Annotated in this window: 109 protein-coding genes, 1 tRNA gene and 1 pseudogene (2 of these 111 cut by a window edge); 30 read left to right on the plus strand and 81 right to left on the minus strand. The window is 46.5% G+C overall.

The features are described 5' to 3' along the window. The 11 genes from AOC19_RS04795 to AOC19_RS04845 all read right to left on the minus strand — a co-directional run. On the minus strand, positions 1–101 hold the start of the coding sequence (locus AOC19_RS04795) for a hypothetical protein (RefSeq protein WP_251367981.1). It extends 214 nt beyond the left edge of the window; 101 of the gene's 315 nt are visible here — the first part of the coding sequence; the start codon lies at positions 99–101; its stop codon lies beyond the left edge, outside the window. A 60-nt stretch (positions 102–161) separates the two neighbouring features. Beyond that, positions 162–1,043: an MBL fold metallo-hydrolase gene (locus AOC19_RS04800; protein ID WP_251367982.1), complete on the minus strand. Its 882-nt coding sequence runs from the start codon at positions 1,041–1,043 to the stop codon at positions 162–164. Positions 1,044–1,133: 90 nt separating this feature from the next. Beyond that, complete coding sequence (locus tag AOC19_RS04805) at positions 1,134–1,559, minus strand: DsrE family protein (protein ID WP_215374162.1); 426 nt, start codon at positions 1,557–1,559, stop codon at positions 1,134–1,136. Between the two features lie 22 nt (positions 1,560–1,581). Further along, entirely contained in the window at positions 1,582–3,312 is a 1,731-nt protein-coding gene (gene soxB, locus AOC19_RS04810) for a thiosulfohydrolase SoxB (protein ID WP_215374165.1), read from the minus strand. Positions 3,313–3,356: 44 nt separating this feature from the next. Continuing rightward, a complete protein-coding gene (soxX, locus tag AOC19_RS04815; RefSeq protein WP_215374168.1) occupies positions 3,357–3,995 on the minus strand; it encodes a sulfur oxidation c-type cytochrome SoxX in 639 nt (212 codons plus the stop codon). Between the two features lie 16 nt (positions 3,996–4,011). Continuing rightward, positions 4,012–4,827, minus strand: coding sequence for a sulfur oxidation c-type cytochrome SoxA (gene soxA / locus AOC19_RS04820; RefSeq protein ID WP_215374171.1), 816 nt, complete (start codon positions 4,825–4,827; stop codon positions 4,012–4,014). A 48-nt stretch (positions 4,828–4,875) separates the two neighbouring features. After that, the gene (gene soxZ, locus AOC19_RS04825) at positions 4,876–5,184 is read right to left on the minus strand and encodes a thiosulfate oxidation carrier complex protein SoxZ (RefSeq protein WP_215374174.1); all 309 of its coding nucleotides are present in this window, start codon (positions 5,182–5,184) and stop codon (positions 4,876–4,878) included. 53 nt (positions 5,185–5,237) lie between these two features. Further along, on the minus strand, positions 5,238–5,690 hold the full coding sequence (gene soxY / locus AOC19_RS04830; RefSeq protein WP_215374178.1) for a thiosulfate oxidation carrier protein SoxY: 453 nt from the start codon (positions 5,688–5,690) through the stop codon (positions 5,238–5,240). 84 nt (positions 5,691–5,774) lie between these two features. Continuing rightward, positions 5,775–6,854: a c-type cytochrome gene (locus AOC19_RS04835; RefSeq protein ID WP_215374181.1), complete on the minus strand. Its 1,080-nt coding sequence runs from the start codon at positions 6,852–6,854 to the stop codon at positions 5,775–5,777. After that, positions 6,838–8,193, minus strand: a complete 1,356-nt coding sequence (soxC, locus tag AOC19_RS04840) for a sulfite dehydrogenase (protein ID WP_435367689.1) — start codon at positions 8,191–8,193, stop codon at positions 6,838–6,840. The genes AOC19_RS04835 and soxC overlap by 17 nt, the downstream gene beginning before the upstream one ends. Positions 8,194–8,273: 80 nt before the next feature. Continuing rightward, entirely contained in the window at positions 8,274–8,615 is a 342-nt protein-coding gene (locus AOC19_RS04845; RefSeq protein ID WP_215374187.1) for an ArsR/SmtB family transcription factor, read from the minus strand. 101 nt (positions 8,616–8,716) lie between these two features. Between AOC19_RS04845 and modB the strand changes: the two genes are divergently transcribed. Then, positions 8,717–9,367 carry a molybdate ABC transporter permease subunit gene (gene modB, locus AOC19_RS04850; protein WP_215374190.1) on the plus strand — a complete coding sequence of 217 codons (651 nt, stop codon included), beginning with the start codon at positions 8,717–8,719 and terminating at the stop codon, positions 9,365–9,367. After that, entirely contained in the window at positions 9,367–10,476 is a 1,110-nt protein-coding gene (locus AOC19_RS04855) for an ABC transporter ATP-binding protein (protein ID WP_215374193.1), read from the plus strand. Before modB ends, AOC19_RS04855 begins: the two co-directional genes overlap by 1 nt. Positions 10,477–10,528: 52 nt before the next feature. Here AOC19_RS04855 and AOC19_RS04860 read toward each other — a convergent pair whose 3' ends face one another. The 24 genes from AOC19_RS04860 to AOC19_RS04975 form a co-directional block, all read right to left on the minus strand. Continuing rightward, the gene (locus tag AOC19_RS04860) at positions 10,529–11,155 is read right to left on the minus strand and encodes a class I SAM-dependent methyltransferase (protein WP_215374196.1); all 627 of its coding nucleotides are present in this window, start codon (positions 11,153–11,155) and stop codon (positions 10,529–10,531) included. 29 nt (positions 11,156–11,184) lie between these two features. Further along, positions 11,185–12,393 carry an O-succinylhomoserine sulfhydrylase gene (locus AOC19_RS04865; protein WP_215374198.1) on the minus strand — a complete coding sequence of 403 codons (1,209 nt, stop codon included), beginning with the start codon at positions 12,391–12,393 and terminating at the stop codon, positions 11,185–11,187. Positions 12,394–12,462: 69 nt separating this feature from the next. Then, entirely contained in the window at positions 12,463–14,001 is a 1,539-nt protein-coding gene (gene purF / locus AOC19_RS04870) for an amidophosphoribosyltransferase (RefSeq protein ID WP_215374201.1), read from the minus strand. A 4-nt stretch (positions 14,002–14,005) separates the two neighbouring features. After that, positions 14,006–14,572: a CvpA family protein gene (locus tag AOC19_RS04875; protein ID WP_215374204.1), complete on the minus strand. Its 567-nt coding sequence runs from the start codon at positions 14,570–14,572 to the stop codon at positions 14,006–14,008. Beyond that, complete coding sequence (locus AOC19_RS04880) at positions 14,572–15,366, minus strand: SPOR domain-containing protein (RefSeq protein ID WP_215374206.1); 795 nt, start codon at positions 15,364–15,366, stop codon at positions 14,572–14,574. The genes AOC19_RS04875 and AOC19_RS04880 overlap by 1 nt, the downstream gene beginning before the upstream one ends. Before the next feature lie 3 nt (positions 15,367–15,369). Further along, on the minus strand, positions 15,370–16,695 hold the full coding sequence (folC, locus tag AOC19_RS04885) for a bifunctional tetrahydrofolate synthase/dihydrofolate synthase (protein WP_215374209.1): 1,326 nt from the start codon (positions 16,693–16,695) through the stop codon (positions 15,370–15,372). A 4-nt stretch (positions 16,696–16,699) separates the two neighbouring features. Beyond that, positions 16,700–17,587: an acetyl-CoA carboxylase, carboxyltransferase subunit beta gene (gene accD / locus AOC19_RS04890; RefSeq protein ID WP_215374211.1), complete on the minus strand. Its 888-nt coding sequence runs from the start codon at positions 17,585–17,587 to the stop codon at positions 16,700–16,702. 22 nt (positions 17,588–17,609) lie between these two features. After that, positions 17,610–18,407: a tryptophan synthase subunit alpha gene (gene trpA / locus AOC19_RS04895; protein ID WP_215374213.1), complete on the minus strand. Its 798-nt coding sequence runs from the start codon at positions 18,405–18,407 to the stop codon at positions 17,610–17,612. A gap of 48 nt (positions 18,408–18,455) precedes the next feature. Then, positions 18,456–19,649, minus strand: a complete 1,194-nt coding sequence (gene trpB, locus AOC19_RS04900; RefSeq protein ID WP_215374216.1) for a tryptophan synthase subunit beta — start codon at positions 19,647–19,649, stop codon at positions 18,456–18,458. Between the two features lie 38 nt (positions 19,650–19,687). Beyond that, a complete protein-coding gene (locus AOC19_RS04905) occupies positions 19,688–20,356 on the minus strand; it encodes a phosphoribosylanthranilate isomerase (RefSeq protein ID WP_215374255.1) in 669 nt (222 codons plus the stop codon). A 38-nt stretch (positions 20,357–20,394) separates the two neighbouring features. Next, positions 20,395–21,225: a tRNA pseudouridine(38-40) synthase TruA gene (gene truA, locus AOC19_RS04910; protein WP_215378132.1), complete on the minus strand. Its 831-nt coding sequence runs from the start codon at positions 21,223–21,225 to the stop codon at positions 20,395–20,397. Between the two features lie 5 nt (positions 21,226–21,230). Next, the gene (locus tag AOC19_RS04915) at positions 21,231–22,616 is read right to left on the minus strand and encodes a FimV/HubP family polar landmark protein (protein ID WP_215374258.1); all 1,386 of its coding nucleotides are present in this window, start codon (positions 22,614–22,616) and stop codon (positions 21,231–21,233) included. Beyond that, positions 22,616–23,773, minus strand: coding sequence for an aspartate-semialdehyde dehydrogenase (gene asd / locus AOC19_RS04920; protein ID WP_215374261.1), 1,158 nt, complete (start codon positions 23,771–23,773; stop codon positions 22,616–22,618). Before asd ends, AOC19_RS04915 begins: the two co-directional genes overlap by 1 nt. 40 nt (positions 23,774–23,813) lie before the next feature. Then, positions 23,814–24,887 (minus strand): 3-isopropylmalate dehydrogenase, encoded by a 1,074-nt coding sequence (gene leuB / locus AOC19_RS04925; RefSeq protein ID WP_215374264.1) that lies wholly within the window; start codon positions 24,885–24,887, stop codon positions 23,814–23,816. Between the two features lie 23 nt (positions 24,888–24,910). After that, on the minus strand, positions 24,911–25,558 hold the full coding sequence (gene leuD / locus AOC19_RS04930; RefSeq protein ID WP_215374267.1) for a 3-isopropylmalate dehydratase small subunit: 648 nt from the start codon (positions 25,556–25,558) through the stop codon (positions 24,911–24,913). 30 nt (positions 25,559–25,588) lie between these two features. After that, positions 25,589–25,798: a hypothetical protein gene (locus AOC19_RS04935; protein ID WP_215374270.1), complete on the minus strand. Its 210-nt coding sequence runs from the start codon at positions 25,796–25,798 to the stop codon at positions 25,589–25,591. 9 nt (positions 25,799–25,807) lie between these two features. After that, complete coding sequence (leuC, locus tag AOC19_RS04940) at positions 25,808–27,217, minus strand: 3-isopropylmalate dehydratase large subunit (protein ID WP_215374273.1); 1,410 nt, start codon at positions 27,215–27,217, stop codon at positions 25,808–25,810. A gap of 18 nt (positions 27,218–27,235) precedes the next feature. Next, entirely contained in the window at positions 27,236–28,549 is a 1,314-nt protein-coding gene (gene gltA / locus AOC19_RS04945; RefSeq protein ID WP_215374276.1) for a citrate synthase, read from the minus strand. Between the two features lie 83 nt (positions 28,550–28,632). Next, entirely contained in the window at positions 28,633–28,905 is a 273-nt protein-coding gene (locus AOC19_RS04950; RefSeq protein ID WP_215374279.1) for a succinate dehydrogenase assembly factor 2, read from the minus strand. Next, positions 28,902–29,606 (minus strand): succinate dehydrogenase iron-sulfur subunit, encoded by a 705-nt coding sequence (locus AOC19_RS04955; protein WP_015421181.1) that lies wholly within the window; start codon positions 29,604–29,606, stop codon positions 28,902–28,904. The genes AOC19_RS04950 and AOC19_RS04955 overlap by 4 nt, the downstream gene beginning before the upstream one ends. Before the next feature lie 17 nt (positions 29,607–29,623). Next, a complete protein-coding gene (sdhA, locus tag AOC19_RS04960) occupies positions 29,624–31,402 on the minus strand; it encodes a succinate dehydrogenase flavoprotein subunit (protein ID WP_215374282.1) in 1,779 nt (592 codons plus the stop codon). A gap of 4 nt (positions 31,403–31,406) precedes the next feature. Further along, positions 31,407–31,772: a succinate dehydrogenase, hydrophobic membrane anchor protein gene (sdhD, locus tag AOC19_RS04965; RefSeq protein ID WP_215374285.1), complete on the minus strand. Its 366-nt coding sequence runs from the start codon at positions 31,770–31,772 to the stop codon at positions 31,407–31,409. 24 nt (positions 31,773–31,796) lie between these two features. Then, positions 31,797–32,216 (minus strand): succinate dehydrogenase, cytochrome b556 subunit, encoded by a 420-nt coding sequence (sdhC, locus tag AOC19_RS04970; RefSeq protein ID WP_215374288.1) that lies wholly within the window; start codon positions 32,214–32,216, stop codon positions 31,797–31,799. Between the two features lie 143 nt (positions 32,217–32,359). Then, on the minus strand, positions 32,360–33,097 hold the full coding sequence (locus AOC19_RS04975; RefSeq protein WP_215374290.1) for a GntR family transcriptional regulator: 738 nt from the start codon (positions 33,095–33,097) through the stop codon (positions 32,360–32,362). A gap of 150 nt (positions 33,098–33,247) precedes the next feature. Here AOC19_RS04975 and AOC19_RS04980 point away from each other — a divergent pair, with 150 nt between their 5' ends. Further along, positions 33,248–34,237, plus strand: coding sequence for a malate dehydrogenase (locus AOC19_RS04980; protein WP_215374292.1), 990 nt, complete (start codon positions 33,248–33,250; stop codon positions 34,235–34,237). Positions 34,238–34,249: 12 nt separating this feature from the next. Further along, the gene (locus AOC19_RS04985; protein ID WP_215374294.1) at positions 34,250–34,624 is read left to right on the plus strand and encodes a hypothetical protein; all 375 of its coding nucleotides are present in this window, start codon (positions 34,250–34,252) and stop codon (positions 34,622–34,624) included. Between the two features lie 83 nt (positions 34,625–34,707). Here the strand turns inward: AOC19_RS04985 and AOC19_RS04990 are convergent, their stop codons facing one another. Then, entirely contained in the window at positions 34,708–35,919 is a 1,212-nt protein-coding gene (locus tag AOC19_RS04990) for a DUF2863 family protein (protein WP_215374296.1), read from the minus strand. 11 nt (positions 35,920–35,930) lie between these two features. Next, positions 35,931–36,707: a peroxide stress protein YaaA gene (yaaA, locus tag AOC19_RS04995; protein ID WP_215374298.1), complete on the minus strand. Its 777-nt coding sequence runs from the start codon at positions 36,705–36,707 to the stop codon at positions 35,931–35,933. A 68-nt stretch (positions 36,708–36,775) separates the two neighbouring features. Here yaaA and AOC19_RS05000 point away from each other — a divergent pair, with 68 nt between their 5' ends. From AOC19_RS05000 to AOC19_RS05060, 13 genes are all read left to right on the plus strand, one after another. Next, entirely contained in the window at positions 36,776–37,978 is a 1,203-nt protein-coding gene (locus AOC19_RS05000; RefSeq protein ID WP_215374300.1) for a methionine aminotransferase, read from the plus strand. A 39-nt stretch (positions 37,979–38,017) separates the two neighbouring features. Then, positions 38,018–38,725 (plus strand): glutathione binding-like protein, encoded by a 708-nt coding sequence (locus AOC19_RS05005; RefSeq protein ID WP_215378135.1) that lies wholly within the window; start codon positions 38,018–38,020, stop codon positions 38,723–38,725. Position 38,726: 1 nt separating this feature from the next. Then, entirely contained in the window at positions 38,727–39,581 is an 855-nt protein-coding gene (locus AOC19_RS05010) for a 3-hydroxybutyryl-CoA dehydrogenase (RefSeq protein WP_215374303.1), read from the plus strand. Positions 39,582–39,623: 42 nt separating this feature from the next. Further along, the gene (locus tag AOC19_RS05015) at positions 39,624–40,103 is read left to right on the plus strand and encodes a DUF3429 domain-containing protein (RefSeq protein ID WP_215374306.1); all 480 of its coding nucleotides are present in this window, start codon (positions 39,624–39,626) and stop codon (positions 40,101–40,103) included. A 10-nt stretch (positions 40,104–40,113) separates the two neighbouring features. After that, a complete protein-coding gene (locus AOC19_RS05020) occupies positions 40,114–41,427 on the plus strand; it encodes a replication-associated recombination protein A (RefSeq protein WP_215374309.1) in 1,314 nt (437 codons plus the stop codon). Next, a complete protein-coding gene (locus AOC19_RS05025; protein ID WP_251367983.1) occupies positions 41,424–42,065 on the plus strand; it encodes a 2-hydroxychromene-2-carboxylate isomerase in 642 nt (213 codons plus the stop codon). Before AOC19_RS05020 ends, AOC19_RS05025 begins: the two co-directional genes overlap by 4 nt. Positions 42,066–42,117: 52 nt before the next feature. Continuing rightward, on the plus strand, positions 42,118–42,693 hold the full coding sequence (locus tag AOC19_RS05030; RefSeq protein ID WP_215374312.1) for a peptidylprolyl isomerase: 576 nt from the start codon (positions 42,118–42,120) through the stop codon (positions 42,691–42,693). A 35-nt stretch (positions 42,694–42,728) separates the two neighbouring features. After that, positions 42,729–44,555, plus strand: coding sequence for a bifunctional chorismate-binding protein/class IV aminotransferase (locus tag AOC19_RS05035; protein WP_215374315.1), 1,827 nt, complete (start codon positions 42,729–42,731; stop codon positions 44,553–44,555). A gap of 9 nt (positions 44,556–44,564) precedes the next feature. Next, positions 44,565–45,125, plus strand: coding sequence for an NUDIX hydrolase (locus AOC19_RS05040; protein ID WP_215374318.1), 561 nt, complete (start codon positions 44,565–44,567; stop codon positions 45,123–45,125). Between the two features lie 13 nt (positions 45,126–45,138). Then, positions 45,139–45,876: a leucyl/phenylalanyl-tRNA--protein transferase gene (gene aat, locus AOC19_RS05045; RefSeq protein WP_215374321.1), complete on the plus strand. Its 738-nt coding sequence runs from the start codon at positions 45,139–45,141 to the stop codon at positions 45,874–45,876. After that, positions 45,873–46,628, plus strand: a complete 756-nt coding sequence (locus tag AOC19_RS05050; RefSeq protein WP_215374324.1) for an arginyltransferase — start codon at positions 45,873–45,875, stop codon at positions 46,626–46,628. Before aat ends, AOC19_RS05050 begins: the two co-directional genes overlap by 4 nt. A gap of 9 nt (positions 46,629–46,637) precedes the next feature. Beyond that, positions 46,638–47,669, plus strand: coding sequence for a quinone-dependent dihydroorotate dehydrogenase (locus tag AOC19_RS05055; protein ID WP_215374327.1), 1,032 nt, complete (start codon positions 46,638–46,640; stop codon positions 47,667–47,669). 66 nt (positions 47,670–47,735) lie between these two features. Next, positions 47,736–48,563, plus strand: coding sequence for an IclR family transcriptional regulator (locus tag AOC19_RS05060; protein WP_215374330.1), 828 nt, complete (start codon positions 47,736–47,738; stop codon positions 48,561–48,563). A 27-nt stretch (positions 48,564–48,590) separates the two neighbouring features. Here the strand turns inward: AOC19_RS05060 and AOC19_RS05065 are convergent, their stop codons facing one another. Next, positions 48,591–49,631 carry a serine hydrolase gene (locus AOC19_RS05065; RefSeq protein ID WP_215374333.1) on the minus strand — a complete coding sequence of 347 codons (1,041 nt, stop codon included), beginning with the start codon at positions 49,629–49,631 and terminating at the stop codon, positions 48,591–48,593. A gap of 108 nt (positions 49,632–49,739) precedes the next feature. Beyond that, a complete protein-coding gene (locus tag AOC19_RS05070) occupies positions 49,740–50,627 on the minus strand; it encodes a DMT family transporter (RefSeq protein WP_215374336.1) in 888 nt (295 codons plus the stop codon). Between the two features lie 201 nt (positions 50,628–50,828). Between AOC19_RS05070 and AOC19_RS05075 the strand changes: the two genes are divergently transcribed. Beyond that, positions 50,829–51,395: a phasin family protein gene (locus AOC19_RS05075; RefSeq protein WP_215374339.1), complete on the plus strand. Its 567-nt coding sequence runs from the start codon at positions 50,829–50,831 to the stop codon at positions 51,393–51,395. A 94-nt stretch (positions 51,396–51,489) separates the two neighbouring features. Here AOC19_RS05075 and lpdA read toward each other — a convergent pair whose 3' ends face one another. From lpdA to aceE, 3 genes are read right to left on the minus strand one after another with little or no spacing between them, the layout of a single operon-like run. Next, positions 51,490–53,280, minus strand: coding sequence for a dihydrolipoyl dehydrogenase (gene lpdA / locus AOC19_RS05080; protein WP_215374341.1), 1,791 nt, complete (start codon positions 53,278–53,280; stop codon positions 51,490–51,492). 9 nt (positions 53,281–53,289) lie between these two features. Next, positions 53,290–54,597, minus strand: coding sequence for a dihydrolipoyllysine-residue acetyltransferase (gene aceF, locus AOC19_RS05085; protein ID WP_215374344.1), 1,308 nt, complete (start codon positions 54,595–54,597; stop codon positions 53,290–53,292). Between the two features lie 15 nt (positions 54,598–54,612). Further along, positions 54,613–57,309, minus strand: coding sequence for a pyruvate dehydrogenase (acetyl-transferring), homodimeric type (gene aceE, locus AOC19_RS05090; protein ID WP_215374347.1), 2,697 nt, complete (start codon positions 57,307–57,309; stop codon positions 54,613–54,615). 202 nt (positions 57,310–57,511) lie between these two features. Here aceE and AOC19_RS05095 point away from each other — a divergent pair, with 202 nt between their 5' ends. The 4 genes from AOC19_RS05095 to AOC19_RS05110 all read left to right on the plus strand — a co-directional run bounded on the left by AOC19_RS05095 (position 57,512) and on the right by AOC19_RS05110 (position 63,784). After that, a complete protein-coding gene (locus AOC19_RS05095) occupies positions 57,512–60,046 on the plus strand; it encodes a PAS domain-containing sensor histidine kinase (RefSeq protein WP_215374350.1) in 2,535 nt (844 codons plus the stop codon). A gap of 37 nt (positions 60,047–60,083) precedes the next feature. Next, positions 60,084–60,731 carry a response regulator transcription factor gene (locus AOC19_RS05100; protein ID WP_215374353.1) on the plus strand — a complete coding sequence of 216 codons (648 nt, stop codon included), beginning with the start codon at positions 60,084–60,086 and terminating at the stop codon, positions 60,729–60,731. A 6-nt stretch (positions 60,732–60,737) separates the two neighbouring features. Beyond that, positions 60,738–61,592, plus strand: coding sequence for a bifunctional methylenetetrahydrofolate dehydrogenase/methenyltetrahydrofolate cyclohydrolase FolD (gene folD, locus AOC19_RS05105; RefSeq protein WP_215374356.1), 855 nt, complete (start codon positions 60,738–60,740; stop codon positions 61,590–61,592). A 62-nt stretch (positions 61,593–61,654) separates the two neighbouring features. Next, on the plus strand, positions 61,655–63,784 hold the full coding sequence (locus AOC19_RS05110) for a M3 family metallopeptidase (RefSeq protein WP_215374358.1): 2,130 nt from the start codon (positions 61,655–61,657) through the stop codon (positions 63,782–63,784). 8 nt (positions 63,785–63,792) lie between these two features. Here AOC19_RS05110 and xth read toward each other — a convergent pair whose 3' ends face one another. The 10 genes from xth to hrpA form a co-directional block, all read right to left on the minus strand. Continuing rightward, positions 63,793–64,638, minus strand: a complete 846-nt coding sequence (gene xth / locus AOC19_RS05115) for an exodeoxyribonuclease III (RefSeq protein ID WP_215374361.1) — start codon at positions 64,636–64,638, stop codon at positions 63,793–63,795. Next, positions 64,631–66,082, minus strand: coding sequence for a nitrogen regulation protein NR(I) (ntrC, locus tag AOC19_RS05120; RefSeq protein WP_215374364.1), 1,452 nt, complete (start codon positions 66,080–66,082; stop codon positions 64,631–64,633). The genes xth and ntrC overlap by 8 nt, the downstream gene beginning before the upstream one ends. Next, positions 66,079–67,215 (minus strand): nitrogen regulation protein NR(II), encoded by a 1,137-nt coding sequence (glnL, locus tag AOC19_RS05125; protein WP_215374367.1) that lies wholly within the window; start codon positions 67,213–67,215, stop codon positions 66,079–66,081. Before glnL ends, ntrC begins: the two co-directional genes overlap by 4 nt. A gap of 11 nt (positions 67,216–67,226) precedes the next feature. After that, positions 67,227–68,642: a type I glutamate--ammonia ligase gene (gene glnA / locus AOC19_RS05130; protein WP_215374370.1), complete on the minus strand. Its 1,416-nt coding sequence runs from the start codon at positions 68,640–68,642 to the stop codon at positions 67,227–67,229. 197 nt (positions 68,643–68,839) lie between these two features. Beyond that, the gene (locus AOC19_RS05135) at positions 68,840–69,703 is read right to left on the minus strand and encodes a competence/damage-inducible protein A (protein ID WP_215374373.1); all 864 of its coding nucleotides are present in this window, start codon (positions 69,701–69,703) and stop codon (positions 68,840–68,842) included. Continuing rightward, positions 69,696–70,556, minus strand: coding sequence for an EI24 domain-containing protein (locus tag AOC19_RS05140; protein WP_251367984.1), 861 nt, complete (start codon positions 70,554–70,556; stop codon positions 69,696–69,698). The genes AOC19_RS05135 and AOC19_RS05140 overlap by 8 nt, the downstream gene beginning before the upstream one ends. Before the next feature lie 41 nt (positions 70,557–70,597). After that, complete coding sequence (locus AOC19_RS05145) at positions 70,598–71,575, minus strand: sterol desaturase family protein (RefSeq protein WP_215374378.1); 978 nt, start codon at positions 71,573–71,575, stop codon at positions 70,598–70,600. A gap of 15 nt (positions 71,576–71,590) precedes the next feature. Next, positions 71,591–72,361, minus strand: coding sequence for a polysaccharide deacetylase family protein (locus AOC19_RS05150; protein WP_215374381.1), 771 nt, complete (start codon positions 72,359–72,361; stop codon positions 71,591–71,593). Positions 72,362–72,370: 9 nt separating this feature from the next. After that, positions 72,371–73,399: a cytochrome D1 domain-containing protein gene (locus AOC19_RS05155; protein ID WP_215378142.1), complete on the minus strand. Its 1,029-nt coding sequence runs from the start codon at positions 73,397–73,399 to the stop codon at positions 72,371–72,373. A gap of 60 nt (positions 73,400–73,459) precedes the next feature. Continuing rightward, positions 73,460–77,494, minus strand: a complete 4,035-nt coding sequence (gene hrpA / locus AOC19_RS05160) for an ATP-dependent RNA helicase HrpA (RefSeq protein WP_215374384.1) — start codon at positions 77,492–77,494, stop codon at positions 73,460–73,462. 65 nt (positions 77,495–77,559) lie between these two features. Between hrpA and argA the strand changes: the two genes are divergently transcribed. Next, on the plus strand, positions 77,560–78,924 hold the full coding sequence (gene argA, locus AOC19_RS05165; RefSeq protein ID WP_215374387.1) for an amino-acid N-acetyltransferase: 1,365 nt from the start codon (positions 77,560–77,562) through the stop codon (positions 78,922–78,924). A gap of 66 nt (positions 78,925–78,990) precedes the next feature. Continuing rightward, positions 78,991–79,263 carry an oxidative damage protection protein gene (locus AOC19_RS05170; protein WP_215374389.1) on the plus strand — a complete coding sequence of 91 codons (273 nt, stop codon included), beginning with the start codon at positions 78,991–78,993 and terminating at the stop codon, positions 79,261–79,263. Between the two features lie 221 nt (positions 79,264–79,484). Here AOC19_RS05170 and rpiA read toward each other — a convergent pair whose 3' ends face one another. Then, complete coding sequence (rpiA, locus tag AOC19_RS05175; RefSeq protein WP_215374391.1) at positions 79,485–80,195, minus strand: ribose-5-phosphate isomerase RpiA; 711 nt, start codon at positions 80,193–80,195, stop codon at positions 79,485–79,487. Between the two features lie 110 nt (positions 80,196–80,305). Here rpiA and tal point away from each other — a divergent pair, with 110 nt between their 5' ends. Then, positions 80,306–81,274 (plus strand): transaldolase, encoded by a 969-nt coding sequence (tal, locus tag AOC19_RS05180; RefSeq protein ID WP_215374394.1) that lies wholly within the window; start codon positions 80,306–80,308, stop codon positions 81,272–81,274. A gap of 30 nt (positions 81,275–81,304) precedes the next feature. Beyond that, the gene (trxC, locus tag AOC19_RS05185) at positions 81,305–81,730 is read left to right on the plus strand and encodes a thioredoxin TrxC (protein ID WP_215374396.1); all 426 of its coding nucleotides are present in this window, start codon (positions 81,305–81,307) and stop codon (positions 81,728–81,730) included. Here the strand turns inward: trxC and rlmB are convergent. Together rlmB and rnr are read right to left on the minus strand one after the other, a co-directional pair. Then, positions 81,723–82,478, minus strand: coding sequence for a 23S rRNA (guanosine(2251)-2'-O)-methyltransferase RlmB (gene rlmB / locus AOC19_RS05190; RefSeq protein ID WP_215374399.1), 756 nt, complete (start codon positions 82,476–82,478; stop codon positions 81,723–81,725). The two genes, trxC and rlmB, sit on opposite strands and share 8 nt — an antisense overlap. A 29-nt stretch (positions 82,479–82,507) precedes the next feature. Continuing rightward, complete coding sequence (rnr, locus tag AOC19_RS05195; protein ID WP_215374402.1) at positions 82,508–84,910, minus strand: ribonuclease R; 2,403 nt, start codon at positions 84,908–84,910, stop codon at positions 82,508–82,510. A 144-nt stretch (positions 84,911–85,054) separates the two neighbouring features. Between rnr and AOC19_RS05200 the strand changes: the two genes are divergently transcribed. Continuing rightward, positions 85,055–85,141: transfer RNA gene (locus tag AOC19_RS05200), tRNA-Leu, on the plus strand. Positions 85,142–85,195: 54 nt separating this feature from the next. Here the strand turns inward: AOC19_RS05200 and AOC19_RS05205 are convergent. The 4 genes from AOC19_RS05205 to AOC19_RS05220 are packed head-to-tail and all read right to left on the minus strand — an operon-like array spanning position 85,196 to position 88,449. Beyond that, on the minus strand, positions 85,196–85,693 hold the full coding sequence (locus AOC19_RS05205; RefSeq protein ID WP_215374405.1) for a hypothetical protein: 498 nt from the start codon (positions 85,691–85,693) through the stop codon (positions 85,196–85,198). 22 nt (positions 85,694–85,715) lie between these two features. Then, complete coding sequence (locus tag AOC19_RS05210; protein ID WP_215374407.1) at positions 85,716–86,501, minus strand: DUF4239 domain-containing protein; 786 nt, start codon at positions 86,499–86,501, stop codon at positions 85,716–85,718. A gap of 20 nt (positions 86,502–86,521) precedes the next feature. Next, positions 86,522–87,208: a dienelactone hydrolase family protein gene (locus AOC19_RS05215; protein WP_215374409.1), complete on the minus strand. Its 687-nt coding sequence runs from the start codon at positions 87,206–87,208 to the stop codon at positions 86,522–86,524. A 26-nt stretch (positions 87,209–87,234) separates the two neighbouring features. Beyond that, positions 87,235–88,449: an MFS transporter gene (locus AOC19_RS05220; RefSeq protein WP_215374411.1), complete on the minus strand. Its 1,215-nt coding sequence runs from the start codon at positions 88,447–88,449 to the stop codon at positions 87,235–87,237. Positions 88,450–88,545: 96 nt separating this feature from the next. On the opposite strand from AOC19_RS05220, the gene AOC19_RS05225 reads away from it, so the two are divergent. Continuing rightward, positions 88,546–89,040 (plus strand): hypothetical protein, encoded by a 495-nt coding sequence (locus AOC19_RS05225; protein ID WP_215374413.1) that lies wholly within the window; start codon positions 88,546–88,548, stop codon positions 89,038–89,040. Positions 89,041–89,112: 72 nt separating this feature from the next. Then, positions 89,113–89,268 carry a hypothetical protein gene (locus tag AOC19_RS05230; RefSeq protein ID WP_215374415.1) on the plus strand — a complete coding sequence of 52 codons (156 nt, stop codon included), beginning with the start codon at positions 89,113–89,115 and terminating at the stop codon, positions 89,266–89,268. A gap of 98 nt (positions 89,269–89,366) precedes the next feature. Here the strand turns inward: AOC19_RS05230 and AOC19_RS05235 are convergent, their stop codons facing one another. From AOC19_RS05235 to ndk, 15 genes are all read right to left on the minus strand, one after another. After that, positions 89,367–89,870, minus strand: a complete 504-nt coding sequence (locus tag AOC19_RS05235; RefSeq protein WP_215374416.1) for a hypothetical protein — start codon at positions 89,868–89,870, stop codon at positions 89,367–89,369. 94 nt (positions 89,871–89,964) lie between these two features. Then, complete coding sequence (locus AOC19_RS05240; protein ID WP_215374419.1) at positions 89,965–92,178, minus strand: malate synthase G; 2,214 nt, start codon at positions 92,176–92,178, stop codon at positions 89,965–89,967. A gap of 58 nt (positions 92,179–92,236) precedes the next feature. Continuing rightward, positions 92,237–93,577, minus strand: a complete 1,341-nt coding sequence (locus AOC19_RS05245; RefSeq protein ID WP_215374422.1) for an adenylosuccinate synthase — start codon at positions 93,575–93,577, stop codon at positions 92,237–92,239. A gap of 51 nt (positions 93,578–93,628) precedes the next feature. Further along, complete coding sequence (locus AOC19_RS05250) at positions 93,629–94,792, minus strand: ATP phosphoribosyltransferase regulatory subunit (RefSeq protein ID WP_215374426.1); 1,164 nt, start codon at positions 94,790–94,792, stop codon at positions 93,629–93,631. 17 nt (positions 94,793–94,809) lie between these two features. After that, positions 94,810–95,682, minus strand: a complete 873-nt coding sequence (gene hflC / locus AOC19_RS05255) for a protease modulator HflC (RefSeq protein WP_215374429.1) — start codon at positions 95,680–95,682, stop codon at positions 94,810–94,812. After that, positions 95,682–97,211 carry an FtsH protease activity modulator HflK gene (gene hflK, locus AOC19_RS05260; protein WP_215374432.1) on the minus strand — a complete coding sequence of 510 codons (1,530 nt, stop codon included), beginning with the start codon at positions 97,209–97,211 and terminating at the stop codon, positions 95,682–95,684. The genes hflC and hflK overlap by 1 nt, the downstream gene beginning before the upstream one ends. After that, positions 97,204–98,409, minus strand: a complete 1,206-nt coding sequence (gene hflX / locus AOC19_RS05265) for a GTPase HflX (protein WP_215378145.1) — start codon at positions 98,407–98,409, stop codon at positions 97,204–97,206. The genes hflK and hflX overlap by 8 nt, the downstream gene beginning before the upstream one ends. A 28-nt stretch (positions 98,410–98,437) precedes the next feature. After that, positions 98,438–98,680 carry an RNA chaperone Hfq gene (gene hfq, locus AOC19_RS05270; protein ID WP_015421243.1) on the minus strand — a complete coding sequence of 81 codons (243 nt, stop codon included), beginning with the start codon at positions 98,678–98,680 and terminating at the stop codon, positions 98,438–98,440. A gap of 162 nt (positions 98,681–98,842) precedes the next feature. After that, a complete protein-coding gene (gene der, locus AOC19_RS05275; RefSeq protein WP_215374435.1) occupies positions 98,843–100,207 on the minus strand; it encodes a ribosome biogenesis GTPase Der in 1,365 nt (454 codons plus the stop codon). After that, a complete protein-coding gene (gene bamB / locus AOC19_RS05280) occupies positions 100,204–101,358 on the minus strand; it encodes an outer membrane protein assembly factor BamB (RefSeq protein ID WP_215374438.1) in 1,155 nt (384 codons plus the stop codon). Before bamB ends, der begins: the two co-directional genes overlap by 4 nt. Continuing rightward, on the minus strand, positions 101,358–102,017 hold the full coding sequence (locus AOC19_RS05285) for a YfgM family protein (RefSeq protein ID WP_215374441.1): 660 nt from the start codon (positions 102,015–102,017) through the stop codon (positions 101,358–101,360). Before AOC19_RS05285 ends, bamB begins: the two co-directional genes overlap by 1 nt. Positions 102,018–102,064: 47 nt before the next feature. Continuing rightward, positions 102,065–103,402, minus strand: a complete 1,338-nt coding sequence (hisS, locus tag AOC19_RS05290; protein ID WP_215374443.1) for a histidine--tRNA ligase — start codon at positions 103,400–103,402, stop codon at positions 102,065–102,067. Between the two features lie 59 nt (positions 103,403–103,461). Then, entirely contained in the window at positions 103,462–104,730 is a 1,269-nt protein-coding gene (ispG, locus tag AOC19_RS05295) for a flavodoxin-dependent (E)-4-hydroxy-3-methylbut-2-enyl-diphosphate synthase (protein WP_215374447.1), read from the minus strand. A 17-nt stretch (positions 104,731–104,747) separates the two neighbouring features. Further along, positions 104,748–105,944 carry a 23S rRNA (adenine(2503)-C(2))-methyltransferase RlmN gene (rlmN, locus tag AOC19_RS05300; RefSeq protein WP_251368093.1) on the minus strand — a complete coding sequence of 399 codons (1,197 nt, stop codon included), beginning with the start codon at positions 105,942–105,944 and terminating at the stop codon, positions 104,748–104,750. A gap of 91 nt (positions 105,945–106,035) precedes the next feature. Further along, complete coding sequence (ndk, locus tag AOC19_RS05305; protein ID WP_046330292.1) at positions 106,036–106,461, minus strand: nucleoside-diphosphate kinase; 426 nt, start codon at positions 106,459–106,461, stop codon at positions 106,036–106,038. A gap of 293 nt (positions 106,462–106,754) precedes the next feature. Here ndk and AOC19_RS05310 point away from each other — a divergent pair, with 293 nt between their 5' ends. Next, the gene (locus tag AOC19_RS05310) at positions 106,755–107,456 is read left to right on the plus strand and encodes a Bax inhibitor-1 family protein (RefSeq protein WP_215374453.1); all 702 of its coding nucleotides are present in this window, start codon (positions 106,755–106,757) and stop codon (positions 107,454–107,456) included. Positions 107,457–107,531: 75 nt separating this feature from the next. On the opposite strand, the gene rlmD is transcribed toward AOC19_RS05310, so the two are convergent. From rlmD to AOC19_RS05345, 7 genes and pseudogenes are all read right to left on the minus strand, one after another. Next, positions 107,532–108,959, minus strand: a complete 1,428-nt coding sequence (gene rlmD / locus AOC19_RS05315; protein ID WP_215374456.1) for a 23S rRNA (uracil(1939)-C(5))-methyltransferase RlmD — start codon at positions 108,957–108,959, stop codon at positions 107,532–107,534. Further along, complete coding sequence (locus tag AOC19_RS05320; protein ID WP_215374459.1) at positions 108,952–109,773, minus strand: 3'-5' exonuclease; 822 nt, start codon at positions 109,771–109,773, stop codon at positions 108,952–108,954. The genes rlmD and AOC19_RS05320 overlap by 8 nt, the downstream gene beginning before the upstream one ends. 8 nt (positions 109,774–109,781) lie before the next feature. Further along, entirely contained in the window at positions 109,782–110,561 is a 780-nt protein-coding gene (locus AOC19_RS05325; protein ID WP_215374462.1) for a peptidoglycan DD-metalloendopeptidase family protein, read from the minus strand. Further along, positions 110,558–111,181: pseudogene (locus AOC19_RS05330) on the minus strand (protein-L-isoaspartate(D-aspartate) O-methyltransferase); the annotation flags it as partial. The gene AOC19_RS05325 and the pseudogene AOC19_RS05330, both read right to left, overlap by 4 nt. Before the next feature lie 29 nt (positions 111,182–111,210). Further along, positions 111,211–112,005 (minus strand): 5'/3'-nucleotidase SurE, encoded by a 795-nt coding sequence (gene surE / locus AOC19_RS05335; protein WP_215374468.1) that lies wholly within the window; start codon positions 112,003–112,005, stop codon positions 111,211–111,213. A 24-nt stretch (positions 112,006–112,029) separates the two neighbouring features. After that, the gene (locus AOC19_RS05340; protein WP_215374471.1) at positions 112,030–115,107 is read right to left on the minus strand and encodes an efflux RND transporter permease subunit; all 3,078 of its coding nucleotides are present in this window, start codon (positions 115,105–115,107) and stop codon (positions 112,030–112,032) included. Continuing rightward, positions 115,108–115,343, minus strand: partial view of an efflux RND transporter periplasmic adaptor subunit gene (locus AOC19_RS05345; RefSeq protein WP_251367988.1) — the end only. The gene runs 1,036 nt beyond the window's last position; only the last 236 of its 1,272 coding nucleotides appear in the window; its start codon lies beyond the right edge, outside the window — the gene reads right to left on this strand; the stop codon is at positions 115,108–115,110. It lies immediately after the preceding gene.

Consider the following 115,343-nt stretch of genomic DNA (forward strand, 5'->3'; position numbering starts at 1 on the left):
ATCTTCTTGCCGTTTGCAAGATCCGGTGAGGCGTAGGCGGACAAGTGCAGCCCGAGAAAGGAAGCCAAGACAAAGGAAAGTCTAATTAGTAGTAATTTCATTTGAAATCAGTCATTTAGCCAAGTAAACGACTATTTTAAAGCCCAGAAGACAAAACTGCCCTATTCCGCCTGAATTGAGAGATAGACGTTGTAGGCATTCATCCTGTTTGCAGCCCTAAACAAGGGCATTCCTTCATATTCTGACCAATCAGCCTGTAGGTAGGCATCCTCAAAAGGATCCATATTTACAGCTGATTTCGTCATGGATTCACGTAAATACTTCAAATAATCCCTTGTAAAACGAACATCTTCAGTTGGATTGCTTGAATAAGCTCCATGACCAGGGATAACAATGCTCGGACTGAGTGCTTCGATTTCATCCAAAGCTTGCAGCCAACCCTTGCTATCTGCATTACCAACAAATGGGATGCGGCCACGGAACACCAAGTCACCAGCAAAAAGTACTTTCTCAGAGGGTACATAAATAATCAGGTCCTCAGGTGCATGGGCAGGGCCTACCCTGCCAATCCTAAAATCAACACCACCGATCGTTAATGTATAGCGTTGATCTACCCATACGTCGGCACCCACTAATTTTGTTGAGTCATTAACCCAGGGTGCAAAGTCGATTCGCGAAGCAATGAGTCGCTGTTTGGCAGTTTCAGAGGAAATGTAACCTCTACCCTCCCCTTGAGCATAAATTTTTGCCCCAATTTTCTTAAACTCTTGAAGACCATAGACATGGTCTGCATGGTAGTGAGTCACAATGACTGCAACTACTTTCTGGGAGGTAATTTTTTTAATCTCGGCAATGAGCTTCTTAGCCAAGACAGGTGATCCGAGTGCGTCAATAACAACCACTCCCTTTGGGGTAATTACAAACCCAGCATTGGATATGAAGTTTTGGTTCTTACTACTACCCATTTCAGCAAAGCCCTGCACGAAATAAGTATGGGGCGCCACTTGTATCGGCTTTAACAGCAAGTCATCTGATGCATACACAGGGAATACGAAAAGCAAAAATAAGGTAGAGCTAAAAAAAGCGGTGCGCAGTACACAAGCTCTGATCCTAAATGCCATCAGCAACATAAGTTAAGGCTTTATATAAGCAAAATGATTTTGATACTGAAGGTCGGCAACTCGAACCACGCCTGATGGAGTGAAGTCGGTATCCAGAATAAATTGGTCTTTTTTAAGATTGCGGTTCTTTAAGGTAATCTCGCAAACCTCAAAACGAACCCCGCGAGACTTTAATGCACCAACCAGAGGTGCATACTCAATTCCATTCTTCTTATCTTTTGCACCATCCATCATGATGTCGACGCCATTTGCATGAGTAACAACGATGATCTTGGTTTGTGGAGATACATCCAGGTGATTTCGAATATTACGTAGACCTTTAATGCCTTGGGATTCAGCGTCATCAATGTGATAAACCACTTCAGTAGATCCTGCAGCATATGCCCCCATGGTAAGCAGAGCAACAGAAGCTGCAAGGCACTGAAGTAATTTTTTCATTGTGTATATCCGTTGATTAATATTACAGTGAAACCATCCCAGGATTATTCTTTACGCCTTTGATGATTGGCTCATTCAGCTTCACAGCCTTAACCACCTTCACATCGCGTAAATGGCGCTCGATGACATCCCAAATTGGTTCGCCGCCAACATTCTTTGCCTCTTCGCTAACCGGCGCCCAGCCAGCCACTTTATACGTCTTGCTTGGATCGATATCCTTACCGTTGAGGCGCATATCGCTGATACGTTTGCCTGCGGATGCGGCTGGATCAATGGTGTATTGCATGCCACCCACACGCACCATATCACCACCCTGCTGATAATACGGATCGGGATTAAATAGGTTGTCAGCCACATCTTCAAGAATTGTCTTGATGGTTTCACCGGTCATATTCGTTACAGTGGTGTAAGGATAGGTGATGGCAGTTTGATCCAACAAGTTCTCACGAGTGATGGCTTGACCTGGAAGCAGACTGGTACCCCAGCGGAAACCGGGAGAGAACGCAATCTCTGCATTCTTTTGGGCCATCAGACCATCGAGAATTAACTGATCGAAGCTGCCGTTGAAGTTTCCTCGGCGATATAAGAGCCCGTCCGTAGTGGACAACTTTTCATTCAACTTTGTTTCATACGGAGCCCGTACTTTTGCGATCAGCTTATTCATGGCAGGATCGGCGGGAATCATATTCGAGAAAATTGGGAAGAGCTTGTAACGGAAATCAACCGGCTTGCCACCCTTGACATCAAAATCGAGTACGCCTAAGAATTTACTATTGGAGCCTGCATTGGTGACTAAAGTTACGCCCCCTGAATTTTTAACCTTAACGGGAATGGGTACGCCATCATGCGTATGCCCACCCATAATGGCATCCAAACCAGTAACACGAGAAGCCATTTTCAAGTCGACATCCATACCGTTATGGGATAGCAATACCACTACTTTTGCACCCTTAGACTTCACTTCGTTAATGGTCTTCTGGAGATTTTCTTCTTGAATACCAAATGTCCAATCGGGTGTGAAGTAACGTGGATTAGCAATCGGCGTATACGGGAACGCTTGACCAATAATGGCCACTTGAATACCGTTCTGCACTTTCATAACATAGGGGTTAAATACAGAATCCCCAAAGTCAGCTGTCTTGATATTTTGAGCAACAAAAGAAACCTTGCCCTTGAAATCGCCATTGACGATTTCCATGACACGCTTCTCACCGAGCGTCATCTCCCAGTGTGGCGTCATGACATCAACACCCAAGAGAAGTGCCGCATCAACCATATCCTGGCCATTTGTCCAAAGCGCAGTACCGGATCCTTGCCATGTATCACCACCGTCCAATAGCAATGCGCCTGGCCGACTGGCTTTAATTTGTTTTATTAAAGTTGCCATATGGGCAAAGCCACCCATCTTGCCGTAATTTTGTGCTGCAGCCACATAATCTAAGTAGGTAAATGCATGGGCATCACGTGTACCCGCTTTAATGCCATTGGCCTTTAAAAAATATTCACCCACTAAGTGTGGCGTTTTACCCTCTTGAGCACCAATACCTAGGTTCACATTTGGTTCGCGGAAATAGATTGGCAAAAGTTGCGCATGACAATCTGTGAAATGCAGGAAGTGCACATTACCAAATTTCGGCAAGTCATAAAACTTTTGCGCTGTAGTTTGTGCGCTAGCAAAGTTGGATTGCAAACTCATGCCACCCGCGGAGGCAATAGCTAATGCTTGCAAAAATTCACGGCGATTTAAAGACATATTGTTTCCTTAAAAAAACAGGCCTTTCGGCCCGTTTTAATGTGTTATTTATTCACAGGGGATTCTGGGTCAAGCAATAAAGCCATGACGTCCTGAATTTGCTTCTCATTTAATAACTTGAAGTGGGCAAAGCGAGGCATATTGCTGCATGCGTTATAGGCCTTGGAGTTGTTAATACGGTTCCAGGTATAGGTAATTACCTCTGGAGAGTAGCCACGCATTTTTCCGTAACCAGTCAAAGATGGGCCAATGTTTCCATATGAGATTTCTTTTGCATCAATTTGATGACAGTTGTAGCAACCACCACCGATCGGGGTATCGGCTTTATCAGACCAGGTTGCACCGCGACCGCTTTGGGCAATTCTCTCGCCATTCTTCCAGTCGCCGATGTACTTGCCATCAGATGGCTGCTGAATAGAATCCATATTGATCTTTTGGATTCTTGCAGCCATTGCCTGACCCTGCTTACTGCTTGCAAACTGTGGGTCTGAGCAGAACTTCTGCGTCGCATCTTGATCAATACGATTCAGGCCGGCAATACCTTCTGCGCGGAAACTGTCTTGAATCATCTTATTGAATTTTGGATCATTTTTTTGCTGCGCTACTGCAGGAGTCTGCACTAGGCCAGCAGCAAGAATCAATCCAGAAATAGCTAAGAGCTGTTTTAAGTGTGTAATTTTCATATTCATCTCTTATCCATTAACGCTTTAAACCAGGTGTTTCAACGGTTCCACCATTTGCAGTTTTTGCCATGTACATAGATAAGGCAATAGTCACATCCGAGCCGTAAATAGGGAATGGGAAACGTTGCTGACGGAAACAATCATTCAAACGTTGTTGCATAGTCCAAAATTGGCCGCTTGATACGCGGTAGGCTGGCCAATAGCCCCAACCTAAAGCAGCGCCTTTTTGTTCTGTGATGTTTGGTAAGTCTTGCAAGCGAATCCGTTTGCCGTTTTCTGCGTGGCAAGATGCGCAGGAGAAGTCCATCGGACCACCTTGAAAGAAGAAGGCGCGCTTACCCAGGTCATACATCTCTTTTTCTTTTGGATGGGCAGTACTTACCTTAATCTTGTCACCCTTAGACTGGGTTACAACATAAGCAACTATGGCCTCCATGTCCTTCTTAGGGCCTTTTTGGAATGGAGCATCAATCATTTCCTGTGGATCGCGACCTTGCAATACTTGCATACAAGTCATCAAGCGTGACTCTAGGTCTTGAACCTTATTGGTGTCTTTGAAGTAGCGTGGCAACTGAGCCGCGGCGCCCTTCACAACCCCAGGCCCTAATCCCAAATTACATTGCTCAAGCGTTGCATTCTTTGGGCCGGCTGGTTTTTTCCATAAATCTTCACCCGCCGCCTCATAAAGCTCAGAAGGGTTACCGTCCGCAATCATCTCTCGATATTTAGCAATATCGTCTGTAGCACTCTTTTGTGCTGACACCGAAGATGTCATTGTTAATAAAGTTGCTACCAAACCAGTAGCTAACCCTATGGTCAATTTACGCTGCATTTCCTACCCTTTCAGAGCCATGGAGGCGGTGAAGATTGATTAAAGCAATTAAGAAGCAGTTGCTTCGTCAGTGCGTTTGTCGCCTTTATTGTCATTCCAAGTAACAACAATTTTGTCGCCCTTAGCACCCTTGTATTTAAAGTTCAAAAATGGATCCTTAGATACTGCTGGGCCAAATTCACCGGCAAATACTTTTTTACCATTGGCTGTAACAGTAATAGTGCTGATAAACCACTGAGGAATAGTTTTACCAGCAGCATCTTTACGCTGACCAGATTCCATATCGTGTTTCATCAAAATTTTTACATCTACAGTACCGCCGTTTTCGGCAGCTCTTACGCGCATTGGATCACCCATTTTGGTTCCTCTTTTTTCTATGTATGAATTATGTCAATTAATGTGCTTCGGAATTAACCGCCGCAACCACCAAGCGTTACTTTGACTTCTTTAACGGTCATGAGCCACTTACCATCAGCTTTAACCAAACCGTATACGTTGGATGTTTGACCCATTTTGATGCGGGTTGTTACAAAAGCATCTGTGCCAGCCGGAATAAAAAATTGGGCAGCTAAAGCGCTTGGGTTCTTTTCAACCAAGATTGCCATCTGCTCAGCCTTAAGAGTAGTCGTAATTCCGACAGGAACTACTGCACCATTTTCAGCAATATCAGGAGCATTCAAAGTAACGGCAGAGGACTTATCAGGACTGCCGGCACCTAGAATTTTAAAAACATCATCCAAGCTCTTGCCTTCAAAAGCGGCTTTATTCCACTCTTGAGCTTGAGCAGTTGAGATAAGGCCTGAAGAAGCCATCAAGCCAAATACTGCTGAATACTTCAATAAACTACGACGCTGCTGATTCATAGAAACTCCTTTATTAATCTTTACTTCTCTCAATTTATTGCTTATTTTGCATTAAAACACTGTGATTACTACCTAATTAGCTATTTATTTACCACCAGAAAGCATCCAGACCACCAAAGCCTTGCGGTCTTCATCAGAAAGCTGGGCCTGGGGCGGCATTGGAATGGAGCCCCAAACGCCCGCGCCACCTGATTTAACCTTGGCCATCAACTTCTCCAGAGCCCCACTCTGGCCATCATACTTCTTAGCAACATCAGCAATGGATGGCCCGACTAACTTGGCATTGGGAGCATGACAGGCTGAGCAGTTCTCATTCTTAAAGAGCGTTGCCGGCCCTTTTGCTGCAGAAGAATGGGTATCTGCAGCATGCGCTAAACCAGCCCCTGATGCACCTGGTAACTCCTTAATAGGAGGCTTAGTAGTATCTGCGCCACGATATGGGCCGTACATACGGTTTTGCTCAGCAATATTCTCATGTGCATTTCTAGCAAAATCCGGCAATGTGGAGCCGATTTGGACAAATGGCACACAGTTATGCATACAGGCATTACCGTTCACATCGGGCTTGCCACTTACATTCCAAAAACCATGCTTAGTCGTCATACCGTTTCGGTTTGGCATTTTGACTTCCGCAATATTTTTATCGCTCAGCACAAAATCATCGGGCACGATCTCACCCAAACTCAGAATAAATGCCACCAATGCATAAGTATCATCCGGCGTTAATGATCTAGGCGCATTCCATGGCATCGCACGATAAATGTAATCCCATAAAGTTGAAACAGTTGGAACCTTCATTAAGGTTGTTCGTTGCGGTTGCTTCATATCGTTTAATGAAGCAACACGACCTGTCTTCACATCATCCTTCGTAGTGCCGCCAGCAATCGGCGTAAAGATTTCATTGGACTCACCAAAGGTGCCATGGCAACTTGCGCACTTGGCCTCCCAAATAACCTGACCCTTTTCTACAGAGCCCGATCCTTTTGGTAAACCTTTGAAGTCAGGACGAACATCAATATCCCAGGCAGCGACTTCTGCAGGAGTAGCTGTTCTACCAATGCCGGGGAATTTGGCTGAACCAGACTGCGCTAACGCTTGTTGCGCAGTAATTGCGATGAGCGCCGCAAAGCCTAGGCCAATACTAAATTTATCCAACTTGAACATTGCTCACCTCGCCGTTTGAATCCAATTTCCATGATTGGATTGCATTGTTGTGATAAATCGAACGAGTACCACGTACATCACGTAACTTTTTAATGCTCGGCTGAATGTAGCCAGTGTCATCGAATGCACGCGATTGAAGAATCGCAGGCGATCCATCCCAAACCCAATCAATGTTGAAGCGAGTAATTGATTTAGTGAGAATCGGCGTCTCTAAACGAGCTGTTCGCCAATTATTGCCGCCGTCAAATGAAACATCTACACGGGTAATTTTTCCACGTCCAGACCACGCCATTCCGCTGACGTTATAGAAACCCTTATCCAGCAATTGCTGACCGCCTGATGGAGTTGTGATGACCGATTTGCATTCTTGAATCGATGCGTACTGACGATGCATTCCGTTTGGCATGAGTTCAATGTAGTGAACTGCTTCGTCTTTAGAGTTCCAAGGCATATCACCTACCTCAAGACGGCGCAACCATTTAACCCAACTAACGCCCTGAACACCAGGCACCACCAGGCGCAATGGGAAGCCGTTTTCAGGTCGTAACATTTCTCCGTTCATTGCCCAAGCAACAATCGTGTCGTTTAGACAGCTTTCCAGGTTGATGGTACGAGTCATGCCTGAGCCATCACCGCCCTCAGCCAGCATGAACTTACCCTTTTTGAGGTCAGCACCGCACTCTTCAAGTAATACCTTTAAAGGAACGCCGGTGAACTCACAGCAAGAAAGCATGCCGTGGGTATATTGAACTGTTGGAACGGCAACGTTACCCCACTCCAGTCCAGTGTTTGCACCACACTCAATAAAGTGCGTACGAGAAACCGATGGCAATCTCATCAAATCGTTCATTGTGAAAACACGCGGGTTCTTCACTAAGCCATTCACCATCAGGCGATGGGTTTCTGGGTTGAGGTTGTACCAGCCTTGATGGTGGCGCTCAAAGTGCAAGCCGTTTGGAGTAATTGTTCCAAATAAACCCTGCAATGGTGTGAAAGCAACCGAAGCGGCAGACACACGAGTTAAACCTGGGGATTCTCGACGAATCAGATTGGACTCATAAATAGATGGCACGCCATAAGGCATGGTCGCTACATTCTTACCAAGAGTTGTTTGCCATTCTTGTTTTTCTAAAATAGCTGGATCGCCCTCGCCTGCAGCCATCGCTAGGGGGGCAGTTAGACCTGCTGCCGCACCACCCAATGCAGACATAAAGCCCTTACGCAAGAAACCACGACGGTTTTCATCCAAGCCATTGGCATTGATGTCGGCAATAAGTTCTTGAGAAATAAAGTGCTCTGGTGCCTTCACCAGACGAGCTCGATTAGCTGGCTTTTCGATAGCACTAATATCCTGCGCACTAATCTCTAATTGTTTTTTGGTCATGTGATCTCTACTTTGATGAATAGATACTTTAAAAATTAATGCAAACTCTCAGCAATTTTGGCGCACACTGTTTGACACATTTCTACAGTGGCGTTGTCTGCGATTGAGTAAAAAACAGTTGTGCCTTCTTTGCGTCTAAGCAAAATACCGGCTTTATGGAGTGCTGTGAGGTGACGCGAAACATTTGCTTGACTGGAGCCGCACAACTCAACAACCTCAGAAACAGACTTTTCACCGCTGCATACGGTATACATGATGCGCAAACGCGATGGCTCTGAAAGTACATTGAAATAATCAGCAACGCGCGTGAAGACCTTCTCCATGTCTTTGGGAGAAAGATCTTTAGTTGCTTTGCTGACTTTAGCTTTGCTATTCATTGCTCTAACAATATATGCGTATACGTGCATATATTGGACACCCAAGCCCCCTAGACTTATATAGTGGGATACCCTAGTCCGCAAAGCAATACAATCAAAAAATGGATATTGATGCAATTCTGCTGTCCTTAAAACTCGCTTTTTGGACTATGGCGCTGATGCTGCCATTTGGCGTGTGGGTTGCCCATAAACTCGTAACCCTTAATAGGAGCCGCCCCTGGATTGAGGCAGCCCTAGCCCTTCCCTTGGTGCTTCCCCCTACAGTATTGGGCTATTACTTTCTAGTTTCATTTGGCAACACCAGTATTTTCGGCATCCCTCTAGTCTTTTCATTCACGGGCATTCTGTTTGCATCATTAATAGTTAATATCCCCTTCGCTGTTCAGCCCATCTTGAGGGCATTTGAGGCTATCAACCCTGAAATTAGAGAAGCTGCTCAAGTGAGTGGCCTCAGTAAATGGCAAATCTTTCGCTTGATTGAGCTACCGCTGTCCTGGCGTGGCATTACGGGTGCTGCCGCCCTCACCTTCGCTCACACCCTTGGTGAATTCGGAGTGGTTCTCATGGTTGGCGGAGCTATACCTGGAGAGACAAAAACAGCGTCCATTGCAATTTATGACAAGGTTCAGAGCTTTGATACCACCGGTGCAGGCGCTATAGCGCTGGTACTCTTAGGGACATCACTTGTATGCATCGCGCTGTCTTACGGGATATTTGGTGGTAACTCCAATCGGCGCAGAGGGTTGAATTGATGTTAAAGGTCAAAATTAGCCAAATCACCCCTAGCCCACTGCAGATTAGTTTGGAATGCGCATCAGGCCAACTACATGCTTTAGTTGGCCCTTCTGGAAGCGGCAAAACTACAGTCCTTAGATCCATTGCCGGCCTCAATAAAACAGTCAGTGGAAAAATTGAATGTAATGGTGAGGTCTGGCTGGAGACTGATAGCGTTGGCAACAGAGTCGGTCAGCTATCGCCTGCAGAACGCTCATGTGGCTTCTTATTTCAGCAATACGCACTTTTTCCACATCTTAGCACCCTAGATAATGTTGTAATTCCTTTGCAAAATTCCGGCCTTAGCAAATCACAACGCAAGAGCATCAGCATGGAATTGCTAGATCGTATGGGTATAGCCAATCTCTCAGGGCGCATGCCTCATCAACTCTCCGGCGGACAGCAGCAACGTGTTGCGCTAGCGAGAGCTTTGGCTAGACAACCTAAAGTTTTGCTGCTGGATGAACCATTTTCTGCAATAGATGCGCCAACACGTCAGGGTCTGTACAAAACTTTGGCAGAGTTACGTATGGATCTCAATATTCCTATGCTGTTGGTGACGCATGATTTGCGTGAGGCTGATTTGTTAGCGGACCGCATTACCGTCATTGATCAAGGAATAAGCTTACAGACTGCGGCACCGCAAGTGCTTTTTCAAAAGCCACGAAATTCTCGTGTTGCCGAATTGGTTGGCATCAGCAATATGTTCCATGGCATGTTCGACTCTGGCAACTTAAGCTGGGATGGATGCGAAAAGATCTTTAACGTTGCCGATAAGGGGAAGATTCCACCAAAGGCAAGTGTGGCTTGGGTTATCCCTCAAAGTGGCTTAAGTGTTCATAACAACCCGAATAGCGGAACCGTACCCGCTGCGGTTGAAAAGATCAGTAGCCTGGGTCAAATAGCAGTCATCCAGCTGAGAATTCAAGACAGTGAAAAAACTGTTGAATGGGAGGCTTCATCGGCTGAAGTCAAGCGCTTGGGAATGCAGGTCGGGTCTTTAATGCACCTTGAGCTGGACGGAAATCAGATCCACATCATGCCCTTACGACCTATCAATGATCCACGGCGTTTTATAGAAAATTAATACTCTGAGGTCTTATAAAAAAGTTACTACGGCAGCTTTTTAAGCCCGCCAATTAGTTGACTCGTTTTTTTGCCACCATGCCGAGCAAAGCAGACATGCCGGCATGTCTTGCGCCTTCAGATAACTCTTTTTCGTAGCACTGAAGATCTAGGATTTCAAAATCACGGCTGAGGTCACGAATCATTTCTTCGGTATATAGATGCTCAATCAGCGATGGTCCGCCTGTTTTATATTCCAATTGTTTGGGTGTATAGCCCTGAAGAATAAATAGGCCGCCTGGTTTTAGACTTTGATGAACTTGCTGGAAAATTCTGGAACGCATCTCAGGGTCAGCAAACTGAATAAAAATTCCTACGATTGCATCGTAAGTATTGGGTTGCCAATCAAAGCCATCGGTATCGCAAAGACTGTATTGAATACTGACTTTGCTATCAGCAGCAAACTGCTGAGCTTTGGCGAGAGCAATATCAGAAACGTCAAAGCCTGTGACACTCATGCCCTGCTTAGCAAGCCAAACGCCATTACGCCCTTCACCATCAGCAATACAAAGAACTGAAGATTGAGGATTTAGATATTGAGATGCTTGACCAACCAGATATTCATTTGGCTCTTTGCCGAAGATGAATTCTTCTTTATTAAAACGTTCATTCCAGAACTGGGTGGCATCTGCAAAACTCATTGATATCAGGCCTTAGGAGTATTCACTCTTTACTTCTTCAATCCACCAATGAGGTCATTCTTTAAGTCGACCACGTTTTCCAGACCAACCGCAATACGAACTAGACCATCCGTAATACCAGCTGCTTTACGAGCTTCTGGACTGACGCGGCAATGGGTCGTTGTTGCAGGATGGGTAATGGTTGTGCGGGTATCGCCCAAGTTTGCAGTGATAGAGCAAAGCTTGGTTTGATTAATGAGTTTAAATGCAGCCTTCTTGCCACCCTTTAGGGTGAAAGACAAAATGGCGCCACCTGCTTTTTGCTGACGCTTGGCCAGCGCATGCTGAGGATGTGACTTCAGCCCAGGATGGTAAACACGCTCTACCCCTGGCTGCTTCTCCAACCACTGAGCAATTTCTAAAGCATTCTGGCTTTGCTGCTTCATGCGCAACTCAAGAGTCTCTAAACCCTTTAAGAATACCCAGGCATTAAATGCGGAGAGTGTTGGGCCAGCAGTCCGCACATACGGAAACACTTTGCCCATAATGAAATCATTGCTACCGACAATAGCGCCACCCACTACACGGCCCTGGCCATCTAGATATTTAGTAGCAGAATGAATTACTACATCAGCACCCAGTGCTAGCGGTCTTTGTAATGCTGGTGTGCAAAAGCAGTTATCCACAGCAAAGAGAGCTTTAGCCTTCTTGGCAATTTTGGAGATAGCCTTGATGTCAGCAATCTCAGTTAATGGATTTGAAGGTGTCTCCAAATAAAACATCTTGGTATTTTCTTGGACGGCATTTTGCCAGGCCTTGGTATCCGATAAATCCACGTAAGTGGTTGTGATGCCAAAGCGTCCCAAAATATTGCTGAATAATTGGATGGTTGCGCCAAAAACAGAGCGAGAGCAAACCACATGGTCGCCTGCCTGGAGATGGGACATTGCCATGGTCAAAATTGCTGCCATTCCGGAAGAAGTCGCAATGCAAGCCTCACCACCCTCTAGTGCAGCCAATCGATCTTGGAACATGCTGACGGTAGGATTAGTAAAGCGGGAATAAATGAAGCCCTGATCTGCATGAGCAAAACCGTCGGCAGCCAATTCAGCGCTATCGAAGCAAAAGCTAGAAGTCAGGAACATTGCCTCTGAGTGCTCTTGATATTCAGCTGTACGGCGAGTGCCGGCGCGAACCGCAAGGGTTTCAAGCGCAAGCTTTGAGAAATCAGGTTTTTTGCGGGTAATTTTGCTCTTCATACCGCTATTTTGACACCGAATTGCAGAATTGCCTCAGACAGAAGCGCCTGAGGAATTCGAGCGTTGTTTTTAGTCTTCGGTAGCCAAGTGCAGGTGTAGCTGGGAGCGGGCAAAGTCACTGGAGTCGCGCTGACGATCAGCCTTAGCCTCGGAGGTATTTCGAGCAGCTTCCAAGGCATCCAAATAGGATTCATTGATATCACCGGTAATGTAGTGGCCATCGAAACAAGAGGCTTCAAAATGCTGGATATTGGGGTTGATATCCTTCACCGCTTGTTTCATATCTTCCACACTTTGGTAAATCAACTGGTCTGCACCAATCATCTTATTAATCTCTTCATCTGTCCGACCATAGGCAACTAACTCACTACGCGTTGGCATATCAATGCCATAGACGTTCGGAAAGCGAACCGGAGGCGCAGCAGATGCAAAGATCACCTTCTTCGCACCAGACTCGCGAGCCATTTGGACAATCTCAAATGAGGTAGTGCCGCGAACAATGGAATCATCCACGATCAATACCGTCTTATCTTTGAACTCAATGCGCATGGCATTGAGTTTCTGGCGAACAGATTTCTTGCGGACGGCCTGACCCGGCATGATGAAGGTGCGACCGATATAGCGATTTTTAAAGAAGCCTTCTCGATAATCCACACCCAGGCGCTTAGCTACCTGCATTGCCGCCGGACGACTTGAGTCTGGAATCGGCATCACAACATCAATTTCACCTGGAATTGTTTCTTTGCGGATCTTCTCTGCAAGATAGTCACCCATGCGCATACGTACGTTGTAAACAGTAACGCCATCAATTGTGGAGTCTGGGCGAGCCATGTAAACGTATTCAAAAATACAGGGGGTCAGAACTGCATCAGCCACACATTGACGTGATGAGAAGTTACCATCCAAATCAATATAGATTGCTTCACCCGGATTGACGTCACGTACAAAAGTAAAACCAAGGCCATCCAATGCAACGGACTCGGATGCAATCATCCACTCAGGGCCTTTTGGCGTGTCAATACGGCCAATACATAAAGGACGAATACCAAATGGATCGCGGAACGCTAGCAATCCATAGCCAGCGATTAAAGAAACAACAGCATATGAACCTTTGACGCGCTTGGTGACTTGAGTAACCGCGTTAAACATCGCGCTTTCATCCAAGGCAGCGCTGTTTGTTTCTTTTTGTAGTTCATCCGCCAAGACATTTAACAACACTTCTGTATCTGAACTGGTATTGATGTGACGACGGTCACGATAAGCCATCTCTACGCGCAGGCTTGCCGCATTGGTAAGGTTGCCGTTATGAGCCAAGATAATTCCATAAGGAGCGCTGACGTAAAACGGTTGCGCCTCCTCTTCGCTGCTGGCAGAGCCTGCAGTCGGGTATCGAACCTGACCGATGCCAGCGCTACCTACCAGACTACGCATATTGCGCGTTCTAAATACATCCCGTACTAGTCCGTTCGCTTTATGCATCGTGAATGAGTTGCCATTCATCGTAGCCATGCCGGCAGCATCTTGACCGCGATGTTGCAAAAGCAACAATGCGTCATAAATCAGCTGATTAACTGGGGAGTGGGAAACTGTTCCGACGACGCCGCACATAAGCCTAGATCCCTATTGTTAATGAAGGTGTAATGGTGGGTGTAATTTTCGGCATTGCATCACCTAAATGTTTTGCCCAATCGGCTGGTAACCAGCCTTTAATTAAACTAGTTGCCATATCAATGGCTGGTCGAGTAATTGCTTTTTGCCAAGCTACGCTTTGGGGTATCGGAGTCAGGGCGGCTAATGTAGCTAACACCACTATGACAACACCGCCACGGGCTAAGCCGAACACAAGACCAAGAAAACGGTCCGTCATACTCAAGCCAACAGACAAAATAATTTTTTGAATTAAATTACCAACCAAACCACAGATAATCAAAGTCAGAATGAATAAGATGAGGAAGCTCACACCCAAACTCAGAAGTTCATCCATATGAAAAGTGGATAACCACTCAACAGAAAGATAGCTGGTGTAGTGATAAGCAACCCAGGCAGCAATAAACCAAGAGGCAAGCGCCAAGACTTCTTTAAATAAGCCACGAGAGATCCCTACTAATGCAGAGACCAATAGCACTACTAGGGTGAAATAATCCACCGGTGTTAATTTCAGGGTGGATAAATACTCCATTAGGGCGCTCCAACCTCAACCAGTCTTGGAGAAAGGCCCATGGCTTTCACTTTTTTCTCAGCAGCTTCAGCCGCTTCTTTATCGGTGAATGGTCCAGCCCTCAATACATAGAGCTTTGTGCCATCAGAGCCAGTCTTGTTGAGTACGTAATTAGGGATCTTTTGATCCTTCATCTTGGAAATCCAACCCTTAGCACGCTCTTCAGATGCAAAAGCACCAATCTGAATGACGTACTTACCAGCACCAGCTTTTTTAGGAGGCTCTTCCACTTTTGGTTTGGCATTGGCGTTTGGAGTTGTAACCACCTCTTCTCCAGCAGCAAGACCTATCGAGTTGACTTTTGGAGCTGCAGCAGTGGGTTTAGCCTCTGGCTTTAGTTCAGGAGTTGGCGCTACGACCGCCTCTTTAGCCTGAGTAGTCTCTTTGTCTTTAACGGGTACTTCAACAGCGGTAGGCTGCTTAGCTTTTTCGTCACTCTCTGGCATTGCCGCATTAGGTGCAGGCAGGCTAGTGACAATATTGACCGCAATATCGTTATTCACAGACTTAGGCTTGTTATCCAAGATACGGGGCAGACCGACAACAGCAATCAATACCAAAACAGCTGCGCCAATGAGTCGATGACGAGCACGTTGTTGCTCTGGATCTTCAGTAAGTGCAAGCTCTTCATTTTCTTGAGCACGCTGAAAGCTGCGGGGAGCTAATTTATTAACAGTGCGACGACTCCTGACCGAACCTCGATCAAGGTCTTCAGTCTCAGGGTTTCGCTTAAAAAGCTTCGGTAAACGAATCATGGATCAATGCGCCTGGTTATTTCGATATGCCAATACGCCGGCAACGGTATAGAAGGATCCGAAGATGACAATTCTATCACCCTCACCTGCCTTAGAAAGCGCTTTTTGATACGCTGCAGCAGGATCTGGGAAGCACTCGATACCGCCATCCTCCCCGTTTTTTAGCGCTACACCTAATTCAACCAGCTTATCTGATAGCGCTGAAGCTTTAGCAGCCCGTGGCGTTGGTAAATCAGTGCAGAACCAAAAGTCCACGCTATTGATTAAGGGTTTGATGACGCCAGCAATATCCTTATCCGCCATTGCACCAAAAATGGCATAGGTATAGGGGTGATAACCCATCTTATCCAGCCCCTGCCCTAGGGTGGCAGCGGCATGAGGATTATGGGCCACATCAAGCACTACAGTTGGCTGACCCGGAAGTACCTGGAAACGTCCTGGCAATTCAACTAGGGCAAATCCATTTCGGATATCTTGGGCGCTTACCGGTAGACGGAGATGCAAGGCCATCAAGGCAGCAATCACGGCAGAGGCATTGAGGATTTGATTGGCGCCTCGCAAAGCAGGATAACCAAGACCGCTAAAGCGTTTTTTGCGCCCTGCCCAACCCCATTGCTGCTTATCCCCTTGGAAGTTGTAATCACGACCCTGCAACCACAAATCACATCCGAGTTTTTCAGCATGATCGATTAAGGATTGGGGAGGCACAGGATCGCCACAGACTGCAATGGCTCCTGCACGGAAAATACCCGCCTTTTCAAAACCAATTGCCTCACGTGTACCACCCAAGAAATCAGCATGATCAATATCAATGCTAGTGACGATTGCACAATCTGCATCAACAATATTCACAGCATCTAATCGACCACCCATACCAACCTCGAGAACCACGGCATCTAAATTCGCCTTGGAAAATAAATGCATGATCGCCAAGGTGGTGAATTCAAAATAGGTCAAGGTCGGTGCATCAAGCAAACTGACGCGCGCTTTCTCAACAGCTGCAAAATGCTCTAGCAATAACTCGTCTTTTACTTCCTCACCATTGACCCGAGCTCGCTCATTAAAAACTAGTAAATGGGGAGACATATGGCACCCAACCTTATAGCCAGATGCCAATAGGATACTTTCAAGATAGGCGCATGTTGAACCCTTGCCATTAGTACCAGCAACAGTAATAACAGGGCAATCAAAATGCAGACCCAGAGCGGCTTTCACTCGATTGATACGATCAAGACCCATATCGATACCGACAGGGTGAGCTGTTTCGAGGTGACTAAGCCAAGCCGTTAGGCTAGAAAATAAAATGGGGGGTTGGTGTGCAGTGCTCAAGCGCTTATACAGCCGCGCTACCCGCAATCGCAGGCTCGGGAAGCTGCTGAAGCAATGCCAAGAGACGTGCGATTTCACCGCGCATTTGGCGACGATCCACAATCATGTCAATGCCACCTTTTTGCAACAAGAACTCAGAACGCTGAAAGCCTTCTGGTAATTTTTCACGAACAGTTTGCTCAATCACTCGCGGACCTGCAAAACCAATTAATGCTTTAGGTTCCGCCATCACTACGTCGCCCATGAAAGCGAAGCTCGCTGAAATACCACCCATGGTTGGGTCTGTTAAGACGCTGATGTAAGGCAAACCTTTTTTAGACAGCAATGTTAGCATTGAGTTGGTCTTAGCCATCTGGAATAAAGAGAGCAGACTCTCTTGCATACGTGCACCGCCAGTAGCAGTTATGCAGATAAAAGCACACTTCTTGGCAATAGCTTCTTGCACGCCGCGAGCAAAACGCTCGCCAACGACTGAACCCATTGAGCCACCCATATATTGAAATTCAAAGCAAGCAGCTACAACCGGAATAGTTTCAATCTTCCCACCAAGAACAATCAAGGCCTCAGATTCACCTGAGGCGTCAGTCGCCTCTTTAAGTCGATCTGGATACTTTTTGGAGTCTTTAAACTTGAGGGGATCAATTGGATAAATATCTGCACCAATCTCATATCGCCCTTTGGGATCTAAAAGACTATCGAGGCGCTGACGGGCCCCAATACGCATATGGTGACTGCATTTCGGACAAACCGATAAATTCGCTTCGATATCTGTGCTGTACAACACGGTTTCGCAGCTGGGGCACTTAACCCAGAGTCCTTCAGGTACGGATTTGCGGTTCGCAGGATCCGTATGTTGGATTTGTGGGGGTAGTAATTTATCGATCCAGCTCATCAGTTTTTAACTATCCAGTGCATTAACTATCTAAAGCGACGCGAATTTCACGTATGAAGGTTTCAAGCGATTGTACCGCTTGGCCAGGGGCAGAATCCTCCAAAAGTCGAATAATTCGGCTTCCAATGACTACTGCATCTGCCGTTTTTGATACTGCACGGGCACTTTCAGCATCATTAATGCCAAAACCTACTGCAATCGGAATAGAGGTGGCCTCACGAATCTTAGGAATAATGCTAGCCACATCCTGGGTATTGAGGTGGGACGCACCTGTTACGCCTCGCATGGACACATAATATATATAACCAGAAGCTATTTTGGCTGCATCCTTTATGCGTTCTGGTGATGAAGTGGGTGCCAATAGAAAAATGGGGTCAACACCAGCCACCTTCATGCTGGCAGCAAAATCAACACACTCTTCTGGCGGGTAATCCACAATCAAAACGCCATCGACACCAGCAGCCTTTGCCTCGTTTGCAAATCGCTCTGCCCCCATTTGCTCTACCGGGTTGGCGTAACCCATCAACACCACCGGGGTGTTAGGGTCGAGCTTACGAAACTCTTTCACCATATCTAAACAGCCGTGCAAAGTAACGCCTTGGGTGAGAGCCCTTTCAGAAGAACGCTGAATGACGGGACCATCGGCCATCGGATCAGAAAAAGGAACACCAAGCTCAATCACATTCGCACCGCCGCGAACTAATGCATGCATTAACTCAACAGTGAGTTTTGGGTCTGGGTCGCCAGCAGTAATAAAAGGAATGAGTCCTTTTTTTCCAGAGGCTTTGAGTTCGTTAAATAGTGCGGTAATTTTTGACATGGCAATTCGTGATAATTATTTTTATATATATTCGTAAATGACTTCGAATTAACCTTCGGAGCCAGTTGCTTGGGCAACGGTATGCATGTCTTTATCACCACGACCAGATAAGTTCACCAAGATCGTTTTGTCTTTAGGAAGTGTAGGTGCTAGTTTGCATGCATACGCAATGGCGTGTGAAGACTCCAAAGCAGGAATGATGCCTTCAATACGACAGCAATCATGGAAAGCCTTAAGTGCCTCTTCATCCGTCACTGCTACATAGTCAGCACGACCAGAATCTTTTAACCAAGCATGCTCAGGCCCAACGCCGGGGTAATCCATACCTGCAGAAACAGAATGCGTTTCAGAAATCTGACCATTCTCATCTTGCAATAAATAAGTACGATTGCCGTGCAATACGCCTGGCTTACCTACGCAAAGTGCTGCAGAGTGAAGGCCGCTATTTAAACCATGACCAGCAGCCTCAACACCAACTAACTTCACTTGCGGGAAATCAATATAGGGATAGAAGATACCCATCGCATTAGAACCACCGCCAACGCAAGCCATGACGTAGTCAGGCTGACGGCCAGTCATTTCGGGCATCTGCACTTTGCACTCTTCACCAATGACGCTCTGAAAGTCACGAACCATCATCGGATACGGATGCGGTCCAGCAACAGTGCCGATGATGTAGAAGGTATCTTCCACATTCGTCACCCAATCTCGCATCGCCTCATTGAGAGCATCTTTCAGAGTCTTGGTTCCAGACTCAACGGGTACCACTTTTGCGCCTAGTAATTTCATGCGAAATACGTTTTGCGCTTGACGTGCAACGTCAACAGAACCTTGGTATACAGTGCAGTCCAAACCAAAGCGTGCACAAATAGTTGCAGTTGCAACGCCGTGCTGCCCTGCTCCAGTTTCAGCAATGATGCGCGGCTTACCCATACGCTTGGCCAGCATAGCCTGACCAATCACATTATTAATTTTGTGTGCGCCAGTGTGATTTAAATCTTCGCGCTTAAGATAGATCTGCGCACCGCCTAGCATTTCACTCCAACGCTTAGCGTGATAGACCGGAGATGGACGGCCTACAAAATGCTTGAGCTCATAGTGGAACTCTTCTAAAAACTCAGAATCATATTGATACTTTGCATATGCAGCCTTGAGCTCATCCAAAGCGAACATGAGTGTCTCAGAAACAAATACGCCACCGTAAGGACCGAAGTGTCCTCGTGCATCTGGCTTATCGTACATAAATACCTCTTTTGATTAGTTACAGCAAATAATTAGGTTCATGTGCTTGCGTCTGCGGCTCGCACTGCCTCAATAAACTGCTTCATCAAGGCATGATCTTTTACACCCTTGCTGATTTCAACGCCGCTTGAGACGTCAACTGCGCAAGGATGAAGACGAGCAATGGCTTCGCCCACGTTGTGAACGTTCAATCCACCACTCAAAACGACCTGAGGCGCGTTTGCGCTTATCCATGCTAGAGGAATTCCTGACCAATCAAACGGAACGCCCCCTCCACCGTAACCCTCAACGAGAGCATCCAGCAAGAAGGCGTTTGCTTGCCTATATTGTAGGGAAAAATCATCAAACGCGAAGCCGGCCCCAACACGTGCAGCCTTCATCCAAGGCTGCCCCGCAGCTAGGCGCTCACACTCTTCTGGGGACTCATCCCCATGAAACTGCCATAAGGTAATCGAGGCTGCTGCCCTAATAGCCTCAAATTCGGCGTCTGTAGCGTTTACAACTAAGCCAACGGCATCCACCCCTGCTGGGAGCCTGGAAATCAATGCTGCGGCAATATTGGGGGTAACCGACCTTGGGCTGGGGGGATAGAAGACAAAGCCAACAGCATCTACACCAGCCGCCACGGCAGCATCCACATCTGTAGGCGTCTTGAGACCGCAGATTTTGACTCTAGTATGTCCAGGAGATTGAGTAAGTAAGCCCATATAGGAAATGATAAGGCTTTGAGTAAATAAAGGTTGGCTTAGGAGAAAACAGCTCTTGGTAGCCAGGAATTGGCAAGCCAGGGTTTTGGAATCTGAAACTCGTCAGGATAGGCAATATTAGCCAAATAGAGCCCTGCAGGAGAAAAGGTTGGAGCAGCAATACTACGGTCCTTTGCAGCAAGCACTTCTGCCATCCATTCGGCTTTTTGTTTGCCAACACCGATTTGAATGAAGCTTCCGACCAGATTGCGCACCATGTGGTGCAAGAATGCATTCCCTTTAATCTTGAAATACAACCAAGGTTCACTCGAGAAAATCTCTATGGAATACATCGTCTTTACTGGCGTCTTACTTTGGCACTCTGATGAGCGAAAAGAGCTGAAGTCATGTTCGCCTATCAAACATTGTGAAGCCACTCTCATGGCATCAACATCAAACCAGCGATCCGCTGGGAGCATCACATAACCAGCGCGATCAGCTGCCATGGGCGATCGACATGGGCCAGCATGCAATGCGTAGATATAGGTTCTCTCATGAGCAGAATAGCGAGCGCTAAATTCATCAGGAACAACTTTAGCCCAATTGACCACAATCGACTCGGGCAAGAAAGTATTCACCCCCCTGACCCAGGACCAGTCATCCCTATCAACTTCGACATCAAAATGAACTACCTGGCCTAAGGCATGAACACCAGCATCCGTTCTGCCAGCCGTGATTACACGAATAGGATTTGATTTAACCGCATCCACTCCAACGAACGCAGAAATCGCTTTTTCTAATTCATCTTGAATAGTCTTCTGATTTACCTGTGACTGCCATCCAGAATAGGGGCTGCCATCGTATTGAAGGCCTAGAGCGATGCGCATAATGACGCTTAAGAATTTCTGTGCGTAAGCTCAGCCAATAGAGCCTGAGCCTCTACAGTAATTGCAGGGTCTATCGATCCACCAATCTGAACAATTTCTTGAAGTGACTTCTTAGCAGCAGAAAAATCTTCTATGGTGATATAGGCACGAACTAAATTGAGCTTCACACGAAGAGCATCAGCAAGTGGATTAACTTCAACAACTGCAGGCTGGGTAGCTTTTTTCACCGAAGTTAAATCCAGATCGATTCCAGCAAAAAGTGCTTTTGCACGATCCGGCATTGCGCCATGAGGTGAATGATGCTCTTTGGAGCTTGAGACGTCTTTAGGTATTTCGGCTGAAAAATTGCGCACCTCAGAACGGCGGGCATTCTTGGCTAATAACCACAACAGAAGACCCGTAAAGCCCATTAATAACAAAGCAAGGATTGCCGGTGCAAATCCACCCAAACCAAATGAACTATCCGTTTTTGTTGACTCCGTTGATTTGCCCTTAGCCTGGTCAAGTAAGCGCTGTAAATCAGCGATATTCTTCTCAAGTTCAGCCATGCGAACCCGCGTCTGCTCAAGCGCCTTCTCTTGAGCAACTAGGTCTTCTGTATAGCGCCGCTCTTCAGAGCTGCCTTCAGTGCTTGATCCAATTTTGAGTCTGTCTTTGGGCGGAACATCTATAGCATCCTTTGAAAGACTGGAACCCTGCGCCCCACTCTTTGCCTCACGCTCTGCTAGCCACTGAGCATTTGACTCCGCAACAAACTGTTGCGCCTCTGCCGGACTAATCGAACGCAATAAAGCCTGATTGGGCTTATTCAACTCAGCACCAGCCTCAAGACGATTAATGCTGCCACTAGCAAATGCATCAGGATTGACTTTAAATAGAGCCATCATGGTTTGATCTAGAGTGGCACCCGCTAATTGAGGGGCTAGTTGCGCTGCAATTTCGGATAAGGTTTGACCAGGTCGCACCAGAATCTTTTGCGCATCGCCTAGTAGCAATGTATAGGTTTTGGTCAAGCTTCCTGCAGACCAATTGAGAGTTACTAAAACATCTAAAAATGGATCGTCCGTAATGGGTACTGACTCAACCGTCTCCAACAAGACCATCAACTGCTCTTGTTGATTTCGATAAATCATTGCCTGAGGGTTCAGGGAGAGTATCTTTTGAGATATTCCCAGGCGATCATAGGTCGCCTTGTTCGCAATGGCGACATTCAGTGTTGAAAGAGCGGAACTTTCATCTACCCCAACTCGAACTGGGAACTCAACTTTGAGAGGCTCACCAGGCCTAGAAAGCAGTTTTGGAGAGCCAAGAGAAATAGCTCCCGCAGCACAGGACCAACTTAGCCAAACTAAGCAAAGCGCTTTTGCAATCTGAATTTGGCTAAATCTAGACATTAGCGCTCAAGCAGGATGCGGAGCATGCGACGCAATGGTTCTGCAGCTCCCCACAAGAGTTGATCGCCAACAGTAAAGGCGCCGAGGTACTCAGGACCCATCGCCATCTTATGGAGACGACCAATAGGCACTGTCAAAGTGCCGCTAATTGCAGCTGGAGATAATTCACGCTCAGTAGTCTCGCGATCATTCGGAATAACCTTAACCCACTGGTTATCGTTAGCCAAAATAGCTTCAATCTCTTTTAAAGGGATATCTTTTTTCAGTTTGACGGTTAAGCCTTGTGAATGACAACGCATAGCGCCAACACGAACGCACAAGCCATCAATTGGAATGCTTCCGGAGGTTCTAAATGCAGGACGACCTAAGATCTTATTAAATTCAGCGCCGCCCTTCCACTCTTCTTTGGTTTGACCATTCTCTACAGGAACATCAATCCAAGGAATCAAGCTGCCTGCTAGAGGTGTATTGCGGAAGTTTTTCTTCGGAAAATCCGGTGAACGTAAAGTCTCAGTAATTTTGCGATCAATATCGAGAATCCAAGAAGATGGATCAGCTAATTCTGTTGCTACGCTGTCGCGTAATGCACCCATTTGCAACAATAACTCACGCATATTTTGTGCGCCTGCACCGGAAGCTGCCTGGTAGGTCATGGCGCTAATCCATTCAACCATATCAGCCTTCACCAAGCCACCCATAGCCATCATCATCAAACTAACAGTACAGTTACTACCAATCCAATTTTTTCCACCGGCAGCCAATGCTTTATCTATTACAGGGCGATTGACTGGATCCAAAATCAAAACCGCATCATCCTTCATACGCAAAGCGCTAGCGGCATCAATCCAATGACCTTGCCATCCAGCAGCACGCAACTGAGGAAAAATCTCATTGGTGTAATCACCGCCCTGACAAGTCAAAATAATGTCGCAACGAGAAAGTGCTTTGATGTCATTCGCATTAAGCAAAGTATTTTCGCTCTTAGTCACTTTTTGACCATTCAAGAGTGGTACTTCACCACCGGCCTGGCTAGTGCTAAAAAATACTGGCTCAATCAGATCAAAATCTTTTTCAGCAAGCATTCTCTCCATAAGAACGCTACCAACCATACCGCGCCAGCCAACTAAGCCTACTAATGGTGTTTTTGTATTTGACATGATGAATAATTTATTGAATATATTGATTTAAGGTAAGGCGTTATTTTGAAAGAGCTGCCACTACAGCATCTCCCATTTCAATGGTGGAAACTTTTTTCGTACCCTCGGTGTAGATATCGGCAGTTCTCAAGCCTTGTGACAAGACCTTTTGCACTGCCGCCTCGATACGATCCGCTTCAGCTGGCATACCTAATGAGTAGCGCAACATCATCGCAGCAGAGAGAATCGTTGCCAATGGATTGGCGATACCCTTACCGGCGATATCCGGAGCTGAGCCATGGCTTGGCTCATAAAGGCCTTTATTATTTTTATCTAATGATGCTGATGGCAACATACCAATAGAGCCCGTCAACATGGAAGCCTCATCGGACAGAATGTCGCCAAACAAGTTACCAGTCACGACAACATCAAATGCTTTAGGCGCCTTGACCAATTGCATTGCAGCGTTATCAACATACATGTGTGACAACTCAACATCTGGATAATCTTTGCCAACGCGAATCATGACATCACGCCAAAGCTGTGATGTCTCCAGCACATTTGCCTTGTCAACGCTACACACCTTCTTGCCACGCTTACGCGCAGCTTCAAAGGCAACGCGTCCAATCCGCTCTACCTCTGGCTCGCTGTAATGCATCATGTCGTAGCCTTCACGGGCACCTTTAAATAAAGGGAGCTCAGAAGTACGAATACCGCGTGGCTGACCAAAATAGATATCGCCATTGAGCTCGCGAATAATCAAGATATCAAGGCCGCTGACAATTTCTGGCTTCAGACTAGAAGCAGAGGTGAGTTCGTCGTAGCAGATGGCTGGCCTGAAATTAGCAAACAATTCCAAATGCTTACGCAATCCTAAGATAGCTTGCTCAGGACGAAGTTCACGCGCCAAGCTGTCATATTTCCAGTCGCCAACAGCGCCAAATAAAATAGCATCTGCTTTTTTAGCGAGCTCTAAAGTTGCTGGCGGCAGTGGATGACCAGCTGCATCATAAGCAGCGCCACCAACGGGGGCTGTCTCAAGGTCAAATTTAGGGCCAAGCGCGTTTAATACCTTAACGGCTTCAGCAACGATTTCCGGGCCGATACCATCGCCCGGTAGGACTGCAATTTTCATGAAAGGCCTTTAACTGAATAAAACTACGGCAGTTGTGTCGCAAGCCAAGGCATCTTGAGGATGCGCTCAGCTTCATAAGCCTTGATTTTATCTGCATGTTGCAGAGTTAAGCCAATATCGTCCAAGCCATTTAGGAGGCAATGCTTCCGAAATGGGGCTACTTCAAAGCTATAGGCAGTGCCATCAGGCGTAATGACCTGCTGGGCTTCCAGATCAATAGTGAGCTGGTAGCCGGCAAAAGCCAGCGTTTCATTGAATAAATGGTCTACCTGTAGTTCTGTAAGAACAATCGGTAACAGGCCATTTTTAAAGCAATTGTTGTAGAAAATATCGGCAAAGCTTGGTGCGATAACAGCTCTAAATCCGTACTGATCCAATGCCCAAGGCGCATGTTCACGGGAACTACCGCAACCAAAGTTCTTACGAGCAAGCAAAATGCCGGCACCTTTATAGCGCGGCTGGTTTAAGACAAAGTCTGGATTAATTGGGCGAGTGCTGCAGTCTTGACCAGGCTCACCATGATCCAAATAACGCCACTCATCAAATAAATTCTGCCCAAAGCCCGTTTTCTTAATCGATTTTAAGAACTGCTTTGGGATGATGGCATCGGTATCGACATTCTCGCGATTCAGCGGTGCAACCAAGCCTTTGTATACCGAAAATTTTTCCATAATGATCTTTACTAAATATCAGCTACGCGCTTACTTCACTGGCGTCACAACAACATCTTTCCCTTGAGTTTGGGACTGATTGGATGGGTTGGAATTTTTACTGCCGCCCATAGAAGTACCCATGGTTTGCAAATCTTTACCAACGCCCTCCATCGTATTCGCACAAGCAGAGAGAATGACTCCTGCAATAGCAACGATAGTTAACTTTTTAATCATTGTGAAAGAAGAAAATTTAGGCACAGTATTTCCTTAAGAAATCTTACGAACATCAACAAAGTGGCCTTCAATCGCTGCAGCAGCAGCCATTGCCGGACTTACCAAATGCGTTCTACCGCCATTACCCTGACGACCTTCGAAATTACGATTGGATGTGGAAGCGCAGCGTTCACCAGGCTCTAAGCGGTCGGCGTTCATTGCAAGGCACATTGAGCAACCAGGCTCACGCCATTCAAAACCTGCAGCCTTAAACACCCGGTCCAAACCTTCACGTTCAGCCTGAGCTTTTACTAAGCCAGATCCAGGGACAACCAGCGCTAATTTGACATTAGCAGCTACTTTTTTACCAAGACGATCAACAACCTTGGCAGCAGCACGAATATCTTCAATACGGCTATTGGTGCAAGATCCAATAAACACTTTATCAATCGAGATGCTACTTAATGGTGTGTTTGGAACAAGGTCCATGTACTCAAGAGCACGCTCCATTGCAGAACGTTTATTGGGATCGCGCTCTTTCTCTGGATCAGGAACGCGGTCGCTAATTGCTAAAACCATTTCAGGCGACGTTCCCCAAGTTACTTGAGGGGCAATTTCTTCTGCTCGCAACTCGACTACTGCATCAAATTTGGCTTCCGCATCTGAATGTAAGGTGCGCCAGTACTGCAAGGCATGACGTAAAGCCTCTCCCTTAGGGGCATAAGGTCTACCTTGGATGTATTCAATTGTTGTTTCATCTACTGCCACAAGCCCAGCACGCGCACCAGCCTCAATGGCCATGTTGCAGAGGGTCATGCGACCTTCCATGGAGAGATTGCGAATGGCTTCACCTGAAAATTCAATGGTGTAGCCAGTTCCGCCGGCGGTGCCAATCTTGCCAATCACGGCAAGAACGATATCTTTTGCAGTAGAGCCTGGCTGAAGGCGACCATCTACTTTGACCAACATATTCTTGCTCTTTTTCATGAGCAAGGTTTGGGTCGCTAAGACATGCTCAACTTCAGAAGTGCCAATACCAAAAGCTAATGCACCAAAGGCGCCATGTGTACTTGTATGAGAATCACCGCAGACCACAGTCATGCCTGGCAGAGTTGCACCCTGCTCCGGCCCAATGACGTGAACAATTCCTTGGCGGAGATCGTTCATTTTGTACTGGGTAATACCAAAGGCATCACAGTTTTGATCAAGCGTATCTACTTGTAGCTTCGAAATCGGATCCGCAATACCTTCAGAACGATCTGTTGTAGGAACGTTGTGATCTGAAACCGCCAAATTGGCAGAAATACGCCAAACTGGACGACCAGCTAAGTTCAAACCCTCAAAAGCTTGAGGACTTGTCACCTCATGCAATAACTGACGATCGATATAAATCGTGGCCGTGCCATCTTGCTCAGAATAGACGACATGGACATCCCACAATTTGTCGTAAAGCGTGCGTGACATGTAAATCCTCTAATGCTTTTATTTGCGTACAGAAATGTTGGGAACCTTGCGCGAAGTGGCACCAACATACAACTGACGTGGACGACCGATCTTGTACTCAGGATCCGTAATCATTTCTTCCCATTGAGCAATCCACCCAACTGTTCTCGCCAAAGCAAAAATACAGGTGAACATTTCAGTTGGAACGCCTAGCGCACGCTGAACAATTCCTGAGTAGAAGTCGACGTTTGGATAAAGCTTGCGGCTCACGAAATACTCATCTTCGAGGGCAATTTTCTCAAGGGTCATGGCCAACTTAAACAACGGGTCATTCTCGAGACCCATCTCTTTGAGCACTTCATGACATGTCTCACGCATTAACTTAGCGCGTGGATCGAAGTTTTTGTAAACGCGATGACCAAAGCCCATTAGACGAACGCTAGAGTTCTTATCCTTCACTTGAGCAATAAAGTCACCAATCGTATCAACACCACCATTAGCCTGAATCTCGTTCAACATCTGCAAACAAGCTTCATTCGCACCGCCGTGAGCTGGGCCCCATAAACAGGCAATACCAGCAGAGATGGCAGCAAATGGATTGGTTCCAGATGAGCCGCACAAGCGCACTGTTGATGTAGAGGCATTTTGCTCATGGTCAGCGTGCAATGTAAAGATGCGGTCCAAAGCGCGAACCAATACCGGATTAACCTTGTACTCTTCACAAGGTGTTGCAAACATCATGCGCATAAAGTTTGCGGTGTAAGACAAGGAATTATCAGGATAAATAAATGGTTGGCCGACAGAGTATTTGTACGCCATTGCAACCAGTGTTGGCATCTTAGCAATCAATCGAATCTGAGCCACTTCACGCGCATGTGGATCGGTGTAATCGATCTCATCATGATAGAAAGCCGCCATTGCACCAACAAGGCCAGTCAATACGGACATTGGATGCGCATCACGACGGAAGCCGCGTAAGAAGAATTGCATTTGCTCATGAACCATCGTATGGTGCATGACCATTTCTTCGAAATCTTTTTTCTGTTTGGCGTTTGGTAATTCGCCATTCAAGAGTAAATAACAAACTTCTAAGAAGTCACAGTTGTGTGCGAGATCTTCGATTGGGTAACCGCGGTAGAGCAACTCACCTTTATCACCGTCGATGTAAGTGATTTTGCTATTGCATGAAGCAGTAGAAAGAAAGCCTGAATCGTAGGTGAACTTTCCGGTTTGACCGTAAAGCTTACGAATATCAATCACGTCAGGACCAATCGTGCCTTTATAAATTGGCAAGTCGATATCTGGTGTGCCGTCCGAAAACGATAATTTTGCCTTGATGTCCGATTCAATCATTTCTAATCCTTAGTCATTCAAATTGATGATTAATACACTATTTGATCATGCATTTGTACTGCTGCTGCAACCTAAAGGCCGCGTTACTTCTGTCTTAACTTTTGTAAAACAGCCTTGAAGGAGGCTTCTTCTTGTAATTCTTTTTCCAGTACTTCTACAGAATCCTTGCGACCAATCAATAAATCCATCAGGTCATTGTCTTCCAAAGAAAATAGCTGGGTTAATACCTTTCCATCTTCTGCGGTCAGTTGATCGCCGTAACGAACAAAAAAACGCTGCAGAATTAAATCGTTTTCAAGCAAACCCCTGCGGGCATCACTCTTTAGTCGATATAACTCTGCATTCGTGAGGGTCATACTGCCCTACGCACCATCAGTTCCTTGATCTTTCCAATTGCCTTGGTTGGATTCAAATGCTTAGGACAAACGTCCACGCAATTCATAATGGTATGACAACGGAATAAACGATACGGATCTTCCAAGTTATCCAAGCGCGCAGCAGTATCTTCATCACGACTATCAGCAATAAAGCGATACGCCTGAAGTAAACCAGCTGGGCCAACAAACTTATCAGGATTCCACCAGAAAGATGGGCAAGAGGTTGAGCATGATGCGCACAAGATGCATTCATACAAACCATTCAACTCTTCACGCTCTTCAGGACTCTGCAGGCGCTCTTTCTCAGGAAATGGATTGTCATTTACCAAGTAAGGCTTGATAGACAAATATTGTTTGAAGAACAAAGTCATATCCACAATCAAGTCGCGCACAACTGGCAAGCCAGGTAAAGGACGCAATGTAATGACTTTAGGCAAGGTCAACATATTGGTTAAACAAGCCAAACCATTCTTGCCGTTAATGTTCATGGCATCAGAGCCACATACACCTTCACGGCATGAACGACGATAGGAAATTGTTTCATCCTGTTTCTTAAGAGAAATCAAGGCGTCCAACAACATACGCTCGCCAGTCAACTCAAGCTCATAGCGCTCCATGCGTGGGGCTGCATCGACATCTGGATCGTAGCGGTAAATTTCAAATATACGAATATCACTCATTTTTAATTTCTCTTCGCTTAGAAAGTACGTTCTTTAGGAGGGAAAGACTCAACAGTCAATGGCTTCAGAACAACCGGCTTGTAATCCAAGCGATTGCCTTCGCTATACCAAAGAGTGTGCTTCATCCAATTTGCATCATCACGCTCTTGATGATCATCGTGTGAATGTGCGCCACGACTTTCAGTACGCGCTGCAGCTGAAATCATTGTTGCGTTTGCAGCTTCGATCAAGTTGGCAACTTCTAAAGCCTCAATACGAGCAGTATTGAAAATATCGGACTTGTCTTTTAGCCACAAGTGTTTTGCACGCTCAGTTAACTTCGCCATTTGACGAACACCTTCGTCCATCAACTCTTGATTGCGGAATACACCTGCATACTTCTGCATAGTCTTACGAATATCATTCGCAACGTCTTGAGCATACTCACCAGAAGTGGAGTTATCCAAAGCAGCAATGCGTGCCATCGTTTGTTCGCCAGCATTAGCAGGCAATGGCTTGAACTCACGATTCTTGAGATCCATTGCAACAATGTGATTACCGGCTGCGCGCCCAAATACCAATAAATCGAGCAATGAGTTTGTACCCAAACGATTTGCACCGTGAACAGATACGCAAGAACACTCACCAATGGCATAAAGACCATTAACGATTTCATTATGTTTGCCATTAGCTGGAACAACAACTTGACCATTAATGTTGGTAGGAATACCACCCATCTGATAGTGAATTGTTGGTACAACTGGAATTGGCTCCTTAGTAACGTCAACGTTAGCAAAGTTGATGCCGATTTCATAAACAGAAGGTAAACGCTTCATGATGGTCTCAGCACCAATATGCGTTAAGTCGAGAACAACATAATCACCGTTCGGTCCACAGCCGCGACCTTCTTTAATTTCTTGGTCCATACAGCGAGAAACGAAATCACGCGGAGCCAAGTCTTTATAGGTTGGTGCATAACGCTCCATAAAGCGCTCGCCATCTTTATTACGCAAGATGCCGCCTTCACCACGGCAACCCTCGGTCAACAGTACACCTGCACCAGCTACGCCAGTTGGGTGGAACTGCCAGAACTCCATGTCTTCCAATGGAATGCCTGCGCGGGCCGCTAGACCCATACCGTCGCCGGTATTAATAAATGCGTTTGTAGATGCATCCCAAATACGGCCTGCACCACCAGTGGCCATCATGACAACTTTAGTTTCCAAGATGTAAACCTGACCAGTTTCCATTTCGAGAGCAGTAACACCGACTACATCACCCGCGTCATCACGAATTAGATCTAGCGCCAACCACTCAACAAAGAAATTGGTTTTTGCGCGGACGTTACGCTGGTACAAGGTGTGCAACATTGCGTGGCCAGTACGGTCAGCTGCTGCGCAAGCACGTTGAACAGCTTTTTCACCGTAATTAGCAGTGTGTCCACCAAATGGACGCTGATAAATCGTGCCATCTGGGTTGCGGTCAAAAGGCATACCAAAGTGCTCTAACTCATAAACAACTTTAGGAGCTTCGCGGCACATAAATTCGATCACGTCTTGGTCGCCCAACCAATCAGAACCTTTGATGGTGTCGTAAAAGTGATAGTGCCAATTGTCTTCACTCATGTTACCCAGTGAAGCACCGATACCACCTTGAGCTGCAACGGTGTGCGAGCGAGTTGGGAAAACTTTAGTTAATACCGCAACGTTCAGGCCAGCTTCTGCTAATTGCAAAGAAGCGCGCATACCTGAACCACCTGCACCAATAATTACCGCGTCGAAACGGCGGCGTGGCAATGCTTTTTTAATCGCGGTCATTGAATTACACTTTCCACAAAATTTGTACGGCATAAGCCGCACAGGCTACGAGATACAAAACAGTTAACACTTGAAGCGTTAAACGAATGCTGACAGGCTTGATGTAATCCATCCAAATATCACGGATACCAATCCAAGCGTGATAGAACAAGCTGATGAAAAACAAGAGCGTTAAGAGTTTCATGAACTGATTGCTAAACAATCCAGCCCAGCCTTCGTAAGTAGCGCTACCCGTAATGCAATAGTCAACTAACAAAACAATCGTGAAAACTACCATCACGATCGCGGTTACACGTTGAATGATCCATTCTTTCAGGCCGTAATGAGCACCTACAACTAAGCGCTTCGGTCCAATTTGATAAATAGGCATTAGATTTCCTTAATGAAGAAGTGCTTAGAGCAAGCCAAAAAGTTTGAGACCAACAACCGCAGTCAAAGCAAGACCTAGAAAAAATACAACGATCGCTGAGCGGTTTGCTTCTGCCTTTTCAACGCCAATCTCCAAGTCCAACAAGAGATAACGGATACCCGCGCAAAAGTGGTGCAAGAAAGACCAAATTAGCCCAAGCAGAATGATCTTGACAAGAAAGTGGCCAGTAATAGCCTGGAACTTTTGATAACTCAGCTCTGATGCCAAGCTTTGATCGAAGAGATAAAGCAAGAATGGCAGCATCAAAAACAAAGCTGCCCCGCTAATGCGATGAAGAATGGATACTTTTCCAGCCCACGGAAGGCGGTATTTGATTAACTGGGCGAGACCGATATTTCGATAAATAGGTCTGTCTTTTTTTACGTCTTGCTGTGCATCAACCATGGGTAATCTCAATCTTTCGGTGGAGGTTTATTGTGGTTTTGTTGTATTGCAACATATTCTATTAGAAACCTTGGGGTTGGCGGGGACTTTTTAGCGTTTCAAGGGGTTAAATAGTGGTTTTTACTGATTTTCGAGTGTACTACCTAGTTCAATTTATTGTCGTAGTGCTGATCACAAGTGTCATACCGAGCGCGACGAATTTCAACTGGTTTATTCCCGTAGGTGAATGCGACCCGTTCAACCGATAACAAAGCCGCACCCTCCTGAACCTGAAGGTGTTTTGCGAGCTCTGCATTAGCCAAGACCGCTTTGATTTTTTCCTCTGCCCGCACCATGTGCGTGGCATATTCGCTCTCATAGAAAGCGTACATAGGCCCCGACCAAGCATTCAGGGCATCAAAAGTAAGCCCCTCAAAGCGCCCTTCTGGCAACCAAATCTCCTCAAATGCAATAGGACGCCCGGCAGAACTTTGAATACGATCAATCCGAATAACAGGGTCACCTGCCTTTAATTTAAGCAACTTAGCGATATAAGCATCAGATTGGATATTTTCACAGGCTAAAAACTGGTTTTTGAGGTGTAATTTCTCACCAGAATCAGGCTCTAGACGCAAGAAGCGGTACTGGAAGTCTTCCTCTTGGTGGGTTGCCACAAAAGTACCCTTACCCTGACGTCGAACCAGCAGGTTTTGTGCGGCCAATTCATCAATAGCCTTTCGCACAGTGCCCTGGCTGACTGCGTAGCGAGCTGCAAGCTCCATCTCACTGGGAATGGCATCCCCAGGCAGCCATTCTGAGGCCTGTAGACTAGCCAAAATCATGGCTTTAATTTGCTCATAAAGAGGGCTAAATGAGGCTATTGGTTCGGATATTAGTGACAAATTAACTCCACAGCAGCTTCTATTGGATAAAATTCAAACTTATCTCATATCTTATATAAGACATGATTGACAGTGTAAATGGAAAGTCCATACACTTGAATGGATAATAGAAAAGATTTCATTAATTAACCTCAACTGGAGTTATTAGTAATGGCAAAAGCCCCAATGCGTATTGCAGTCACCGGTGCAGCCGGTCAAATCGGTTATTCCCTCCTTTTTCGCATCGCCAATGGCGACTTGTTAGGCAAAGATCAGCCAGTCATCCTCCAGTTGCTAGAAATTCCAGATGAAAAGGCTCAAAAAGCCCTTACTGGCGTCATGATGGAGCTAGAAGACTGCGCTTTCCCATTGCTAGCTGGAATGACAGCCCACTCTGATCCAATGACAGCATTTAAAGATATTGACGTTGCTTTGTTAGTTGGCGCACGTCCGCGTGGACCAGGCATGGAGCGTAAAGATTTGCTCTCAGCTAACGCTCAGATTTTCACAGCTCAAGGCAAAGCCTTGAATGCCGTGGCTAAGAAGACTGTCAAAGTATTGGTTGTTGGCAATCCAGCCAATACCAATGCTTATATCGCCATGAAATCTGCTCCAGATATTCCTGCGAAGAATTTCACTGCTATGTTGCGCTTGGATCACAACCGTGCTCTCTCACAATTAGCAAACAAGCTGAACAAGCCAGTTGCTGATATCGAGAAATTGGTTGTTTGGGGTAACCACAGCCCAACAATGTACCCAGACTATCGCTTTGCGACGATTGATGGCAAGTCTGTAAAAGACAGCATCAACGATCCAGCATGGAATAAAGATACATTTATCCCAACTGTTGGCAAACGTGGCGCTGCCATCATTGAAGCACGTGGCCTTTCTTCAGCAGCCTCTGCAGCTAACGCAGCCATCGATCATATTCGTGACTGGGTTCTCGGCACTAATGGTAAGTGGGTCACAATGGGTATTCCATCCAAAGGTGAGTACGGCATTCCAGCTGAAGTCATTTATGGCTACCCAGTAATTTGCGAAAACGGCGAGTACAAAATGGTTGAAGGTTTAGAAATTGATGAGTTCTCACGTGAACGCATGAACCATACTCTGAACGAATTGCTTGAAGAGCAAGCCGGTGTTAAGCATCTCCTCTCATAAGGATTGATACATATGAAGCAAACCCTTCTCATCCTTAGCTTAGCTACAGCTGGCCTTCTGGGCTCGGCAACAGCTATTGCTAGCGAAGAAGTAACCACTTGGACTTGTAGCGATAGCAAGCAATTTAAATCTTCAGGAACAATTGAAAAGGTTCGCATTACATGGGAATCCAAAACTTTTGAATTGAAGCGTGAAAATTCTTTGCCAGGCAGTTTGCGTTACAAGAATGCCAATACTGGACATGACCTTGTGGTGTTGGGCAATAAGGCAATGCTTTTCAACATTAAATCGGGGACTCGTCTTGCTGATTTCTGCCAAACCGCAGAAATGAAGACTGGCAAGCTTCCCCATTTATTTGCTGACGCTGAGCCATTTACGCAAAACTAAAAGCAGCTGCTTCACAATAAAAAAGCCGAGAGATCCTCGGCTTTTTTATTGCTATCTTGAGTCTTCAAGTTCGGTATTTTGACTCAATGGAATAAGGGCTGCTGTGTTGGAGCATCATCGGGTAACTCTGCATGAACTGCATCACCCGAGCGATCTGGGAACAGCGGCGCCCCACAGTCATCACAAAGTTCGGGATCAAACAACATGGCGTGGCGGAAGACATCTTCAACCCCGGCATCGCGAAGCGCATCTGCAATGCGCTTCATAGGACTTTCATCATCAGACAAATCATTCAATGCATCGTTTGCAACAGTCTCACGATCGTAGAGCGGCCATATGACTCCATAAACAACTTCAGATGAGCCTTTTAAGCTAAACGAGATTCGATACTCATCAGCTTGATCTTCACCAAATGCTCCAACTACGCACGACAAACCGGCGGGCAAGACACCGAGAGTACTCTCAAGATAATTGACCGCTGCCCGAATACTTAATGGGCGTACTTGCTTATCTGCTAAGCGACAGTTTGTAAAATACGCTTCTGGTAACAAGAGATCAAATTCACATCCAGGCAAGAGTGCAGCAATCGGTTCTTGCATCGCATTTTGCCAACCAATCAAGCTCACACCGCGCTCTTGGCGAGTTGGTGCATCAGCCTGCCAACGGAAAAGAGGTGTTCCTGAAGGTGCTGCAACAGCTGCAATAATAAAACGTGGATCAGCCAATACCGCAATGGTCTCTGACATCTCTCGTAGCTCTAACTTAATCTCGCTAGCAGTAATAGCAGCGGTAGCCAAAGCTTCGGTCAGCAAGCGTGTTTGGCAATGCGAGTGCGGCATTTGATCAATACTGTAAAGCCAAGGAACAATCGCTAAGCGTGCATCTGTCGAGGCAATTGAACTATGCAATGCTGAGGCAGTAGATTCAATAACGGCCACTGGAAGTGCACCCGAAGGAATTTGGTAGCGGGTATGTGCAACTATTGGTAAGGCCAATAACAGCACATCCCAATTCTGACCTTCATGCTCCATGACCAAGGATTCAGCCAGCGTCTCAGCACAATCAGCAAGCACCTCGAAAGCTACAGTATTAATTCGGAACGTTTGATCAAGCGAGGCATCAATGACATTTTGATTTTGACTTTTGAGAAGGCGCATTAAGCGAACATTCAAGCGCTCTTCCCAAAACTGGTCTTCAATATGGCTACCAGAAGCAGCTAATGAAATAGCGTCCGCCACTAGGCGCTCCACATCTGGAGAGGCGCGTTGCGAGGATTTAGTGCGATGAACAGCCATGGTGCACTCTCCTACTTTCTTTCAGGACGTCGAAATAGCGGTTTTTCTGGCTTGGATTCAGAGGCAACATATTTATAGCCATCCAAATTGAAACCTTTTAAATCTATCGGATCAGTAATGCGATTCTCAACGACATAGCGTGCCATTAATCCCCTTGCTCGCTTGGCATAAAAGGAAATGATTTTGTATTTGCCATCCTTGCCATCTTGAAATACCGGGGAGATCACCGGGCAATCCAAGTTCTTCGCTTGCAATACCTTGAAATACTCTTCAGAGGCTAAATTGAGAAGAACCGGTTTCTTTTGTTGCTCCATGACCTTCTTTAATGAATCGGTCACACGCTCACCCCAAAATGCGTACAAATCTTTACCTCGGGCATTTTTCAGGGAAGTACCCATCTCTAGACGGTAAGGCTGCATTAAGTCTAGGGGGCGTAAAGCACCATATAACCCCGACAGAATCCGAACATGATCTTGAGCAAATGCAATCGCTTTAGCATCGAGCGTCTTCACATCAAAACCATCGTAGACATCGCCATCAAAGGCATAAATTGCTGGCTTACTATTTTCTTCTGTAAATTTCTTAGACCAGTCGCGATAGCGCCCCACATTCAAAGCGGCCAACTGATCCGATAAGCCCATCAGATTGGCGACTTCCTGAGGGGAAAGCTTCTTCAAGTCAGCGATTAACTTGGCTGATTCCGAGACAAACTCGGGCAATGTAGGGGCCTTAACCTTGGTAGGCGTTTTGTAATCTAAGGATTTAGCAGGTGAAAGAACGATCAACATGGCACAATTTGAGAATGAATTTCTCCCATTCTAGCGACTACCTAAGCTATTTGCCCTAAACCGCCCGCATGCGCCAAAAGTCCCATCCGACCCCAGTTTTTCCAAGCCGCCTCCCAGATGTAGGGACAACGGTATTTACAGTCATGTCTGCACTCGCCTCAAAGCACCAAGCAATTAACTTAGGCCAAGGATTTCCAGACTTCCCCTGTGATCGAGAACTCATATCCCAGGTCAACGCAGCCATGCTTGCAGATCACAATCAGTATCCACCAATGGCAGGAATCACAGAATTGCGCCAAGGCATTGCCCAGAAAATCTCTGCTTTGTATGGCCATGACTACGATCCCGATACAGAGATCACTATTACTGCCGGCGGAACCCAAGGAATCATGACAGCCATATTGTCATGCGTCAGCCCAGGTGATGAGGTTGTCATTATTGAGCCAGCCTACGATAGCTATCGCCCTTCAATTGATTTAGCTGGAGGCAAAACCGTTGCAGTATCTTTAATTGCTAAGCGCGATGATCAAGGTGATGTTCATTCCTATGGACTGCCTTGGGATGATTTAGCCAAGGCAATCAATCCAAAAACACGTCTGATCATTATTAATACACCACATAATCCAACTGGCATGATTTGGGAAAAAACGGATCTAGATCGTCTGGCCAATTTAGTGAGGGGCAGTGACACCCTTATCTTGAGTGATGAGGTTTACGAGCACATGGTGTTCGATGGACAGCATCACGCTAGCATTGCAAGCCACCCTGAACTAGCAGCGCGCAGTTTTCTGATATCGAGCTTTGGTAAAACCTATCATGTCACCGGCTGGAAAATTGGCTTTGTAGCTGCACCAGCAAGGATGATGCAAGAATTTCGCAAAGTACATCAGTTCAATGTGTTTACGGTAAACACCCCGATGCAATATGGCTTAGCCCAATATCTCCAGAATCCAGACCACTATCTGGGACTGGCAGCCTTTTATCAAGCTAAACGAGATTACTTTAGAGATGGACTTAAACAAACTGGCTTGAAGTTATTGCCAGCACCAGCAAGCTATTTTCAGTGCGTTAATTACACCAAACTAGATAGACCTCAAGCGAAAATGAATGAAGCTGATTTTTGCACCTGGCTAACTACTGAAATTGGTGTAGCCGCTATTCCTGTTTCTGCTTTCTACGCAAAGCCAGTTGAATCCGGCGTAATCCGTTTTTGCTTTGCTAAGCAAGAGCAAACACTTTTGGCAGCATTACAGCGTTTACAAACACTATGAAAAGGCTTGATCATGGCAACTAGCAAACCTAATAAAAACATCATTGATGTGTACAGTTGGCCAACACCAAATGGCCATAAGGTTCACATCATGCTTGAAGAATGTGGCTATCAATTAGGTAAAGATTGGATTGCCCATCCAATTGACATTGGCGCTGGTGATCAATTCAAGGCTGATTTCTTAGCTATCAGTCCGAACAACAAGATTCCAGCAATCACAGACCCGAATGGCCCAGACGGTAAACCCATCCATCTCTTCGAGTCTGGCGCAATCCTCCTCTACTTAGCCTCTAAAACAGGGAAGTTTTTACCCAAATCTACCCGGGGTAAATATGAAGTACTGCAATGGCTCATGTTCCAGATGGGTGGCCTAGGCCCGCTTTTAGGACAAAACCACCATTTTCGGATTTATGCGCCTGAAAAGATTGAGTACGCAATCAATCGCTACACTAATGAAGCTAAGCGCTTATACGGGGTGATCGATCATCAACTGAAAGATAATCCATATATTGCTGGAAAAAGTTACTCCATCGCCGATATTGCTATTTTTCCTTGGACACGAAACTGGAAAAACCAGGGTATTGATATCAACGAATTTCCACACTTCAAGCGCTGGTTTGAAATGATTGGTGAGCGCCCTGCCGTGAAGCGCGGCGTTGAAGTATTAACTGCATTACGTAAGCCCTTGCATGATGACAAAGCAAGAGAACAATTATTTGGTTCATCACAGTATCAAAAAAGGAAATAACATGAAGATTCAATCAATCGGAGTGATTGGTGCCGGCACGATGGGAAATGGTATTGCACAAGTTTGCGCAGTTGCCGGTCTTGATGTTGTCATGGTTGATATTAGTGATGCTGCTGTTGAACGCGGCTTAAGTCAGATTAGTAAAAGCCTAGATCGACTAGTCAAAAAAGAAACTCTGACAGCTGAAGGTAAAGATGCTGCACTCAAGCGCATCAAAGGGAGCACTTCCTATGGTGACTTAAAAGGACTGCAATTAGTCATTGAAGCCGCCACTGAGAATCAAGCCATCAAAGAAAAGATCCTCAAGCAGGTTGATGAGATCGTTAGCAAAGAAACCATTATTGCTACAAATACATCGTCACTCTCCATCACCAAGCTTGCGGCCTTAGATTCTGATCCAAGCCGTTTCATTGGCATGCATTTTTTCAATCCGCCACCGATGATGGCATTGGTAGAGGTCATTCGAGGCTTACAAACCTCTGATGCAACCCATGCCGCCATTATTGAAATGGCAAAACGTATTGGCAAAGAGCCCATCACCGTCAAAAACTCTCCCGGATTTGTGGTCAACCGTATTTTGTTGCCAATGATTAATGAAGCCTTCTTTGTTCTGCATGAAGGTCTTGCCAGCCCAGAAGATATTGATGCTGGTATGAAGTTGGGCTGCAATCAACCGATTGGTCCACTCGCCTTGGCTGACTTAATTGGGCTTGATACCTGCCTTGCGGTCATGGAAGTCTATTTTGAGAACTTCAGCGACTCAAAGTATCGCCCTTGCCCACTCCTTCGCGAGATGGTTGCCGCTGGCTACCTCGGTCGTAAAACTGGTCGTGGCGTCTACACCTACGATCAGTAATTTTCTATCCAACCTCCAACAATCTCAGTAAAGAAGTTTTTTGTGAACCCATTACCACCTCTAGTTCGTAAATTAGCCTATGCAGGCCTAATACCTTTTATCGGCCTAGCCTTAATGGTGCAATTGGCACCAACCCCACTGAATTATTTAAGCGCTGAGTCGCTGGCAGGTTACGGTGCAGTGATTACTGCATTTATGGGTGCATTACATTGGGGTGCTAACTTACATACATTGGGTAAAGCGCCACCTGGGGATCGCTGGGAAGATCGCAATGCCTGGATCTGGGGCGTAATACCAGCGCTAGTGGCTTGGGTGGCATTACATGTATATATACCAGTGGGCCTGGTGATCCTTGCTTCAGCATTGGTAATTCAACGCAATATCGATAAAGAAACATATCAATACTATTTTTCGAGCGAAGAGGCATTCAGCGCATTTATGACTATGCGAAATCGACTCACGATCGTTTCTGCTGGATGCTTAATTTGGGCCGCTCTCGTTATTTTGTTTGTGCAGAATTAATTCATTAGATATGGGCAATTTATTTGATCAAGCGCCTCCGCCACCACTAGCGGAAGCCTTGCGCCCAAAAAATATTGAAGAAGTTATTGGGCAAACACATCTTCTGGCCGCAGGCAAACTACTCAATCTTGCTTTTGCCTCCGGTAAGCCCCACTCGATGATTCTGTGGGGTCCGCCAGGAGTTGGTAAAACTACCTTAGCGAGACTTTCAGCCAAGGCCTTTGATCGAGAGTTTATAGCGATATCAGCCGTTCTTGCCGGAGTAAAAGAAATTCGCGAAGCGATTGAGCAAGCCCAACAGAGTATGTCTCAATATGGTCGACAAACCATCCTATTTGTCGATGAAATCCATCGTTTTAATAAGAGTCAACAAGATGCTTTATTACCGCATGTTGAGTCCGGCTTATTTACCTTTATTGGCGCCACCACCGAGAACCCCTCATTTGAGGTGAACTCAGCCCTACTCTCACGTGCACAAGTCTATGTACTGAAATCATTAGGCTCTGTAGAGCTGAAAAAATTATTTGATCGTGCACATGCATTTGCAATGCCTGAAATTGAGTTTGAATCAGCAGCCATTGAAAACCTGATCTCTCATGCGGATGGTGATGCCAGGAGATTACTCAATCTAGTTGAGCAAGTGCGTAATGCCGTCTCAACACCGAGCACTCAAATTCAAAAAGTAGACCAGCAGTTCATTGAAAATGCCTTAACTGTTCAAGCTCGGCGTTTTGATAAGGGCGGTGACCACTTCTACGATCAAATTTCTGCCCTACACAAATCGGTACGTGGCTCCAATCCAGATGCAGCCTTGTATTGGTTTTGCAGAATGCTAGATGGTGGTGCAGACCCCCGCTATCTCGCTAGAAGAATTATTCGCATGGCCTGGGAGGACATTGGACTTGCCGATCCTAGAGCAATGCAGTTGGCAAATGATGCAGCACAAACCTTTGAGCGACTTGGCTCACCCGAGGGCGAGTTAGCGCTTGGACAAGCAGTCGTGTATTTAGCTATCGCCGCTAAAAGCAATGCCAGCTATAAGGCGTATAACGCAGCAAGGGCTTATGTTGCCAATGATCAGAGCAAGCCAGTCCCAAATCATTTACGCAACGCTCCTACCAAACTCATGAAAGAGTTAGGGCATGGCAAAGAGTATCGCTATGCGCACGATGAACCTCATGCCTATGCCGCTGGTGAGTCCTACCTCCCAGAAGGAATGGCAGAGCCACATTGGTATGAGCCAGTTGATCGGGGTCTTGAGAGTCAAATTGCGGAGAAGATGGCTTTCTTACGCAAGCTAGATGCGGAATCCAATAAAAAATGATGTCAGAGCACACTACTACAAAGACAATCAAAGGGACGCTTTATTACGACATCATTTCTCCATTCTCGTATTTTTATATTCAGCAACGCCATCGCCTTGAAAAACGGATAGAAATAGAGCCTGTACCAATTTTATTGGGCGGCCTTTTTCGTGCTACTGATAATCGCGGTCCCGGGGAGGTTGAAGTCAAACGTCCTCACACCTACCAATATTGTGTATGGCTCGCTGAAAAATTAGGTCTACCGTTTCGCTTTCCAGAACACCATCCCTTTCTCACAGTTGCAGCTCAGCGTTTGCTAGCTCAAGAAAGCGCTCAATGGGAAATGGTAGAGCGTGCATTTGAGTATGTTTGGGTAGAAGGCAAAGATCCCAATTTATCTTGGCCAGAGTTTTGTCAGTACCTAGGCTTAGCAGCAGATACCGCAAAACCAGATGCGCCAGAGATTAAGGCGAAACTGATCAGCAATACTGAAAAAGCAAAAGCAGATGGCGCATTTGGCGTCCCGACACTAGTCATAAATGGGCATGCCTTTTGGGGAGTCGACACCATTGAGTGGGCCCTAGATTATCTAGATAGGCCAGAGATGTTTGAAGAAGCGGCTTATCGCTATGCTGGACAAGTGCCTTCTGGGCTTTGAGCAATACAATCGTATTTACTCTATTTTTATGAGACTTTTAAGGATCCTGACTATGCGCAAAATCATTGCCTCCCTATTTGTGGTTTCCAGCCTGATTGCTAGTGCTGCAAGCTTTGCTGGCCCAAAGGTGGAATTCAAAACCACGATGGGTAATTTTGTTGTTGAGTTAGATTCTGATAAGGCTCCAAAAACTACTGCTAACTTTCTTAACTACGTGAATAGTGGTTTTTATAACGGCACCATTTTTCATCGCGTGATTGATGGCTTCATGATTCAGGGCGGAGGCTTTACCTCTGACTTAAATCAAAAGCCGACTAATGCACCGGTAGCTTCAGAGGCTCAAAATGGCCTCAAGAACCAGACTTATACGATTGCCATGGCTCGCACTTCTGATCCAGATTCCGCTACAGCACAGTTCTTTATTAACGTGAAAGACAATGAAGGCTTGAATTATCCAAATGCGATGGGTAATGGCTATACCGTATTCGGTAAAGTCATTTCTGGGACTCAAACTATAGATGTCATTCGTAAAATCCCCACGATGGTTGCATCAGCACCAAGGATGGGTCGTATGGCCGATGTGCCTAGCAAGACAGTCACTATTGAATCCGCTACTGTTCTAAAGTAATTACAAGCTGTATTTAGGCACTCACGGTCACCAGCATGATATTGCTTGATGATGCCCAGAGTAATCATGCTAAGCCAAGCAGTCGCCTCTATGAAGAGGCACTGCAGAGCTGGACTATCTACCCGAAGACCAAACCTTCTGAAACCATTGCTGCGGTAGATGCATGCCTGCAAAGTGTTAACGAGGCATTGCTGCGCGGTGAATATGTTGTCGCTGCGTTTGCCTATGAATTAGGCCTGTACATTCATCAAATTGATTCACACCCAATTAAGGAAACCAATCCTCACCCCCTTGTACAGGCTTGGTCTTTTAAATCCTATCAGAGCTTGAGCAAAGAAGAAGTGGATGCCTTTATTAATGACAGAATTTCTGCAATTGAACCTGATTCTCGTATCTCAGGTGTTGCCAGTCTCAATTGTTCGATTAACGAAGAGCAGTTCACCTCAGATATCGAAACCATTCAGGAATACATCCGCAATGGCGATACTTATCAGATTAATCACACCTTTCGGATTAGGGGTGAAACCTATGGCGATCCACTCGCACTATATGCTCGATTAAGAAGCCGCCAGCCAGGAAGATTTGGCGCATTTATTTCTGAAGACTCAAGCTGTATTCTGTCTCAATCACCTGAATTATTCATTCAGAAGCAAGGCAATACCTTAAGAGCCATGCCAATGAAAGGCACTGCAAGTGCATTAAGTGATTCCGCCGAGAATCTATCAGCTGACGCAAAGAATCAAGCAGAGAACGTGATGATTGTCGATTTGTTGCGCAACGATCTGAGCCGGCTAGCTTTACCAGGAACAGTGAGCGTTCCACAACTCTTTGAGGTTGCCAGATATGGCGATGTTCTGCAGATGACATCAACAGTGCAAGCTGAAATGAAGCCGGGAATTCAATTGCATGATGTGCTCAATGCTGTCTTTCCTTGTGGCTCAGTTACTGGCGCCCCCAAAAAACGTAGCATGGAGATCATCCAAGAATTAGAGGCACAAGAACGCGGCTACTATTGTGGCGCTTTAGGCTGGATTGATCCTAGCGGTGACTTTGCATTTAGCGTTCCGATCCGCACTCTTGAGGTCGATCAAAATACAAAGACTCATGCATCACCCTTTACCTTAGGCATTGGCGCAGGCATTACGATTGACTCAGAAGCAAGTCAAGAATGGGAAGAGTGCCAAATTAAAGCAGCGTTCCTAGCTACGTTACCCAGTGAATTAGGTTTATTCGAAACTATCCTAATTCGTCAGGGCAAGCCCCAACATCTTGAGCTTCACTTATCACGTTTAACTCAGTCGGCTTTGGCCCTCGGTATTCCCTGCTCGATTGCAGACCTGATTCAAGTTGTTGAGAATGGATGCAAGCAATGTACCGGCGATACTGAGTATCGATTGCGATTAGATTTGGATCATGCTGGCAAGCCGAGTTATCAAATAGCTTCAATCAGCCCCATTGAAGGCTCAGTAAAGCTCTTTTGGGCTAGCGATCTTTTTTCCGATCCAAGCAAAGCTATTTTTCACTCAGGTAATGTTTTACTCAGACATAAAGTGAATAGCCGTACTATTTATGACCAGGCATGGAAATTATCAGAGAGTCTGGGTGGATTCGATGCTCTTTTCATTAATGAGCAAGGTTTTGTAACCGAAGGTGGAAGAAGTAGTATTTTTATTAAGTCCGGGGATCGCTGGCTTACTCCACCTGTCTCAGCCGGTCTATTACCAGGCGTCATGAGATCAATCGTATTGAGCGATCCTCAATGGAATGCCCATGAGACTAACCTGACTATTGAAGACGTTCTGGGTGCAAAAGAGATTATGCTTAGCAATGCACTACGCGGCCTCATCCCCGCCCATTTTTAGAAAGTCCGCATGAAGTTTTGCTCGCACTGCGCAGCGCCGATTAGCATCAAGATACCTGCAGATGATTCGCGAGAACGTCATGTTTGCGACTCGTGCGGAAGCATTCATTACTTCAATCCACGTAACGTAGTCGGTAGCATCCCCGTCTATGGTGATCAAGTTCTATTGTGTCGACGCGCCATACAGCCACGTCATGGCTACTGGACTCTCCCCGCCGGGTTTATGGAGCTTGGTGAGAGCACCAGCACTGGGGCGGCTCGTGAAACACAAGAGGAAGCGGGCGCCATAGTGGAGATCGGCCCACTCTACTCACTTCTGAACGTGCCGCATGCAGAACAAGTACATCTCTTTTACCTCGCCTCGATGAGCACGCCAAACTTTGAGGCTGGGGAAGAGAGTTTAGAGGTTGCCCTCTTTCAGGAGAAAGATATTCCTTGGAATGAGATTGCTTTTCCAACAGTTAAGCAAACCCTAGAGTGGTTCTTTGCCGATCGCGCCGCAGGAGTCTTTGATTCGGGACTTGAATTTAGCGTTCGTAGCCGAGATATCTTGCCAACAGAAAAAATCTGAATCTCTTTCACTCATGAGCAATATCAACTGGTTGGGATCGCAGGATGAATTTCCTAATCCGATCGATTGCCCAGATCCTGATCCTAGCGTTCCAGGTTTAATTGCCGTAAGCGAACGAATTTATCCAGGGCAGTTAGCTCGTGCATACCAAATGGGGATCTTTCCTTGGTATTCCGAAAACCAGCCAGTGTTGTGGTGGTCACCAAACCCCAGAATGGTTTTAAAGCCCAGTAATTTTAAATGCCATGATTCCCTTAAGAAAACCATTAAACATTTTTTATCAGACCCACAAAAAAATATCTGTGTAGATGATGACTTTGGTGCAGTCGTTCGATCTTGCGCCACTACGAGAAGAAAAGATCAGGATGGAACCTGGATCACCCATGAAATTATGGACGCCTATACAGATCTGCATGAACAAGGGCATGCACACAGCATTGCAGTCAAAGAGCATGGACGACTGATAGGCGGCCTCTATTGCGTGGCATTTGGTGGGATGGTGTTTGGAGAATCCATGTTTAGCCATCAAACTGACGCATCCAAAATTGCCTTGGCTACCCTGACTGCTTGGTGTAAACAACAACAAGTCGAGATGATTGACTGTCAGCAGGAGACAGCCCACCTTGATTCCTTGGGCGCTTCACCCGTGGCTAGAGATGAATTTTTAGCGCACCTGCAAGTTGCCTTAAAGCAAACTAATATAGAGATTCCCTGGAAATTTGATAAAGCGATTTTGCGTCACTGGCTATGACCCAATTAAAAGAACTCCCCCTCACTGAACTTCAGTTCTACGCAACAGCACCCTATCCCTGCAGCTATTTGCCGGGAAAAATAGCTCGATCACAGGTAGCAACGCCCTCTCACTTAATCCATGCTGATTTATATGGTGAGTTAGTCAATGCAGGATTTCGTCGGAGTGGTTTATATACCTATCGTCCATATTGCGATGAATGCAGTGCCTGTACTGCAACCCGCATTCCAGTAAAGGACTTTGCACCCAATCGCAGTCAAAAGCGCTCTTGGAAAAAACATGCTGGACTAGAGATTCGTGTACTGAACCTAGGCTATCAAGAAGAGCACTTTGAGCTCTATCAACGCTACCAAAATGAGCGTCATGCTGGTGGTGATTTGGATCAAGGTGGCGAAGATAACCAAGATCAATACATGCAGTTTTTATTACAAAGTCGTGTTAACTCCAGAATTATTGAATTTCGTGATGGTCCACATGACCCCCATCCAGGCCGTCTGCGCATGGTCAGCATGATTGACATCTTAGATCAAGGCATCTCCTCGGTTTACACCTTCTTTGATACCAGCAGTAACTCAGCGAGTTATGGAAATTTCAGCATCTTATGGCAAATTCAGCAGGCGCTGGAGCTAGATCTCCCCTATCTCTACTTAGGCTACTACATTGAGAATAGTGAAAAAATGGCCTACAAAGCGAAGTTTCAACCAATTCAAGGATTGATTGATGATCACTGGCAACTCATCATTGGGCCATAATATCTACCCATGATCGATAGCTACCCTCTACTACGCCCCTGGCTGTTTTCTTTAGATCCAGAGCAAGCCCACAACATTACCTTAAGCAATCTAGATCGCGCGCAGCGATGGGGCTTGTTGCGATGCTTGGTAGAGCAACCAACTCCAGATCCCCGCAACTTATGTGGCATCACTTTTCCCAATCCAGTTGGTCTTGCTGCTGGTCTTGATAAGGATGGCAAACATATTGATGCACTTGGCGCCCTAGGCTTTGGCTTTTTAGAAATTGGCACTGTTACACCAAAACCTCAGCCAGGCAATCCTAAGCCCCGCATGTTTCGCTTGCCACAAGCACAAGCAATTATTAATCGCATGGGCTTTAATAATGACGGCGTTGATGCCTGTGTAAAGCGCGTGCGTGATTCTGCATATTGGCAAAACGGTGGCATTGTTGGCTTAAATATTGGCAAGAATGCAAGCACCCCGATTGAGAATGCTGCCAGCGATTATGTTACGGCCATGGAAGCGGTCTATGCGGTTGCTTCATACATCACTGTGAACATCTCATCCCCCAATACCCAAAACTTACGAGCACTACAGGGCGAAGACATGCTGCGCTCTTTGCTTGGCTCTTTACACTTAGCACGTGAAGCCCTAAGTGATCTGCATGGCGTACGCAAGCCGCTATTTTTAAAAATAGCTCCCGATCTTAATCAAAACGATATCAAACTCATTGCCGACCTATTACTTGAATTTAAGATCGACGCAATCATCGCCACCAATACAACGATTGCCCGCGATGCGGTTCAAGGCTTGGAGTTTGGAGATGAAATGGGTGGCTTATCCGGAGCCCCAGTTCGCACAGCATCCACTGAAGTCGTCAAGAGCCTCAAACACTGCCTAGGGGATGCCATACCGATTATTGGCGTTGGTGGCATTTTGTCTGGCAAGGATGCTCAAGAAAAAATGACTGCTGGGGCTAGTTTGGTGCAGATCTATAGTGGCCTCATTTACCGTGGCCCAAAACTGGTTTCGGAATGCGCTGAAGCATTAAAACAGTAAGCTTTATCGGGCATTAAGGGCGGAGGCGGGATTTCATATTGTGCAATTTGAGTAAAAATCGCTACAATGAGCAATATGACGACGAGCAAACCTGAAAAATTGCCAAAAACACCTGGTGAGGCTGGAAAAACAGCGATTCAGGTGGTGGAACGCATGATGAATCTGCTCGATGCCTTGGCCACCCATGAAGAAGCTAGCAGTCTTAAAAACCTAGCTGAAGAAACCGATTTACACCCCTCTACAGCCCACCGCATCCTCAATGACCTAGTTGCCTGCCGATTAGTCGAGCGTGGCGATGGCGGCACCTACCGACTCGGCCTCAAGTTGCTTGAGCTTGGTAATCTCGTTAAAGCTCGGTTATCTGTTCGAGAAGCGGCGCAAGGGCCAATGCGGGCCTTACATAAACTCACTGGTGAAACCATTAACTTATCAGTACGCCAAGGCGATGAGATTGTCTATATCGACCGCGCCTACAGTGAACGCTCTGGTATGCAAGTAGTTCGGGCCATTGGCGGTCGCGCACCACTCCACCTGACATCTGTTGGAAAGTTATTTTTAGCGAGCGATGATGCAAGTCAGGTTCGCGCTTATGTCACACGCACTGGTTTGGCCGGTCACACTAGAAATAGCATTACTGAACCCGGGAAATTAGAATCCGAACTCAATCAAGTTCGTAAATCAGGTCATGCGCGTGATAACGAAGAATTAGAACTAGGTGTCAGTTGCGTTGCTGCTGAGATTTATGATGACAGCGGTAAATTGGTTGCCGGTCTCTCATTAAGCTCTCCCACCGACCGCATTCAGGCCGACTGGCTAAAGCTACTTCAAGACACGGCCCTACAGATTTCCAAGGGAATGGGCTACAAACCTAAAATTGGCGACGCTAATTCTTAAATGCAATTTCATTTAAGAACAGAATTCTTACATTAAGCGACGGATTGCAGTAGGTTCACCTGAAGGCATACGCTCATACCAATCGCGCACCCTGACCGCATCAGCAAAACGCGATTGCGTACCAACCGAGTCCAAGAAAACCAAAAGCAAAGGCGTGTTATTAACACGGGCTTGCATCACCAGGCATTTGCCTGCCGCATTGATAAAGCCGGTCTTTTGTAAACCAATATTCATATCACCAGCACGAACTAAGCGATTGGTATTGAGAAACTTCTGCGGACGCTTGGCGATAACCATTGTCAACTCAGGCCAAGTAGAGAACTCACGAATCACCTTATATTGGTAAGCAGCACTTAACATGCGCGTGAGATCTTCAGCAGAGGCAACGTTTTCGCTCAGCAAGCCAGTGGGATCTGCAAAATGAGAATGTGTCATACCAATTTCTTTCGCCTTGCGATTCATGGCATCGATAAAAGCCTTCATACCACCCGGATAATTACGTCCAAGGGTATAGGCTGCACGATTCTCGGAAGACATCAAAGACAGTAATAAGGCTTCTTCTCGCGTCAGAACCGTTCCACCAGCAAGACGTGAAGTCCGATAGCTTTGAACATCGTCAGCATTAATGACGATGGTTTCCTCGAGAGGTAATTTGGAGTCCAGCACAACCATTGCAGTCATTAGCTTCGTAATGGAAGCGATCGGCAAACTGACAGAGGAATTCTTTTCAAAATACACTTCTTTGGTATCTTGGTTCACCACCATCGCCACACTCGATTTCAAACTCAAATCATCGTGCTGACCACGCAAGCCCAATGCGGTTGCGAATGAGGGCCTTGCCGCAACAACAGGCTCACTCGAACGAGTTACCGTAGTGCGAACAGTTTTTGACTTCTTAGTATTCTTAGCAGCTTTCTTAGGCTCTGATTTAGCGGAAGTCTTTGCTGAGCCCTTAGTTGACTTAGTAGTTTGGGAGTCTTTATTGGCTGCGATAGCCTGAAAAGAAGTGGCTACGCCAAATGCGATGAGTCCAGCTAGAGCGAAGCGCCAAATACGATTCAAATACATCCCAAAATGCCTTCCAAAACTTTTAACATACCGAATAATAAATAACTTTTGCCTCTAAACCGCTCTTATTGCATGTCACATCAAAAAATAACTCTATTTATCGCAGTCCTATTCAGCAATGGTGGCAACAGTACTTGTTTGCCCACGATTTACCAGCACAACCCCAGTCATAGTAAGCAACAAGCCCCCTGCCATCAATAAAGTAAAGGGCTCATCAAATAAGAACCATGCCATCACTGCAGTAGTAGGTGGCGTCAGATATAAGAGGCTCGTCACCTTGGTAGCAGCCCCTTTGCGAATCATCATAAAGAGCAAGCTAATAGATCCAATCGATAACGGGAAAATAGCCCAAAGTAAAGCTCCAACGACAGGGACATTCCAAACCATTTCTCCAGACTCGAAGAAATACATGCAGATAAAGCACAAAACGGCTGAGACCCCAAACTGAATTGATGAGCCTGCACGAAGGTCAAATACTGGACAGAATTTCTTTTGGTAAAGCGTGCCAAAGGTAATAGAAAGCAAGGCAGCAAAAGCAAGGATGTAACTTAATAAAGGAATATGCGCAAAACCAATTTTCTCTGCAACCACCAAAGCCACACCAGTAAATCCAAAAGCTAACCCTATCCATTGGCGCCCAGTGACTTTCTCAGATACCCAAGCAGCAAACCAAGCGGTCAAGATGGGCTGTAAGCCGACAATAATGGCGACTAAACCAGCAGTCATACCTAAGCGGACCGCAAACCAAACGCCAAGCAGATAACCAAATTGAAGCAATACGCCCGCTACAGCAATGTGCTTGATTTGCGACCAGCTTGGCCAACTGATTTTCCATACCAAACTCAGACAGGCCATGGCCATTAAAACACCTGCAAATCGCCAAAACAAAAAGCCAGCTGGCTCCACATAAGGCATTGCCAAGCGTGCAATGACAAAGCCAGTACTCCAGATCAATACAAATAATGGGGCAATTAAGCTGTCAAGCTTCAATCTCATAGATAACTTGTTGAAAATGTGGAGTTTTTTGAATAATTCTTGATTTTAGGCTTTTTTAGAACCCCGACCTTCATTTCGCAGCATTATTTATTCAATGATGCAGTGCACCATAAATACTGTAAGATAGTCAGAATATAAATTGACAATGTCCAAATAAAGCTCATAGTGAGTCATGATGGCATCCACTTAAAAAGGATTGAAATGAACTTAACGCCTGAACAAATCGCAGCGGCGCAAAAAGCCAATTTAGAAACTTTAAGTGGACTGACCAATCAAGCACTTAAAAGCATTGAGCAATTGGTCGAACTCAATATGCATATAGCTAAGCAAAGCTTAGGTGAAAGCATGAGCAGTGCAAAAAAAGCATTAGAAATAAAAGACATTCAACAGCTCCTCGCCCATCAAGCTGAGGCAGTTCAGCCCATGGCTGAAAAAATTATGGCCTATAGCCGTCATCTTTATGAGTTGGCTCATGAGACCCAAGCCAGCTTTACCAAATCTGCCGAACAAGAATTACAAGCAGGTCAGAAAAAAATTAATGCCCTGGTAGAAGACTGGACCAAAAATGCTCCTGCAGGATCTGAAGCGGCAGTTACTGCTATGAAACAAGCAATCGCATCCGCGACCAATGTATTTGAAACCAGTCAAAAGGCTGTGAAGCATGCAGTTGAGGTAGCTCAAACTAATTTGAATAACGCTACTAGCTCAGTTGAGAAGACCATGAAAACTGCTGGCAAGCCTGCAAGTAAACCTACTAAGAAGAAATAAGTTTTTAGTTCAGCTACATTGCTGCAGCTTGAATAGAAAAGCCCCGATCTCTCGGGGCTTTTTCTTAGCCAGAAAATGAGGGTTACTAATTCATTTAATGGGTTTTCTTTTTTACCGGCGGCAGATCAGTGCAATGGCCCAAAGCAGCCTCAGCAGCCAATCCAACCGACTCACCTAGAGTTGGGTGCGGGTGAATTGTTTTACCAATATCCACCGCATCAGCACCCATCTCAATTGCAAGACAAACCTCGCCAATCAAGTCACCAGCATGTGTACCCACAATACCGCCACCGATGATGCGCTTGCTGGTAGCGTCAAAAATGAGTTTGGTAAAGCCTTCGTCACGGCCATTGGCAATGGCTCTACCGCTGGCAGCCCAAGGGAATAAGCCTTTTTCGTAAGCGATGCCCTGAGCTTTGCACTGCTCCTCTGTCAAACCAGCCCAAGCTACTTCAGGATCGGTATACGCAACAGATGGAATTTGTTTGGCGTCAAAGTAAGATTTTTCACCTGCAGCCGCTTCAGCTGCAACGTGACCCTCATGCACCGCCTTATGAGCAAGCATAGGTTGGCCAACGATATCGCCAATAGCGAAGATGTGATTAACATTAGTACGCATTTGATTGTCGACTGGTATAAAGCCCCGCTCGTCCACAATAACTCCTGCAGCAGAGGCATCAATCTTCTTACCGTTAGGTGTGCGGCCAACTGCAACCAATACTAAATCGTAAGTCTGAGCTTCTGCGGGAGCGCCCTCACCTTCAAAGCTAACCTGAATACCGTCAGCTTTGACTTCGGCTTTAGAGGCACGAGTCTTGAGCATGATCTTTTCAAAACGGCCGGCATTGAATTTCTCCCAAACCTTTTCTAAATCACGATCAGCACCTGCCATCAGGCCATCCATCATTTCGGCAATATCAATACGAGAGCCTAGCGTGCTGTAGACCGTCGCCATCTCCAAACCAATAATTCCGCCACCAATGACTAACATCCGCTTTGGAATGCTCTTGAGTAATAAGGCCCCTGTACTATCCACAATGCGTGGATCTTCCGGCAAGAACGGCAGCTTAACCGGTTGACTTCCCGCCGCAATGATTGCCTTCTGAAAACGAATCACTTCCTTTTGACCGGCTAAGTCTTGGCCGTCACCTTTTGTAAGCTCAACCTCAACATGATTGGCATCCAAGAAGCGACCTAGACCACGCACTACAGTTACTTTGCGTGCTTTAGCCATCCCAGCTAATCCACCCGTTAACTTGGCGATAACAGAGTCTTTATAGCCGCGCAGTTGATCGATTTCAATTTTTGGGGCTCCATAACTAATGCCATGCTTAGACATAGTCTTGACTTCATCCATCACTGCCGTTGTATGCAGCAAGGCTTTGGATGGAATACAACCTACGTTCAAGCAAACACCACCTAAGGTCGCATAACGCTCTATCAAGATAGTGCTCATGCCTAAATCCGCACTTCGGAATGCGGCACTATATCCACCAGGGCCAGCACCTAAGACGAGCACCTCACACTCATGATCCACTTTGCCGCTATATTGACCTGCAATAGGAGCACTGATCACAGGAGTGGCTGCTGGAGCAGGTGCAGGAGATAAACTTGCGACAGGTGTCGAAGCCTGGGGTACTGCAGCTGCCCCTACTTCAATTTCTGCAACAGCACTACCCTTGCTAACTTTGTCGCCAGCTTTTACAGAGATACTCAAAATGGTTCCAGCAGAATCTGCCGGCACTTCCATAGTTGCTTTGTCGGATTCCAGAACCAGTAAGGGCTGTTCCTTTTCAATAACATCGCCAACCTTGATGAGCACTTCAATTACCGGTACATCTGAATAATCACCAATATCCGGTACGAGAATAATTTGCTTAGCCATATCTTTTCCTTAAAGCGCTGCGCGACGGAAGTCGGACATCAGCTGAGCGATATAGACATTAAAACGCGTTGCCAAAGCACCATCAATCACGCGATGGTCGGCACTCAGTGACAATGGGCAAATTAAACGCGGAACAAATTGCTTGCCATCCCAAACGGGTTTCATGGCAGCCTTACTTACACCTAAGATAGCCACTTCAGGTGCATTCACGATAGGAGAGAAATACGTACCACCAATGCCACCTAAAGAAGAGATCGTAAAGCTAGCACCCTGCATTTGTTCTGGCTTTAACTTACCATCACGTGCAAGCGCTGCTAACTCTGAGGTTTCACGAGCAAGCTCGAAGATACCTTTTTTATCAGCATCACGTATCACCGGCACCACCAAACCATTTGGCGTATCTGCGGCGAAAGCAATATTGAAGTACTTCTTCAATACCAAGTCATCACCGTCGATGGAGCTATTGAACTCAGGGTACTTCTTCAGTGCTGCAACGGCAGCTTTCATCAAGAACGCTAGCATTGTGATTTTGAGACCCTGCTTCTCATTCTCTTTATTCGTGAGAATTCTAAATGCCTCAAGATCGGTAATATCCGCATCTTCGTGATAAGTCACGGCAGGAATCATGACCCAGTTGCGGCCTAAGTTCGCAGCAGTCAACTTCTTAATACGATTTAATGGCTGACGCTCTGTCTCGCCAAATTTGGAAAAATCAACTTTAGGCCAAGGGATTAAATTCAGACCACCTAAGCTTCCGCCAGACGCATTGGATACGTTTCCAGGGCCGCCACTCATCGCAGCTTTTACAAAGGCCTGAACGTCTTCCTGTGTAATTCTGCCTTTAGGTCCCGATCCTTTAACTTGATGAACGGTAACACCAAGTTCACGGGCAAATTTACGCACGGAAGGACTTGCGTGACTTGCGGTGGGATCAACCTCAACTGGAGTATTGCTAACAGGGGGTGGTGCAGGTGCGCGCACAATCGGTGGCTCCACTTTTGGTGCTGGGGCTGCAACAGGCTCTGCCTTCGCTGCTACTGGAGCAGCAGCTTGAGTTGCTGCTGGAGCTGAAGCGCCACTTTCTTCAAGCACCAGAACGATGGCGCCCTCTGAAATCGAGTCCCCCACCTTAATCTTGACTTCTTTCACAACGCCGGAATGTGATGAGGGGACATCCATAGTTGCTTTATCTGATTCAAGCACAACAATAGACTGCTCTTTTTCAACACGATCACCGGCTTTTACCAATACCTCGATGACAGGCACATCTTTGTAATCCCCAATATCCGGGACTTTAATATCAATTAGTTGGCTCATAGTCTCTGTCTCTTATCAAACCGTCATTGGGTTTGGTTTGGTGATATCGATTTCATATTTCTTAATCGCTTCTGCTAGCTTTTGGCGATCAAGCTGACCTGCATCCACCAAAGAACGCAATGCGGTTAGGACAATCCAGCGACGATCGACTTCAAAGAAATCACGTAATTTTTCGCGAGTATCTGAACGGCCAAAGCCATCAGTACCTAGAACCTCGAAACGACGACCCATATGCTGAATTGCAGGGCGAATTTGCTCTGCAAATAGTCGTACATAGTCAGTAGCAGCAACAATTGGTCCAGCAGTATCTTTAAGGCACTTCTCTACGTGCGATAAAGCAGGTGCAGCCGTTGGATTAAGTAGATTATTGCGATGAACTGCGTTCCAATCTCGACCTAACTCGGTAAAGCTTGGGCAACCCCACAGATCAGAAGAAACTCCCCAATCTTTATGGAGGATTTCAGCAGCTTCAATCACTTCTCGGAAAATCGTGCCTGAACCTAAGAGCTGTACACGCAGTTTCGCATTGGTATCACCAACCGACTTCAGCTTGTACATTCCTTTAATAATGTCTTGCTCTGCACCTTTTGGCATTGCTGGATGAGCGTAGTTCTCATTCATCAAAGTGATGTAGTAATAGACGTCTTCTTGTTCAGCTAACATGCGGCGCATACCATCCTGAATCACTACTGCCACTTCAAATGAGAATGAAGGATCGTAGCTAATACAGTTTGGAATTGCGGCACTCCATACTTGACTATGGCCATCTTCGTGCTGAAGACCTTCACCATTTAAAGTAGTTCTACCAGCAGTACCGCCTAATAAGAATCCACGGCTACGCATATCGCCGGCAGCCCAGCAGAGGTCGCCAATGCGTTGGAATCCAAACATGGAATAGAAGATGTAGAAAGGCAACATCGGTACACCATGAGTTGAGTAAGCAGTTGCAGCGGCGATCCAGTCGCACATACCACCTGCCTCATTAATACCTTCTTGCAAAATCTGACCAGTCTTATCCTCTTTATAGAACATCAATTGATCATGATCTTCTGGGGTGTAAAGCTGACCTAATTGATTCCAAATTCCGAGCTGACGGAACATGCCCTCCATACCAAAGGTACGAGACTCGTCCGGAACAATCGGAACTACACGTTTACCAATCACCTTGTCACGCACAATGGTGTTGAGAATACGTACAAAGGCCATCGTTGTAGAAATCTCACGTCCTTCGGTAGTAGCCTCAAGCAGCGGAGAAAATACATCCAATGCTGGCACCGGCAGGCTTTCAGCTTTCATGCGACGCTGCGGCAAGTAGCCACCCAATTCTTGGCGACGCGCTTTCATATACTCAAGTTCTGGACTGCCTTCAGCAAATTTCACTAAAGGCATTTCTTCTAATTGCTCATCTTTTACAGGGATCTCAAAACGATCACGGAAGCGACGAACGTCATCTGAATTCATCTTCTTGGCTTGGTGTGCAATATTCATCGCCTCACCTGAGCTACCCATACCGTAACCTTTAATGGTGTGAGCTAAGATCACTGTAGGTTGATCTTTATGATTTACAGCAGAATGAAAAGCTGCAAATACCTTATGCGGATCGTGACCACCACGATTCAGTTGCCAAATCTCATCATCGCTCCAGTCACTCACTAGCGACTTGAGCTCAGGAGTGTTGAATACGATCTCGCGGACATAAGCGCCACTCTTCGCTTTCATGGTTTGATACTCGCCATCCACGATTTCGCCAAGGCGCTGCATCAAGATGCCTTTTTTATCGCGCGCAAACAAAGCATCCCAATGACCGCCCCAAACTACCTTGATGACATTCCAACCCGCTCCACGGAATTCACCTTCAAGCTCTTGAATAATCTTGCCGTTTCCGCGAACAGGACCATCAAGGCGTTGCAAGTTGCAGTTCACAACAAAAATAAGATTGTCTAATTTTTCACGACCCGCCATACCGATTGCACCGAGTGATTCTGGCTCATCAGTTTCACCATCACCGAGGAAGGCCCAAACTTTGCGCCCTTCAGCCTTGATAAAGCCACGATCTTGCATATAGCGCATAAAGCGAGCTTGATAAATAGCCATGATGGGTCCAAGACCCATAGAGACTGTCGGGAACTGCCAGAAATCCGGCATCAACCAGGGATGTGGATAACTAGAAATACCCTTACCGCCAACTTCTTGACGGAAGTTATTCAACTGCTCGTCTGACAAGCGGCCAAGCATATAGGCGCGAGCATAAACACCTGGGGCTGAGTGTCCTTGAACAAAAATGAGGTCGCCACCGTGATCTGGAGATGGGGCATGCCAAAAATGATTAAAGCCGACATCATATAAAGTAGCGGCCGACTGGAAAGATGAAATATGTCCACCAACGTTCGTATCTTTATTGGCACGCAGAACCATCGCCATTGCGTTCCAACGTGTGTAGGAACGAATGCGGTGCTCAACATTCTGATCTCCAGGTAAGCGTGCTTGCTGCTCTACCGGAATCGTATTGATATAAGGAGTTTCTGCATGGAACGGTTGATTGACACCGTTTACACGAGCATGTGAAATTTGCTGGTCAATTAAATAAGCCGCGCGCTCTGGGCCTTCATTGCGAATTACGCCATCTAGCGCTTGAAGCCATTCCTGGGTTTCGCCTGGATCCGCATCTTGCTTACCTGCGCTACCTAAAATTTGATCTGGAACTGCTGCCATAAACTGCCTCCATTAGTCACATCGGTCTTATTTATTCACTCTATAGGCAATATTCTAGGAAGGTCTATGGGTGTAAACAAGCAATTTTCCACATAATGATAATATTTCTCACTATGTGATATTTTATTGCAGCGCACTCAAATGAGCCAAAAAGCCAAAAACGCTGAGAAAGCCTATCTATAGGGCAAAATATGCGGATTACATGAAAAAAATCGCATTTTCAATCTGGCAACTCAAGCCTGTGAAATGGCTCCGTCAAATACGGGGATTTAAGCTTGTCTACACACCATTAATAGCCATCGTGCTATTCACTGTTGTGATGGGGGTCATTATGGGCACCCTCCAACTACAAGAAAAGAGTCAGCAAGAAGCTGCACTATTTAGAGAGCTCTCTTTCGCAAAGCAGCGTATCCAATTACGTTTTGCAAACAATACGGATATATTGCAATCCATTGGGCGGGATTATGTCAGTGCCGGAGATTCTGCCAAGCTAAAAGAAAACGTGATTATTCAGGCAGAAAATCTTCTGCAAACTAATCATGAAATAGCGCAAATTGTTTGGCTTAATGAAGCAGACCAGCGTCTATGGAGAATTCCTCCAAGCAATATAAAAACCGAATGGTTTAATAAAGAAAATAATGCATTATTGATTAAACAAGCTCTGAACAAAACACTCGAGCTCAGCACCGCAACCAACAGACCCGCCTTCAGTCAGTTCATCACCATTGAAGTACCCAGCGACGAGGTGGTGTCCAAAGAAATTCGTAATGTGTTTTGGCAAGTGGTTCCTCAAATTTCAGGTAGCGAAATTAAAGGGGTGGTAGCCGTTCTGTATAAAACACAGGGTCTACTGGAAATGATCCCTGGAGAGCTAAAGGGCCAATATCGATTCACCTTAATGACTGATGACGATAAGGTACTCGCAATCTCATCTGACAAAAACACACCAAAGCGTGCATTTAGCAATCAAACCAGTTTAGATATTGGCGTTCTTAGTCCCAATCTCAGTCTGCGTATTGATACCTACCCTCCGGCAACGAATTTAACTTTTCGAATGCTAATCGGCGTGGTCTTAGGTTTGAGTGCATTCGTGATTTGGAGTTTGTGGTCAGTCCTCAAACAAATGCAGGTAAGACAAGAGGCTGAGGCAAATCTTCGTGCTGAAACCAATTTTCGTAGCGCAATGGAAAACTCTACTCCAGTAGGAATTCGTGCGCACGACATGAATCGAGCAATCACCTACGTCAATCCCGCTTTTTGTGAGATGACCGGCTGGTCAGCAGAAGAACTGATTGGAATGGGTCCGCCGTTTGCTTTTTGGCCTGAGGGGCAAAAGAGTGAGCTTACTGAGAAGATGAATGCAGCCCTCAAGCTAGCGCTGAACCAAGATAAGAAGATTGGTATTGAGGGTTCGATCCTCCATCGCAACGGCTCCATTATTCAGACGAGAACATTCATTTCTCCGTTGATTAATGAAAAAGGTAAGCAGACAGGATGGGTCACTTCTTTAATTGATATTTCTGAGCCGAAGAAAATTCGTGAAGAATTGGCGGCCTCACAAGAACGTTTCGTTACAGTACTCGAAGGTCTTGATGCTGCAGTTTCGGTAGTATCAAATGAAACTGGCGAATTGTTGTTTGCGAATCGATTTTATCGAGAACGTTTTGGCAATTCTGCTAAAGGCCATTTTGATCTGGCCAATAGTGATATCAATCAGAATGCGATGCAAGCCCTGAATGAGGATTTTGTAGACACCGTTACTGACGGCATCCCTCCCTCCTCCTTATATCAAGACAATGAATCGGAAGAAATTCAACTGCTAGACGAAGATACTGGCACTTTAAGATGGTATGAAGTTCGTAGGCGTTTTGTTCCATGGGTAGATGGACATTTAGCGCAACTGCTTATTGCAACGGATATCACGATTCGTATTGAGGCGGATGATTTAGCCCGCCAACAGGAAGAGCGCATGCAATTTACTAGTCGTCTCACCACCATGGGTGAAATGGCCTCCTCTTTGGCTCATGAATTAAACCAACCCCTTGCAGCGATTTCCAACTATTGCATGGGTGTAGCAAAACGTTTACAGGGTCATATAGACCCCCTTATGCAAAAAGATATTCTTCCAGCGCTCGAGAAGGCGTCTGATCAAGCACATAGAGCTGGAACCATCATTCAGCGCATCAAAGGTTTCGTAAAGCGCAGCGAACCACAAAGAAAATCTTGCGATATCAGTGAAATTATTAATGATGCGGTTGGATTGGTCGAAATTGAAGCCAATCGTCATAGATTGAATATCGCTACTGAGATTGCTGACAATCTGCCCATGATTGATGTTGATCCAGTCTTAATTTTGCAGGTACTGGTCAACCTACTAAAAAACTCCTTGGATAGCCTGAGAGAGGTTTACCCTCTCTCCTCTCGATGGTCAGCTCCACCTGTCCGGATTTCGGCCGACCTCGACACCAGTACTTTTCCCGCTATGCTGCGCATCCAGGTAACCGATGCAGGTGCTGGAATCGCCCAATCTGTCATTGAACGCATGTTTGAGCCCTTTTTTAGCACTAAAAACGATGGTATGGGCATGGGCTTGAACATTTGCCGATCCGTGATCGAGTCCCACCAGGGCCGCCTTTTTGCCAAAAATCTGATGGACGCAGAACAGACAAAGTTAGCAGGCTGCACCTTTACAATACTATTACCCCTAGAGACTCCGGGCTCTATAACCAATAGTTAATTTATGCATTTTTTAAGATTGATCTGCGAGAGCTAATATGAACATCAGTGCTAGCAACAAACCCAGCCAAGCTGAAGTAGTTTATGTTGTAGATGACGACGAGGCAGTGCGTGACTCCCTCACCTGGCTGCTAGAAAGCAATGGTTATGTTGTGCGCTGCCATGCAAGTGCTGAACGTTTCCTGCAATCTCTACAGAGCACGGATAAATCGACTATCTCTTGTGCCATCTTGGATGTTCGTATGTCAGGCATGTCAGGCCTTGAATTGCAAGAACGCTTAATTAGTGAAAACCTGCCAATGCCAGTTGCCTTTATTACCGGTCATGGTGATGTTTCAATGGCAGTCTCCACCATGAAGCGTGGTGCAGTAGATTTCATTGAAAAGCCTTTTAAAGAAAATGATCTCTGTGGTCTAGTAGATCGTATGCTTGCCAAAGCACGCGTTGATTATTCGCAAGCAAGTCAGCGCAAAATTACCCAAAGCCTCTTAAGCAAATTGACTGGGCGTGAGCGCCAGGTACTCGAGCGCATTGTTGCTGGTCGCTTGAATAAGCAGATCGCAGATGATCTTGGCATCTCCATCAAAACGGTTGAAGCACACCGCGCCAACATCATGGAAAAGCTCAACGTCAATACCGTTGCAGATCTTCTCCGTTTGGCACTTTCTGATCCTCAACCCAATTAATTCCCCATGCCTGCACAGTTACTCGATGGCGTTGCCCTCTCTAAAAAATTACGTACTGAAATTGCTGCTCGCGGTGCAATCGTTACCGCTAAAGGCGTAAGGCCCGGTCTAGCTGTCATCGTAGTTGGAGAAAATCCGGCTAGCCAGGTGTATGTCAGAAATAAGGTGAAGGCTTGTGAGGACGTAGGATTCCACTCTGTACTGGAGCGCTACTCTGCAGAATTAGGCGAAGAAGAATTACTGGCTCGCATTGCTACTTTGAATGCTGATCCCGCTATTCATGGAATTTTGGTTCAACTCCCGCTGCCTGAGCATATTGCAGCGGAACGTGTACTGGAAGCCATTGCGCCAGAAAAAGATGTGGATGGCTTTCACGTAGCCAATGCGGGTGCCCTCATGGTCGGCCAGCCTGCATTCAAGCCTTGCACGCCGTATGGCTGCATGAAGATTCTTGAAAGTATTGAATACCCTATCCGTGGTGCACGAGCAGTGATCGTAGGTGCTTCCAATATTGTTGGCAAGCCGATGGCGATGCTCTTATTGCAAGCTGGTGCAACTGTCACCATTTGTAACAGCAAGACACGCGACCTGGCCCACCACACTAAGGATGCCGATATTTTGGTAGTTGCTACTGGTAAACCTAAAATGATTACTGGCGACATGGTCAAAAATGGAGCTGTTGTGATTGACGTTGGCATTAATCGCTTGCCCGATGGCAAGCTTTGTGGCGATGTGGATTTTGATGCCGCTCAATATGTTGCCGGCTGGATTACGCCTGTACCAGGTGGCGTAGGCCCTATGACGATCACTATGCTGCTCATGAATACCTTAGAGGCAGCAGAAAAAGCAGCTAAGCTATAAAACTAGCCAATCAGATTACCCTCTGATTGGCAAAAGTTTCCGTCGTCCATTAAGCTATGGGGATGACTAAATCTACATCCCCTAAGCCCTCCACCGCACTTCAACAGAACCCGCTGATTAGCTTTGGAAGAGGTATTTGCGCTTACTCTGAGGTTAAGCCATCTGATATCGCCCCAGCAATAGACTTTCTGTTGGATCGAGCTCAATACGCTGTTGATCATGCAGTCGATCCAGCCACTCCAGCCAATTGGAATGATTTAGTAGAGATGCTAGAGGATGCTACCGAGTCTTTGAGTAGATCCTGGGGGGTTGTGTCACATCTGAATAGCGTTGCAGATACCCCAGAACTTAGGGCAGCATATGGCGAGATGATACCGAAGGTTACTGCATTCTTTTCTAGTCTTGGTCAAAACTTGGCGCTGTATCAAAAGTTCAAGGAGCTCAGCCAAAGTGCCGACTTCTCTCAACTCAACCCTGCTCAGAAAAAAGTAATTGAAAACTCTTTAAGAGATTTCCGCTTGGGTGGTGCAGAACTACCAGATGCGCAAAAGCCCCGCTTCTCACAGATTCAGGATGAACAGGCGCTATTAGGTAAAGCATTTTCAGATCATGTACTAGATGCAACAGATAACTTTGTGCACCTCATTAGCAATACAGAGGAGTTGCTTGGCTTACCTGACGATGCGGTCGCTGCAGCTGCTGATCTTGCCCAACAAAAAGGACTGCAAGGATGGGCATTCTCACTGCACTTTCCATCCTACTATCCAGTCATGCAGTACTCCGAGAATCGGTCCTTGCGTCGCTTAATGTATGAAGCTTATGTGACCCGTGCTTCTGAATTAGCCCCGCAATATAGCAATGGAAAACTGGACTGGGACAATACTCAGAACATGCTTGAGCAACTCAAACTACGAGATGAAGAAGCGCGCATGCTGAACTTCAAAAATTATGCCGCCCTGAGTTTGGCACCAAAAATGGCTAGTAGCGTTGAGGAAGTAGATGCCTTTTTAACTAACTTTGCACAGAAGGCGAAGCCATTTGCATTGAAAGACTGGCAAGAACTCTCTGAATTTGCAAAATCTGAACTTTCTATTGATGGATTGGAACCATGGGATATTGCCTTTGCTTCGGAGAGGCTGAAGCAAGAGCGCTATGCATTTTCTGAAAATGAATTGAAGCAATACTTCCCTCTACCCAAGGTTTTAGAAGGATTATTTGGAGTTATTCAAACTTTGTTTGGCGTCAAGATTGAGAGTGCTGATTTGCCAACATGGCATGCAGATGTTCAATCCTTTTCAGTCAAAAATGCTGAGAACCAGATCGTTGCTTATTTTTACTTAGACCCCTACGCCAGACCTGGCAAGCGTGGCGGCGCGTGGATGGATGATGCGCGAGGTCGTCGCGAGCTACCAAATGGAGAAATTCAAGTACCGGTAGCGTATTTAGTGTGTAACTTTGCCCCTCCTGTCAGAGTGAATGGCGTATTACGCCAACCAACCATCACTCATGATGATGTCATCACCCTATTCCATGAAAGTGGTCATGGCTTGCATCACTTATTAACGCAAGTGAGCGCCTTAGGCGTCTCCGGAATTAATGGTGTTGAGTGGGATGCAGTCGAGCTACCAAGTCAGTTTATGGAAAACTTCTGCTGGGAATGGGAAGTCTTGGAAAAGATGACCGCCCATGCTGAAACTGGCAAGTCCCTCCCTAAAGAATTGTTTAACAAAATGCTCGCAGCCAAGAATTTCCAAAATGGCTATATGACTCTGCGTCAGGTTGTGATGTCATTAACGGATTGGCGCCTGCACTCAGGTCTTGATCCTCAGAACGCGCACGGACAAGCAGTACTCGATCTCTCCAGGAGCATTGCAGATCAGTTCAATGTCATGCCTCAGCCAGCCATCTCGCGTTGGATTAATACCTTTAGTCACATCTTTGCCGGTGGTTATGCTGCTGGTTATTACAGCTATAAATGGGCTGAGGTACTCTCTGCGGATGTCTACTCAGCATTTGAGGAGGCCGCCAAGTTGACTGGGAGCGTCCTAGATGAAAAAACAGGTACTCGTTATCGAAAAGAGATTTTGGAGGTAGGCGGCAGTCGCCCTGCTGCCGAGTCCTTCAAAGCATTTAGAGGTCGCGAGCCAAGCATTGACGCCCTACTTCGCCATGGTGGTTTAGTGGCCCAATAAAAGGGTGACTAAGCTTTAATTTCTGCGATCACTGGGGCATGATCTGAGGGTTGCTCCCAAGTGCGAGGCTCTTTGTCGATGATGCTTTCTGTGCATTGATCCTTAAGGGCCTCGCTCAATAGAATGTGATCGATCCGCATACCGGCGTTTCTTCTGAAACCCATCATGCGGTAATCCCACCAGCTAAAGGATTTTGGCGCCTGCTCAAACATTCTAAAAGAATCAGTGAGACCCAGATTGAGCAGCTTCTGAAAAGCTTCGCGCTCTGGCGGCGATACTAGATTCTGTCCAATCCACTTAGAAGGATCATGCACGTCATCATCCGTAGGCGCGATATTGAAATCACCCAAGAGAGCTAGGCGGGTATTTTGACTTAACTCTTCCTTTAGCCAATCCTCTAACGCCTTCAACCAAGCTAACTTATAAGCAAACTTATCGCTATCAGGAGACTGTCCATTAGGAAAGTATGCCGATACTAGGCGCATAGGCTGCATTCCTTTAAAACAGACAGTTGCCGCTAAGATACGCTGTTGCTCATCTGTATTGCCGGGAATATTTCTGATGGGCTTTAGAAAGGTCGTGTCATGATCACTTGCGATGGGCGCCAACGCAGCTTTGCGAACAATGATGGCCACACCGTTATAAGTCTTTTGACCGGCAGCAATGCTGATATATCCCGCCTCTTCAAGCTCATGGTGTGGATACTTATCATCAGTCAGTTTAAGTTCCTGAAGACACAATGCATCGATCGGCTTTTTTGCCTTTTCCTGATCCTGCAACCACTTCAATACTTGAGGCAAACGCACCTTAAGGGAATTGACATTCCAGGCGGAAATTCTGACTGACTCAGCCATCAATACCAAGCTCCTGTAATTTACGCGTGATCGTATTACGACCTATTCCAAGACGCTGAGCTGCTTCAACGCGTCGTCCACGAGTGACCTCCAGTGCTGCTTGGAGGACGGCTTTCTCAAATTTAGAGCACAGTACGTCGTAGACCTCTGCATCACCATCTTGTAACATTTTGACCGCTAGGCGACCTAAGCCACCCTCCCAATCCGCTGAGCCAAGCTTGCTAGCTACTTGAGACGAAGGGCTCGATTCACCCTGCAATAAAACCGGTTGCTCACCAGCCTCTGCCAAAATATCTGCAGGTAAATCGCTAGATCCAATGACGTTGGATGGGGTCATTACTGTTAACCAATGGCAGAGATTTTCCAGTTGGCGCACATTGCCCGGAAACGGCATCACGCTAATTTCCTTTAGAACATCATCGGAAAGTTTTTTTGCTTCAACCCCCAAGGACTTGGCGCAGGACAACATGAAGTAGCGTGCCAGAACTGGAATATCTTCAGCACGCTCACGCAATGCTGGCATTCTCAAACGAATTACGTTTAAGCGATGCAGTAAATCTTCACGGAAAGCACCAGCCGCAACTCGTGCCTCTAGATTTTGATGTGTTGATGCAATGATTCGTACATTAGCCTTGATCGGATCTTGTCCGCCAACTCGGTAAAAATGGCCATCTGTTAATGCGCGCAATAATCTTGTCTGAAGATCAAATGGAATATCTCCAATTTCATCTAGGAATAAGGTGCCGCCATCAGCCTGCTCAAAGCGGCCACGACGCAATGTCAATGCACCCGGGAAAGCGCCGCGCTCATGCCCAAATAATTCAGACTCCAATAAATCCTTCGGTACTGCAGCTGTACTAAAAGCCACAAACGGACCCTTGGCACGTGGGCTATGCTTATGTAAAGCCTGGGCAACCAACTCTTTACCCGTCCCCGATTCACCGGTGATTAAGACTGTTGAGTGAGACTGTGCCAAGCGACCAATCGCCCTAAACACTTCCTGCATTGCAGGAGCTTGGCCGATGATTTCAGTCGAGTCTTGTCTCCAGCCATTCATTTCTTTGTTGCCAGATTGATTACGCTCACTTTGTTCCATGGCACGGCGAATTAACTCTACGGCCTTATCAATATCAAATGGCTTTGTGAGGTATTCAAATGCGCCACCTTGAAAAGAGGAGACTGCAGAATCTAAGTCTGAATACGCGGTCATGATAATGACCGGAAGCATCGGGTGAGTTTCTTTAACATTTTGCAACAGATCCAAGCCATTACCACGCGGCATACGGATATCTGAAATCAATACTTGCGGCGCTTCCTTATCCAATGCATTGAGCACGTCATTGGGGTTAGAGAAGCTCTTATGAGGAATATTCTCGCGAGTCAGCGCTTTTTCTAGTACCCAGCGAATAGATTGATCATCGTCCACGATCCATACGGGTTTCATAATGCTTTCTCCTGCCTACGATAAGGAATTTGAATATGGAAATCAGTCCGTCCAGGACGGCTGTCACAGGCAATAAAGCCTTGATGCTGTTGCACAAAAGTCTGCGCCAAGGTGAGGCCAAGGCCACTACCACCATCTCTGCCAGAAACCAATGGAAAGAAAATGCGCTCGCGGATATCTTCCGGAATACCAGGCCCGTTATCAATCACATGCAAATCCATTGCCATCTTGTAGCGCTGTTTTGAAATGGTTACAGAGCGAGCCACCCTCGTCTTTAATTCAATCTGAGCAATTCCTTGCTGTATTTCTTCTGATAGGGCCTGCGCTGCATTGTGGGCAATATTGAGGACAGCCTGAATCAATTGCTCGCGATCACCAAGCACCTCAGGAAGGCTGGTATCGTAATTGCGAATAATGCGTAAACCCTTGGGAAACTCTGCCAAGACTAGACTACGAACCCGCTCTAAGGCTTCATGGACATTAAACAATTCCATTGCGTGAGCCTTGCGGTGCGGCGCTAACAATCTATCAACTAAATTTTGTAAGCGATCTGATTCTTTAATGATGACTTGGGTGTATTCACGCAAGCCCTTATCTGGGAGCTCAAATTCGAGTAGTTGTGCTGCACCCCGAATACCACCTAAGGGATTTTTAATTTCGTGCGCCAAGTTGCGCATTAATTGTTTGTTTGCCTCTACTTGCTGAGTGACACGTTCGTCGCGCTCACTACGTAATTGTTGGTCAATTGGAAACCACTCCATCATGATCAGCGTGGGATCTTCAAGACTAGCTACGACCACATGCGCAGGAATCGACTCTTGATGAATGCTACCAGGCAAGGAATGCAACACCATCTCTTGGCGTTGCGCAGAAAAATGACCTGCCTTCACTTCTTCAATCATACGTTTGATTGAGGCGTTATCCCCAAACAGGTTATGCACAGACTGACCCTCAAGAGATTTTCGTGAGAGATCGAGCGCAGACTCTGCAGCCGGGTTCACGTAAACCAATTGTTGGTTCTCAGCCTCAAATACCACAATGGCATTAGGCATCTGATCAAGCAATGTCGGAAAAAAAGGAGCAGCCGAAGCTGCCCCTTTGAACGAATTGCGCAACAGACCTGCGCTCAACATTTCTCCTTCGCTTACAGGGAGTAGTACATATCGAATTCGATTGGATGAGTCGTCATACGGAAACGTGTGACATCTTCCATCTTCAAAGCGATATATGCGTCGATCATAGAGTCAGTAAAGACACCGCCACGAGTCAAGAACTCACGGTCTTTGTTCAAAGCTTCTAATGCTTCTTCCAAGCTTGCGCAAACGGTTGGGATCTTTGCATCTTCTTCTGGTGGCAAGTCATACAAGTTCTTGTCAGCAGCTTCACCTGGATGAATCTTGTTCTGAACACCATCTAAACCGGCCATCATCAATGCTGAGAAGCAGAGGTATGGGTTAGCCAATGGATCAGGGAAGCGAGTCTCAATACGACGACCTTTAGGGCTAGAAACGTGTGGAATACGAATCGAAGCAGAACGGTTACGTGCAGAGTAAGCCAACTTCACTGGAGCCTCAAAGCCTGGAACCAAACGCTTGTATGAGTTGGTACCTGGGTTAGTAATCGCATTCAATGCTTTAGCGTGCTTGATGATGCCGCCGATGTAGAACAATGCAAACTCTGACAAGCCTGCATAGCCGTTACCAGCAAACAAGTTCTCGCCGTTCTTCCAAATAGATTGGTGAACGTGCATACCAGAACCGTTGTCACCAACGATAGGCTTAGGCATAAATGTTGCTGTCTTGCCATAAGCATGTGCTACGTTTTGAATGACATACTTTTGCCAGATAGTCCAGTCAGCGCGCTCTACCAATGTGCTGAACTTAGTACCCAATTCGTTTTGGCCTTGACCAGCAACTTCGTGGTGATGAACTTCGACAGGAATACCTAAAGATTCGAGGATCAAACACATTTCAGAACGCATGTCCTGGAATGTATCTACAGGAGCCACTGGGAAGTAGCCGCCTTTTTTACCTGGACGGTGACCAGTGTTACCACCTTCGATTTCGGCACCTGAAGACCATGGAGCCTCTTCAGAATCAACCTTAACGAAACAACCCTGCATGTCAGCACCCCAACGGACGCCATCAAAAATAAAGAACTCTGGCTCTGGACCAAAGTAAGCTGTGTCGCCTAAGCCAGTGCTTTTCAAATAAGACTCAGCACGCTTCGCAATAGAACGTGGGTCACGGTCGTAACCTTTACCATCTGAAGGCTCGATCACGTCACATGTGATCACCAATGTTGGCTCTTCATAGAATGGGTCAATGTAGCAAGCTGTTGGATCTGGCATCAACAACATATCGGATGCTTCAATACCTTTCCAACCAGCAATAGATGAGCCGTCAAACGCATGACCGCTCTCAAACTTGTCTTCGTCAAAATGGGAAATAGGTACTGTTGTGTGTTGCTCTTTACCCTTTGTATCTACAAAGCGGAAATCAACGAAAGTACATTCTTTCTCTTTAACCAACTTCATCACATCAGCGACGGTCTTCGTCATGCAAATCTCCTCTATTAACTAAATTCGGAATACAAACTTAAGGTGTACACCCTTGTTCATTCCAGGCATCAAATATGCCCTTGGGATGTATCTAATTTACTGAAGCAAACAAACGGGAACAATCATTATTGCACTAATTAAGTGCTGAAATGGGGCTAAAAACCCTAAAAAATAGTATATTTGCACCAAAATAGTGCTTACTTAGATTTTGTAATATCGTGAATTTCATAACCTAGGGCCTCAGTCCCGGTTCGCAAAGCTATCCAGGCACTTTCCAGTAGTTGGGCATTACCTTTAATGCCCAGCTCAATATGACGCTCGGAGTAAACACCGCCTCTGGAGGAGTCACCAACTGATGGGAGACTAAATACCTTTACCCCAGGGAAACTGGCCTCAATTCGCTCCATTAATGGCGTTAAGGTGGATTCAATCCCCTTGGGAACAATAAAACTCTGCTCAGCCCAATTGTCACGATGAAATAGGTTTTGATAATAGTGATCCAGGCACCAGGCCATCATCGGAGCTGCCATTACCGGAAAGCCCGGAACAAAGTAGTGCTCTCGAATAGAAAAACCCGGAATCTGGTTATAGGGATTAGGGATGATGTCACTACCTAGCGGGAACTCACCCATTTTGAAGCGATGTTGATTTTCAGGGGTACTCAAATCGGCTTTAGCAGGATCCCCTTCTGCCATAGTCTGAATGCGTCCAGCAATTAACTCTTGAGCAGTCGGATGTAGCGCAGTTTTAGTGCCAAGAGCTAAAGCAGCGCAGTGCCTTGTGTGATCGTCAGGGGTTGCGCCAATACCACCAGTACTAAAAACCACATCGCCACTAGCAAAGCTATCTTTTAGTGTGGCTGTAATTTGCTCCGGATCATCTGCAACATATTTGGCCCAAGACAGACTCAAGCCACGCTCATTGAGTAGCTCAATGAGTTTGCCCAGATGCTTATCTTGACGACGGCCCGATAAGATTTCATCACCAATCACGATTAAACCAAAACGACGAGACTTTAATTCAGACTCATCAATGCTGGCACCTTTTAATGCTTCAACCATGGTACGGGAGCTCCATATCAATTACACGCGCTTCAATATTCAGCGACTTGTCCAATTCATTACTACGCAATTCTTTTAATGCATCCAGCAGGTAATGGGTAAACCACAGAGCTGCAAATACAAAAATTAAAGAGTAGACCCAAAGAGCAACAAAACTCACGATAGGAAATAAGACCAGAGCCAAAGCAGATGTTGCCCAAAAGAATGTGGGTACAGCACCGAGCATTCCTGAAACAATCCCCATCGCTAGCAGTGGCCAACGATGCTGGTGCAAGAGCGTATCGCGCTCCTCCGTAGTGGCATGTTGCGCCAACACATCGTAAGACATCAATCGCATTGTTAACCAACCCCAGAGAAGTGGTGGTAATACTGCTACCAATGGTGGTATCCACCATACTGGTAATGTCAACATCACCAAGACTAAGCAGATCAGAGCAGACCACAAGGTATAAACCAAACTACCAAATAAGCCCCCACCCTTCTTTCTTTCAAGATCTTTGTAGGCATGCTGACGCGTCACCAGTCGAACGATGGTTGGTACAGTGGTAAAAGCAATAAACACCAGCAGGCTAATCGAGATGAGCGGGATTAAAAGCATCACAAAAAAGAGTGGCGCAATCCAAGCGCGAGCATTTTCAAAACCAGCCCAAATTAAACCATCCTGAATCCAACTCGTGAAGATAGATGTTGTCAAAAAGGTGCTGAGCATTTCTAGGGCGGGCGTCCAAGTTAGCCAAATTAGGCTGCCCCATAAAATTGAGACAATCAAAAAAGGACGCAGACTTAACCACAGCATTCTGGGATGCATTGTTCCAACCAAAGCCAAGCCGAAAGACTTGAATACTTGTTGCATGCTATCCATAGATTTCCAATACCGCTAAATGAACTACTGGTTTATTTTGCTCTGGGAAAAATTTCACGAACGGAGTGGATCAAACCATGCCACTGCTGCTGTATTACATTGGGCGAAATAGTTAAATCTCTCACGCCAGTAGGATGCACTTCCTTCGGGAAAATGGCAGTGTTGAACATCATGTCCCACCATGGAAACAAAACACCAAAATTACAGCCGCCCAAAACACCAGGCTTACCTTTGGCCTCATGGCCATATCCTACTGCATGGTGCATGCGGTGATACATCGGGGAGACTAAGAAATACTTGAATGCTCCTAGATGAATTTTGAGATTAGCATGCTGCCAACTCTGAATAAATTGACTAAGAACTACTAGCAAAATAAATTGGCTTGGTGAGACACCAAACAATAGTGCAAAGAAAGAAAACATTACCGCATGCATGATGTCATCCAAAATATGGTTTCGATCATCTGACCAGGCAGTCATGACAGTTTGACTATGGTGCAAAGCATGCAATTGCCACCACCAATTAAATACATGTGAGGCGCGGTGATACAAGTACTCCACAAAATCTAGCAATACAAAGTAAATACAAAAACTGACCAATGGAATTGAAGTCAGCGGCGGCCACCAGGATTCGACATTTAACCTGCTGAAGCGGAAATCATGGAGAACGGAGTCAATTTGAAAGAAGAATCCTGACAGGGCTAAAAATATCAAGCCATGAAAGATGCCGAGGCGATGAAACAAGGTGTAAAAAATATCTGCCTTGGAACTCTGAGCGAAACGCTCCTGGGTCTCTGCTGGTGAAAATTTTTCCCAAGTACGCAGGATGACTGCAATTAGCAAGATTTGAATGCACCCAAATAAAAACCAATCAATTCCGTCAAATACATCCTCAGCCATCGACATAAGATCAAATTGATACAAAATTGGTCCAGCCACATGTGCAAACAAGAATTCTTGAGTGCTTGCGTAGGCTGAGGCAATTGTGTCTATGAAGGGATTGGAATCCATACCGTCAATTGTGACTTATTTATCTAGTTTTGGCAGAGTTGCAAAGCAGAAGCTGCGGGCCTTGAGATTCACAATCAGCTGCTCTAAAACCGCTGGAGCCCAGGGATCCTTGCGAGACCAAATACCCAAATGGGCCATGGTGATGTCACCATCCTGGAGCTGGCTACTCGCCTTATCCAAGAGCATCTGATTGGGATGGGTTTGGGAGCTCAGCTCATCACCTAAAAATCCTGCGGCATTCCAGCCAAAATGCTGATAACCACACTGACTACCCATGCGAATCGAACGAGGGGATGTTTTTCCACCCGGAGCACGCCAAATTTTCTGAAGACTGCTACCAGTTAATTCTTTGAAACGATCATCCACCCTTCTGATTTCTCGACAATAGCTAGCTTCGTTGTAAAGGGTTACAACCCCAGCCTTTGGTCCAAATTGCGGCTTTGCCAAAATCTCTCCGCTAGCTCCATCTTTGACAAAGTACAAATGGTCATACGTGTGACTACCGAAATGATGGCCTTCACGCACGCGGTCTTGCCAATAGGATTGCCACGAATCATCTAAAGAAAAATCACCACGATATGTTTTTTCATTCGCCAGGAAAAAAGTGGCTTTAATGTTTTGACGTTTCAGTATGTCAGCAATAGTTTGCGCAACAGACATGTTACCGGTATCAAAAGTAAGGTAAACCGTTTTCTTGCAATGATTTTCTTGGGCAAAGGCAAGTGAACAACATGTTGCTAAAACAATTAGCGCTATCAACCGAGCAAGCGAGGTATTCCAATACATTGAATTGGCTTATTCCCAACCGGCTCGTGGGGTAAAGAAAACGCCATGGGGAGATCTACCAACAGGAATGACTGAGGTAAGCTTCATCGTAGGGATATCAATCACCCCAACCTTTTTGGAGAAACGTAAAGTCACCCATAGGGTCTTGCCGTCAGGCGTAATCTCCATATCATCTGGACCAGCTGGCAAGCCAGTGATATCCCCCGTCTTTTCAAGGGTCTGCATATTAATCAAGCTGATAGTTGAAGCAATTCGATTGGTAACAAACACATGCTTTTTATCACCTAGTGGACGGAAGTTGTGAGCACCCTTCCCGGTAAAGATCCGCTTCACTTCTTTGCGATTTTTCCAGTCAATGACTTGAACATTATCTTCACCGGTAATACCAACCAATAGATATTGATCTCCAGGCGTGAGCCAAACACCAGCAGGTACTTTACCTGTGGTCATTTTCCAAATCACCGTCTGCGTATCCAAATCAATCGCAGCCACTTCATTGGAGTCTTGCAGAGTGATGAATGCGATCTTGCTATCTGCAGTAAACGCAACGTGACTTGGTGTCTTACCTAATTTGATAGATTTTGCCAACTTGAAGTCTGCACCTTGGGCGTGATACACATCAACCCTGTCCAAACGATTGCCGTTTGAAACAAACCACTTATGATTTGGCGAATAGCCAATTTGATATGGATCGATAATGTCCGGAATCCTACCTGTTAACTCACCGGTAGTGGGATTCATCAGCACTACATCATTGCCGGCAGCATTAGCTATGAGTAAGGTCTTTTGATCGGGGGTCATCATCAAGTGATGCGGCTCCTTGCCAACGGGTAGAGTCTTAATCACTTTACGACTGGGCATATCAATCAAGCTCACGCTTGCTTCGCCTGAGTTCAAGACAACCGCTAACTTGGGTTCAAGCTTGGCGTCAGAAGATGCGGTGGTTTGAGCAACAACGCCATTCTGAAACCCGGAGAAGCTAAGTGCGATCAGGGCTGAAATAGTGCCAAATTTGGCTTTAGTGAGATAAGTATGCATATCTACTATTGTAAGCATTGGAAAGCCACTTTTACCCCCATTTGGGAGGATAAATTTCTATTAACGGAAGCTGGCTAGAACCTTTTCTAAGCGCTTCAAAGACATTGGTGTTGGGGTCTTGAGTTCTTGAGCATATAAGGCCACCCTCAACTCCTCCAATTGCCAGCGGAAATCAGTCAAAGCCTGATCCTCCGCTATGGCATAGTTCGCAGAACCACGGCTGCCCTGAACCAATTTTTGCCATGGTCTAGCAACAGACTCCCAGTCCTTTTGACACTGAGCATCGCGACTAGGGTTGGCGCGTAACTTATCAATTCGCATTGCAATCCCTTTGAGATAGCGGGGGAAATGCACCAGTTGCGCATATGGCGTATCCGATACGAATTTAGGGAAAATTAAACCCTGCACTTGCGTTTGAATGTCTGTGTATGCATTGGCCGAGGCAGCTTTAGCTTGAGCTAACTTCTTTTGCAGATCTGCATGAGCCTGCAAAGCTGCTAAGGCATGCTTTGAAATCTCTTGTGCAATTAAGGCCAATCGAGGCTTACCTGCTTGCAAACGTTCAGCAAATTGCTCAGCATTGACAGGCAATGGATCACTCATAAATGCCCGCTCTAGCGCCAGATTCAGAATTTGTTCAATTAATCCGTCCACCGAACCCACATTGATAAACAATAAACCCAACTCCCGAATTCCAGGCAATTGTTTTTGCAATGCCTTGAGCGTGTCTTTATTCGACAAAGCAAATAATCTACGAAGACCTAGCCAATGATATTTCCTGGCTTCCAACAAATCATCAAATACTTCAAGATCACATGACTCGGTGCGATCTACTAGTGCAGGATAGCCAAATAAAGTGCGATTGCCTTTTTGGATTTCAAGCGTCTCAGGTAGCTCACCAAACTCCCAACTGCGATAACCGCCCTGCTCTATATTTTTTACCGCAGAGATATTGGAACTTGAATGTGTCTTTGCACCCATGTTTGGTGGGCTTACAGGCATATCAGCGCCCAGCTCTTCTTGAACAGCTTGCTGCGCAATCGCTTGGAATGCAGTTCGAGCTGTCTCCCCATATTCAGCACGTAATCGAGATAAATTACGCTCTAATTCAAGCTGGCGTCCATGCTCATCCACTAGGCGGAAATTCATAGAAGAATGCAGTGGCAGAGATTCGGGTCTGAAATCCGTACGCTTAATTTCTAAACCACGTTCTTTACGAATATCCGTAATTAGACTATCTAAAAAGTCACCGACCCCAAACTGCTTTTCTGAGAGCATGCGCTCTAAGAACGATTTTGCATATTCTGGAAGCGGCACACAGTGACGACGTAATTTTTGGGGGAGTGATTTCAGTAACAGGTGAATTTTTTCCTCACACATACCTGGAACAAGCCATTCGCAACGACGACCATCAATCTGATTTAATAGCGTCAAGGGAACAACGAGGGTGACTCCATCTTTAGGACTGCCTGGCTCAAAGTGATAGGTCAAACTCAATTCGGTACCGCCAACCATCATCTTTTTAGGATAGCGATCTACCGTAATGCCAGCAGCTTCGTGGCGCATTAAATCTGCCTTCGCTAAACGCAAGAGGCTATCGGGCAACTCTTGATTGGCGCCCTCACTCCTCGATGCCTTCTTCAGCCAAGCATTCATGCCCTCCCTACTCAGGACATCTTTGGGAATACGTGAATCATAAAAAGCAAATAAAAGATCATCATCCACCAAAACATCAGGACGTCTGGAGCGATGCTCTAGTGCCTCGATCTCTTTTATTAATCTACGGTTGTGCCAGAAGAACTCAAAACTTCCGGGATATTTTTTTCTCGCGTCAGCTTCAGTCTCTCGCATCAATGCCGGAGTATCCATGCGCCCGAACATTTCTTCCTGAACCAAGGCATTGGTAATGAATATTGAACGAGCATCCTCAGGGTTATGTGGCTCATAGCGAACTCGACGCCCGTGATAAATCGGTAAGCCATACAAGGTGCCGCGCTCAAAGGCCATTACTTCACCTTGACGACTGTCCCAAAATGGCTCACTCAGAGACTTAATCAGGCGGTGTGCCGCAACCTTCTCAACCCACCCAGGCTTGATCTTGGCAATCGTGCGCGCATACATACGGTTGGTTTCCTGAAGCTCGCCAGCCAAAATCCAAGCCCCCGCCTTTTTACCTATGGTCGATCCCGGCCAGATAAAGGGTCGAATGCCACGGGCACCAACATAGCTACCAGTCTTACTGCCACGCTCTTGGGATTTTTCATCCTCTTCTTTTTTGGCTACATAGCCTAGAAGACCCGTTAACAAAGATAGATGAACTTGCTCATAAGTAGCCGCCGAGGGATTTTCTTTCCAACCCTTTTCACCCAACAGCGTATGGAGTTGACCATGAACATCGCGCCATTCACGCAATCGCCTTGGAGATAAAAACTTGCTCCGGCAGAGATTTTCTAATTGACGATTGCTATGCTTGTGCTTTAAGGCATCTTGATACCAATCCCAAAGCTTGACGAAGCTGAGGAACTCAGAACGCTCATCTGCAAACTGCAAATGCGCCTGATCAGCAGCGGCGGCTTGATCCATGGGTCGATCACGGGGATCCTGTGTAGCCAGAGCTGAAGCAATGATGGTGACTTCACGCAAAGCGTTTTGCTCTTTGGCTGCCAGGAGCATACGGCCAATTCGCGGATCCAAGGGCAGATCAGCCAATTGCTTACCTGTAGGCGTTAGCTTGAAGCTGTTGTTAATATCCTTGTCTGCATCCTTAGCAGTTTCGTCATAGACGATGGCGCCTAACTCATCCAATAACTGGACACCATCAGCAATCGCACGGCCTAGAGGCTTATCAATGAATGGGAATTCTTGAATTCGGGGTAAGCGCAAAGAGCTCATACGCAGCAATACTGCTGCTAATGAGCTGCGTAGAATTTCTGGGTCGGTGAATTTTGGGCGACTTAGATAATCTTGCTCGCTATATAAACGAATACAAATACCGTCTGATACACGGCCACAACGACCAGCCCTTTGATTGGCAGCTGCCTGAGATATTGGCTCAATTTGAAGCTGCTCAACTTTGTTGCGGTAGGAGTAACGCTTCACACGGGCCAAACCACTATCGACTACATAACGAATATTGGGAACCGTTAATGAGGTCTCGGCAACGTTGGTGGTCAAGATGATGCGTCGACCATTACCAGGATGAAACACGCGCTCTTGTTCCGCAACCGATTGCCGCGCAAAAAGACTCAGAACTTCCGGATGAAAGCGTTGTTGTAGAACATGGTCTTTTCGGAGAGCTTCAGCACAATCCCGAATCTCTCGCTCTCCAGGTAAAAAGACGAGAACATCGCCAGCGCCTGAGGTACCCTCTCGCCACACATTAGCAATGGCCTCTGTGACTGCATCCGGAATTTCTTTAGCCTCTTTGGACTCTTTTTTTCCGTCTGGCTTGGCATCGGGCTCAAGGGGCTCGTACCGCTGCTCCACCGGGAAAAGTCGTCCGCTAACCTCAATCACCGGCGCAGACTTGCCATTTAAAGTGAAATGATCGGAAAAACGCTTAGCGTCAATCGTGGCTGATGTGATGATCAGCTTGAGGTCCGGTCGCTTAGGAAGTAACTGGCGAAGATAGCCCAGCAAAAAATCAATATTGAGGCTGCGCTCATGAGCTTCATCAATAATGAGCGTGTCATAGGCGCGAAGCTGGGGATCCCGTTGGGTTTCTGCCAATAAAATACCATCCGTCATGAGCTTGATGGAGGCGCCTTGACTGGTCTTATCGGCAAAGCGAACTTGATAACCCACATCTTGACCTATTGGAGTGCCCAGCTCCTGGGCTATGCGCTTCGCTGTAGCTGTTGCAGCAATACGGCGAGGCTGAGTATGCCCAATCAGGCGACCACCGTTGATCGTGCCCCTACCGAGGTCCAAACAGATTTTGGGTAATTGGGTTGTTTTGCCCGAACCAGTCTCGCCACAGACAATCACAACCTGGTGAGAACTCAAGGCATCCTTGATGATTTGGCGCTGGCCTGATACCGGCAACTCCTCTGGAAAGCGAATTTCTAGCCGACGTGAGGTGTTGGAAGCAGGCACAGTCGCAGGGCTTGCTTTGGGTTTTTGTTGGTTTATAGGCTCTTGCACCCTATAATTTTCTCACTATGCCAACAAATGCACCAAACCCCGGCTCAAACGCCGAAGAATCAAGCTCCAACTTTCCTTTTGTGGGATGGCTGCGTGATGTTGCACCCTATATCCATAGCTTCCGCGAGAAGACCTTTGTTATCGCCTTTGCGGGTGAACTTGCTCAAGAAATTGGCCTTGAAAATCTGATTGAAGATATCGCCATGTTGCATGCTATGGGTATGCGCATTGTTCTAGTTCACGGTATTCGCCCTCAAATCGAAGAGCAACTGATGCTCCGCAATATTAAGAGTCAATTTGGTAAAAGTGCGATGCACAGTTATCGGATTACAGATGCAGCAGCTTTAGAGTGCGTTAAAGAGGCTGCTGGTGAATTGCGCCTTGATATCGAAGCCGCGTTTAGTCGTGGACTTCCGAATACGCCAATGGCGGGCTCACGCATCTCAGTAATCTCGGGTAACTTCATTACAGCGATGCCTGTAGGTGTAGTTGAGGGCATCGATTACATCCATACTGGCTTGGTACGAAAGGTAGATTCGACCTCAATCAAGCTCTCGCTCGATAGCAATAAGATTGTTCTGCTCTCACCTCTAGGCTTTTCACCCACTGGTCAAGCATTTAATCTTGCCTTTGAGGATGTGGCCGCATCTACTGCTGCCGCACTTAAAGCAGACAAGCTCATTTTCTTGAGTCCATACGCAGGCTTAAAAGATGATGATGGTGATTTCATTACTGAGCTTTCTATGCCGCAACTTCAAGAATACGTCACCCAACATCCTGAGCTTGATCAGGGCATGAAGAGTTTGCTCAATATCTCAGGTAGAGCGATTCGTGCTGGAGTAAGCCGTGTGCACTTCCTGCCCTGCAATCAAGATGGTGCACTTCTAGAAGAGCTCTTTACCCATGATGGTATTGGCATGATGTTGGCCTCATCCGATATTGAGAATTTGCGTGAAGCCAATCAAGATGACGTTGGCGGCATCTTGCAACTGACGAGCCCACTTGAAGAAGAAGGTATTTTGGCCGCTCGCGGTCAAGACGTGATTGAGCGTGATATTCAGCGCTTCTCGGTTATTGAGCATGACCGCGTTCTCTTCGGTTGTGCAGCCCTCTTCCCATTCCCCAATGGTGTTGGTGAGCTTGCTTGCCTCGCTGTAGATCCTGATGTTCAAGGCTCCGGTGATGGGGAGCGTTTACTGAAACGTGTTGAGATGCGGGCAAAACGGGAAGGCATTAAAAAGCTTTTTGTTTTGACGACCAGAACGGAGCATTGGTTTTTAAAGCGTGGCTTTAAACGTGCTTCCGTTGATGACCTTCCAGAAGAAAGAAAACAGATTTATAACTGGGATCGCAAATCCATGGTTCTCACCAAAGATCTATAGGCTTTTATAGTTTTCTTTGGTTTACATTATTTTGATTTAGTACATCGTATTTGAAAGGCATTACAAATGGCACGCATGGTTCAATGTATCAAACTGAACAAAGAAGCTGAAGGTATGGACTTTGCTCCACTTCCTGGCGATCTTGGTAAAAAGATTTGGAATCAAGTCTCCAAGCAGGCCTGGGCTGACTGGTTAAAACATCAAACGATGCTGATTAATGAGAATCGCCTGAATATGGCTGATCCTCGTGCTCGTCAGTACCTACTCAAGCAAGTTGAAAAATACTTCTTTGAAGGCGGTGCAGACATGGCTCAGGGCTATGTACCGCCAGCTGAGTAATTATTTTTGATTACTGCTTGACGAGTTAAATCTAGAGGCATAGGATGAAGTCGTAGTCAGTCAGATCTCGTGATCGGCTACATTGGCGAAAGCCACTACTCGTAAGCATATCTATGTGCTTATAGGCACTGGGAACCAAAACTCTTCCTTTTGCCTGCGCCATGAAGAATCATGGCAAACAAACCCGATGGATCAGCTTGCTGCCCCGTCGGGTTTTTTATTTAGAAAGTAATTCTGTTCACCCCAGACGCATTACTGACCAGCAAAATATTCGCTTTTTCTTTTGCAAATAGCCCCACAGTAATGACGCCGGCGATTTGATTGATTTGCGCTTCAAGCGCAATAGGATTGGCGATCTTCAAACCAGCAACATCCAAAATCCAGCCACCGTTATCTGTTACGAAAGGCTGACTTGGAGTCTGTCCCAAATCCGTACGCGTCTCTTTTGCCATCCGCAGCGTTACCACTCCGCCCAATTTAGCCAACTCCTGGGTAACAATTCCTTTGGATAAAGGAATGATTTCAACTGGCAAGGCAAAGCCACCTAAAACCGTAACCTGCTTGGATGAGTCGCAAATACAGATAAATTGCTTCGCCATCGAGGCAATAATCTTCTCGCGCGTTAAGGCGCCACCCCCACCCTTAATCATGTGACCTACAGGATCGATTTCATCAGCACCATCTACATAAGCAGGCAGTTGCTCCACCTCATTGGGATCCAAAACCTTAAAACCATGTTTTAAGAGGCGCTCTGTTGTCGCATTGGAGCTCGATACTGTTCCTGCAAAATGATCTTTATGGGGGGCCAGGGCATCAATAAAGCAGTTGGCAGTTGAGCCAGTTCCGATACCCAAGATTTGTCCTGCGGGCAGCTTTAGCACCTCATCCCGTGCCGCTTCTCCTACCAATTGCTTGAGTTGATCTTGATTCATGATCTTGCCCGATATCCTTATTTGAACTAGAACAGCCTTATTTATGCATCTATCATATGATATTCAATCCATTTCCCCTGATTCATTAATCGAGAGCATTGCAAATACCGATGACATCACCCTCTAACGCACTGAGCCAACTCAAGCAACTCACTACCGTCGTAGCCGATACCGGCGACTTTGAGCGTATGCAGGAATACCAGCCCCAGGATGCGACCACCAACCCGTCTTTGATCTTGAAGGCTGCACAGCAAGCCAACTATCAGGCTTTGGTAAACCAAGTTAAATCAGCCCACCCTGGTATGACACCAGCAGACTTGGTCGACCACATCTTGGTAGCTTTTGGTCTTGAGATTTTGAAGATCGTCCCAGGAAGAGTTTCGACCGAAGTGGATGCCCGCCTCTCTTTTGATACCCAGGCGACTATTACCAAGGCAAAACACCTGATTGCACTTTATGAATCGCACGGGATTGATCGCAAGCGCGTTTTAATCAAGCTAGCGGGCACATGGGAAGGTATTCAGGCGGCCAAGGCTTTGGAAGCTGAAGGTATTCATTGCAATATGACGTTGCTTTTTTCATTAGTACAAGCTGCGGCCTGTGGTGCAGTAAATGCAAAATTGATTTCTCCATTTGTAGGACGCATTACCGATTGGTACAAAGCTAAGCTAGGTAGCAACTGGAGTGATGTCAATCATGGCGGCGCAAATGACCCTGGAGTCACATCGGTCAAGCGAATCTTCCATTACTACAAGCACTTTGGCATTGCCACCGAAATCATGGGGGCCAGCTTTCGAAACACCAGTCAAATACTAGAACTAGCTGGGTGTGACTTGCTGACCATCAGCCCAGAGCTGCTGAGTGATCTTCAGAACAGCACGGCTGCGGTTGAGAAAAAGCTCAATGCTAGTGATGCAGCGAATGCGCTTGCTAGCGAGAATATCTCAGCCCTCAAGCTAGATGAATCGAACTTCAGATTGCAGTTAAATAATGATGCGATGGCTACCGAGAAGTTAGCCGAAGGAATACGTAATTTCTGCGTTGATACTGACAAGCTAGAAACACTGTTGAGTAAGTAAGCCTTTGGATTGGCCAATTGAGGAGTCAAAATGATTATTCATTGCCTGCATTGCAGTAAAGGAAATCGCGTTCCCACTGAAAAGCTCAATCAGACACCAGTTTGTGGATCCTGCAAACAAGAGCTTCTTGCGCTACCGATTAATGCCACTTCCGCAAACTTTAGCGAATTGGTGACTCAGTCAACAATGCCAGTGATAGTGGATTTCTGGGCACCATGGTGTGGTCCATGCAAGATGTTTGGCCCAACCTTTCAGTCCAGCGCCATTAAACATGCAAATCAAGTTTTATTTGTGAAAGTAAATACCGAAGCTGAACAACTACTCGGATCACAATGGAATATCCGCTCCATACCAACCTTAGCGGGATTTAAGAATGGTAAAGAGGTTCACCGCATTAGCGGTGCCCTACCCCCAGCGCAACTTGAGCAGTTTGTGCAGCAGTTACTTGCTACTTAGACTCTTTGGCTAAACGTTGTCTGAGCGCCTCATACAAGCAAACGCCACTCGCAACTGAAACATTCAGACTTTCAACAACGCCCTTCATGGGGATGCGTACCAACTCATCACATGTTTCGCGAGTCAAACGTCGCATGCCCTCACCTTCTGCACCCATGACGATGCCAATAGGGCCAGTAAGATCAAGATCGTAGATCGATTTTTCTGCTTCGTCGTCAGTGCCAATCAACCAAACGCCTGCTTCTTGCATCTCTTTCATGCTACGGACAAGATTCGTAACAGTAATGACTGGCATTACTTCCGAAGCCCCGCTAGAGACCTTACTAACAGTGGCATTGATGGATGCCGAACGATCTTTAGGAATTACTACCGCATCAACTCCCGCACCATCAGCAACACGCAAACATGCGCCAAAGTTGTGAGGATCAGTAACACCATCTAAGACCAAGAACATCACCTTGCTTTGATTGCTTTCTGCATCCTCAACTACCTCGGTAATGGTGCGAGCAATTGTCATCTTCTCTGCTAGCGCCACTACACCTTGATGGCGATCATGGCCTGCAAGCTTATGTAGACGCTCAGCATCAGCTGCGTGAAGTCTTTCGCCCAATATCTCTTCGGCTTGCTTGAGAAAATCGCCCATACGACGATCGCGACGACTCGGATCAAAATACACTGACTTGAGGCTTGCTGCATCCACCCGTAAGCGCGCTTGTACCGCATGAAATCCAACTAATATTTGCTTCATCTCTACTGATCTCTATCCTTTAATACTACTTATTTACGACGCGCTTTAGTGCTACGAACTGGTGGTTTAGTGCCAGCTGGTTTACCAGCTGGCCTATTGGGCTTGCCTGACTTAGCAACCTTGCTTGCAGTTCGACCAGCTTGATTCTTCGACTGATTGGCGCCGAGATTACCGGCTGATTTAGCAGCATTTACATTAATACCAGAATGCTTTTGAGGCTCTTTGCTACCGGGACGACCTTTTTTAGGAGACGCTTTTTTATTGGGCCTACCGGTATCGCTAGCTAAGACAATTTGACGGCGATTGGTGGTGCCTCCTGGCTCCAAGCCAACTGACTTGACTAAACTAAATTCGATCTTGCGTGCATCAAGGTCAACGCGGCTGACTAAGACATGGACTCGATCACCTAGGCGATAACGAATACCGGTTCTCTCACCACGGAGCTCTTGGCGAGCCTCGTCGTACTGGAAATAATCACCGCCCAATTCAGTAACATGAATCATGCCCTCAACAAAGAGGTTTTCTAGTTGCACGAATAAACCAAATGAAGCTACGCCAGTAACCGTACCTGCATACTCTTGACCCAAGTGGTCACGCATGTAATAACACTTGAGCCATGCCTCGACATCACGAGAAGCTTCATCTGCACGACGCTCATTAGATGAGCAATGCACACCAAGTTGACCCCAAATCGGTAATGCTGCGTTGGCACCTTTAGGTAATTTAGGTAAACGTGTGCCATTCGCTGCCGCTTCTTTTGCGTCGCTATGAGACTTCTTCGCATTGACCGCATTCTCACGACCTTTGCCCTTACGTGGCAGGGTTAGGTTCAGTGGGACTGACGGTGGCAATACAGGTGTATAGGGCTTCTTGGCCAGAATCGCTTTAATGACACGATGGGTCAATAGATCGGGATAACGGCGAATTGGGCTTGTGAAATGCGAGTAAGCAGGATAGGCAAGACCAAAGTGGCCTTCGTTATCAGGCTGATACATCGCCTGCTGCATTGAACGCAATACAACTGACTGAAGCATATTGGCATCAGGGCGCTCTTTAATTTCTCGCATCAGTTTGGCATAGTCTTTTGGTTTTGGCTTTTCACCACCACCCAATGACAAACCAGAGGTACGCAAGACTTGGCGCAAGGTGACCAACTTCTCCTCAGAGGGCTCGCCATGAACGCGATACAAACTGAGATGCTTATTCTTGTCGATAAAGTCTGCAGCGCAGACGTTAGCCGTCAACATACACTCTTCAATTAGTCGATGGGCATCATTACGTAAGCGCGGCTCAATACGCAGAATCTTACCTAGCTCATTACTAATAATCTGGGTTTCAGTGGTTTCAAACTCAATAGCGCCACGTTTTTGACGTGCATCCAATAGGATTTTGTAAAGAGAGTAGAGATTGGTCAGCAAGGGCCTAAATTCAGCAAAACGCGTTGCTTCAGGACCTTTGCTATTCGAGAGAATTTCCCACACAGTATCGTAGGTGAAGCGTTGCGCAGAGTGCATAACCGCTGGATAGAACTGATAAGCCAGTACTACTCCGTTGGCATCCACCACGGAGTCGCACACCATACACAGACGATCGACACCAGGATTGAGCGAACAAAGGCCATTCGAGATTTTCTCCGGCAGCATTGGTATGACCCGTCTCGGGAAATACACTGAGGTTGCACGTAAGAGACCTTCATCATCTAAAGGCTGGCCAGGCTTGACATAATGAGATACGTCAGCAATAGCGACAATCAGACGCCAAGCCTTACTCTTCCCATACATAACAGGTTCGCAATACACCGCATCATCAAAATCACGTGCATCGGCACCATCAATAGTGACCAAAGGCACATCGCGCAAATCCACGCGACCTTCAAGGTCAGATTGCTGAACAGTATCAGGTAATGCATCTGCTTCTTTTTTTACCGCAACTGAAAATTCGTGGGGAACGCCATACTTGCGGACAGCGATTTCGATCTCCATACCGGGATCATCAATCTCGCCCAGCACTTCAACCACGCGACCAACGGCTTGACGGTAGCTATCAGGATAGTCAATGATCTCAACACTAACGACTTGACCTAATTTAGCGTTACCCTGACCCTTTGGCGGAATCAGAATATCGTGGCCAATACGCTTATCTTCTGGCGCAACAATCAAAACGCCATTCTCATTTAAGAGGCGTCCAATGACTACCTTATTGGCGTGCAAAATCACATCGACGATCTGACCTTCAGGTCGGCCACGGCGATCCGTTCCTAAAACTCTGACATTCACTCTATCGCCATGCATAACGCGTGACATTTCTCTTTCAGAAAGAAAAATATCTTCACCACCGTCATCTGGGATAACAAATCCAAAACCATCTCGGTGGCCTTGGACTGTACCTAAGCGGTCAGCCTCTCGTGGCACCAAGTTTTTTGCTTTACGCATTTAATTCCTTCGGCAATCCATGCCTTATATATCAATCATTATTCTTGTTTAGGCTACTGTATCAAACCACTAAGTCTGAAGGGGAAAAGCCCAAAGGGGGTTAGAAAGTGGGCCAAGAGGCGCATACCTTTATAATAACGGCATGCCCAGGTGGCGAAATTGGTAGACGCACCAGCTTCAGGTGCTGGCGATCGTAAGGTTGTGGGGGTTCGAGTCCCTTCCTGGGCACCAAATACACCTACAAAGACCTATATGGGGACTAAACAGCCCTTTTTCAATAGGCAATCAAATTCCCATGGTTCGATGCAAGATCTTGGGCTTCATTTCATCCCAAAGACTTTCAAACTCCTCAGCCTTGTCCTCCGATAGCTTAATGGGCTCAAAGAGGCCGCTAAAGAAGATGGATTTTTTAGGGGCCAAGGTCTTTTCAAAATCGCTGAGCCCAACCGGCTTATCGTCAATATCCCTCGTCAACTGAGCTGAACAAACGATCGCCTCAATGTCATCTTGATCAATTACGGCGAACTCAATGAGCTGCTGACTTTTGTCCAAGATAACTAAGGTTCCCCTTGCATAACAAACTGCCTCATGCTCTTGCACGATATAAGCCAGAAATTGATCTTCCTCATCTTTATCCATGCGCAGATCATCAATAAAAAAGAGGTATTGATCACCTGCACCATTCACCAAGGTGAAGACCTTCGGAATCACGCCATGTCCTAAGGCAAGATTACGGTAATAGGAGGAAAGTTCAACAGCGAGGTTTTCGGCAAATAGATGCATAAGAATTAAAAAAGTTAAGCGATTATTCGGTGCGAGTTTTAATGGACTCAATAATTTTACGGAAAGGGTCGGCTTTAACAGAGCTTTGCCCCTTAAAAGGCTGGTCCGTAATGACCAAGAGTGAAATTAGCGCGCCTAAGGTCACTGGCAGAATTTTTAAGCCCATGAAAAAAGAATCCGATGGCAGGAACAAGGTGTTGATACCAAGTAAGGCCACCATGCAAATAATGATGACGACCCAAAATAAATTCGGCAAGCGCACGGAAGAGCGCTCGATTCTTGACTCCCTGCTTTCGGCAACCTCCTCAGCTTTTTTAAGGATATCGGTATACATGGCAGTCTGTCTATTGGTATGGGGCTCAAGAGACAGGAGTTGACGCGAAATACCTCGCCAGAGCATATGGGTTACTTTGCTGCCCTGACCTACTTTTAACAAATCCCACTCGTCATTCACAATCGAGTTCATGTATTGGAATAACTCCTTACGCACAGGAATAATTGCGGGATCTCCGTAACGAACTAGTAAACGATCCAAATTATTGATTTGACCAGCCTCTCTGGACACTAAAGATTGCACTTCACGAAAATTGGTTTGAGCTTGATTTAATAAAAAACCAATTAACAGGCCGCTTAAAGTAATGATCGAACCAAAAAGGCTCAAGCCCAATCGAGTACTGTCTTGAGTAGGGGCAAACATGGGAATAGCTTGCAAAACCCTCGGCATGACATCCAGCAAAACTACAAAGAATAAGACCAAAATAATTAATATCTGAGTATTACTACGCTTATAAATCCAATTGAAAAACATGTGAACCTTTAAATGGCTTATTAAGAAGCTAAAGTATTTTTTAAGAAAGTCATGGTGCGGTCCCAAGCTAAATCAGCAGCGGCAGAGTTGTATTGCAATGGAGGAAGACCTCTAGCATCTGACTTTGGATTTGCAAATGCATGCTTGGCTTCGTAGCGCTGAAAGTCGTACGTGACACCACTTGCTTTGAGCTTTTCTTCAAGTTGATCAACACCAGCAATCGAGAAGAAGTCATCGTGAAGAGCCCAGTGCGCTAGCATCGGCTTCTTCATGGCAGACGCATCAACGTATTCCAATGGAGGGTAACCATACCAAACCACCGTTCCATCGCACTCTGGAACAAGACCAGCAGACAATACTGTGAGTGCGCCTCCCATACAAAAACCGGTAACACCAACCTTGCTACTACCCGTTGCCTTCAGATATTGAACAGCACCTCGAATATCCTGACTAGCGGCATCCCCAAAATTGAGGTCATTCATGAGATGCTCAGCCTCATTCGCCTCTATGGCTAGCTTGCCACGATAGAGGTCAGGTACTAAGGCCCGATAGCCTGCTTTTGCTAAACGATTGGCGACATTTTTAATCTCATCATCCAAACCCCACCACTCCTGAATCACCACTACACCAGGAGCATTTTTTACATCTACTGGCTCCGCCAAATATGCGCTACTGGATTTACCGTCTGGCCTTTGAAATGTGATCATCACAATCCTTCTCTAAAAAATTAGGTTTACTTCGCTTGTTTATCAGTATGAATATAGCCCACCAACCAGAAGGTAAGCAAGCCACACAGAGCTGCTCCATAGCCAACCAGGTTGTAGTGCTCCATCTTCCCATCAGCAGTAATAGTGACCACTGCACCAGCAATCACTGAGGCCAGTCCGGATGCCAGCATTTGAACGGAACCCATCAAACTCATGAAGGTACCTCGAATCTTGGAATCCACTACTTGACTCACAATGGCCATTGCCGGAATCATGCGTCCCGAAACCAAAATAAAGAAGGCGGTGGAATTAATCAGCACCACCCAAAGTGGAACTGGCATCAAATTAGTTGTTACCAGGATGGGGATAAGACTAATGACTGCAAGCACTCTGAAAATCTGAACCTTACCGTACCGATCGGCCATATGACCAATCAGTCGTGAGCTCATCAGCGTCGCAATCCCACCGCATAAATAGACAAGAGAAATATAAGAGTTATCAATACCTACATTCGAGGTGAGGTAGAGAGCGATATAGGGAATTACAGAAAATCCTGTCAACATCATGAGCGCCATAAAGATAAATGCACGTAAGTGTTGATGGGAAAAGAAGATGTTCCAAATTTGACTAAGGCGACTGCCCTCGTGAGTATGACCAAGATGTCCGGAAATTTTAGGAATATTGCGATATCCCAAATACAAAATGAGGCTTGATATCAAAGCAATAAAGATAAATGGCGCACGCCAACCCAAAGAAGGAATGTTATTTGCCAATAACAAACTCAAAGGGACTCCTGCAACGGTTGACACTGAAAAAGCAGACATCACCGTCCCTAAGGCCTTACCTCTTCTCTCAAATGGGATAGAGTCTGCAACGATGGTTTGAACTAGTGAGCCTAAGATACCCCCAAACGCTCCTGCAAACGCACGGGCAATAAACAGGGAATGGTAATCCGGCGCCAAACCACAAATCAAAGTAGCAACAATAAAGCAGGCATACAAACTCAGCAGCAGAGCCCGCCTCTCAAATCGATCTATGAAGTATGTAGCGAAGACTCCGGCAATGGCGGCAGCAAATGTGTACGAAGAGAGTAATAGGCCGAACTCATGGGTATTGATATTGAGCTCTCGAATAAATTCCGGACCCAAAGGCATCATGATCATGAAGTCCAGAATATGGGTGAATTGAATTCCGGCCAAAGAGAATAAGAAAAAGCGTTCTTTCTGCTTTCCTCCTGGCATGTGAAGCTCGGTCAAGGGTTTCTTTACATGAAATTAGAGATGTGACATTATCAACCCGCCAAGGTATCAATGCCTGAGCCCCTTTTTAAGGCCCTCATGAATAATATTATCGATGCTTTCTCTGGATTTCCTTTTTTGCTACTGGCGCGAGACGCAGCCTGGGGGGTCGGCTTTCTCATTTGCCTATTGATGTTTCACGGCAGCGCCATTAACCATGTCTACATGCGCTTTGAACGCCTTACTCGTAAAAATCTTGCGGATCATCAATACAACCGTGTTTTCTTTCATTTTTACGCCACCTTCATGTTTCTGGCCCTGTTCCACGTAATTGAAATTCTCTTTTGGTCATTTTTCATCATTGGACTTGGCATCATGAAAGATCCCATTAATGCAATTCTCTTTGCGGGTAGTTGCTACACAACCGTAGGTTTTGAATCAGACACCCTTCTGGATGGCTGGAAAACCTTTGCATTTTTCATTTCCTTGAGCGGTCTTTTTTCGCTGGCATGGACCACTTCCATCATGATTGGCATGACTACTGCCTATAAAAATGCATGGGACCAAAAATACCGACACACCAGCACCTATTAGTTAAAACTATTTAATTAATGCCGTTTGCAGTAACTAGGTGTATCATTAGGGTTAACCCTTAAGGAGCTCACCATGGCACATTCAAACTCAGTACAGTTTCATCAGGCACCAGCGTTAAGCTTTAAGCCTTTATTTGCAATTAAAGACTTCTTTGTACTATTGGCTACTGCTTTTAGCGAAGCTAAAGCAATGGAACTAAAATCTCGTAAAACTAGCGGAAATTGGTAATTTATTACTGATTTAGCCCTGTTTTAGGCCATTTTTGGTCGTTTTATAAGAAATAAGCCTCTGATTTTTTCAGGGGCTTTTTCTTTTGGATGTCATCCCTAGCGCTTCACGTAATAGCCGTAGACACAGCGTGAACCACCCCGAGAGGGATTATGCGTATCTTGAATGATTCCATCAAGTACTGCCGTTAAGTGCTTGGAAACCTTCACAATTAGCCTGCCTGAGGGCAGTTCATTGGCAAGCATGTGGACTTGGCAGCCAGCCCCAACCTTCATCGTCGGCACCCAATCAAAACCGCAACCAAGAATGTAATCATGGAAGACATTTCGGTGGTTGCCGTTACGCGGTGAAGCGCCCTTCGCGCTCAGCCTTCTAGCCAACTTATCCTTACGTTGATCCGCATAGGCTGCGTTCGCAGCACGAAGATCTTCATAGACCTGCATATAGGGCAACTCCGCCGCAATGGCAATGGCTCGAACCACACAGTCGCCAGCCCCACCCTTAAAACCAGCAAGCTCTCTACCTCCATCATTGAATTGAAAGCCCAAAGCTTGTCCGCGGGCAGTAGCAATTCTGGCGAAGGGATTTAAAAAGCCAAACATGAGGTGATTGGGAGACTAAGAAGGTTTATTGAAAAGAAAAATGGACTTGTCTTTCGACAAATCCATTTCATCTTAAGACCAAAGAGTCGAAGAATTAAGCGTGAGCCTTCTTCACTTCTAAGCGCCAAGCATGCAGCAAAGGCTCGGTATAACCATTTGGCTGCTCTAGACCTTTGAAAATCAGATCGCTAGCTGCTTTATAAGCATAAGAGTCTTTGAAATTCGGCATCATTGGCTTGTACAAAGCATCGCCCGCGTTTTGGCCATCAACCACCTTAGCCATGCGCTGTAAAGTCTCGTTGACTTGAGCTTCTGTCACGATACCGTGTAGCAACCAGTTCGCGATGTGCTGACTGGAAATACGCAAAGTTGCACGATCTTCCATCAAGCCAACGTTATGAATATCGGGCACCTTAGAACAACCAACGCCTTGATCAATCCAACGAACCACATAACCCAAGATACCTTGGCAGTTGTTATCGAGTTCTTGCTGAATTTCTTCCTTAGACCAGTTGGCTGTTTCGACAACTGGGATAGTCAGCAAATCATTAATCAAAGCTTCAGCTTCAGCAGCAGTATCTAACTGCTCCATTTCTTTTTGCAACTGAGCTACGTTAACCTGATGGTAGTGCAAAGCATGCAATGTTGCCGCTGTTGGTGATGGAACCCAAGCTGTATTTGCGCCTGCCTTTGGATGAACAATCTTTTGCTCAACCATGGCCTTCATCAAATCTGGCATTGCCCACATTCCTTTACCGATTTGAGCGCGGCCACGTAAGCCACAATCCAAGCCCGCTAGAACATTACGACGCTCATAAGCTGATAACCACTTGCTGGTCTTCATATCGCCTTTGCGCATCATTGGACCTGCATGCATAGCGGTATGCATTTCATCACCGGTACGATCGAGGAAGCCAGTATTGATAAAGGCAACGCGAGCACCAGCCGCAGCAATCGCCGCTTTGATGTTAGCGCTCATACGACGCTCTTCATCCATGATGCCTAACTTGACTGTATCCGCAGGCAAGCCGAGTAATTTTTCAACACGGCCAAAGAGCTCGCCAGCAAAGGCAACTTCTTCAGGGCTATGCATTTTTGGCTTCACAATATATACAGAGCCTTTACGAGTATTACCAATTGCCTGTGTTGCAGGACGATTGATGTCATACAAGGCGATCAATACAGTCACCACTGCATCTAAGATGCCTTCGTAAATCTCTTTACCTTCACCAGTAATGATTGCTGGGTTAGTCATCAAATGACCAACGTTGCGAAGGAACAGTAAAGAGCGGCCATGCAAAGTCACTACGCCATCTTTGGCGTCAACTGCGCCAATACCAGCAGTGTATTTACGATCTGGATTTAATGTACGAGTAAATGTCTTGCCACCTTTGCTGACTTCCTCAACCAATGTACCCTTGAGAATGCCTAACCAGTTGTCATAAGCCACGACCTTGTCATCGCCATCTACTGCAGCAATCGAATCTTCCAAATCCAAAATAGTAGAAAGCGCAGCTTCAAGCACAACATCATTGACACCAGCAGCATCAGTAGCGCCAATGGTTTTGCTCTTATCGATTTCAATATCAATATGTACGCCGTTATTGCGCAGGAGCACTGAAGAAGGTGCAGAAGCATTTCCTTGGTAGCCCACAAATTGCTTCTCATCAGCAAGGCCAGTTTTGCTGCCATCTTTAAGGCTAACAACCAGCTTATTACCATCCACTGTGTAAGCGGTCGCATCTGCATGCGAACCCTTGGCCAGCGGCGCAGATTGATCTAAAAATTGACGTGCATAGGCAACTACCTTGGCACCACGAATCGGGTTATATCCACCGGCTTTAGTAGCACCATCTTCTTCCGAGATCACATCGGTGCCATAGAGGGCATCATATAAAGAACCCCAACGGGCATTAGCTGCATTTAAGGCATAACGCGCATTGAGAACTGGCACCACCAACTGAGGACCGGCTTGGAGAGCTAACTCATCATCAACATTCTTGGTGGTCCCAAGTACTTTGCCTGGAACTTCATCTAAGTAACCAATTTCTTTAAGATGCTTGCGATAGGCAGGCATATCTTTAATTGGACCAGGATTAGCCTGATGCCATTTATCCAAATCCACCTGCAAACGATCACGCTTAGCAAGTAATGCTTCATTTTTTGGGCTCAGGTCTTTGACGATTTCGTCAAAACCCTTCCAAAAATCAGCGCTTTTAATGCCTGTTCCAGGCAAGACTTTATCTTCAATGAAACGATAAAGCGGTGTAGCCACTTGCAGGCTATTACATTGTGTACGTGCAGTCATCTCAAAACCTCAAAACAAATATGTAAATTAAATATACAAACGTTAATTAAAAATCTGATTAACCTTTGAATGGATGTTGCAGAAGAATCGTTTCATCACGTTCCGGTCCTGTTGAGACCATAGCGATCGGCTTTCCTGCAACTTCTTCGATACGACGCAGGAACTTCTGTGCCTCTATTGGGAGTTTGTCCCATTCACGAATACCAAAAGTCGTTCCCTTCCAACCTGGGAAATCCTCATAAATTGGTTCACAGCGCGCTACGGCTTCAGCGCCGCGCGGCAATACATCGAGTTTTTGACCATCTAAGTGATAGCCAACGCAAAGACGAATCGTCTCGAAGCCATCCAAGACATCTAACTTAGTAATGCAAAGACCAGACAAGCCATTAATCTGAATCGAGCGCTTCAAGGCAGCAGCATCCAGCCAACCTGTACGGCGTGGACGACCAGTAACGGAGCCAAACTCCTTGCCTACTTCAGCCAAACGCACGCCAACTGGATCTTGCTTAGCGTGATTATCAAAATCATATAACTCGCTTGGGAATGGACCGGCACCGACACGGGTGCAATAAGCCTTTGTAATACCCAAGATATATTGCAATGAATCTGGGCCAACGCCAGATCCTGCAGCAGCATTACCTGCTACGCAGTTGCTTGAGGTGACATAAGGATAGGTGCCGTGATCGATATCGAGCAAAGTACCTTGTGCACCTTCGAATAATAAATTTTGACCTGCCTGCTCTGCTGCATATAAAGCGCCAGAAACATCAACCACCATCGGCTTGATGCGTTCAGCATAAGACATAGCCTCTTCTAAAGTCTTCTGGAAATCTACTGGCTCAGCACCATAGTAGTTTGTGAGCATGAAGTTGTGATACTCCAAGTTCTCGCGCAATTGCGCTGCAAACTTTTCTGGATAAAACAAATCCTGTACGCGTAAGGCACGACGAGCAACCTTATCTTCGTAGGCTGGGCCGATACCACGACCAGTTGTACCGATCTTAGCGTTGCCACGCTTCTTTTCACGCGCATGATCGATTGCCACGTGATACGGAAGAATCAATGTAGTTGCTTCAGAAATCTTTAAGCGTGACTGCACATCCAAACCAGCAGCCTCTAACTCACCGATTTCTTTAAAGAGCGCTTCTGGAGAGAGAACAACACCATTACCAATGTAGCAAATAACATTCTTGTGCATGATTCCAGATGGAATTAAACGCAAGATCGTTTTCTTGTCGCCAATAATTAAGGTGTGGCCTGCATTATGTCCACCCTGAAAACGCACAACCGCTTGAGCATGATCCGTTAACCAATCTACTACTTTGCCTTTGCCCTCGTCACCCCACTGGGTGCCAATGACTACGACGTTACGACCGTGCTCTTGTTGCTTTGAAGACATAATGAAATCCAAAAGGTAATTACAGAATTAGTACGTTATTAATACAGCGAGTTACTTCTTTTTCACTTCCCATGAGCTGCCCTGCTTTACAAGCTCACGATCACAAATATATTCAGCGGCTTCTACAGTATCGCCACTCATTGCCTGAATGACTACTTCGCCAGCAGCACGCAGTTCGGCAACCTTGCTAGCTAAAGCTGCATCCACTGTCCAGGGCGCTAGGATGGCAGACTTTCTTTGCGCTATTGGCGCAAGATTAGCCAAGGTTAATAGATCCATTGAAAATCCAGTCGCAGGACGAGAACGTCCAAACGCTTGGCCGACATGATCATATCTACCGCCACGAGCAATCGGCTGAGGTAACTTGTCAACATAAGCTGCAAACATGACACCGCTGTGATACTGATAACCGCGTAAATCCGCTAGATCAATACTTAACTCAATATCGCCGGGTAATGCAGCAGTTGCCGCAGCCAGTATTTCTAATTGAGCTATCGCTTCATCAATTAAGCGATGTTTTGGTAGAGCCTTTTTAGCGCTGGCCAATACCTGTGCACAAGGACCGTTCAATTCAGTCAGAGCCATCAATGCTTCGGCAGATTTAGCCGGTAAGGATTTAGCCCATATCGCTAAACGTGGACGATCTTTGCTTTGTAACAGGCTATATAAGGTTTCAATATCGCCCTTATCAATTGCTTGTCCATCCAGAATTCCTTCTAAGACCCCAGCGTGCGAGAGATCGAGGTAAACCTTTTTCAGGCCAGCTACATTCAAGGTCTGCAATAGCAATGAGACCGCCTCAAAATCCGCTTCCCATGTAGCGCAGCCATAAATCTCTGCGCCGATTTGCAATTCCTCGCGAGCAGAACTACCTACTGGGGTGCGAGCATGGGCAACAGAGCCGGCATAGCAAAGACGCGTTACACCTTTGCGATTGAGTAAATGCGCATCAATTCGCGCAACTTGAGGAGTCATGTCTGCACGCAGACCCAATGTACGACCAGATAATTGATCGACTAACTTAAATGTTTGTAAATTGAGATCAGAGCCTGTGCCAGTTAGTAAAGAGTCCAAGAACTCCAAGATCGGCGGGGCAACAAGTTCATAACCATAGGATTGGTACAAATCCAGAATGGCACGCCGCAGAGTCTCGACCTTACGAGCCTCGGCTGGCAAAACATCAGCAATATCTTCAGGAAGTAACCAACGATTCATGATTAGAAATATTTAATTTAATTTTTTTTGTGCATGAACTTAAAGAACTCACCATTAGGCTCAACAACCATGACATCCTTCTTATCCTTGAAGGAACTGCGGTAGGCCTGAAGACTTTGGTAGAACTGAGCAAACTGAGGATCGCGACCAAAAGCATCGGCATACAAAGCTGTAGCTTTTGCATCACCAGAGCCTTTAATCTTTTGCGCTTCACGATAGGCTTCAGCCAAAATCGTGTCACGCTGACGCTCAGCATTGGCTCGAATCTTGTCAGATTCAGCTGCACCAGTAGAGCGCAACTCATTGGCAACGCGCTTACGCTCCGCCTCCATGCGCCTATAGACTGAATCACTAATCTCAGCTAATAGATCAACACGCTTGAGTCGAACGTCAACAATCTCAACACCAATATCAGATGCATCATCGGCTACTTTTTTCCGAATACCCTGCATCACTTGCTCGCGTTGGTCTGAGATGATCTCTCTAACCGTACGTTTAGTGAACTCTTCATTCAATGCAGAGCGCACTAACTGGGTAAGACGATCTTGCGCTAAACGCTCATCACCTTTAAAGCTCACGAAGAATTTGCGGGGATCAACAATGCGCCATTTAACGTAAGAATCCACCAAGAGATTTTTCTTCTCTGAGGTAATAAAGCGCTCTGCTTCAGGGGTGTCAATTGTGAGAATACGGCGATCAAAGAAGCGAACGTTTTCAAAAGGCGCTGGAAGCTTAGCCTGTAAACCTGGCTGCTCAATCACGCGCACAATTTGTCCGAATGAAAACACCACAGCAAAGTTACGCTGATCTACAACAAAAATACTAGACGCCAGAATATAGACCAGCGCAATTAAGCCAGCAATAGCGGCCAAGAGACGATTTGCGTTCATTATCTTGAATCCCCTCTATCGCGGCTTCTGAGGCCGTCGCGTTTTTCGGAAGCGCTAATGCTAGGAGTGTTGCTAGTGCTTGGGCTAGTTGCATTATTACTAAATGGGGCTGCTGGATTGCCTGTTGCACCACCGACTGTTACAGATCCGGTAGGTGTAGAGGCGGGAGCTTGACCAGTAGCAACTTGCGCACTCTCTGCACTCACCTGCGCAATGATCTTATCGAGAGGTAAATACAGCATGCTATTACTCTTGGTGGTATCAACCAATACTTTGGAGACATTGTTATACATCTCCCGCATGCTATCAATGTACATACGATCACGAGTAACACCAGGTGCCTTTGCGTACTCAGTTAAGACTTGCTTAAAGCGATTCGCATCACCTTCAGCGGTTGCAACCACTCTAGCCTTGTAACCCTCAGCTTCCTGAATCAGACGATCAGCTGTACCTTTGGCGCGCGGAATGATGTCATTGGCATAGGCCTGACCTTCACTCTTGAGACGCTCTTGATCCTGACCCGCCTTGACAGCATCATCAAATGCAGCTTGCACTTGCTCTGGTGGTTGAACGTTTTGGACCGTCACGCTGGTGACGTAGATACCGGTTTTGTAGCTATCTAGAATTTTTTGGATCGAGGCAGCTAAATCAATCGCAATCTTTTCACGACCTTCGTATAGAACGGTATCCATCTTGCTGCGCGCCACAATTTCACGCACAGCAGTTTCCGCTGCTTGCACTACAGTCGTATCGGGATCGCGATTATTAAATAGATAATCCGTTGGATCTTTTAAGCGGTACTGAACAGCAAAGCGCACATCAATAATGTTTTCATCTTCAGTCAACATTGAGGTGTCTTTTTGATTCGTTGCTTTAATCAAAATGGAGCGACCCACCTCTACAGAGCGCACTCCTGAAACATTGACAGTTTGCTCAGCTTGCACTGGCCAAGGCATGCGCCAATTAATACCAGGGCCTGCTGTATAGGCGTACTTACCAAAGGTGGTCACCACGCCTGATTGGCCTTCTTGAATAATATAAAAACCACTAAAAATCCAAACTAATACAACCCCACCAGCAGCTAAGATCACGCTGGCTTTAGAACCAAAGGGGTTGGTGAAGTTGAAGTTGGGTGCACTCATGCCGCCGCCACCGTTACCGCCGTTGTTGCCACCACCATTGCCACGCTGTGATGGCGGTGGAATATCAGTGCTGCTCGGCTTATTGGCAGGCTTACTAGATGAGGCGCCTGGCTTTTTCTTGCCGCCAAAAATACCGCTGAGGCGATCATTGAAATCACGCCACAACTCATCCAAATCCGGCGGGCCATCTGGCTTAGCAGGTTGGTTGTTTGGTCTTGGGGTATTCGGCTGAACCTCTACAGGCTTGTCAGCTTCTGAATTACCAGGTTCAGCTTGGGGAGATTGCTCACTGCCCTGCCCACTTTTGGCATCTTTAGATCCACTGCCTGGGTGACTATTACCCCAGCCCGGATCATTGACCGAGAAAAGCTCAAGAAATTTACGCATCGTTTGGTGAATATTTTCGGTTGGAAATCGGGTTAAATTCAGAAGTCTCTGGTCGTTCGGGTAAAGGAGCTAAAAACTCGTCCGGGTCCATTTGAACCTTGGCGCGATTCTGCTCGACCCTTATTCTATCAGTCATTTGAGAGCATTCGGCGAGTGCTGAACGCAATAAATCAAGGCCTAGGCCCGTCTTGGCGGAAAGGAAAACCTGGCTCGGAATTCCCTCGGAATCACGCACCAGGACAGCCCCTTCCGTAAAGGTCTGGGGCATCTGGTCTATCTTATTCATCACCTCGATACGGGGGATGTCATCTGCCCCAATTTCACGCAAAACAGCCTCTACTTCAGCCTTTTGCTCCCTTGCCACTGGGCTGCAGGCGTCAATCACATGCAAAACCAGGTCAGCATGGATAGTTTCATCCAAAGTGGCCCTAAAAGCCTCCACCAGTTGGTGGGGTAATTCGCGGATAAATCCAACGGTATCGGAGACCACAATCGAGCCAACACCATCTAAATGGACTTTGCGGGAGGTGGTATCAAGGGTGGCAAAGAGCTGATCAGCTGCATATGTCCCTGCTTTTGTGAGGGAATTAAACAATGTGGACTTGCCAGCATTGGTGTAGCCAACCAAAGAAACAGAGAAAACATCCTTGCGATTACGAGCCCTTCTTTGGGTTCTTTGTTGGCGCTGGAGCTTCTCAAGCTCTGTCTCTAGACGCTTTGCTTTAGTAGCTAGCATTCGTCGATCCAACTCCATCTGGGTTTCACCAGGACCGCCACGAACACCAATACCGCCCCTTTGACGCTCTAAATGGCTCCAAGCACGCACCAATCTAGACATGCGATAACGCACTTGGGCTAGTTCGACCTGGGTTTTACCGATATGGCTTTGCGCTCGTTGGCTAAAGATATCCAAAATCAGGCCTGTACGGTCCATGACATGAAAGCCAATATGGCGCTCTAGATTGCGCTGCTGAGTTGGAGATAGCGGGTGGTTGAAGATAACCAATTCCGCACCCTGCTCTTCCATCACTTTTTTAACTTCATTCGCCTTACCTGAGCCAATGAATAAAGCGGGATCGGTTTTACCCTTACGGGCAATCACACTGGCTATAGGTATAGAACCAGCACTATCAGCCAGAAGGCTGAGTTCTGCCATGCTGTCCGCAAAATCTTCGCGGCCCGTATCCACTCCTACCAGAACGGCGCGTGCCGCATCTACACCTGTTTTATACAGAGCTAACTTCTTCCGTACGGAACTCCACAGCGCGAGCAGGGACGATTGTGGAAATGGCGTGTTTGTAAACCATCTGAGTCACGGTGTTGCGCAAGAGAACCACATATTGATCAAACGATTCAATATTTCCTTGCAGCTTGATGCCGTTAACAAGATAGATGGAGACAGGAACATGCTCTTTGCGTAAAGCATTGAGGAAAGGATCCTGTAGTAATTGGACTTTGCTGTTATTCATACTGCTCCTTATTGATTTTTATACGCTGCTTCTATTTTGGGAGTCTTGCTTTTTTTATTTATTCATTTACTGCTGACTTCTACTGTCTACCTCCAACATAAGGGGTCTGATATTCAAAAAACAAGCCCCTTACCTAAAACACATCTAAAACTGTACGCGTTTTTACTTCTTTTTGCCTTTTTTACCTTTATCCGCATCAACATACGGGTTTTTCGCAGTATTCATCTGAATGCGCAATGGGGTGCCGCGTAACTTAAAGACATCCCTAAAGCGACCCTCTAGGTAACGCTTATAGCTATCGGTTACGCCACTTAATGAGGTTCCATGAATCACCACAATTGGGGGGTTCATACCGCCTTGGTGGGCATAACGTAATTTTGGACGACCCATGCCGACACGCTTAGGCTGCTGATGCTCGATAGCCTCTTGCAAAATTCGGGTGAGTTTGGGTGTTGGTAATTTCGCCATCGCTGCTGCATAGGCTAAATCTACATCCTTAAATAGCTCTTTCAGGCCGGTACCTTTTTTAGCAGAGATCGGATGCACATTCGCAAAATCGAGGAAGCGCAATTTTTGAGCAATCTCTAAACGCGCACGCTCTTTAACGTAGGCATCCAAACCATCCCACTTGTTCACAGCCACAACTAATGCACGCCCTGCTTCTACGATAAATCCAGCGATATGCGCATCTTGCTCCGAGATATCTTGTTGCGCATCGAGCATCAAGATGACCACATTGCAATCAGCAATAGCTTGCAAAGTTTTTACCACTGAGAATTTTTCAATGGCTTCAAATACTTTTCCACGACGGCGCAGACCTGCCGTATCTACCAGGATATAAGGCTTGCCATTGCGCTCAAAAGGTACCTCAATAGCATCACGCGTTGTACCCGGCATATCAAATGCAATAACGCGCTCTTCACCAATCAACTTATTAATCAAGGTTGATTTACCGACGTTTGGACGACCGACTACCGCAATCTTCATTGGGCGATTAGGATCGTTTTCTTGTTCTTCTGGTTCTGGCTCTGGAATACCTAAGGAATCCAAAGCATCGTCAATCAAACCACGTACACCATCACCATGCGCTGAGGAAATTGGGAACGGCTCACCAAGACCGAGCTCATGGAAGTCAGCAGTGACAACGCCTGGTTGCATACCTTCAGTTTTATTGACAGCCAGAATAACTGGTCTACCGGTCTTGCGTAAGAAATCTGCAATCACGCGGTCTTGAGGCGCCATGCCTAAGCGGCCATCTACCAAGAAAATCACAATGTCAGACTCAGCAACTGCTTGCTTTGTTTGCTTGGCCATCTCGGCAACAATGCCGGTCTTGGCTACCGGCTCAAAACCACCAGTGTCTACGCAAATAAATGCACGCTCACCGATGCGACCTTTGCCATAGTGACGGTCTCGGGTTAGGCCTGAGAAGTCAGCCACCAGAGCATCACGGGAGCGCGTTAAGCGATTAAAGAGGGTCGATTTACCAACATTAGGACGGCCGACAATAGTAATTACTGGATTCATTTTGGACTGTACGCCGCTAGTTTTCCACCTTGAGACTGAACCAAGATGAGGCCGTTCACCGCAATCGGTGCGGCTGTGATTGGACTACTGTCATGACGAATGCGTGCCAGCATTTGACCATTCGCTTGTGAGAGTGCATGCACGTAACCTTGCGCATCACCCATGAGTAATACCTTGCCAACTGCCATCGGCTCACCTACATCTCTAAATGTCAGCTGGGTGTTTTCCCAAACTTGGGAACCATCTTTGACTGCAAATGCAGTGACATGAGACTTTTCATTGGACGAGAAAACCAACTCAGGACTTTGCGCTGTACCGGTATAACTGGAGTAATCTTTAAACCACAGTAAATTGCCAGTACGTGCTTGACCGCAACCTATACGACCCTGGTAAGAAACGGCGCAAATAATTTCGCCCTCCATACTCGGTTTTGCAGTCACATCATTGAGACGCTCAATCTCAGAGAATCCTTTTGGAAATGACACTGGAGTCTCCCAAACAAGACCACCGTTTGCAATTGCAATCATGCCGAAACGACCACCAGCAAAGCCAGTGACGATCACCTCGTTACCAATCGCGAGCATGCCGTAACCAACGCGTAAGGACAAAGCCGATTGTTGGCGTTGGTAAGTCCACTTACGTGTTCCCGTCTGCGCATCAAGACCAATGAAGCGACTATCCAGCGTGCGAATAATGACTACACCACCAGCAACCACTGGCTCAGACAACACTTCACTACCAACGCTCACATTCCAAATGGGCTTGCCATTGTCATCGTAGGCATAGACTGTACCTTTAGTAGTCACAACAGCCGTGGTGCGACCATCTGATCCAGGTCCAATTGATAAGCGATCAGGCACAGAGACCTCCCACACTTTTCTGCCGGTCATCAAATCAATCTTGGTGAGATTGCCGCGATGAGATGCTGCGTAAACTGAATCACCTACTACCGCAGGATCAAAGCTAAACGACTCAGATGAACCAACGCTGGTTGACCAAACTGGTGTTAACTCAAACTGATTATTGACTTGCACGAGCTCAGCAGGTTTGCGTACACGTGAGCTACCAGAGCAGGCTGCCAAGGCAAATACTACAGAACCCAATATCAGAGTTGTGCTTGCTAGTTTTGCTACACGTTTGCAATCCATCATCACTGAGCTACTCCTCCGACGGCATCTAATTTAACCTTCAAGAGGCGACGCGCCTCCTCAGGGAATTCTTTTGAATCATTCAAGCGTTTCCAAGCAGCCTCATAGCTCTTACGCGCATCAGCCGTATTCTTTTGAGCCAAATACCAATCGCCACGACGCTCTAGCCACAAAGCTTCAAAACCGGAAACTGGCTTATCTTTCAGAATGGCATCCGCTTCAGCCAAATCCTTTTCAGAACCCTGCTCGATTAACTGCGCTGCTAATCGCAATTTACCCAAGGCTAAATATCCCTGATCAGAAGAATTCTTAGCGGCCCAGCGCAAATAGTCCATGGCTTTTGCAGAGTCGCCTGCATCAGAAGCAATCTTTGCAGCCACTAGACTCGACATTGCTGCGTAAGGTGTACCAGAAAATTGTTTTTGCAAATCATCTGCAGCGCGCAAGGTCTGCTCTTTATCACCCTTGCCAATGGCAGTAATCATCGTCTCATACAGCTGTGATGCGGCAGCAGCTTGGCTAGTACGCCACCATTGATATCCACTATAGGCTGCATAGGCAAATAAAATAGCCGTCACTACGCTAGTAATGAGGTTGCGGTACTTTTGCCAAAATGCTTTAAGTTGATCTAATTGTTCTTGTTCTTCTAGGTCTAAGGGCATGTCAATCCAAGCTAATAAATACAGTATTAATAATTAATGTCTTAATTCTATTCGGTGGCGCCAACTATGGCATCAATTACCGCTTCCACAACGCTATCCAAGGCTACCGCCTTCTGAACACCGGTACTACGCAAATCTTTGAGCTGAGCCTCATTTTTGGCCAACTCATCCGGCCCAATAATGACAGCATATGCCGCCCCACTCGCATCCGCCTTCTTCATTTGGGACTTAAAGCTGGCAGTTTGACCGTCTGGCGGGCAAAACAAGATGACATCAATACCGGCATTACGCAGGCGCTCAGCAATGATCATGGCAGCAGTCAAGGTTTCGCCACCCTGATGAATGACAAAGGCATCGCATTGAGCCTGGGGCTCTGGCAAAGAACCAGAAACCTTCATTAATTCCAGGACGCGCTCCATGCCCATTGCCCAACCGCAAGCAGGGGTAGCTTTGCCACCCATGCGCTCAATTAAGGGATCGTAGCGACCACCGCCAGCGATCGTTCCCTGAGCGCCTAACTCCTCGGTAATCCACTCAAAAACGGTCAGGTTGTAGTAATCCAAGCCGCGCACCAAGCGAGGGTTGATCTTACAAGGGATGTTATTCGCCTTGAGTAAAGCCTGAACTGCCTCGAAATGCTTGAGAGACTCTTCACCCAAGAAATCCAATAACTTTGGCGCGCCTTCAATTAAATCTTGCATTGCTGGATTCTTAGAATCCAAGATGCGTAATGGATTACTTAGCAAGCGACGCTGTGAATCTTCATCTAACTGCTCTTTGTGTTTCTCAAAGTACGTAACCAAGGCGGCGCGATGCTCTGCACGCTCAGGTGCTTGTCCTAGGGAATTAATCTCCAGACGCACACCCTTCAATCCAAGCTCATCCCAAAGGCGTTGACCCATCAAAATGATTTCTGCATCAATATCTGGACCAGCAAAGCCCATCGCCTCAATACCAAATTGATGGAACTGGCGATAGCGACCACGCTGTGGGCGCTCATGGCGGAACATGGGACCGGTATACCAAAGACGCTTTGGTCCTTCGTACAGCAAATTGTTTTCAACCACGGAACGAACTACCGCAGCAGTGCCCTCTGGTCGTAATGTGAGCTGCTCACCATTAAGGCGGTCCTCAAAGGAATACATTTCTTTTTCAACAATATCGGTTACTTCGCCAATGCCACGCTGAAATACGGCAGTCGCTTCAACAATTGGAGTACGCAAGAACTCATAGCCATAAGCGCGAGTGAGGTCACGCAACACATGCTCCAAATGAGTCCACTGCGCAGCATCTGCTGGCAAGAGATCATTCATGCCTCGAACGCCATTTATTTTCTGGATCTTTTGTGTTTTAGCTGGATTAGCTTGATTAGCTTGGTCAGTCATGTTGTGCGCTTCGGTTCTTTTTTGTTGTTCTTATTTGTTGTTCTTATTTTGTACTGAATTTATTTCGGTGCGTAATTCAGCTTGACATACTCATCCACAATCACCTGAAATTCTTGAGCAATATTGTCGCCACGCAAAGTCTTCACTTTGACACCATCAACAAAGACAGGGGCGGCTGGAGTCTCTCCAGTGCCGGGCAAAGAGATGCCAATATTGGCATGCTTACTTTCACCTGGGCCATTAACAATGCAACCCATGACGGCAACATTCATTGCCTCAACACCCGGATGGGTCTTTTTCCATACAGGCATTTGTTGACGCAGGTAGGACTGAATATTGGCAGCTAATTCTTGGAAAGTAGTACTTGTCGTTCTGCCGCAACCAGGACATGCAATCACCATGGGAGTGAAATTACGCAATCCCATTGTTTGCAAAATCTCTTGCGCCACAATAATTTCATTCTCACGTGGTGCACCTGGATCCGGCGTTAAGGAAACCCGAATGGTGTCGCCAATACCCTCTTGTAACAAGATGCCCATAGCAGCAGTTGAGGACACGATCCCTTTGCTTCCCATGCCAGCTTCTGTTAAACCTAAATGCAAAGGGTAATCAGAACGATGGGAGAGATCGCGATACACCGCCACCAGGTCTTGCACATTACTAACTTTGCAAGACAGAATAATTTGATTGGGGTTCATGCCGAACTCCACTGCTTTTTCGGCAGACTGTAATGCTGACTGAATCAAAGCTTCAATCATGACTTCTTGTGCAGTCTTCGGAACTGGCAGTGCTGCATTCGCATCCATGATGCTGGCCAGTAAGTCTTGATCCAAGCTACCCCAGTTCACACCAATCCGAATCGGCTTGTCATATTTGCAAGCAGCTTCAATCATTTGAGCAAATTGCGGATCGCGTTTAGCGCCCTTACCCACATTGCCAGGATTAATGCGGTACTTGGATAAAGACTTGGCACACTCGGGATAGTCATTCAATAAAGTGTGACCGTTGTAGTGGAAGTCACCAATCAATGGGACCAATACATCCATCTTATCCAGTTGCTCACGAATATAGGGTACTGCCGCAGCGGCAGCTGGTGTGTCCACTGTAATACGCACCATCTCAGAGCCAGCTCGAGCCAGTTCTTTAATCTGAATGGCAGTAGCAATTGCATCCGCAGTATCGGTATTAGTCATCGACTGCACACGGACTGGCGCATCGCCACCAATCGTAATGATGTTGGTTTTCCAGGCTACGGTAGCCTGACGTGTAGCTCTTTTAGGCGATGGGCCTAAAGGCAGTTTTGGGAGATTGCTAGATGAGTTACTCATAGGACTTTTTTATGAAATCAGTCGTCTAATCTTTTGAGCCATTGCACTGAGCGCTCAGGCTGGTACTCTGGCTCATCTTCTTGCTGATCAAGATCTTCAACATCATCATCTTGATCGAGCTTAATCTGTTTGTCATGCACAGCACGCTCGCGTACTCGGGTGCGATCGACTACATCACCTGCCAATTGGCCACAGGCTGCGGCAATATCATCACCGCGGGTTTTACGAACTGTTGCCACCATGCCAGCATCTAACAAAATACTAGCGAAGGCATGTACACGCTGCGCTGATGAGCGCGTTAATCCAGACTCTGGGAATGGATTAAATGGAATGAGGTTGATCTTGCACTTGATGTTCGCCAATAAGCGCACCAACTCTTTTGCCTGAATATCAGAATCATTGACACCATCAAGCATGCAGTATTCAAAGGTTAAGAAATCCCTTGGGGCAAACGGTAAATACCGTTCGCACGCAGCAAGCAATTCTCTTAATGGGTATTTTTGATTGAGTGGAACGAGTTGATCGCGTAGTTTGTCATTAGGGGCATGCAGTGATACCGCTAATGCCACTGGGCAATCTTGTGCCAAGCGGTCAATCATGGGTACTACGCCAGATGTCGATAGCGTTACGCGACGACGTGATAAACCGTAGGCCCTGTCATCGAGCATTAAACGCAAAGCGGTGACAACATTGTCATAGTTGAGCAAAGGCTCACCCATACCCATCAGCACCACATTGGAAATCACGCGACCGGTGTGCTCCCAGCCTGGGGTTGGGTATTTCTCAATACGACGCACCGCATTCGGATCAGTACGGAGTAAATGCTCTGCAAACCAGAGTTGGCCAATGATTTCACCAGCGGTGAGGTTGCGCGAGAAGCCTTGATGCCCTGTTGAGCAAAAACGGCAATTGACTGCACAACCAGCCTGAGATGAAATGCACAAGGTGCCACGATCATCTTCAGGAATAAATACCGACTCCACAGCATTGCCAGCACCAACATCTAGTAACCACTTACGGGTACCGTCTGCTGCATGCTCATCTTTAATCACTGGGAGGGAAAGCACTTCTGCTTTATCCAGCAAAGTTGCTCTAAAGCTTTTTGCTAGATCACTCATGTCGTTAATGTCAGAAACACCACGTTGGTGTATCCACTGCATGAGTTGCTTCGCCCGAAAGGGCTTTTCGTTCAACCCCGCGACATACGCTGCCATTTGGTCAGCGTCAAAATCTAAGAGATTTACGCGCGGGGAGGTCAATGCGCCTACTTATGTATTAAATAGGTTGTTCGTTAGCAATCGTGAATTAACGATTGAAAACGTTCATGCCAGCGAAGAAGAATGCAACTTCGACAGCAGCAGTTTCAGGAGCATCAGAGCCATGAACAGCGTTTGCATCGATGCTGTCAGCAAAATCAGCACGGATAGTGCCTTTGTCTGCCTTCTTAGGATCGGTAGCACCCATCAAGTCACGGTTCTTAGCAATTGCGCCTTCGCCTTCCAATACCTGAATCATGACAGGACCAGAAATCATGAAGCTCACCAAATCTTTAAAGAAAGGACGTGCAGCGTGCACAGCGTAGAACTGCTCAGCTTCAGCTTGTGACAAATGCGCCATTCTGGACGCAACAATCTTCAAACCAGCAGATTCGAAACGGTCATAGATCTTGCCGATCACGTTTTTTGCTACAGCATCAGGTTTGATAATAGAAAGGGTGCGTTCGATAGCCATGTAAAACTCCAATAGTGATTTCAAAGATTTTGCTGAATTGGCGCTAATATAGACCCGGGGAGAACCTCCTCCCCACTTCCTACGGCGCGCCAGGATTTCAGCGACCCCCGAATTATACATCGGATGACCGTATTTACCCTGATCTGGGCGTAGCTAAGCCATTGAATTTACAGGGCATAACCCTTTAAGTTGTAGTCCTTTTCATAGGGGGCTTGAAATTACCCCATTTTGTCTATACTTACTGACAACAGCTCCTCGAGGGCTCGAGTAATAACTATGAAAAAGGAGTCAATATGAGTGATCTCAACTCTTACGGCTTTGGGCAAACTAGCTCGATCAGCACCCCTCAGATACGCAACCGCGTACTGCGCAACACTTACGCCCTTTTGGCGCTCTCAATGATCCCTACTGTCATTGGCGCATGGCTTGGCGTTGCATTTGGGCTTAACTTCATGGCGGGCAGTCCTTTTATGGGCTTCATCGTCTTTATGGCAATCGCTTTTGGCTTTTTCTGGGCTATTGATAAAAACAAGGACACTGGCTTAGGTGTTCTGTTGCTACTGGGCTTCACTTTCTTCATGGGCATCATGATGTCCGGCTTAGTGGGCTACACACTCAATAGCTACAGCAATGGTGCAACATTGATCATGCTGGCCTTTGGTGGCACTGCGGCAATCTTTGCTGTCATGGCAACTATCGCCACTGTGAGCAAGAGTGACTTCTCCGGCATGGGCAAATGGTTGATGGTGGGTGTACTGCTCTTGATCGTGGCTTCATTGGCCAATATCTGGTTGCAACTACCTGCTTTGATGTTGACTGTGATGGTTTTGGCAATTGCGATCTTCTCAGCCTTCATCTTGGTTGACGTACAGCGCATCATCAATGGTGGCGAGACTAACTACGTGATGGCTACATTAGCCATCTACTTAGACGTCTATAACGTCTTCACTAACTTGCTCGCACTCTTGGGCATTGTGGGTGGCGACAGAGACTAAGTCTTTGTTTCTAGCTTTAATAGAAAAGGCACCTGCGGGTGCCTTTTTCTTTATCTCGATATTGACTCTTTGCCCTCAAGGCCTTTCAAATACCGCCATCGACTCTACATGTGATGTGTGGGGGAACATATTGACGATGCCCGCACTCTTGAGGACATAGCCCGCCTGATGGCACAGGATATCGGTATCTCTGGCTAGAGTCTTAGGATTGCACGACACATACACAATCCGATGCGGTGGTAGATCACTGCCCTGCTCATGTAATTGGGCTAAGGCCTGGCAGATCTCCATGGCGCCTTCACGGGGAGGATCCATTAACCAGCGCTCAGCTCTACCCCATGAGGCAATTGTCTCTGTGCTCACTTCAAATAAATTGCTTTGCATGAAGCTGACTGTATCGGCGAGCTGATTGTGCTCTGCATTCGCTTTGGCTCTAGTAGTTAAACTTTCTAGACCCTCAATACCTAAGACGGTATTTGCTCGCCTCGCCAGCGGCAATGTGAAATTACCAATGCCGCAGAATAAGTCGAGCACGCGATCACTTGCTTGAACCTCTAAGAGACGAATCGCTCTACTCACAAGAGCGCGGTTCATCATGTGATTGACTTGCGTGAAATCCGCCGGCTTAAATGGCATCTCGATGTCAAACTCAGGCAGGCGATAGCAAAGCTTGCCCGTTAATGGGTAGAACGGTGCAACGGTTTCTATGCCTTTGGGCTGCAACCAAACCCAGACTTGATGATCATCTGCAAAGCTTCTCAGCAACTGTTCGTCAGCAGGAGTGAGTGGCAAGAGATTTCTGAAAACTAATGCCGTAACAGGCTTTGTTTTTTTGGGATCATCTGAATTGGGATCCTCGGCCTCACCTACGGCGATTTCGATCTGCGGCATACGATCAACAATCGATAAACCCATCACTAATTTACGCATCTCGGGCAGCAAATCAGAAACGTGTTTAGGCAGAATCTCACAAGCCGTCATGTCAGCGACATAGCCACTTTTACCCTCATGAAATCCAATTAGCACAGTGCCTTTTTTGATGGAGCGATTAACGGCACTTAAGCGTGCGCGATGACGGTATTCCCAAGCCGGACCACCCATCGGGCGAAGAATTTCTTCTGGAGCTACTTTGGCAATATGCTTAAGATCATCCTCAAGCACTCGCTGCTTCATCGCCACCTGCGCCCGAATATCGAGGTGCTGCATAGTGCAACCGCCGCAGACTCCAAACGCTTTGCACTTTGGCTCCGCTCTAAATACGGCAGGCTTGAGAATGTCGAGTACTTTAGCTTTGCTGAAGCGGGCTTTGTCACGTGTGATGACATAAGTAACTAGCTCAGTTGGTAATGCACCCTGAATAAAAACTACCTTGCCGCTTTGGCCCTCTGCAGCCTCTGCTTCATTCGGCTCTAAGCGCGCAATGCCTTGGGCATCGAGATCAAGGGAGTCAACTCGTACCGGCTCAGTCACAACGATATGGACTGGCTTTTCTCCTCTACGCATCGGGAGAAAAGTCCGAGAGATATTCTTGCCACTGCTCGCCGTGCGGCTCTTTGGATTCTTTTTCCAAATAGGCTTTTACGAAGGCAATTTCTTCTTTATATTCTTCTAAAGAGAAACCACCACGCATCAATTGAAAGCGGCAGTACATCAAATAGGTATTCACCACATCGGTTTCGCAATAGCGACGAATCTCATCAATCCTGCCATCTTGATATGCAGGCCACACCTGGCTGCCATCCATACCCATCTTGCCTGGGAAACCGCAGAGTTTTGCTAACCCGTCTAAAGGTGCATTAGCGCGACCATTAAATTTAGCTAAGAGATCCATCAAGTCTAGATGGCGCATGTGATAACGACTGATGTAATTATTCCACTTGAACTCACGACTATCGTTTTCTTGACTCTCACCCATCTCCCAGTAGCGTGGTGCTTGCACATGGTTTGCTAGCGCACGATAGTGGAGTACCGGTAGATCAAAGCCGCTACCATTCCAAGACACTAGCTGAGGGGTGTATTTTTCTACGAGCTCAAAGAAGGTCTGAATCAATACCTTCTCATCATCTTGTGCAGTACCTAAGGTACCCACCTTGATTTGGGGCGAGCCATCTTTAGTAGTTCTGCGTATGACGCAGGAGATAGCACAGATACGCTGAAGGTATAGCGGCAGAAACTCGTTACCTGTTTTCTCGGCACGCTCGGCCATGGCTTTGGTCGCAACTTCGCTGTCTGAGAGCGTATCGGGATAGTCATTGAGGCGACGCAGTCCCGCTACATCGGGGATAGTTTCAATATCAAAGACGAGTACGGTTGCCATACTGGCGATTACTGCAGGTAAGGCGTTGGATTTACTGGCTTGCCATTCACACGTAATTCAAAGTGGAGTTTCACTGAATTGGTATCGGTATCACCCATCTCCGCAATCTTCTGACCCTTCTTCACCGCATCACCCTCTTTGACTAAGAGTGTGCGATTGTGGGCATAAGCCGTGAGATAGGTATTGTCATGTTTGATGATGACGAGATTGCCATAGCCGCGCAGGCTATTGCCTGCATAAACCACTTTACCGTCAGAGGCTGCGGTAATCGGATCGCCTAACTTACCGGCAATATCAATGCCTTTGGTTTTTTCACTGAAATCATCGGTGACCTTGCCTTTAGCTGGCCATGACAAACGAATGCCCGGTTCAGCAACGATTTCTTTTGTGGGCTCTGCTTTAGGTGCGTCTACTTTTGTAGAATCTGTTTTAACTGTATCTGTATTAGCCAGCGTCTTAGGAGCCGGCTTTACTGTAGACCCAGATCCAGCTGGTGGCTTCACCAATATCAAATCCCCCACTTCTATCTGGTTGGGGTTCGACATATTGTTCCATCGCGCCAAGTCACGTGGAGACTGGCCGTTATCTAAAGCAATGCGGGCTAAGGTATCGCCACGCTTAACACGGTAGTAGCCTGGAGGAGTTGGCTCATTGCCGCCACCACTTCGATCTACGACATTGGCTGGTTTGGCTCGTGGCGTAGTTGAGCAACCTACATTGAGCGCCAAGGAAGACATGGCAACTAGCAATAGGAGGTATTTAGACAGGATGTTCATAGGGATTTTCATACTACCCCTGATTGTAAGGGGACAAAAAAGACCTCGTCCAGAACGGTTCTTTGATAGCGCTGGGAGCTCATCCGCTCAACCATGATCAATTGTTGCTCTTTCTCATTCTTGGCAACTGGGGCCACCAGGCGGCCACCGATGGCTAGCTGATCCAATAAGGCATCTGGGATGCCTAAACCTGCGGCTGCCAGAATGATTCCATCAAATGGGGCGGCTTGAGGCAGACCCAGGATCCCGTCCCCATAAATGAGTCGGAGGTTTTTAATCCGAAATGGGCGCAGCTTCTCTCTTGCCATATCGTGCAATGGACGAATTCGCTCAATTGAATACACCTCATCAGATAGTAAGCTCAGTACTGCCGCTTGGTAACCGCAGCCAGTGCCAATTTCTAGCACCTTACCTAGTGGCTGCTTTGGCTTATGCAAGAGCTCAATCATGCGTGCTACAACGGAGGGCTTAGAAATGGTTTGTGAGTGGCCGATTGGTAACGCAGTATCTTCGTAAGCTTGCGGATGCATGCCAGCATCCATAAAGGCATGGCGAGGAACAGTAGCGATGGCCTCTAATGTTTTACCGTGCTTTACTCCAGCAGCTAAAACTTTAGCTGCTAAAGCCTGCCGGTGACCAGCGTTACGCTCTGCCGCAGACTTCAACCGCGATCCCAACCGTTAGCGCGCATTGCAGCTAAGCGAGCATGATGGGTTAGATCCAATTGCATTGGTGTAATTGAAATACACCCTTCATCAATTGCATGAAAATCTGTACCCTCGGAACTATCTTTGGCATGCCCTGCTGCACCGATCCAGTAAATATCATCGCCACGCGGGCTCTTCTGCACTACTACCGGCTGAGAGTGATGGCGATTACCTAAACGAGTGACGCGCCAACGATTGAGCTCAGCATAGGGGCGATTGGGAATGTTGACGTTGAGTAAAGTAGCAGGGCCTTCGCTGTGCGCCATTTTGGAAGCCAGCATTTGCGCGACGATATCGTGAGCTGCTTTCGCTGCATCGTCAATACGATTCCAACCCTTATCAATCTGCGAAAAGGCAATGCCAGGAACGCCGAACATCACACCCTCAACTGCAGCAGCAACAGTGCCTGAATACAAGGTGTCTTCACCCATGTTCTCGCCTTGATTGATGCCGGAGACTACGAGATCCGGTTTTTCATCCAAGAAACCGGTCATGGCGATATGAACACAATCCGTTGGAGTGCCGTTAATAAATAGGAAGCCATCGCGCTCTCCACCAGCTACTCGATGAATCGAGAGCGGTCTTGAAAGCGTTAATGAATTCGAGGCGCCGCTGTGGTTTTGCTCTGGGGCAATGACTGTCACTCGACCTAATGGACGAATAGCATTGACCAAGGCCAACAGACCAGGGGCAAGATAGCCATCATCATTCGAAATCAGAATGTGCGGCTGTTTTGTGTTTTCACTCATGAATACGATACCTTTTTGCTAGCCCTAGGCCTTTGCCATCTGGGTTAATGCGCGACCTCTGAACCATCCATATATTACTGGTAATACCAAGAGGGTCAAAATAGTGGTCGTCACCATACCACCCACAATCACTAGGGCTAAAGGACGTTGTGCCTCAGAGCCGATGGAGTGGGATAAAGCTGCCGGCAATAGCCCTAAGCCAGACAGTGCTGCTGTCATCAGTACGGGGCGAACTCGCAAAGCGGCACCCTCCACCATGACATCCTTCATCTCACCATGCTCGGTAGCCACCGTCTTATTAATAAAGGAAATCAGAATCACCCCATCCTGAATGGCAATACCAAATAAAGATAAGAATCCAAAGAAAGCCGAGATACTTAAAGTCTCACCTGCTAGGTGCAAGGCAATGACGCCACCAATCGCTGCAAACGGTACGTTAATCATCACAATCACTGCATCTCGGAAATTACCAAAAGCACTTACAAGCAATAAGAAGATACCCAGCAATGCCAATGGCACGATCAACATGAGTTTTTTCTGCGCCTGCTTCATTTGATTGAACTGACCATCCCAGCTAATCGAATAGTTCGGTGGCAAGGTAATATTTTTCTCGACCAAGAATTGCGCATCCTCTACCGCACTTCCTAAGTCACGGCCACGCACGCTGAACTTGATCGCAATGTAACGCTTACCGGCTTCACGATAAATAAAGAAGGGGCCATCGCTTAATTGAACCGTAGCCACCATGGACAAAGGAATAGCTGCGCCGTTCGGTGAATCTACTAATAGACGACCAATATCGGCCACATCATTGCGACTTCCTTCATTGAGTCGAATCGCAACACCAAAAGTCTTCTCATCCTCTAGGAGATTAGTGACAGCGGCACCACCAATAGCATTGCTAACCAGAATCTGAATATCGTTCACATTAATGCCATAACGAGCAGCACGCTCACGATCAATCTGAATATTTAAAGTTGGTTGACCCAATTCTTTGAGGATGCCCTCGTCTGCGACGCCGCGTACTTTTTTGAGCTGATCCATTACCTCATGGGCTTTTTGATCTAAAACCTCTAAGTCAGTACCGTAAATCTTGACGGAGTTTTCTCCCTTTACCCCAGAGAGTGCTTCATTCACGTTATCTTGAATATATTGTGAGAAGCTGTAAGTCACACCAGGCATCTTATTGAGCTCTTGCTCTAGACGTGCAATCAACTCTTTCTTTCCGGCACCACTTGGCATCTTATCTGGACTCTTGAGATAGAGACCGTATTCCTGATTAAAGACACCAGTGGAATCTGTACCATCATCTGGACGACCGATTTGAGCGGCAACTTTATCAATTTCAGGTTGCTTTAGGAAAGTCTCACGCAACTGGTTGGCTACCTTGACCGAGTAATCCAAATCTACCGTATTCGGCAAAGTGACTCGCAGCCAAATATTGTTTTCTTCTAGCGTTGGTAGGAATGCTGTTCCCAGACGGGTCACACTTAATAAGGTCAGACCCAGAACAAATACGGCAACAGACACCACTGTTAATGGGCGATCCATCCACTTTCTCAAAAGTGGCTTATAGCCATTGAGAAGCTTGGTAATAAATCCCGGTGGTTTGTGGTGTAGGTTCTCGCCAAATACCAAGGAGATCATGGCGGGCAAGAAAGTTAAGCTCAGAATCATTGCGGCAATCAAAGCAAAGCCCATTGTGAATGCCATTGGCTTGAAGATAATGCCCTCTACTCCACCCATAAAGAACAATGGAGAATAGGCAACAATAATGATGCCGGTGGAATAAATCATGGCCCGCTGCACTTCACTGGTCGCCAAGATAATGCTTTGGTTGAGGCGCTTGCCACCTTGCTCCAGGTGACGCATGACATTCTCTGTCAAGATCACCGCAGAATCGACAATCACACCAAAGTCAATCGCGCCAAGAGAAATCAAATTCGCTGGCACGCTCCACAGATGCATCTGAATGAACGAGACACACAAAGCCAATGGAATGACTGCAGCCACTACTGCTGCTGCGCGCAAATTACCCAAGAAGAAAAACAGTACAGCAAGAACAAGAGAGATACCAAAGAATAAGGTGTGCTTCACAGTACCGATGGTGATATCCAAGAGAACTTGGCGGTCATAGAACGGTACTACTTCAATTCCAGGTGGGAGCACTTGCTTGTTAATGTTCTCAACCGTATTGCGGACTCGAGCCAATACTTCAGTGGCATTCTCGCCACGACGCAAGTAAACGATGCCTTCCACGGAGTCCGGGTTGTCATTGAACTGGAACATGCCCAAACGTGGCGCATTGCCAATCTCTACTCGGGCTACATCACCGATTCGGATCGGTACCCCATTATGAATAGACACCACTACCCGCTTGATGTCATCGATACTTTTTAATAGTCCAACACCACGCACCACAAACTGCTGCTCGCCACTAGGCAATAGTCCGCCACCGGTATTGCTATTGGCATTCGTTAGGGCGGCAATCAGCTCATTAACAGTGACACCTTTAGATTGCAGGCTTTCTGGGCTAACAATGACTTGGTATTGGCGAACCCTGCCACCAAATGAGGAGACATCTGCTACGCCTGGAGTTTGCTTGAGCTCTTTATAGATCTCATAGTTCTGCAATGTTTTTAATTGGGTAGATGAAGCGTAATCTGACTTCACCTCATATCGCATGATCTCGCCAGTAGCATCCGAATCGGGACTAACACTAGAAGTCACGCCAGGTGGGAAGCTCACATTAGAAAGACTGGTGATGAAACGTTGCCGCGCTTGAAATGGGTCCGTTGTGTCATTAAATTTCAGTGTCACTACCGATAAACCAAATAAGGAGACCGAACGGAAAGCCTGAAGACCTGGAATACCAGCCAAGGCATTTTCTACTGGGATCGTGACTTGCTGCTCTACCTCAGTTGTACTTCGTCCAGGCCATTGAGAAATCGCCTGAATGGTTAATGGTGCTACACCCGGGTATGGCTGTATTGGTAACTTAGAAAGACTGAACATCCCCAAACCGAGGAGCACGATTGAGCCAACGATGACTAGCCATCGCTTCTCAAGTACACCCCGAATAAAGGAAGTAAATGCGCTCACTTAGTCTTCCTGCTTGGCAAATCGATCATTGAGCAAGACAGCGCCCTGAGCCAAGATGCGAGCACCGGGCTCAACGCCTTCAGTAATCGCAAAGGTTTTGCTATTGAGCTCATAGCCTTTCACTGGAAGACGACGATAAACCTCGTCCGCTGCCTTAACGATTACGTAGCGCATCTCTCGTATCCGGACTACTGCTGTTTGTGGCACCACAATGGCATCAGCCATGCCTGTAGTCA

Source organism: Polynucleobacter asymbioticus, from assembly GCF_018687575.1.
Taxonomy (GTDB): Bacteria; Pseudomonadota; Gammaproteobacteria; order Burkholderiales; family Burkholderiaceae; genus Polynucleobacter; species Polynucleobacter asymbioticus_C.

What these genes read in the sequence shown, in the direction of transcription:
- AOC19_RS04875 (WP_215374204.1), bottom strand. Translation starts at nt 14,572, where the DNA reads ATGGAGTATTTATCCACCCTGAAATTAACACCGGTGGATTATTTCACC.
- sdhD (WP_215374285.1), bottom strand. Translation starts at nt 31,772, where the DNA reads ATGCCTATTTATCAAATTGGACCGAAGCGCTTAGTTGTAGGTGCTCAT.
- ntrC (WP_215374364.1), bottom strand. Translation starts at nt 66,082, where the DNA reads ATGAAACCCGTATGGATCGTGGACGATGATCAATCTATTCGCTGGGTA.
- AOC19_RS05020 (WP_215374309.1), top strand. Translation starts at nt 40,114, where the DNA reads ATGGGCAATTTATTTGATCAAGCGCCTCCGCCACCACTAGCGGAAGCC.
- accD (WP_215374211.1), bottom strand. Translation starts at nt 17,587, where the DNA reads ATGAGCTGGATCGATAAATTACTACCCCCACAAATCCAACATACGGAT.
- AOC19_RS04990 (WP_215374296.1), bottom strand. Translation starts at nt 35,919, where the DNA reads ATGGCTGTTCATCGCACTAAATCCTCGCAACGCGCCTCTCCAGATGTG.
- AOC19_RS04845 (WP_215374187.1), bottom strand. Translation starts at nt 8,615, where the DNA reads ATGAATAGCAAAGCTAAAGTCAGCAAAGCAACTAAAGATCTTTCTCCC.
- AOC19_RS05150 (WP_215374381.1), bottom strand. Translation starts at nt 72,361, where the DNA reads ATGTATTGGAATACCTCGCTTGCTCGGTTGATAGCGCTAATTGTTTTA.
- gltA (WP_215374276.1), bottom strand. Translation starts at nt 28,549, where the DNA reads ATGATTGAATCGGACATCAAGGCAAAATTATCGTTTTCGGACGGCACA.
- AOC19_RS04955 (WP_015421181.1), bottom strand. Translation starts at nt 29,606, where the DNA reads ATGAGTGATATTCGTATATTTGAAATTTACCGCTACGATCCAGATGTC.
- trxC (WP_215374396.1), top strand. Translation starts at nt 81,305, where the DNA reads ATGATTATTCATTGCCTGCATTGCAGTAAAGGAAATCGCGTTCCCACT.
- AOC19_RS04915 (WP_215374258.1), bottom strand. Translation starts at nt 22,616, where the DNA reads ATGTCTAGATTTAGCCAAATTCAGATTGCAAAAGCGCTTTGCTTAGTT.
- hflC (WP_215374429.1), bottom strand. Translation starts at nt 95,682, where the DNA reads ATGAACGCAAATCGTCTCTTGGCCGCTATTGCTGGCTTAATTGCGCTG.
- AOC19_RS05245 (WP_215374422.1), bottom strand. Translation starts at nt 93,577, where the DNA reads ATGTCTTCAAAGCAACAAGAGCACGGTCGTAACGTCGTAGTCATTGGC.
- AOC19_RS05170 (WP_215374389.1), top strand. Translation starts at nt 78,991, where the DNA reads ATGGCACGCATGGTTCAATGTATCAAACTGAACAAAGAAGCTGAAGGT.
- trpA (WP_215374213.1), bottom strand. Translation starts at nt 18,407, where the DNA reads ATGTCAAAAATTACCGCACTATTTAACGAACTCAAAGCCTCTGGAAAA.
- AOC19_RS05325 (WP_215374462.1), bottom strand. Translation starts at nt 110,561, where the DNA reads ATGAAAATCCCTATGAACATCCTGTCTAAATACCTCCTATTGCTAGTT.
- AOC19_RS04835 (WP_215374181.1), bottom strand. Translation starts at nt 6,854, where the DNA reads ATGTTCAAGTTGGATAAATTTAGTATTGGCCTAGGCTTTGCGGCGCTC.
- tal (WP_215374394.1), top strand. Translation starts at nt 80,306, where the DNA reads ATGACATCACCCTCTAACGCACTGAGCCAACTCAAGCAACTCACTACC.
- AOC19_RS05110 (WP_215374358.1), top strand. Translation starts at nt 61,655, where the DNA reads ATGACTAAATCTACATCCCCTAAGCCCTCCACCGCACTTCAACAGAAC.
- AOC19_RS05250 (WP_215374426.1), bottom strand. Translation starts at nt 94,792, where the DNA reads ATGAATCGTTGGTTACTTCCTGAAGATATTGCTGATGTTTTGCCAGCC.
- AOC19_RS04985 (WP_215374294.1), top strand. Translation starts at nt 34,250, where the DNA reads ATGAAGCAAACCCTTCTCATCCTTAGCTTAGCTACAGCTGGCCTTCTG.
- hisS (WP_215374443.1), bottom strand. Translation starts at nt 103,402, where the DNA reads ATGACTGACCAAGCTAATCAAGCTAATCCAGCTAAAACACAAAAGATC.
- AOC19_RS04905 (WP_215374255.1), bottom strand. Translation starts at nt 20,356, where the DNA reads ATGGGCTTACTTACTCAATCTCCTGGACATACTAGAGTCAAAATCTGC.
- xth (WP_215374361.1), bottom strand. Translation starts at nt 64,638, where the DNA reads ATGGCTGAGTCAGTCAGAATTTCCGCCTGGAATGTCAATTCCCTTAAG.
- AOC19_RS04805 (WP_215374162.1), bottom strand. Translation starts at nt 1,559, where the DNA reads ATGAAAAAATTACTTCAGTGCCTTGCAGCTTCTGTTGCTCTGCTTACC.
- trpB (WP_215374216.1), bottom strand. Translation starts at nt 19,649, where the DNA reads ATGTACGATAAGCCAGATGCACGAGGACACTTCGGTCCTTACGGTGGC.
- purF (WP_215374201.1), bottom strand. Translation starts at nt 14,001, where the DNA reads ATGTGCGGCGTCGTCGGAACAGTTTCCCACTCCCCAGTTAATCAGCTG.
- AOC19_RS05070 (WP_215374336.1), bottom strand. Translation starts at nt 50,627, where the DNA reads ATGAGATTGAAGCTTGACAGCTTAATTGCCCCATTATTTGTATTGATC.
- AOC19_RS05155 (WP_215378142.1), bottom strand. Translation starts at nt 73,399, where the DNA reads ATGCATACTTATCTCACTAAAGCCAAATTTGGCACTATTTCAGCCCTG.
- glnA (WP_215374370.1), bottom strand. Translation starts at nt 68,642, where the DNA reads ATGACGAAGACCGTCGCTGATGTGATGAAGTTGGTTAAAGAGAAAGAA.
- AOC19_RS05095 (WP_215374350.1), top strand. Translation starts at nt 57,512, where the DNA reads ATGAAAAAAATCGCATTTTCAATCTGGCAACTCAAGCCTGTGAAATGG.
- AOC19_RS04880 (WP_215374206.1), bottom strand. Translation starts at nt 15,366, where the DNA reads ATGATTCGTTTACCGAAGCTTTTTAAGCGAAACCCTGAGACTGAAGAC.
- rnr (WP_215374402.1), bottom strand. Translation starts at nt 84,910, where the DNA reads ATGCGTAAAGCAAAAAACTTGGTGCCACGAGAGGCTGACCGCTTAGGT.
- AOC19_RS05240 (WP_215374419.1), bottom strand. Translation starts at nt 92,178, where the DNA reads ATGACTGCACGTACACAATGTAATAGCCTGCAAGTGGCTACACCGCTT.
- AOC19_RS05285 (WP_215374441.1), bottom strand. Translation starts at nt 102,017, where the DNA reads ATGCCCTTAGACCTAGAAGAACAAGAACAATTAGATCAACTTAAAGCA.
- AOC19_RS05230 (WP_215374415.1), top strand. Translation starts at nt 89,113, where the DNA reads ATGGCACATTCAAACTCAGTACAGTTTCATCAGGCACCAGCGTTAAGC.
- AOC19_RS04950 (WP_215374279.1), bottom strand. Translation starts at nt 28,905, where the DNA reads ATGACCCTCACGAATGCAGAGTTATATCGACTAAAGAGTGATGCCCGC.
- AOC19_RS04855 (WP_215374193.1), top strand. Translation starts at nt 9,367, where the DNA reads ATGTTAAAGGTCAAAATTAGCCAAATCACCCCTAGCCCACTGCAGATT.
- folD (WP_215374356.1), top strand. Translation starts at nt 60,738, where the DNA reads ATGCCTGCACAGTTACTCGATGGCGTTGCCCTCTCTAAAAAATTACGT.
- AOC19_RS05040 (WP_215374318.1), top strand. Translation starts at nt 44,565, where the DNA reads ATGAAGTTTTGCTCGCACTGCGCAGCGCCGATTAGCATCAAGATACCT.
- AOC19_RS04865 (WP_215374198.1), bottom strand. Translation starts at nt 12,393, where the DNA reads ATGAAGAGCAAAATTACCCGCAAAAAACCTGATTTCTCAAAGCTTGCG.
- ndk (WP_046330292.1), bottom strand. Translation starts at nt 106,461, where the DNA reads ATGGCTATCGAACGCACCCTTTCTATTATCAAACCTGATGCTGTAGCA.
- rlmB (WP_215374399.1), bottom strand. Translation starts at nt 82,478, where the DNA reads ATGAAGCAAATATTAGTTGGATTTCATGCGGTACAAGCGCGCTTACGG.
- yaaA (WP_215374298.1), bottom strand. Translation starts at nt 36,707, where the DNA reads ATGTTGATCGTTCTTTCACCTGCTAAATCCTTAGATTACAAAACGCCT.
- asd (WP_215374261.1), bottom strand. Translation starts at nt 23,773, where the DNA reads ATGTCAAATACAAAAACACCATTAGTAGGCTTAGTTGGCTGGCGCGGT.
- ispG (WP_215374447.1), bottom strand. Translation starts at nt 104,730, where the DNA reads ATGAGTAACTCATCTAGCAATCTCCCAAAACTGCCTTTAGGCCCATCG.
- rlmD (WP_215374456.1), bottom strand. Translation starts at nt 108,959, where the DNA reads ATGCGTAGAGGAGAAAAGCCAGTCCATATCGTTGTGACTGAGCCGGTA.
- glnL (WP_215374367.1), bottom strand. Translation starts at nt 67,215, where the DNA reads ATGTTGAGCGCAGGTCTGTTGCGCAATTCGTTCAAAGGGGCAGCTTCG.
- soxY (WP_215374178.1), bottom strand. Translation starts at nt 5,690, where the DNA reads ATGAATCAGCAGCGTCGTAGTTTATTGAAGTATTCAGCAGTATTTGGC.
- lpdA (WP_215374341.1), bottom strand. Translation starts at nt 53,280, where the DNA reads ATGGCTAAGCAAATTATTCTCGTACCGGATATTGGTGATTATTCAGAT.
- AOC19_RS05140 (WP_251367984.1), bottom strand. Translation starts at nt 70,556, where the DNA reads ATGCAACAAGTATTCAAGTCTTTCGGCTTGGCTTTGGTTGGAACAATG.
- aceF (WP_215374344.1), bottom strand. Translation starts at nt 54,597, where the DNA reads ATGAGCCAACTAATTGATATTAAAGTCCCGGATATTGGGGATTACAAA.
- AOC19_RS05050 (WP_215374324.1), top strand. Translation starts at nt 45,873, where the DNA reads ATGACCCAATTAAAAGAACTCCCCCTCACTGAACTTCAGTTCTACGCA.
- AOC19_RS05030 (WP_215374312.1), top strand. Translation starts at nt 42,118, where the DNA reads ATGCGCAAAATCATTGCCTCCCTATTTGTGGTTTCCAGCCTGATTGCT.
- AOC19_RS05205 (WP_215374405.1), bottom strand. Translation starts at nt 85,693, where the DNA reads ATGCATCTATTTGCCGAAAACCTCGCTGTTGAACTTTCCTCCTATTAC.
- argA (WP_215374387.1), top strand. Translation starts at nt 77,560, where the DNA reads ATGCCAACAAATGCACCAAACCCCGGCTCAAACGCCGAAGAATCAAGC.
- soxX (WP_215374168.1), bottom strand. Translation starts at nt 3,995, where the DNA reads ATGAAAATTACACACTTAAAACAGCTCTTAGCTATTTCTGGATTGATT.
- AOC19_RS05320 (WP_215374459.1), bottom strand. Translation starts at nt 109,773, where the DNA reads ATGGCAACCGTACTCGTCTTTGATATTGAAACTATCCCCGATGTAGCG.
- hfq (WP_015421243.1), bottom strand. Translation starts at nt 98,680, where the DNA reads ATGAATAACAGCAAAGTCCAATTACTACAGGATCCTTTCCTCAATGCT.
- sdhA (WP_215374282.1), bottom strand. Translation starts at nt 31,402, where the DNA reads ATGACCGCGATTAAAAAAGCATTGCCACGCCGCCGTTTCGACGCGGTA.
- leuC (WP_215374273.1), bottom strand. Translation starts at nt 27,217, where the DNA reads ATGTCACGCACGCTTTACGACAAATTGTGGGATGTCCATGTCGTCTAT.
- hflK (WP_215374432.1), bottom strand. Translation starts at nt 97,211, where the DNA reads ATGCGTAAATTTCTTGAGCTTTTCTCGGTCAATGATCCGGGCTGGGGT.
- AOC19_RS05310 (WP_215374453.1), top strand. Translation starts at nt 106,755, where the DNA reads ATGAGTGATCTCAACTCTTACGGCTTTGGGCAAACTAGCTCGATCAGC.
- AOC19_RS05220 (WP_215374411.1), bottom strand. Translation starts at nt 88,449, where the DNA reads ATGCCAGGAGGAAAGCAGAAAGAACGCTTTTTCTTATTCTCTTTGGCC.
- AOC19_RS05025 (WP_251367983.1), top strand. Translation starts at nt 41,424, where the DNA reads ATGATGTCAGAGCACACTACTACAAAGACAATCAAAGGGACGCTTTAT.
- AOC19_RS05235 (WP_215374416.1), bottom strand. Translation starts at nt 89,870, where the DNA reads ATGTTTGGCTTTTTAAATCCCTTCGCCAGAATTGCTACTGCCCGCGGA.
- AOC19_RS04980 (WP_215374292.1), top strand. Translation starts at nt 33,248, where the DNA reads ATGGCAAAAGCCCCAATGCGTATTGCAGTCACCGGTGCAGCCGGTCAA.
- bamB (WP_215374438.1), bottom strand. Translation starts at nt 101,358, where the DNA reads ATGATGGATTGCAAACGTGTAGCAAAACTAGCAAGCACAACTCTGATA.
- rlmN (WP_251368093.1), bottom strand. Translation starts at nt 105,944, where the DNA reads ATGGCAGCGTATGTCGCGGGGTTGAACGAAAAGCCCTTTCGGGCGAAG.
- soxA (WP_215374171.1), bottom strand. Translation starts at nt 4,827, where the DNA reads ATGCAGCGTAAATTGACCATAGGGTTAGCTACTGGTTTGGTAGCAACT.
- AOC19_RS05210 (WP_215374407.1), bottom strand. Translation starts at nt 86,501, where the DNA reads ATGTTTTTCAATTGGATTTATAAGCGTAGTAATACTCAGATATTAATT.
- AOC19_RS05215 (WP_215374409.1), bottom strand. Translation starts at nt 87,208, where the DNA reads ATGATCACATTTCAAAGGCCAGACGGTAAATCCAGTAGCGCATATTTG.
- AOC19_RS05065 (WP_215374333.1), bottom strand. Translation starts at nt 49,631, where the DNA reads ATGTATTTGAATCGTATTTGGCGCTTCGCTCTAGCTGGACTCATCGCA.
- AOC19_RS05225 (WP_215374413.1), top strand. Translation starts at nt 88,546, where the DNA reads ATGAATAATATTATCGATGCTTTCTCTGGATTTCCTTTTTTGCTACTG.
- AOC19_RS05145 (WP_215374378.1), bottom strand. Translation starts at nt 71,575, where the DNA reads ATGGATTCCAATCCCTTCATAGACACAATTGCCTCAGCCTACGCAAGC.
- leuB (WP_215374264.1), bottom strand. Translation starts at nt 24,887, where the DNA reads ATGAAAATTGCAGTCCTACCGGGCGATGGTATCGGCCCGGAAATCGTT.
- rpiA (WP_215374391.1), bottom strand. Translation starts at nt 80,195, where the DNA reads ATGAATCAAGATCAACTCAAGCAATTGGTAGGAGAAGCGGCACGGGAT.
- modB (WP_215374190.1), top strand. Translation starts at nt 8,717, where the DNA reads ATGGATATTGATGCAATTCTGCTGTCCTTAAAACTCGCTTTTTGGACT.
- AOC19_RS05135 (WP_215374373.1), bottom strand. Translation starts at nt 69,703, where the DNA reads ATGGTTGAAGCATTAAAAGGTGCCAGCATTGATGAGTCTGAATTAAAG.
- soxB (WP_215374165.1), bottom strand. Translation starts at nt 3,312, where the DNA reads ATGTCTTTAAATCGCCGTGAATTTTTGCAAGCATTAGCTATTGCCTCC.
- AOC19_RS05100 (WP_215374353.1), top strand. Translation starts at nt 60,084, where the DNA reads ATGAACATCAGTGCTAGCAACAAACCCAGCCAAGCTGAAGTAGTTTAT.
- AOC19_RS05075 (WP_215374339.1), top strand. Translation starts at nt 50,829, where the DNA reads ATGAACTTAACGCCTGAACAAATCGCAGCGGCGCAAAAAGCCAATTTA.
- AOC19_RS05000 (WP_215374300.1), top strand. Translation starts at nt 36,776, where the DNA reads ATGCGCCAAAAGTCCCATCCGACCCCAGTTTTTCCAAGCCGCCTCCCA.
- AOC19_RS05060 (WP_215374330.1), top strand. Translation starts at nt 47,736, where the DNA reads ATGAGCAATATGACGACGAGCAAACCTGAAAAATTGCCAAAAACACCT.
- der (WP_215374435.1), bottom strand. Translation starts at nt 100,207, where the DNA reads ATGAATCCAGTAATTACTATTGTCGGCCGTCCTAATGTTGGTAAATCG.
- leuD (WP_215374267.1), bottom strand. Translation starts at nt 25,558, where the DNA reads ATGGAAAAATTTTCGGTATACAAAGGCTTGGTTGCACCGCTGAATCGC.
- AOC19_RS05055 (WP_215374327.1), top strand. Translation starts at nt 46,638, where the DNA reads ATGATCGATAGCTACCCTCTACTACGCCCCTGGCTGTTTTCTTTAGAT.
- surE (WP_215374468.1), bottom strand. Translation starts at nt 112,005, where the DNA reads ATGAGTGAAAACACAAAACAGCCGCACATTCTGATTTCGAATGATGAT.
- aat (WP_215374321.1), top strand. Translation starts at nt 45,139, where the DNA reads ATGAGCAATATCAACTGGTTGGGATCGCAGGATGAATTTCCTAATCCG.
- soxZ (WP_215374174.1), bottom strand. Translation starts at nt 5,184, where the DNA reads ATGGGTGATCCAATGCGCGTAAGAGCTGCCGAAAACGGCGGTACTGTA.
- AOC19_RS05035 (WP_215374315.1), top strand. Translation starts at nt 42,729, where the DNA reads ATGATATTGCTTGATGATGCCCAGAGTAATCATGCTAAGCCAAGCAGT.
- aceE (WP_215374347.1), bottom strand. Translation starts at nt 57,309, where the DNA reads ATGGCAGCAGTTCCAGATCAAATTTTAGGTAGCGCAGGTAAGCAAGAT.
- AOC19_RS05010 (WP_215374303.1), top strand. Translation starts at nt 38,727, where the DNA reads ATGAAGATTCAATCAATCGGAGTGATTGGTGCCGGCACGATGGGAAAT.
- sdhC (WP_215374288.1), bottom strand. Translation starts at nt 32,216, where the DNA reads ATGGTTGATGCACAGCAAGACGTAAAAAAAGACAGACCTATTTATCGA.
- AOC19_RS04860 (WP_215374196.1), bottom strand. Translation starts at nt 11,155, where the DNA reads ATGAGTTTTGCAGATGCCACCCAGTTCTGGAATGAACGTTTTAATAAA.